Source organism: Nostoc linckia z4, from assembly GCF_002608075.1.
Classification (GTDB): Bacteria; Cyanobacteriota; Cyanobacteriia; order Cyanobacteriales; family Nostocaceae; genus Nostoc; species Nostoc linckia.
This window is the reverse complement of record NZ_LAHA01000027.1, coordinates 1-87,055: the sequence shown is the minus strand read 5'-3', so window position 1 is coordinate 87,055 and position 87,055 is coordinate 1. Positions and strand designations below refer to the sequence as shown.

At 39.8% G+C, this 87,055-nt stretch carries 71 protein-coding genes and 2 pseudogenes; 44 read left to right on the top strand and 29 right to left on the bottom strand.

Annotated elements, in window-relative coordinates; all coding sequences use genetic code 11:
- Positions 1 to 120: pseudogene (locus VF06_RS21300) on the bottom strand (M23 family metallopeptidase); the annotation flags it as partial.
- A gap of 44 nt (positions 121 to 164) precedes the next feature.
- The gene (locus VF06_RS21295) at positions 165 to 470 is read right to left on the bottom strand and encodes a PadR family transcriptional regulator (protein WP_099071345.1); all 306 of its coding nucleotides are present in this window, start codon (positions 468 to 470) and stop codon (positions 165 to 167) included.
- 578 nt (positions 471 to 1,048) lie between these two features.
- Here VF06_RS21295 and VF06_RS21290 point away from each other — a divergent pair.
- Positions 1,049 to 2,239 carry an XRE family transcriptional regulator gene (locus tag VF06_RS21290; protein WP_099071344.1) on the top strand — a complete coding sequence of 397 codons (1,191 nt, stop codon included), beginning with the start codon at positions 1,049 to 1,051 and terminating at the stop codon, positions 2,237 to 2,239.
- Positions 2,240 to 2,462: 223 nt separating this feature from the next.
- Here VF06_RS21290 and VF06_RS39385 read toward each other — a convergent pair whose 3' ends face one another.
- Entirely contained in the window at positions 2,463 to 2,783 is a 321-nt protein-coding gene (locus VF06_RS39385; RefSeq protein WP_143861858.1) for a hypothetical protein, read from the bottom strand.
- 349 nt (positions 2,784 to 3,132) lie between these two features.
- On the opposite strand from VF06_RS39385, the gene nifH reads away from it, so the two are divergent.
- The 9 genes from nifH to VF06_RS39380 all read left to right on the top strand — a co-directional run bounded on the left by nifH (position 3,133) and on the right by VF06_RS39380 (position 12,731).
- The gene (nifH, locus tag VF06_RS21285; RefSeq protein ID WP_099071343.1) at positions 3,133 to 4,092 is read left to right on the top strand and encodes a nitrogenase iron protein; all 960 of its coding nucleotides are present in this window, start codon (positions 3,133 to 3,135) and stop codon (positions 4,090 to 4,092) included.
- 379 nt (positions 4,093 to 4,471) lie between these two features.
- Positions 4,472 to 5,836, top strand: a complete 1,365-nt coding sequence (gene nifE, locus VF06_RS21280) for a nitrogenase iron-molybdenum cofactor biosynthesis protein NifE (RefSeq protein ID WP_099071342.1) — start codon at positions 4,472 to 4,474, stop codon at positions 5,834 to 5,836.
- Between the two features lie 258 nt (positions 5,837 to 6,094).
- Complete coding sequence (nifN, locus tag VF06_RS21275) at positions 6,095 to 7,414, top strand: nitrogenase iron-molybdenum cofactor biosynthesis protein NifN (RefSeq protein ID WP_099071341.1); 1,320 nt, start codon at positions 6,095 to 6,097, stop codon at positions 7,412 to 7,414.
- 127 nt (positions 7,415 to 7,541) lie between these two features.
- Entirely contained in the window at positions 7,542 to 8,282 is a 741-nt protein-coding gene (locus tag VF06_RS21270) for an RNA methyltransferase (protein WP_099071349.1), read from the top strand.
- A gap of 171 nt (positions 8,283 to 8,453) precedes the next feature.
- Positions 8,454 to 10,019, top strand: a complete 1,566-nt coding sequence (locus tag VF06_RS21260; RefSeq protein WP_099071339.1) for a serine hydrolase — start codon at positions 8,454 to 8,456, stop codon at positions 10,017 to 10,019.
- 415 nt (positions 10,020 to 10,434) lie between these two features.
- Positions 10,435 to 11,064 carry a DUF416 family protein gene (locus VF06_RS21255; protein WP_099071338.1) on the top strand — a complete coding sequence of 210 codons (630 nt, stop codon included), beginning with the start codon at positions 10,435 to 10,437 and terminating at the stop codon, positions 11,062 to 11,064.
- Between the two features lie 10 nt (positions 11,065 to 11,074).
- Complete coding sequence (locus VF06_RS21250) at positions 11,075 to 11,764, top strand: helix-hairpin-helix domain-containing protein (RefSeq protein WP_180267556.1); 690 nt, start codon at positions 11,075 to 11,077, stop codon at positions 11,762 to 11,764.
- Between the two features lie 21 nt (positions 11,765 to 11,785).
- Positions 11,786 to 12,475: a hypothetical protein gene (locus VF06_RS21245; protein WP_099071337.1), complete on the top strand. Its 690-nt coding sequence runs from the start codon at positions 11,786 to 11,788 to the stop codon at positions 12,473 to 12,475.
- Positions 12,476 to 12,554: 79 nt separating this feature from the next.
- Positions 12,555 to 12,731 carry an RHS repeat domain-containing protein gene (locus VF06_RS39380; protein WP_180267555.1) on the top strand — a complete coding sequence of 59 codons (177 nt, stop codon included), beginning with the start codon at positions 12,555 to 12,557 and terminating at the stop codon, positions 12,729 to 12,731.
- A gap of 266 nt (positions 12,732 to 12,997) precedes the next feature.
- Here the strand turns inward: VF06_RS39380 and VF06_RS21240 are convergent, their stop codons facing one another.
- Positions 12,998 to 14,644, bottom strand: coding sequence for a DUF6798 domain-containing protein (locus tag VF06_RS21240; RefSeq protein ID WP_099071336.1), 1,647 nt, complete (start codon positions 14,642 to 14,644; stop codon positions 12,998 to 13,000).
- A 351-nt stretch (positions 14,645 to 14,995) separates the two neighbouring features.
- Here VF06_RS21240 and VF06_RS21235 point away from each other — a divergent pair, with 351 nt between their 5' ends.
- Complete coding sequence (locus VF06_RS21235) at positions 14,996 to 18,604, top strand: DUF4912 domain-containing protein (protein ID WP_099071335.1); 3,609 nt, start codon at positions 14,996 to 14,998, stop codon at positions 18,602 to 18,604.
- A gap of 298 nt (positions 18,605 to 18,902) precedes the next feature.
- The gene (locus tag VF06_RS21230) at positions 18,903 to 21,059 is read left to right on the top strand and encodes a WYL domain-containing protein (RefSeq protein ID WP_099071334.1); all 2,157 of its coding nucleotides are present in this window, start codon (positions 18,903 to 18,905) and stop codon (positions 21,057 to 21,059) included.
- Between the two features lie 373 nt (positions 21,060 to 21,432).
- Here the strand turns inward: VF06_RS21230 and VF06_RS21225 are convergent, their stop codons facing one another.
- On the bottom strand, positions 21,433 to 22,317 hold the full coding sequence (locus VF06_RS21225) for a DUF4351 domain-containing protein (RefSeq protein WP_099071333.1): 885 nt from the start codon (positions 22,315 to 22,317) through the stop codon (positions 21,433 to 21,435).
- A 152-nt stretch (positions 22,318 to 22,469) separates the two neighbouring features.
- Positions 22,470 to 25,772, bottom strand: coding sequence for a protein DpdE (dpdE, locus tag VF06_RS21220; protein ID WP_099071332.1), 3,303 nt, complete (start codon positions 25,770 to 25,772; stop codon positions 22,470 to 22,472).
- A gap of 254 nt (positions 25,773 to 26,026) precedes the next feature.
- Here dpdE and VF06_RS21215 point away from each other — a divergent pair, with 254 nt between their 5' ends.
- The gene (locus tag VF06_RS21215; protein ID WP_099071331.1) at positions 26,027 to 27,121 is read left to right on the top strand and encodes a DUF4350 domain-containing protein; all 1,095 of its coding nucleotides are present in this window, start codon (positions 26,027 to 26,029) and stop codon (positions 27,119 to 27,121) included.
- A gap of 33 nt (positions 27,122 to 27,154) precedes the next feature.
- On the top strand, positions 27,155 to 28,105 hold the full coding sequence (locus tag VF06_RS21210; RefSeq protein WP_099071330.1) for an AAA family ATPase: 951 nt from the start codon (positions 27,155 to 27,157) through the stop codon (positions 28,103 to 28,105).
- Between the two features lie 252 nt (positions 28,106 to 28,357).
- Here the strand turns inward: VF06_RS21210 and VF06_RS21205 are convergent, their stop codons facing one another.
- Entirely contained in the window at positions 28,358 to 29,335 is a 978-nt protein-coding gene (locus tag VF06_RS21205; RefSeq protein WP_099071329.1) for an SGNH/GDSL hydrolase family protein, read from the bottom strand.
- 505 nt (positions 29,336 to 29,840) lie between these two features.
- Between VF06_RS21205 and VF06_RS21200 the strand changes: the two genes are divergently transcribed.
- Both VF06_RS21200 and VF06_RS21195 read left to right on the top strand, forming a co-directional pair.
- On the top strand, positions 29,841 to 30,350 hold the full coding sequence (locus VF06_RS21200; RefSeq protein ID WP_099071328.1) for a HugZ family pyridoxamine 5'-phosphate oxidase: 510 nt from the start codon (positions 29,841 to 29,843) through the stop codon (positions 30,348 to 30,350).
- Positions 30,351 to 30,496: 146 nt separating this feature from the next.
- Entirely contained in the window at positions 30,497 to 31,384 is an 888-nt protein-coding gene (locus VF06_RS21195; RefSeq protein ID WP_099071327.1) for an alpha/beta fold hydrolase, read from the top strand.
- 94 nt (positions 31,385 to 31,478) lie between these two features.
- On the opposite strand, the gene VF06_RS21190 is transcribed toward VF06_RS21195, so the two are convergent.
- On the bottom strand, positions 31,479 to 31,811 hold the full coding sequence (locus tag VF06_RS21190) for a hypothetical protein (RefSeq protein WP_099071326.1): 333 nt from the start codon (positions 31,809 to 31,811) through the stop codon (positions 31,479 to 31,481).
- Positions 31,812 to 31,984: 173 nt separating this feature from the next.
- Positions 31,985 to 32,956 (bottom strand): metal ABC transporter substrate-binding protein, encoded by a 972-nt coding sequence (locus VF06_RS21185; RefSeq protein ID WP_244918158.1) that lies wholly within the window; start codon positions 32,954 to 32,956, stop codon positions 31,985 to 31,987.
- A gap of 224 nt (positions 32,957 to 33,180) precedes the next feature.
- Between VF06_RS21185 and VF06_RS21180 the strand changes: the two genes are divergently transcribed.
- On the top strand, positions 33,181 to 33,921 hold the full coding sequence (locus VF06_RS21180) for a metal ABC transporter ATP-binding protein (RefSeq protein WP_099071347.1): 741 nt from the start codon (positions 33,181 to 33,183) through the stop codon (positions 33,919 to 33,921).
- A gap of 84 nt (positions 33,922 to 34,005) precedes the next feature.
- The gene (locus VF06_RS21175; RefSeq protein WP_099071324.1) at positions 34,006 to 34,851 is read left to right on the top strand and encodes a metal ABC transporter permease; all 846 of its coding nucleotides are present in this window, start codon (positions 34,006 to 34,008) and stop codon (positions 34,849 to 34,851) included.
- A 7-nt stretch (positions 34,852 to 34,858) separates the two neighbouring features.
- Here the strand turns inward: VF06_RS21175 and VF06_RS21170 are convergent, their stop codons facing one another.
- Entirely contained in the window at positions 34,859 to 35,365 is a 507-nt protein-coding gene (locus VF06_RS21170) for a hypothetical protein (RefSeq protein ID WP_099071323.1), read from the bottom strand.
- Positions 35,366 to 35,849: 484 nt separating this feature from the next.
- Between VF06_RS21170 and VF06_RS21165 the strand changes: the two genes are divergently transcribed.
- From VF06_RS21165 to VF06_RS21155, 4 genes are all read left to right on the top strand, one after another.
- On the top strand, positions 35,850 to 36,071 hold the full coding sequence (locus VF06_RS21165; RefSeq protein ID WP_099071322.1) for a hypothetical protein: 222 nt from the start codon (positions 35,850 to 35,852) through the stop codon (positions 36,069 to 36,071).
- A gap of 518 nt (positions 36,072 to 36,589) precedes the next feature.
- Positions 36,590 to 36,847, top strand: coding sequence for a hypothetical protein (locus VF06_RS39375; RefSeq protein WP_143861791.1), 258 nt, complete (start codon positions 36,590 to 36,592; stop codon positions 36,845 to 36,847).
- 12 nt (positions 36,848 to 36,859) lie between these two features.
- Positions 36,860 to 38,140 carry an LbetaH domain-containing protein gene (locus tag VF06_RS21160; RefSeq protein ID WP_099071321.1) on the top strand — a complete coding sequence of 427 codons (1,281 nt, stop codon included), beginning with the start codon at positions 36,860 to 36,862 and terminating at the stop codon, positions 38,138 to 38,140.
- A gap of 27 nt (positions 38,141 to 38,167) precedes the next feature.
- On the top strand, positions 38,168 to 38,704 hold the full coding sequence (locus VF06_RS21155; RefSeq protein WP_099071320.1) for a hypothetical protein: 537 nt from the start codon (positions 38,168 to 38,170) through the stop codon (positions 38,702 to 38,704).
- An 81-nt stretch (positions 38,705 to 38,785) separates the two neighbouring features.
- Here VF06_RS21155 and VF06_RS21150 read toward each other — a convergent pair whose 3' ends face one another.
- A complete protein-coding gene (locus tag VF06_RS21150; protein WP_099071319.1) occupies positions 38,786 to 40,474 on the bottom strand; it encodes a peroxidase family protein in 1,689 nt (562 codons plus the stop codon).
- A 514-nt stretch (positions 40,475 to 40,988) separates the two neighbouring features.
- Here VF06_RS21150 and VF06_RS21145 point away from each other — a divergent pair.
- The 6 genes from VF06_RS21145 (at position 40,989) to VF06_RS21120 (ending at position 50,206) form a co-directional block, all read left to right on the top strand.
- A complete protein-coding gene (locus VF06_RS21145) occupies positions 40,989 to 41,774 on the top strand; it encodes an HAD family hydrolase (protein ID WP_099071346.1) in 786 nt (261 codons plus the stop codon).
- Positions 41,775 to 42,048: 274 nt separating this feature from the next.
- The gene (locus VF06_RS21140) at positions 42,049 to 43,224 is read left to right on the top strand and encodes a DNA double-strand break repair nuclease NurA (protein ID WP_099071318.1); all 1,176 of its coding nucleotides are present in this window, start codon (positions 42,049 to 42,051) and stop codon (positions 43,222 to 43,224) included.
- Between the two features lie 468 nt (positions 43,225 to 43,692).
- Positions 43,693 to 46,395 (top strand): PAS domain S-box protein, encoded by a 2,703-nt coding sequence (locus tag VF06_RS21135; RefSeq protein WP_099071317.1) that lies wholly within the window; start codon positions 43,693 to 43,695, stop codon positions 46,393 to 46,395.
- 274 nt (positions 46,396 to 46,669) lie between these two features.
- Positions 46,670 to 47,593, top strand: coding sequence for a phosphate/phosphite/phosphonate ABC transporter substrate-binding protein (gene phnD / locus VF06_RS21130; RefSeq protein WP_244918156.1), 924 nt, complete (start codon positions 46,670 to 46,672; stop codon positions 47,591 to 47,593).
- Complete coding sequence (locus VF06_RS21125) at positions 47,590 to 49,365, top strand: ATP-binding protein (RefSeq protein WP_099071315.1); 1,776 nt, start codon at positions 47,590 to 47,592, stop codon at positions 49,363 to 49,365. The genes phnD and VF06_RS21125 overlap by 4 nt, the downstream gene beginning before the upstream one ends.
- A 55-nt stretch (positions 49,366 to 49,420) precedes the next feature.
- A complete protein-coding gene (locus tag VF06_RS21120; protein WP_099071314.1) occupies positions 49,421 to 50,206 on the top strand; it encodes an FHA domain-containing protein in 786 nt (261 codons plus the stop codon).
- 79 nt (positions 50,207 to 50,285) lie between these two features.
- Here VF06_RS21120 and cpeY read toward each other — a convergent pair whose 3' ends face one another.
- The gene (gene cpeY / locus VF06_RS21115) at positions 50,286 to 51,557 is read right to left on the bottom strand and encodes a C-phycoerythrin alpha-cysteine-82 phycoerythrobilin lyase CpeY (RefSeq protein WP_099071313.1); all 1,272 of its coding nucleotides are present in this window, start codon (positions 51,555 to 51,557) and stop codon (positions 50,286 to 50,288) included.
- A gap of 133 nt (positions 51,558 to 51,690) precedes the next feature.
- Here cpeY and VF06_RS21110 point away from each other — a divergent pair, with 133 nt between their 5' ends.
- From VF06_RS21110 to cydB, 4 genes are all read left to right on the top strand, one after another.
- A complete protein-coding gene (locus VF06_RS21110) occupies positions 51,691 to 52,491 on the top strand; it encodes a DUF1838 family protein (protein ID WP_099071985.1) in 801 nt (266 codons plus the stop codon).
- A gap of 564 nt (positions 52,492 to 53,055) precedes the next feature.
- Complete coding sequence (locus VF06_RS21105) at positions 53,056 to 54,501, top strand: cytochrome ubiquinol oxidase subunit I (protein ID WP_099071983.1); 1,446 nt, start codon at positions 53,056 to 53,058, stop codon at positions 54,499 to 54,501.
- A 13-nt stretch (positions 54,502 to 54,514) separates the two neighbouring features.
- The gene (locus VF06_RS42130; RefSeq protein ID WP_180267876.1) at positions 54,515 to 54,655 is read left to right on the top strand and encodes a hypothetical protein; all 141 of its coding nucleotides are present in this window, start codon (positions 54,515 to 54,517) and stop codon (positions 54,653 to 54,655) included.
- Between the two features lie 11 nt (positions 54,656 to 54,666).
- A complete protein-coding gene (gene cydB / locus VF06_RS21095) occupies positions 54,667 to 55,680 on the top strand; it encodes a cytochrome d ubiquinol oxidase subunit II (RefSeq protein WP_099071982.1) in 1,014 nt (337 codons plus the stop codon).
- A gap of 172 nt (positions 55,681 to 55,852) precedes the next feature.
- On the opposite strand, the gene dusB is transcribed toward cydB, so the two are convergent.
- From dusB to VF06_RS21080, 3 genes are all read right to left on the bottom strand, one after another.
- The gene (gene dusB / locus VF06_RS21090; protein WP_099071981.1) at positions 55,853 to 56,905 is read right to left on the bottom strand and encodes a tRNA dihydrouridine synthase DusB; all 1,053 of its coding nucleotides are present in this window, start codon (positions 56,903 to 56,905) and stop codon (positions 55,853 to 55,855) included.
- A 102-nt stretch (positions 56,906 to 57,007) separates the two neighbouring features.
- A complete protein-coding gene (locus VF06_RS21085) occupies positions 57,008 to 57,850 on the bottom strand; it encodes an Rpn family recombination-promoting nuclease/putative transposase (protein WP_099071980.1) in 843 nt (280 codons plus the stop codon).
- Positions 57,851 to 58,170: 320 nt separating this feature from the next.
- Positions 58,171 to 59,040, bottom strand: a complete 870-nt coding sequence (locus VF06_RS21080; RefSeq protein ID WP_099071979.1) for an acyl-CoA desaturase — start codon at positions 59,038 to 59,040, stop codon at positions 58,171 to 58,173.
- Between the two features lie 211 nt (positions 59,041 to 59,251).
- Between VF06_RS21080 and VF06_RS21075 the strand changes: the two genes are divergently transcribed.
- The 4 genes from VF06_RS21075 to VF06_RS43515 all read left to right on the top strand — a co-directional run bounded on the left by VF06_RS21075 (position 59,252) and on the right by VF06_RS43515 (position 62,442).
- Positions 59,252 to 60,481 carry a TetR family transcriptional regulator gene (locus tag VF06_RS21075; RefSeq protein ID WP_099071978.1) on the top strand — a complete coding sequence of 410 codons (1,230 nt, stop codon included), beginning with the start codon at positions 59,252 to 59,254 and terminating at the stop codon, positions 60,479 to 60,481.
- Positions 60,482 to 60,612: 131 nt separating this feature from the next.
- Positions 60,613 to 61,023, top strand: a complete 411-nt coding sequence (locus tag VF06_RS42125) for a hypothetical protein (protein ID WP_218963855.1) — start codon at positions 60,613 to 60,615, stop codon at positions 61,021 to 61,023.
- Between the two features lie 327 nt (positions 61,024 to 61,350).
- On the top strand, positions 61,351 to 62,088 hold the full coding sequence (locus VF06_RS21060) for a peptidoglycan-binding domain-containing protein (RefSeq protein ID WP_099071977.1): 738 nt from the start codon (positions 61,351 to 61,353) through the stop codon (positions 62,086 to 62,088).
- 87 nt (positions 62,089 to 62,175) lie between these two features.
- A complete protein-coding gene (locus VF06_RS43515) occupies positions 62,176 to 62,442 on the top strand; it encodes a transposase (protein ID WP_143861792.1) in 267 nt (88 codons plus the stop codon).
- A gap of 230 nt (positions 62,443 to 62,672) precedes the next feature.
- Here VF06_RS43515 and VF06_RS21050 read toward each other — a convergent pair whose 3' ends face one another.
- Positions 62,673 to 64,688, bottom strand: a complete 2,016-nt coding sequence (locus VF06_RS21050; protein WP_099071975.1) for a calcium-binding protein — start codon at positions 64,686 to 64,688, stop codon at positions 62,673 to 62,675.
- Positions 64,689 to 65,082: 394 nt separating this feature from the next.
- Positions 65,083 to 65,244 (bottom strand): annotated as a pseudogene (locus tag VF06_RS39365) (IS1380 family transposase); the annotation flags it as partial.
- A 226-nt stretch (positions 65,245 to 65,470) separates the two neighbouring features.
- Between VF06_RS39365 and VF06_RS21045 the strand changes: the two are divergent.
- Entirely contained in the window at positions 65,471 to 66,598 is a 1,128-nt protein-coding gene (locus VF06_RS21045) for an HlyD family secretion protein (protein WP_099071974.1), read from the top strand.
- An 81-nt stretch (positions 66,599 to 66,679) separates the two neighbouring features.
- Entirely contained in the window at positions 66,680 to 67,372 is a 693-nt protein-coding gene (locus VF06_RS21040) for a class I SAM-dependent methyltransferase (protein ID WP_099071973.1), read from the top strand.
- Positions 67,373 to 67,409: 37 nt separating this feature from the next.
- On the opposite strand, the gene VF06_RS21035 is transcribed toward VF06_RS21040, so the two are convergent.
- A complete protein-coding gene (locus VF06_RS21035) occupies positions 67,410 to 67,706 on the bottom strand; it encodes a hypothetical protein (RefSeq protein ID WP_099071972.1) in 297 nt (98 codons plus the stop codon).
- A 252-nt stretch (positions 67,707 to 67,958) separates the two neighbouring features.
- Here VF06_RS21035 and VF06_RS21030 point away from each other — a divergent pair, with 252 nt between their 5' ends.
- A complete protein-coding gene (locus VF06_RS21030) occupies positions 67,959 to 69,293 on the top strand; it encodes an NAD(P)/FAD-dependent oxidoreductase (RefSeq protein WP_099071971.1) in 1,335 nt (444 codons plus the stop codon).
- Between the two features lie 621 nt (positions 69,294 to 69,914).
- Entirely contained in the window at positions 69,915 to 70,319 is a 405-nt protein-coding gene (locus VF06_RS21025) for a hypothetical protein (RefSeq protein ID WP_099071970.1), read from the top strand.
- A 44-nt stretch (positions 70,320 to 70,363) separates the two neighbouring features.
- Here the strand turns inward: VF06_RS21025 and VF06_RS21020 are convergent, their stop codons facing one another.
- The 5 genes from VF06_RS21020 to aroB all read right to left on the bottom strand — a co-directional run bounded on the left by VF06_RS21020 (position 70,364) and on the right by aroB (position 77,171).
- The gene (locus VF06_RS21020) at positions 70,364 to 71,851 is read right to left on the bottom strand and encodes an acyl-CoA synthetase (protein WP_099071969.1); all 1,488 of its coding nucleotides are present in this window, start codon (positions 71,849 to 71,851) and stop codon (positions 70,364 to 70,366) included.
- 544 nt (positions 71,852 to 72,395) lie between these two features.
- A complete protein-coding gene (locus tag VF06_RS21015; protein ID WP_099073163.1) occupies positions 72,396 to 72,698 on the bottom strand; it encodes a threonine dehydratase in 303 nt (100 codons plus the stop codon).
- A 133-nt stretch (positions 72,699 to 72,831) separates the two neighbouring features.
- Entirely contained in the window at positions 72,832 to 73,944 is a 1,113-nt protein-coding gene (locus tag VF06_RS21010) for a hypothetical protein (RefSeq protein WP_099072911.1), read from the bottom strand.
- Positions 73,945 to 74,340: 396 nt separating this feature from the next.
- A complete protein-coding gene (locus VF06_RS21005) occupies positions 74,341 to 75,447 on the bottom strand; it encodes a hybrid sensor histidine kinase/response regulator (protein WP_099072910.1) in 1,107 nt (368 codons plus the stop codon).
- Positions 75,448 to 76,079: 632 nt separating this feature from the next.
- The gene (gene aroB, locus VF06_RS21000) at positions 76,080 to 77,171 is read right to left on the bottom strand and encodes a 3-dehydroquinate synthase (RefSeq protein ID WP_099072912.1); all 1,092 of its coding nucleotides are present in this window, start codon (positions 77,169 to 77,171) and stop codon (positions 76,080 to 76,082) included.
- 320 nt (positions 77,172 to 77,491) lie between these two features.
- On the opposite strand from aroB, the gene petL reads away from it, so the two are divergent.
- Positions 77,492 to 77,587: a cytochrome b6-f complex subunit PetL gene (petL, locus tag VF06_RS20990; RefSeq protein ID WP_099072993.1), complete on the top strand. Its 96-nt coding sequence runs from the start codon at positions 77,492 to 77,494 to the stop codon at positions 77,585 to 77,587.
- Here petL and VF06_RS42830 read toward each other — a convergent pair.
- The gene (locus tag VF06_RS42830) at positions 77,584 to 77,715 is read right to left on the bottom strand and encodes a hypothetical protein (protein ID WP_257207692.1); all 132 of its coding nucleotides are present in this window, start codon (positions 77,713 to 77,715) and stop codon (positions 77,584 to 77,586) included. The genes petL and VF06_RS42830 overlap by 4 nt on opposite strands.
- Before the next feature lie 18 nt (positions 77,716 to 77,733).
- The gene (gene bioB / locus VF06_RS20985) at positions 77,734 to 78,738 is read right to left on the bottom strand and encodes a biotin synthase BioB (protein WP_180267598.1); all 1,005 of its coding nucleotides are present in this window, start codon (positions 78,736 to 78,738) and stop codon (positions 77,734 to 77,736) included.
- A 456-nt stretch (positions 78,739 to 79,194) separates the two neighbouring features.
- On the opposite strand from bioB, the gene VF06_RS20980 reads away from it, so the two are divergent.
- The 3 genes from VF06_RS20980 to VF06_RS20970 all read left to right on the top strand — a co-directional run bounded on the left by VF06_RS20980 (position 79,195) and on the right by VF06_RS20970 (position 82,730).
- Positions 79,195 to 79,770 (top strand): GNAT family N-acetyltransferase, encoded by a 576-nt coding sequence (locus tag VF06_RS20980; RefSeq protein WP_099072809.1) that lies wholly within the window; start codon positions 79,195 to 79,197, stop codon positions 79,768 to 79,770.
- A gap of 86 nt (positions 79,771 to 79,856) precedes the next feature.
- The gene (locus VF06_RS20975) at positions 79,857 to 81,314 is read left to right on the top strand and encodes a protein adenylyltransferase SelO (RefSeq protein WP_099072804.1); all 1,458 of its coding nucleotides are present in this window, start codon (positions 79,857 to 79,859) and stop codon (positions 81,312 to 81,314) included.
- A gap of 225 nt (positions 81,315 to 81,539) precedes the next feature.
- On the top strand, positions 81,540 to 82,730 hold the full coding sequence (locus VF06_RS20970) for a TIR domain-containing protein (RefSeq protein WP_099072805.1): 1,191 nt from the start codon (positions 81,540 to 81,542) through the stop codon (positions 82,728 to 82,730).
- Between the two features lie 69 nt (positions 82,731 to 82,799).
- On the opposite strand, the gene VF06_RS20965 is transcribed toward VF06_RS20970, so the two are convergent.
- The 4 genes from VF06_RS20965 to VF06_RS20950 form a co-directional block, all read right to left on the bottom strand.
- Positions 82,800 to 84,524, bottom strand: a complete 1,725-nt coding sequence (locus VF06_RS20965; protein WP_099072806.1) for an ABC transporter ATP-binding protein — start codon at positions 84,522 to 84,524, stop codon at positions 82,800 to 82,802.
- 307 nt (positions 84,525 to 84,831) lie between these two features.
- Complete coding sequence (locus tag VF06_RS20960) at positions 84,832 to 85,353, bottom strand: hypothetical protein (RefSeq protein ID WP_180267659.1); 522 nt, start codon at positions 85,351 to 85,353, stop codon at positions 84,832 to 84,834.
- Between the two features lie 92 nt (positions 85,354 to 85,445).
- Positions 85,446 to 86,069, bottom strand: a complete 624-nt coding sequence (locus VF06_RS20955) for an exopolysaccharide biosynthesis protein (RefSeq protein WP_099072807.1) — start codon at positions 86,067 to 86,069, stop codon at positions 85,446 to 85,448.
- Between the two features lie 157 nt (positions 86,070 to 86,226).
- On the bottom strand, positions 86,227 to 86,832 hold the full coding sequence (locus tag VF06_RS20950) for a DedA family protein (protein WP_099072808.1): 606 nt from the start codon (positions 86,830 to 86,832) through the stop codon (positions 86,227 to 86,229).
- Between the last annotated feature and the right edge of the window lie 223 nt (positions 86,833 to 87,055).

Here is an 87,055-nt window from a genome sequence, read left to right as displayed (position 1 = left end):
ATTGTGACCATAAACAGTAACACTGCCATCAGGATGTTTAATAGTTATGGCATTGCCTAATCCCCAATTATCCCAACCTGCTTTCATAACTGTACCTGATGCAGCAGCAACAATAGGAGTCCTCAGCTACTTTGTTGCTCAAAAGAAAATCTCCAGTATTAAATTCACGAATTCTCAAACAATTCGCCAAATAATTCTTTTACCTTTTCTTTGGCATCTTCTAAAGTCGTTTTTCCTAATTCGGTAGTTCTGTACAAGCGTCGGCTGTGCCGCCCCGATCTCTCTTCAACAGAATGTAAATATCCCTTACGCTCCATATCGTGCAGCATTGGGTACAGTGTTCCAGAACTGAGTTTATAGCCGTGACATGCCAGTTCTTCAATAATAGCCAGCCCAAAAATCGGCTCTTTGACTGCATGATGTAGAATATGAAGCCGAATTAAGCTAGAGTAAAATTCTCTTCCATCCATTGGATAAGATTTTTGCAACACTTAGAATTTTATTTTCGCTTATATCAGGCTAGGAACTCTTGGATTTTCCGCAGGTAGCCTGCATAATTGCTGTGGCAGGGAACAGCAACATGCCGGAAAATCTGTTGATGTCGGGGTTTGACGATTAGTTTATGCCCTAAACCATGCTTTAACTGCTATACAAGAAGGTTATTGCATCAATTACCTGATTTAACTCATTCTAAATTTTACCAACTTAGTTAGTAAATAACAGATATATTTTTAGATACCGCAAGGGGTTTAAGCATAGGGGCGGGTTGATAAATATTATTAATGAGGATTTTGGTAAACCCGCCCTGTTATTGATGATTAGGGAGTTTTGAGCGATAATCAAGGGCTAAAAAATAATCTCCAGCAAAAAAAATTGCGCTTTGCCAGGAAAATTGCAAATATTGTGATATTCTGTGAATATAGGGAATCAAAACAGCGAAAGCACAATTATCTTGTCTAAGAGGAATGATATGAACACAGTTTCCCCTTGGCAAGATGTTAAGTTAAATCCGCGCTCGGCTTTTTGAAACTGAAAGTAGCTCAAGCCAATGAAGCAGGATAACGATCTCCGTAACAACTTGAAGTCAATAAGAACTCGTCTAGGCATGAGCCAACAAGACTTGGCAAATCTAGCTGGTGTGACTCGTCAAACTATCAGTGGTGTAGAATCGGGACAATACGCTCCCTCAGTGGCCATAACACTGCGCCTAGCAAAGGCACTTGGCTGTCAAGTAGAGGATCTATTCTGGTTAGAGCGGGATTTACCTGAAATTGAAGCAGTGCTAGCTAAACCTGTGCCCTTGGAACAACAAACGCGAGTCAGCTTGGCTAGGGTAGCAGGACAATGGGTAGCTTATCCCTTAATTGGCAAAGATGCGTTTCGCCAAGATATGATTCCCGCCGATGGTGAAGCAATTGCGGTGGACGGCTTAAGAGGCATAAGCAAACTGCTTCACCCGGAGGGAGAGAGTCAGCGTCAAACAGATACAAATAAAGTTAAAGTCCGGCTGTTGGACGATAATCTGGAAACACTGCACAACACAGTTGTGATTGCTGGCTGTGCGCCTGTGATTTCGCTGTGGGCTAGAGCAACTGAACGCTGGCATCCCCAATTACGGGTGCAATTTAACTTTGCCAATAGCATGTCTGCATTACACAGTCTATGCAAAGGAGAGGCCCACATTGCTGGGATGCACCTCTACGATACTGAGACTGGCGAGTATAATACTCCTTTTGTTCGAGATGTTTTGGCTGGAAGGAAAGCAGTTTTGATTACCTTGGGTGTTTGGGAAGAAGGATTTTTAGTCAAACCTGGTAACCCAATGGGAATTAGAACAGCAAATGATTTAGTGGAACGGAAAGCGAGTATTGTTAACCGTGAAACGGGTGCTGGTACTCGTTTACTATTGGAACAAAAACTCCAAGAACAACAGATACCGTTTCATGATGTTAAAGGGTTTGACTATATTGTTCAAAGCCACCAAGATGTTGCCCAAGCAGTAGCATTAGGAGTTGTGGATGCAGGTATAAGTACCGCATCTGTGGCTACCGCCTTTGGGCTGGGATTTATCCCTCTACATCAATCAAGATACGATTTAGTGATTCTCAAGGAATATCTAGAAGAAGCACCAGTACAGCAGTTGCTCAGTACTTTGGGACATCGAATGGTTCACTCACAATTTGAAATTCTCGGTGGCTACGATATCAGCAAAATCGGGGAAATTGTAGCAAGCGTTTAAAGTCGATTGCTTTTGTCAGGTTGGTTGTGTGGTTTTGGGAAACACTTTGCGTAAATTTCAATTCCTGTGGCGATCGCTTTAATAAATTTTGAGATTTTGAAGTGGTATTATTTGTATTTCCACAGAAATCATCTGATATCTGATGTCCGCTTCAGTTGTGATGAAAATCTTTCTCCACCTTTGTGTCTTTACACCAATGTCAATAATAAGTGTTCAACTGGATTCATACAACTAATATCAGGTTCGGTGAAAGACCCATAGTTAGGACTGACACGGAGACACGGGGACGCGGTGAGGAAGTTGGAGTCTTGGCGGTTCCCGTCGAGTCCAAACTTCCGAACCCGAAGGGGGACGCGGAGAGGTTTTTATTATGGGTAATTAGGCGGACAAGATATAAGAGTCTGGTAATACTTGCAATATTTCTGCGACAGGGTTCTACAAAAAGCATATCTAAACTTCGAGTCAGATTCACAAATGTACCGTGACGCATCATTTCAAACCGTACATTTTTGATGCACTTCTGCCATGAAGTCAGAACAATCATAGCCCAAAATTTCACCACGAATCTTATGTATTCAAGAGTAAATGTTTTTCGTGTAGAGCGTAGGCGCAGCCCGCCTCCGGCGTGTACCTCAACACGCAGTCTCTAACGAGGTCACATTTCAATACTGCTCGCTTTGTGCATTTTCAACTCGGAATTTGGTTTTGGGAAAAGGTTAATGGTTCGACAAGCTCACCAACCGGGTAAAGGGTAAAGGTTTTTTCTTTCCCCTTTCCCCTTTCCCCTTCCCCTTTTCCCCAAAACCCGACAAGTATTGGGTCACATCTGTAAGTTAACAGTGTGAACCCAAGAGCAAAAGACCCACCAAACAACAATTGCAGGAAAAAACATCATGTCCGACGAAAAAATTAGACAAATTGCTTTCTACGGTAAAGGTGGTATTGGTAAATCTACCACCTCCCAAAATACCTTAGCCGCTATGGCAGAAGTAGGTCAACGCATCTTAATTGTCGGATGTGACCCCAAAGCTGACTCTACCCGTTTGATTTTGCATACTAAAGCTCAAACCACCGTACTCCACTTGGCTGCCGAACGAGGCGCAGTGGAAGATTTAGAACTTGAAGAAGTTGTTCTAGAAGGCTTTCGAGGTATCAGATGCGTAGAATCTGGGGGGCCAGAACCTGGTGTTGGTTGCGCCGGTCGGGGTATTATCACCGCTATTAACTTCCTAGAAGAAAACGGTGCTTATAGTGGTGTAGATTTCGTATCCTACGACGTGTTGGGTGACGTTGTGTGCGGTGGTTTTGCTATGCCTATCCGTGAAGGGAAAGCCCAAGAAATTTATATCGTTACCTCTGGGGAAATGATGGCGATGTTTGCCGCCAATAACATTTCTCGTGGCGTTCTCAAGTATGCTCACACTGGTGGCGTGCGCTTGGGTGGTTTGATTTGTAATAGCCGCAAAACTGACCGGGAAGACGAACTTATTAGCACACTCGCAGCTAGATTAAGCACCCAGATGATTCACTTCGTCCCCCGCGACAACATCGTACAACACGCTGAATTACGTCGGATGACTGTTAACGAATATGCACCCGACAGTAACCAAGCTCATGAATACCGCAAATTAGCAGACAAGATTATCAACAATACAAATCTTGCTATTCCTACACCCATCGAAATGGATGAGTTAGAAGAATTACTGATTGAATACGGTATTCTCGAAAGCGACGAGCAAAAGGAAAACTTGGTTGGTGTGAGCATAGCTGCGGAAGAAGCTGCTAAAAAGCAAGAAGATGCTGAAGGCGAAGCACTAGAAGCACTTGCTAAAGGCAATGTGGAAATAAAATAGTTTCTCGCAGCAAACTTTCTGAAGTCATGAAAGTAATTAAGTGGGTAATTAGCTCACTTTCTCTCCCCATCAAAACGATATGGAGGTGCAATCAGTCAATCAGCATTAATTCTGTGCAGCTAACAGATTAATCAATTCCAAGGGTCTTATCGAAGTTTTCCTGAGAAAGATTAACCTGTTAATATTTACGCACTCAAACAGTTCTTGTGTTTTTTGTTTACTCCTTCTCATAATTGGTTGGTCGTTATTGAGGGAATGAGAAATTCTCTTTCTCATTTCCTTTTTTTTTAGATACTAAAATTACCAATCAGTTAACACTATTCTGATTTTTCTAATTCCGCTACCATCTCTTCACTTGTACTTATTTTCACTAAAAAAAATGAATCCTCAACCCAGAGAAATCAATGATTCACTCAGTGACTCTAATGGCGAAAACCAACAGCAACGCCAGAAAAAAAAGTCTTCAACACAATTACCGCAGCCTGGAACCGCTCAAGGAAGTTGTGCTTTTGATAGTGCAATGATTACCCTAGTACCAATTACTGATGCCGCTCATGTAGTCCACGGCCCTAGTGGTTGTGCTGCTAATATTTGGGGAAATTCCACTAGTCTTTCTTCTGGTTCAATGCTGTACAAAATACGCTTTACTACTGACATAGATGAGAGCGATATTATCTTCGGTGGAGCCAAAAAGTTATATAAAGGCATTCTAGAATTACAAAGACGCTACAAACCAAGTGCGATATTTGTCTACTCCACCTGCATTACTGCTTTAATTGGTGATGATATAGAAGGGATATGCAAAGATGTTACAGAAACAACAGGAATACCCACTATTCCCGTGCATTGTCCTGGGTTCATTGGTGGGCAAAAAGGAGGTAACCGGGTTGCTGGTGAAGCCTTACTAGAACACGTTATTGGAACAGCCAAACCAGATGTTACTACACCATTCGATATTAACTTGATTGGTGAGTACAATATTGCAGGTGCAATCTGGAATTTTCTACCGTTGTTAGAGAAATTAGGTATCCGAGTTTTATCAAAAATTACAGCCGATGCACTTTATCAAGAAGTTTGCTACGCTCATCATGCCAAGCTCAATGTTGTGTTGTCTGCAAACGCGTTAATTAATATAGCCAAAAAAATGCAGAAAGTCTATGGTATTCCATATATTGAAGAGTCTATTTATGGGATAGAGCAAATTAATCAGTGTTTAAGAAATATTGCGGCAAATTTAGGAGATATTGATTTAGTAGAACGCACAGAAAAACTAATTGCAGAAGAAGCGATCGCTTTAGAAGCAAAACTCAATTTATATCATAGCCAATTGCAAGGAAAACGTATTGTTATTACTATTAAAAACTTCAAAACTTGGTTAATTATCTTTACTGCTCAGAAATTAGGTATGGAAGTTATTGCTATTTGTACTCAAATGAATACAGAAGACGAATTAGTGAAACTCAAAGATTTGCTAGGTAGAGATAGCATCATTTTAGAATCAGAAAATTCTCAGAAATTTTTGCAGATAATCAAGGAACATCAAGCTGATATTTTAATTGCCGAAACTCGTTATTTAGAGACTGCTATCATAGCAAAGATTCCATTTTTAGATATTCATAGACAAAGCGATCGCGCATATACGGGTTATACAGGAATATGGGAACTGGCACGAGAATTATATGCCACTTTTTATAATCCTGTGTGGGAGCAAGTACAACAACTCGCTCCGTGGGAAGAAAGTTGATCTCAGGTTCGGTTAAAGACCGATAGTTAGGACTGACGCGGAGATACGGGGACGCGGTGAGGAAGTTGGAGTCTTGGCGGTTCCCGTCGAGTCCAAACTTCCGAACCCGAAGGGGGACGCAAAGAGGTTTTTATTATAGGTAATTAGGCGGACATGATATGATTTGCTTTCTTACTTTTTCAATGAAATTTTTATTTTGCATTCATAAATGAACGGGCTTATATCTGATATTTGAGACTAATTCATGGAGCAAATTTCATGGCAATTGTGAGCATTACCAGTACATCAGTTGCAGTTAATCCTCTCAAGCAAAGTCAAGCCATAGGTGCAACCTTAGCCTTTTTAGGGGTGAAGGGAATGATGCCTTTATTGCATGGTTCCCAAGGTTGCACAGCTTTGACAAAAACGGTACTAGTGCAACATTTTCGTCAGACAATTCCCCTTTCCACCACAGCAATGACAGAAGTTGCAACAATTTTGGGTGGTGAAGAGAGAGTTGAACAAGCAATTCTCACTTTGGTAGAGAAATCGAAACCAGAAATGATTGGTCTTTGTACCACTGGACTTGTGGAAACTAGAGGCGATGATATGGAACGCTTTGTAAAAGAAATTCGCCACCGCCATCCAGAATTAGATTATTTACCAATTGTGCTTGTCTCCACACCAGATTTTAAAGGTACATTGCAGGATGGTTTTGCTAGTGCAGTGGAGAGTATAGTTAGGGAAATTCCGCAAAAATCCTCAACGCCAAACCCCTGTCCCACACAAATCACAATTTTGGCGAGTTCTGCTTTCACTCCTGGGGATGTACAAGAAATTAAAGAAATTGTCGCTGCTTTTGGACTTGTACCAATTGTTGTACCAGACCTTTCTGGCGTTCTAGATAGTCACATAGAAGATTCTTCTGGTTTCATGGCCGCTAATGGTACAAATACAGCACAGTTGCGCTCAATGGGCAGTTGTGCGTTCACTTTGGCATTAGGTGAAAGTATGCGCGGTGCAGCACAAATTTTAGAAAAGCGATTCAATATTCCTTATGAGGTGTTTAGCGAACTCACGGGACTAGTAGCTGTAGATAAATTCTTGCAAGCATTGGCGGATATCAGTGGTGTGAACGTACCAGAGAAATATCGCCATCAGCGCCGTCAGTTGCAACACGTAATGTTAGAGAATCATTTTTACTTTGGTTGCAAGCGAGTTGCTTTAGCCCTGGAACCAGATTTACTTTGGTCGATGGTTTATTTTTTGCAATCCTTGGGAGTGCAAATTCACGCCGCAGTCACAACAACACGCTCTCCTGTATTGGAAAAACTGCCGATTCCTAGTGTTACCATTGGGGACTTAGAAGACTTTGAACAATTAGCGGTTGGTGCTGATTTGCTGATTACTAATTCTCATGCAGTAGCCATTGCTCAACGATTAAAAATTCCTCTGTATCGTCAAGGTATTCCCATTTTTGACCGTTTAGATGCCTATCAGTTCACCAAAGTTGGCTATGGTGGTACGATGGAGGTTTTGTTTGATATTGGTAACCTGTTTTTAGAGCAGGAGACAGTTATTAAGCGCTATGTTAGTTAGGGATTTCCAAGTATTCCATAGAAGACTGTTGACCGTTGACAGTCAACGACCTGAATTGGAATAATTTATTTTTTGGAATTACCTTAGCATAAGTAGTTTGAATACGATGGCCGGAGGGGAGGGAAAAATGAGCTTAGCTGGATTAAGAATTGTGTTGGTAGAGCCAGCTGGGCCCCTCAATGTCGGTGCGATCGCCAGGGTAATGAAAAATTTTGGATTACATAACTTAATATTAGTAAATCCCCAATGCGATCGCTTGTCAGCAGAAGCTTTAAAAATGGCTGTTCATGCCAAAGAAATTTTAGAATCTGCGGTAATAGTGGCAAGTTTACCAGAAGCATTACATGGATGTGTCAAGGCGATCGCTACTACCGGTCGCCTTTGCAGTTGGGAAATACCTTTAGAAAATCCCCGCACTGCCTTACCTTGGCTATTGGAGACACCAGAACAACCCACAGCTTTAATTTTTGGCAGGGAAGACCGGGGATTAAGCAATGAAGAATTAAATTACGCCCAGCGCTTTGTTTTCATTCCCACAAGTGAAAATTATTTATCCTTGAATTTAGCCACTGCTGTGGCAATCTGCTGTTATGAATTATCCCAATGCACGCAGCCAGGAGAAACTCAAACCTCACCCCAAAGCGAGCTCGCGCCTTTAGATGTTGTGGAAACTTACTACCAGCAATTAGAATCACTATTACTGAAAATTGGTTATCTGTATCCACATACGGCAGCTAGTCGCATGGAAAAATTTCGTCAGCTGTATAATCGTGCAGGGCTACAAACAGGAGAAGTAGCTATGCTACGAGGAATTTTACGACAGGTAGAATGGGCACTGAAAACTTACAACGATAGTGAAAACTTGTAATAATTCGTTTAATATATACGCAATCACCCCCCCCAAAATATTTAATATTAAACTAAACACAAAAATGCTACTTAGTGGCAAAGTGGAATTTGAGCATCAATATTGCTCAACGGTTAAGTTTTGGGTCAGGAGTCTGCAAGAAAACAGTCCAGTGGGTCACAAGGAGTAGTAGTGTCAGAATCGAGTGACGAACTAACAGCTTTCTCGCGGCGTCAACCCTTAAACCGCCGCCAGCGTCCACAAAAAGTTCAAAAAGTGGCACCAAAGAAAGTGAAAGCCAACAACCAGCAGCAAGTTGTTGCCGGTAAAACAGCCCTAGCACGCCCAAAAAATCAGATTGCTTCTGGGCAAATCCCAGCGACTACACGCCGGGTAAAATCGGAACTAGTCATGCCAACAGCAGTGAAACCCATACCAACTGCTAAAGTTAGAATTCCTGCCTCACAATCGGGTGTTGCAACAGTTAAAACGGTGCGGATGGAAAAGCCAAAAATTGGCAGGCGTTCATCGCGGAAAACGCGGTTAAAGCCAATGGCCAAAACCATATTGTATATACTGCGCTTGTTAATTGTAGGTGTTGGTATGGGCGCAATTGTCGGCACAGCCTTGTCAGTATTAGACCCGGCTAATCGCATTACCACAAATTCAGCACCCCAATCTGGTAATAGTAATGTGACGCGATCGCAGGCGCAACCCACCCCTACGCCTCCAGCAGCACCTTCAACCCTACTCTTATCTCAGGAAATTCTCCCGTTAAAAAATGCCGTACAAAATTTGGCTAGCAATAACCAAAGTCTCACCCCCGGAGTTTTCTTAGTAGATTTGGATACAGGTAATTATGTAGATATCAACGCTTCTACTACTTTTCCCGCAGCTAGCACAATCAAAATCCCGATTCTAATTGCCTTCTTCGAGGACGTGGACAGAGGGAAAATTCGCCTCGATGAAATGCTCACCATGCAGCAAGACATGATTGCAGGCGGTTCGGGAAATATGCAATATCAAGCAGCCGGAACCCAGTACGCAGCTTTGGAAGTCGCCACTAAAATGATTACCATCAGCGACAACACAGCTACAAATATGCTGATTACCAGACTGGGAGGCATAGATGCTTTAAACCAGCGTTTCCGGAGTTGGGGATTAACAACTACAGTCATTCGCAACCAGCTACCAGATTTGCAAGGAACAAATACCACTAGTCCCAAAGAACTGGGAAATTTGATGGCAATTATTAGTCAGGGAAATTTAATCAGTATGCCATCACGGGATTTAATGCTGGATATTTTGCGCCGCACTCAGCGAGACTCGTTGTTACCATCTGGTTTGGGAACAGGTGCAAGAGTATATCACAAAACAGGCGATATCGGCACAATGCTGGCAGATGCAGGTTTAATTGTTGTTCCCACTGGTAAGCGCTACGTAGCTGCTGTGATGGTAAAACGCCCCAACAACGATCCCCGCGCCGAAAAACTGATTAGCTCAATTTCTCGTGCTGCTTACCAAGAATTTAGCCAAAATCCAGTTACGCCAAGCAGTGGTATCAGCACCGTACCAACCAACGGTTATCAACCACAAATTGTCAATCCTGTTTTACCCAACACTGCCACAAGCACCGTACCCATGACTGGTTATCAAGCTCCGTTTATTAATCCTGTACCCAATGGTATGGGAAATACTTTACCTACAAATAATTATCAAACTCCAATTACCAATCCGCAGTATTATCCCCCAAGATAAACTTTTTAAAAGGAAATTATAGGAAACTGCAAAAAATAAATTTTCAGGTTAAAGCGTTGACTGTTGACTGTTGACAGCTAACAGTTTTCTATGGAATATTTTTATGAATTACACATTGATACAAATGACAAAATATATGTAATGGCGAAACCACATTTGTTGTAAGGTTTAGCAATGCGCTTTACCCTTAGAGAACGGTTAACACATTATCAAAGAATGATTAATCAAAGCCTTAAACGGTGTATTTTCGTGATGCATATCATGATAAATTTGTATAGTGCGTAAGTTCTCGGAATCTATCTCTTCAAGTGGCTCGTGACTTTATTTTAGAACACCTAACACAGAAATTGAACTTGACAGCATAGTATCAATTTTCTGTCAATGCGTAAGTTCTAAATACAACTAAATTATAAAAATGAATTTAAAGTACGGTGAATTCGATATATTGGAGCGAGAACTAGAAGCTTTTACACCTATGCATCGAGTGGCGTTTGCGACAGCTTGTTGCGAGAGATTGTTTCCAAACTATGACATCTTCCTGCGAGCAATTAGAGAACAAGACTGGAAAGAGCAAGATCCCATGAGAGAAGCACTGGATGAAATCTGGGAATTTTTAGCGGGTAAAGTGGTCGATACATCTCGATTTTGCCAGTTATTGTTTAATTGTGAAACATATCCCTACGACTATGAAAACGAACAAACTGCTGAATCGCAAAGAGCAGCATGGGCTATCTGCTGTACTCTAGAACTATGTTTGGAACCAACTCCGCCAAACGTTATTTCAGTAGCTAAACATATAGAAGAAACTTTGTTTGAGTACCTAGATTGTGAGATGAGCGAGTTTGAAAATGCTAATTGGGACAAAAAATCTCATAAAGAAGTATTGGAGGTAATTACCAACCATCCGTTTACAGTACGAGAAATGGCAAAACAAAGCGAAGACTTGCAGCGCTTACGAGAAACTCCCACCTTAACTGGTGAGTTTTTACACTGGCTGCGTACTTCTTCTGAAAATGGTGGTAAAAGTCTGCTAGATTTAAGTTGAGAAAACAATCGTGAAGGGTGCGACTAAAGAATCTCAAGAAAACGCAGTGTCAAATTTGGATGCTGCAAAAATTAAATGGTTTCGCCACCATCTCTCTATATGGGCAACGCAAAACTTACGCAATTTTCCTTGGCGGCAGACTTGCGATTCTTACGCAATTCTCGTTGCAGAAAATCTGCTGCAAAAAACAGACGCTGCTACGGTTGTTCCTATCTACAAAGCATTTCTCTTTAAATATCCTACGCTCGAAAACTTAGCCAAGGCAAGCATTGATGAATTGAGCGAACTGCTCGAGCCTTTAGGTCTTTACTTCCGAGCAGAAAGACTGTACCAGTGCGCTCGCATCATCTTAGAGCAGTATGGAGGAAAAATCCCCGATTCAGAAAAGCAGTTGCTTGAATTACCTGGAATTGGTAAGTATACGGCTCGTGCTATTTGTTCTCAAGCCTTCAGTCAACCGCTAGCCGTACTCGATACTAACGTAGCTCGCATCCTCGAACGCTTCTTTGGCTTGCAAGGAGAAAGAGTGAAATCGCGCTGTAAAATTCTTTGGGGTGCAGCAGAAATAATTGCTCCTAATAAAGAAGTTGGCAAATGGAATCTAACCTTGCTAGACTTTGGAGCGATGGTTTGCAGGGCAAAAAATCCTCTTTGTAATGATTGCCCTCTTTCAGCAAAGTGCAATTACGTCCAAACGTAACTCAGATAAAAAAATATTTTTATGAAACCGATTCCCGAATTTCAAGAATTAGCAATTACTTTATTTGCTCAAGAAATTGTACCTAGTTTTCTCACATCTAAATTTCTTAAAGAAAGTCGAATTATTCCAAAAGAATGGGAATTCGATCGACCTCCTGAAATTAACGCTCAAACTGGAAAAGCTACATTTACTAATGATGTTGTTATTTCAGCGCGCCTCGGTGCTGTTACTTTCTCAGAAAATTTACATGGGAAAAAGCTTTTAGATGTAAAAATACCAAATATAGTTGATAAATGGGTTAAAACGTTACACAAATTCGATTATCAAGCGATAGAGATTGAACCCAGTAGCTTCTTCAGTTTTGAAAAAGAAAGTACGAAACTTTTTCGCCACTATATTCCGGCTGTTTTACTCGCTCCTGGTGACTGGCACGAAGGCAGTCTCAAGCCCCTTAGAGCTAGTCTTAACTTGGCTTATACTTCAAAGAAAGGAGAATTCATCATCAAAATTGAAGACGTACTCTTGCGAGAAAACGATAATTCGTTTCAGCCTGGAGCGATGTTTTCTGGAAATTTTGCTTGCGAACTCTCTGGAAATACAGCTTCACAAAAAAGAGACCGCTTGTATGAATTTATCAAAGGTTGGCAGGAAGATTTGGAAATTTATCGAGATATCGTCAATAAAAAATTATTAGGTTTAAATAACAGTTAATAAATAATTATGGTGTCCTTGACACAAAATCTTGGCTAGGCTACAAAGCTGCTATGTCTGCAACAAGTCAGGGAAAAAAGTGTCCATTATAGATGCCTTGGGAGGCGAAACTAAGTTCTGCTATGATGGACGCGATCGCCTCATTGAAACCATTCGTCCTGATGGCACAAGCGAAAAACTCAGGTATGACTTGGACAATAGAACTCTTGCAAAAGTGTTTTGTGGTAAGATTATAGACTTGGCAATTTGCGATTAGGACTTTGAGGGTCTTTTGTTAGGTTTATATAGCAATTGACTGGGGACTGGGTGAATTGCTGATAGTAAAATTTTATAAAAAGATATTTGGTTACAGGCAAAAACTTGGGTTGAAGGTTTTTGTGCTTTAATTGCGACACTCTTGCATTTTCAATTAATGTTTGAGTGATTTATCTGAAATACATTGGATTTTCTGTTTTTTCAGATGTACGGAGTTTTTGGAAAATCAAATACTAATAGTATCTGTTCTCAGCTAATACTTAAGGCTTATTTTGTATACAGCACGTAGGATTGATTGCGGTAAGCAATTGGCAAATCCAACTGATGTTGGATGCGAGTTACAAAATACTTAGCGTCATACTTGACCATCAGTGCCTTAGCTTGGTCGGTTGTTAAGTTGTTGTAACCTTCTGTCAGCAGTTTTTCGCTAAAGTGAGTCAAAGGATCGACCCCGTTAAAATTACCACTCAAGTCTCGCATACGGGAAAACCACTCTAATGTTCCGGCTTTAGTCTGAGCCATCAGTTTATATTTAGCAATGGTTGGACGTTCTGTCAGCCAAATGAAGTTGGCAAATTCAACTGGAGGGGATACAAAGATATCGTTTTTTGGTGTATTTTTTCGTACCCAATTAGCCATATCTTTCCACTGGGGGTCTACCTCTTGGGTTTTGTCAGGAAAATTAAGTGTGGATTGAAATTCTGTCTTAAAGTGATGAAATCCTTTAACAATGCTGATACTGACTACGATGGTACATAACAGCGCCAACAATTTTTGTTGTTTTCTACTTGCGAAGATGCTATTTAAAGCACAAGCAAATAATAGGCAGGCATTGAGGTGTAACATTACATCACCGACGCGGAAAAGATAATACTGAAGTAATGTTCCTTGAGAATCAAATGGAGCAATAACTAATCCTAATACATAAGGAATTAGACTGATGAGCGTAAACTGAAAAAGTCCGATTTGAGCTTGGTATTCTTCCAATTGTTCTGGTAGTGTTTGAGTTCGACGATTCAACCACACAACAACAGCACTACTCACAAGCAGCACTAAATAAAATGTAGGAGTTATCCACCAATTTGCAGGCCAAGATAAAGGATTGAGGTGGTGGGGCATCCTGAGAAAAACATAGATATAAGAAATGGGTATGGGGCTTGCAGGTGTTGGACTAGACAATTGTTCGATGACTGCTTTGAGACCGAATACACCTGAAATCAGGTATAGCAAAATCATAAATCCCAATTCCCGCCCACTGGGAAAATAGATTTTTCGTCTTAAAACTATCAACACTGTTGCAAACAAAGTTGTATAACCACCAACTAAAACATGGAATGAAGTTGCTAGCCCCAACAAAAAAGCCATCAGGCGATAACGTTTTCTAAGCATAAATGCGATGGCCAAAATGACCATTGCATAAGCAAATATTTTGGTTTCAAGAACTCCAACAATTCTTTCTCCAGCAGCCACACCTTGATGTCCTCTGAGAAACATCGCAACCGCTAACATTTGCAACAGCAAATTTAGTCCGAGTTTTCTACCGATAAGTACTAGCCCCCAAGCTATCAAGGCGTAGCAAAAAAACCTGCCGATGAGAGAACTAGCTAAAAATCCCCAATGTGCTATGAAGGAACCAAATAAGCTTTGAAACAATATTCGATAAACAGGTGGTTGATTAACAGACCAATCTTTCGGAACCCAGTTAGGATCGGCGAACTGTCTTGCTAAAGGTAGAGCGTCAATGTCGTTTCTGGCCATGATGTCAGACAACAAATTTGTCAGACACAGCAATCCTAACACTGCTATGATTTCTAACACCGGCCAGTCCGTACTCTTCAAAGCCCATTTCTGGTGTAAAAACCTTTTTTGGCTGATACTTGGTAATTTCAACATTTCAAAAAAAACAAACTTCATAACTTTTGTACTACCTAAGCAAAACTTTAATTGAACTCGATACCATATCTTTAATACGTGTTTATACTATCTTTATTCTTGAGCTAATTTTATAAGCATGGACATTATCCAGCCATACTTAAATACTGTATAAAATCTAACTAATTTTTAGTTGATTGTATTGAATTAAAATTTTGGTCAGCCAAGGAAAACATACTTAAATGACAAAAAAGTATTTATGAATACAAGTACTGTTGATAACTGATAAGAAATATAACAGAGATGTATAATTAGCGGGTCTCCTGCATAATCCATAAAAAGACAAGGATTAAGGCTGGTAGGTTTTGTATTATTTACTTTAATAACGGGCATATGTGGAAACAACAAAAAAAAGATACTTCAATAGTGAAGCTGGTATTATGGGTTGCTTTAGCTACGACTCCAATGGCCAGTATGGTAGTTTCAGCACCTACACTGGCGCAATCTGCATCGCCAACACCATCTTTCCCACTGCCGCAAACAGTGGAAAATGGAACGACAGTGCGAATTGATGGTTCAAGTAGCTTGAGTGCAATCAACCAAAGTCTTAAAGATAATTTTGAAAAACAGTTTTCGGGGACAAAGGTTGAAATTGCTGCCAATGGTACTGATAAGGCTTTGAGAGATTTGCTAGATGGCAAAATTGACATAGCAGCGATCGGTCGTGGTTTAACGCCAGCAGAAAAAGCACTAGGACTGGAACAAGTGCGCTTGCGCCGTGAAAAAATTGCCATTGTGGTAGGTGCAGAGAATCCTTTCAAGCAAAGTTTGACTAGTAGGCAATTCGCCCGGATTTTTCGGGGACAAATTACAAATTGGTCGCAATTAGGCGGCCCTGATGCCAAGATTCGCGTCATCGATCGCCCCGAAACCAGCGATACTCGCGATACTTTTCGCGATTACCCAGCTTTCAAAACGGCGAAATTTGCCACAGGTTCCAACGCTACCCAAGTAGCTGACGACAATACCGCCGAAATCGTTAAACAATTGGGTAAAGACGGCATTAGCTATGTGCTAGCCAATCAGATTTCCAAGTTAGAAAACGTGCGAATTCTGCAATTACATCAAACCTTACCAGACGATGCCAAATATCCCTTCTCGCAACCATTAGTTTACGTCTACAAAAAAAATCCCGCCTTGGGTGTCGCCAGTTTTCTCGGTTTTACCCTTGCACCAGTAGGGGAGCAAGCCATAGAACAAGCTAGAGTCGCGGAAGCTGAAGCCATCGCCACCACAGTTTCACAACCTACCGCCGCAGTTCCCCCAACCACAGAAGCCACACCAACCACCGCAGCTTCTCCCAGTGCAACGACTTCTGTATTTGGGGAACAACCCTTTGTGGCTCCCACTGCTCCAGAAAAAGCTCCCATTGTCAATCAGCAAACACCATTTTGGTTGCTTTTACCTTTGTTGGTTACCACTGTGGGTGGAGGTTTACTGTGGTGGTTTTTTGGCAGACGGCCATCCCTGCGTGAAAAAACAGACAATGCGCTGCAACCGAATCCCGATCCACCAAACACAGATGACGCTGAAACTGTTGTCAGTGCTGACACCACCCTCCAAGTGCCAAAAGAAGACACCAGCGATCGCACTCCTTTTCAAATTTATGGTCAAACATCATCTACTAATGGCACAACCCCAAGCGTAGCTGTATCAGAGAATAACAACTTGGGAGCCGCAGCTTTAATGGGTGGTGGTGCTTTGGCCACCGGAATTGCGGCGGGTACTTGGTCTACCTTTGGAGACAAAGACGATAACGTCACCCAAGATACAAATCAAGAAAATAATACCGAACAAAATCTTCCTGAATCCGGTGAAGTTGCATGGGACATAGAAGCCCCAGCCGCTGTTGTCAATACTTCATATCCCCAACTGCCTAATATTACAGAAGAAACATCGAATCAAGAACTGCCTTTATCTGAGGTGACAACCCCAGCCTCAGAATTACCAGATGTGCCCAAAGCAACCTCAGATTTTGAGTATTGGGACACAGAAGTGAGTGAAGAACAAATCCAAGAAGAACTCAAAGCAGAATTGGAATGGCTGGAAAGTATTACCTCAACTGAAGATATAGCTTCATTAGATTCTGGCGTGGTGGTGGAAAATGAACTACCAGAATTGCCAGAAGATGCTTTTAATGTGGTAGCAGATGCAGCCGAACCTTCTGTAAATTTACCAGAAGAAGAATCGCCAGACTTGGCGGCGGCCGCGGCCCTAGCAGCCGGAGCAGGAATTGGAGCCTGGGCTGGTAGTATTGACAATGCACCGATAACAACCGAGACAACTAATGTAGTGTATGAGGAACCACAAAGCCGTATTTTCCTCACACCCCGTACTCATAGATTGGCTGATGTTTCTTGGGAAATTTCCGAAAGCCAAAAATCAGCACTGCGGCAACAGGGCGTTTCTCAATTGCTGGTGCGGCTGTATGATGTTACTGGCATTGACTTGAGTTACCAAACTCCCCAGTTTGTAGAACAGTACGAAAGCGAAGAATTACTCAACAAGAGTCTGGAAATTCCCGCAAGCGATCGCGACTATATAGCTGAAATCGGCTATCTTGCTGAAGGCGATCGTTGGTTCCCCATAGCCCATTCAGCAATTGTGCGTGTCTTCAGTGCTGTGGAACCAGACCCCATTGTGGAGGAAACAGCCGAGACACAAGAAGAAATTCATATTGTGCTGACACCCCGCAGTCCTAAATTGGCTGATATTGCTTGGGAAATTTCCGAAAGCCAAAAATCAGCACTGCGACAACAGGGCATTTCTCAATTGCTAGTGCGGCTGTATGATGTCACTGGCATTGACTTGAGTTACCAAACTCCCCAGCTTGTAGAACAGTACGAAAGCGAAGAATTACTCAACAAGAGTGTGGAAATTCCGCTAACAAATCGCAACTACATCGCTGAAATCGGCTATCTTGCACAAGACGATACTTGGTTTTCCTTGGGACGTTCTGCAATTGTGCGTGTCTTCAGTGCTGTGGAACCAGACCCCATTGTGGAGGAAACAGTTGATACCCAAGAAGAAATTCATATTGTGCTGACACCCCGCAGTTCTAAATTGGCTGATGTCTCTTGGGAAATTTCCGAAAGCCAAAAATCAGCATTGCGACAACAGGGCATTTCTCAATTGCTGGTGCGGTTGTATGATGTCACTGGCATTGACTTGAGTTACCAAACACCCAAGCTTGTAGAACAGTACGAAAGCGAAGAATTGCTCAACAAGAGTGTGGAAATTCCCGTAAGCGATCGCAACTACATCGCTGAAATCGGCTATCTTGCACAAGACGATGCTTGGTTTTCCTTGGGACGTTCTGCAATTGTGCGTGTCTTTAGTCCTGTAAAACCAGACCCCATCGTGGAGGAAACAGTTGATACCCAAGAAGAAAGCACTATTGTACTAACACCGCGTACTCCCAAGTGGGCTTATGTTTCCTGGTGTATTTCTCCCACTGAAAAACAAGCACTGCAACAACAAGGTGCTTCTCAATTGGCAGTGCGGCTGTATGATGTCACTGGCATAGACTTGAGTTACCAAACTCCCCAACTCGTACAGCAGTACGAATGTGAAGAAGTAGCAAGCGATCGCTTTGTGGCGATTCCTGTAAGCGATCGCAACTACATCGCGGAAATTGGTTATCTTGCAGATGGCGATGGTTGGTTGACCGTGGCGCGTTCGGAAATTGTGCGCGTCTTTAGTCGTCCTCAAGGAGAGTTTTGGTTTGTTGCAGATGCTGAATTAATTATTCACGGAGCAACCGAACCCAATACAACCGTAGCCATTGGTGGTAACGCCGTCAAAATCAAACCCGACGGTACTTTCCACCTCCGTCTTCCCTTTTCCGATGGTTTAATGGACTATCTGATCACAGTAGCTGCGGATGGAGAATCACCAAAAACTATTCATAAGAAATTCTCCCAAGAAACTTACGAAAGCTGATACCATTTTCGATTTTGCAAAAAGTTGAGCGCAAGTTTCCTGCGCTCAATTTTTGTAGGAATTACGCGACAACTTTAAAAAATAGACCTCTTGCAAAAGTTACTTTTGCTCATAGGGGGGAAAGGGAAAAGGTTAAAGGGAAAAGGGTTTTTATTTGCCCTTTACCCCTTACCCCTTACCCTTTTCCCAACAGTTTAATTTTTGTGTTGCTGATTAAAAATTGTCATTCGCATTAACATTATTCTACAAAGTAGGATATCGCTTTAAGATTGGATATCACTAGAAAATTTTACCTGATATGCCAATTTCGCCAATTCCCAATCAACACTCAGCAAAAAATGACTGCAAAACTTTCGCTCATTTTCTCATTGGAACACCAGGAAGCGGTAAATCTACCTTTGCGGAATTGATATCTCGTTTGGGAAATTACGAAATTATTTCTACTGATGAAATTCGCCAACAATTATATGGTGATGCCACAATTCAAGGGGAATGGCACAAAATCGAATCCACTGCGATTAACGCTATTTGTACAGCATTGAAGTTGGGTAAAAGTGTTATCTATGACGCTACAAATTGTAAGCGTTGTTTTCGGATGGATTTTTTGTTAAAAGTAAACACCAAACTTAGACAATGCAATTTACCCCAACTTAATTGGATTGGTTGGTACTTAGAAACTTCTTTGCAAACTTGTATTCAGTGGAATCAACAACGCCAACGCCAAGTTCCGCCAAATGTGATTGAGAGTATGTATCAACAGCTGCAAGATTTTCCGCCAATTACCGGAGAAGGATTTGCCGCAATAAATAAAATCAACGTCACTTCACCGAAATTTTCTCAACAGCAAATTGCCAAACTAATTGCAGGTATTCCACGTCAAATTATCAATTCTCAAAATCGTCATGCAAACATCACACTTCATCGTTACAGTCATCTGGTGGATTTTGAGCGTTTGATGTATTTAATCTACTTAATTATTAATTATCCTGGTATTGGTGAGTTCCACATAACTCAGCCAAAACTTTTAGAAAACATTCTTGGCTATGTTGCAGATTTTGTTAACTCACTGGAAGAAATTACTGTTATTATGGCCAAATTGCGGGGTATGGTTTATGCCAGGGAAGATGCCATCGCTGCTGATTTAGAATGGCTACAAACTCAAGGAATTATCAATAGTAATTTTCCAGTCAATCATCAAAATACCCCAGAAATTGATACTTGTGAATTAACATCATTAAGTGGCATACATTCCTACTCAGATAAAAAGGTTTTTCAGCGTTTAATCAATACAATTCGCTTTATTCTCCACTACCCTTTTTTAGCTAATACAGGTGGGGGTAGCTTAAAAACTTTGACTCAATCCCTTGCACAAGGCGGAATAATTTACAATCCTGATACCGAAGAAGCTACTATTCGGAAAGATATTGAAAAAGTTTTCAAGCCATATAAAATATTACCGGAGTTTCCTATGCGTAATGGTTATTTTGCTGGTACGGGGATTTTTTCTAAACCAGAATTAATCAAATTATTCAATATTATTCAATCCCAAGCCAACAGTTTAAGCGATCCTCAAGCTTTAGCAATCTATGAAATATTTAAGCAGCGATTATTACAAAATCATTTAATTGAGAATACTGAAAATATTTATCCAGTGCGAGCGATCGCTAATACTTCAATTGTAGACTCCAAACATCTGCATAGCAGTGCCTTAAGTAATAATCTCTCTCAATTGGAAACAGCAATTGTAGAAGGAAGACTGTTAGAATTAAAACGATTTATGGGTGTGGGTAGATACGCAGGAGATGAAAAAGACTTTTTCTTAGCTTATCCATTGCAAATAGTTTTTTGTAACTTTGCTTGGTATTTGGGTTATGAGTGTGTCAACGGTGAAACTTCTGGTTTGCTGAGATTTGAACGTCTTGATAGATTGTTTTTAGGGAGACTTCAAACTCAACAACGCAGTCGAAAACAACAAGAAAAGACATTACAAAAATTACAAAAATTATTCAAAGCCGGTGCAGGAATGCACTTAGGAAATAGCAGTACTGACCAAAAACAATTTCTCAGTGCTGATGAAAACCAGCGAATGCAAGTTAGTGTCACAGTGGAACTTTGGTTTAGCAGCCGCATTTATCCTTTTATTACTGAAGGGACAAAACGGTTCGCAGACATGAAAATGTCCCCCCCAATTCACAAAACAACTAGTAATCTTCCTGAGTCTTTGTTTTGCTTAAATGGAACTGGTGATGATAATTTTCCACACTGTTTTCAGGCAATATTTCCTAAGTGGACATTAGATGATTTTGATTTGTTGAGATGGATTGTTGGCTTTGGTGGAGATGTTAAGGTGAAACAACCACAGGAGTTGGTGCAGAAGATAGAAAAAATTGGTCGGGGTATTGTAGGGAATTATGACTCTCCTCTGGCTAAAACCGAGGGTATTTTAAGAAGTTGAGACAACGCGGGATAAATCCGCGCTTCTCCACTCCAGTTGATTTACAATTGAAGAAGAATTCAGAAGTCAGAATGGGCTAAACGCCCCGCTACCGCTAACAGGAGTCAGAATAAAGACGCTCTCTACGAGACGAGGGGTACGCGGACACGGCTTAGCTGCGCTATCAGTCGGGGATTCAGACCCGCGACTGATTAAAGACCACCAAATTGAAAATTTGGTGGGGGTGCAAAAACGCCGATTATTCAGACGCTCCTACGTCGCTCTAAGCGAAGCCATGCCGCAGGCTTTACGCTGCGCTATCCGCCAGTCATACAGAATACCTAACTGAATTCTGACGACTGACGCCTTTATTCTGTTTGATAATTTTAATAAATCAAATTTCTTGCTGGTTTAACCAACTTACTAAATCAGATAACGATGAAAATCGCAGAATAGCTCTACCCAATGCTTCTAAGCGTTCCTTATTTAAAAGTTCCACTCGCTCAATAATTGACGAATCAATTTCACCAAAGCGTTCATCAAGTAAAAGTAGACAAAATTTCAGTGCTTCTTTTTGTTCGCCGCGTTGTTCGCCGCGTTGTTCGCCGCGTTGTTCGCCGCGTTGTTCGCCGCGTTGTTCGCCCTTCTGTAAAATATATTGATAAATCACTGATTCTTGCATAGTTTCCTCCCGTAATAATTGCAGAATCAAATCTTTCTCAAACTTTAACCCTGCTAAAATCTCCGTGTATGCAGCTGTATTTTTTCTAGTTTCAATATCTGGAATTTTAGCAATTTCTCCTGCAATTTGCGATAATAACCTTGGGGCTGAATTCGTTCGCGTTAACGGTGCTAAGGGTAACAATCCCACATTATTCATAAATAGTTCTGAATCTTGCTCCCACATTCGGATAACTCGATAACGATGAGTTGTCACTTCACTAACATATTCTGTAGTAAAGGCAATTTCATCATTAGTTTCTTGCAAGAAAATCACTACTTGTGTAACTGGAACTTGGTATTTACGTGTTAGCCGGACATAGTAATCTAACATCCGCAACGAAATCGGTGTTTGAGATTGAATTGTAGTTTGAAATTCCAGGTGTAAAATGCGATTTTCTATTTGCAAGAATGTCACAGAATCAGCGCGAATTGGTTCAATGCTCAATTCGGTTTTTAAAATTTTAATTGTGCGCGGTTCTTGATTCAATAACCACCGAATAAAATCACGGGGATATTGTTCTGCAAGTAATTTACACAGGTTGTCATATTCTGCCATTTCGAGATTTAATAAGTTATCATTTAATTGAATATTGAGTATTTTTTTATACCAAGAATTCTGGTTTAAAGTACTAAAAAACCCTACCTTTGAGAGAGGGTAGGGTTAGTTACATTACTAAGGCTATTTAACTAGACATTATATCACCAAAATTAGCCCAGCGATCGCCCTGATACGATAATGAACCCTACTGAATCAAGTTTAATTTGCGGTCGGCGAATTCCCTCTAAAATAGCGGCACTTAAAGCAGTTTCTATTTTGAGTTCTTCAGCTAATGCTCGATCCCAACTTTGTTGATTTAACAACAAGTTTAATTGTTCTACTCTATTGCTTAATTTCTTTTCGGCAATGAGGCTACGTTTTTCGCACAATTCGATAAAATCAGGACGATTGGAAAGTAAAGCTAAAGAAGCGTTACGTACTTCATAGCAATAATTTTGCCATTTACTAGGTTCGACAAAATTGTCAATAATTTCTAATCGTTCTTTTGCCAAATTGTAATCTCGTTGTTGGTTATTGTTTCTATCTTTGTAGGGACGTTGTAAGATATCCAACAACACTGGATCTTCCACAACAGATATTGGTTGCTTGCGACCATCAACATAGATAGTTTCCATAATTGGTGGAAACAAAGCATCTACACGTCGCTGCAAGATTTTGTATTGAGAATTATCCAGTTTATTCTCAATTAAAACTTGTTTGGCAATTTTTAAATTTGTCTCCACTATATAATTATATTGAAAACCAAACCATTCCTTGCCTTGTTGTGCGTCCCAAGATGCATCAGTGCGCCACATGGCAAAGGCTTGACCCCGGTCATCCCAATCTATATAGTTTAACAGTGCTTCGACAAATCCTTCTCCAATTCGCAAGAGTTTAACATCAGAACTTTGGTTGGCAATTCTGCGGTTATAAGTACCATATTTGTCTAAATAACTGTCAGCAAAACGAGTTTTTAATTCATTTATCGGCACCAAAGTACGGGTTATCGGTTGATAGCGCTTCATTTCTGGAAAATCTGGGTGAGTCGTTGGTTTGAAACCCAGCGCATCACAAATCCAGCCTTCAATTGCTCGTTTCATTTCTAAATGACGAGCATCATAATTATCTAAATCTTGAAAATATTCGGTTGCCATTTCATCAGTGGCGTCAATTTCATCTAAAGCATTGAGTTCGCTAATTTTGATGATTTCGGCTTGGATTTGTGCTTTGATTGGCTCAATCATTTCCACTAAACCAGCAGCACCAGATTGAAATAAAGCTGCTTCTAATTCTGGCAATTTTTCATCTACGTAAAACTGAAAACTAGCAATTGATTGTTGAAAAATCCCAAAACCATCTTTTAAAACTTGATACCAAGCGTTGTGGGGACTATCTTCTAAGTAAGGGCCAATCAATACACAAGATTGGATGCCTATTTTACTACCAATGCGGTCAAGCCTACCAATTCTTTGTTCTAATTGATTAGGCGACCAAGGAAGATCGAAATGAATTAACCAATCAGCAAATTGGAGATTACGCCCTTCTTCTCCAGAGCGATCGCATACTAAAATAAAGCAGTTGGCATCGTTTTTGAATCTATTTAACCCGGACTCGACTTTATCCGGTGATTCTCCAAATTGATGGCTGACTACCGCCTGGTTACCAAAGGTATCAGATAAATAGCGGACAATTTCTGCACAACTTTGGGCAAAACTGGTAAATATAATAAATTTGGGGAAAATATCCCCTGCAATTGGTCTCTTGATTCTCTGCTGGATTCTGGTGAGAAATTCTTTTTGATTTCTGCGGACGTTTGCCGGAATTTTAAAGTATGTACCTAGCTGATTTAGCAATACTGTTCTTAAATTTTCTTTGCGTTCTCCGTCTTCCATTGGTTGACGAACAATCTTGAATATGGATTGCAAAATTTCTTCTTCGCCGGAAAATTTAGGAGTTGTAGTTAATAGGCGAATATCATCTTCTTTAAATTCCTGACTCAATTTCACATGGGGTTTTCCAGTTAAGCGGCTGGTAATTACTTGTTCTAAAATGCCTAACCAAGTACCCGCAGCTAAAAATAGTAACAGGAAAATTCGCTGATATTGCTTTTCTTTGGGGGCAACACTACGCCATTGATTGATGAATTCGTGAATATCGAGCGATCGCTCATCTAAATCATATTCTTCTTTGGGCGTAAAATTGCGGTCAAATATCACATCTTCCACCGCCGCCCGACGGTTGCGAAGCATCCGCCGATATAATCGATAGGTATCGCTGACGTGGCTGCGAATTGTTTGGACAATTTGATTGGCTTTTGCAGTATTTTCTTCTAAAGAATTTTCTAAATCATCAGCTAAATTGAGTAAATACTTATCCTCAGGAAACAATTTGCGTAATTCCTGCAAATTATTTTTCAAGACCACAGGCTTTGCATCTTCTCTCAAAGCCAACAGCACTTTTCCTATTTGTTGACTGCTGGCAACTTTCGCACGGAAACCTGCTAAATCTTGTAGTCTGTATGTTGTGGGGTCGAGCAAATGCAACATTGCTAAGAAATCTTGCTCGTGATTCACAACCGGATTAGCGGATAATAAAAGCAAGCGATCGCTTTTGTGAGCTAGTTCTTTACAAGTCTCAAAACGCTGCCGCACTGCTGCATCTTTAGAGGTCGCCATTGCGGCGATGTGATGGGCTTCATCTAATATTAAACAGCCAATCTTCGCTCTCAGATTAATTTTATGAACATCTTCAATAGCTAGTACCGCTACTCGTTTGGGAAAATGAGAAATGTAAAACTTGTTTTCTAACTCAGTGCGCCATTGTTGCAGCAAATATTGGGGAACTATGACCACCGCACCTTTTTTCGGTTCATCTAACAGAAATTGGCGCAGAATTGCACCCGCTTCGATGGTTTTTCCTAGTCCTACTTCGTCTGCTAAGATATAACGTTGAATTGGGTCTTCTAGCACCCGCCGCACAACTTCAACTTGATGGGGATAAAGATTAATATTTGCCGAAATTAATCCCGTCATCCCGCGACTGACTGCGCGTTGCTGAATCAAAGATTTCACAAAAGCCAATCTTTTATCGTGGAAATAGGGCGTTTCGTGACCCTTCATCGCTAAAGTTTCAATGGGGTCTGTGTTCGGTAAATTACAACGGACATAAATTTCTTCTTCCGTCAGAATTGCAGTTTTCTTGTCTGGTAAATCAACTTGATATTCTTCTGTATCTTCGTCCCAGGCGAAAATTCTGCCAATTATCCATTTATCTGGGTTTTCGGACTTAATATAGCATCGTGCTTGGGGTTCAAGCCGCACTTGAGAAAGCGAACTTAGAGGTAACGTTTTTTGTAGACGTTGCCCCAAAGAGCAAAAATACTCAACAGTCGCATTAGTCTCAGATATTTCGGCAACTTTTCCTATACCCAAATAATTATTCTGGGACTGTACTAATAAACCAACTCTAATCATAGATCCAGTCCCCTAAACAGACTTAAAGTAATTTCCAAATTAGTTTATTCAGCCGTATCTGGCAATTTTGGCAAATCTCATTATAGACAATAAACTGCTCTTAGAGTTTTTCAATATGGCGAACTGTAAATTTCATTTATATCATGTTCTGTTAATTAGTTATGATTGCCACAGCCACCGCACCGTACTTCCAACCAATGTCTAGAAAAATCCACAAATCCCATCGGAAACATTCTCATAAGTGAAACTGAAAAATGAAACGTTCAAATCGCCTTGCTTGGATGGCTGTAATTGCCATCGCTGCCATTGTTTTACTGAGTTTAATAGCAGCTCCTAATAATACCAAAATTACTGGCGGTTCTACTTACAATCGAAATCCCAACGGCTATGGGGCTTGGTATAATTTTATGCAAAAACAAGGAGTTTCAATTCAGCGCTGGCAAAAACCTTTTAGTGAAATTCCGCCAGAGGACAGTCCAGTTACCTTTGTTGTGGTTACCAGCGAACCCAGAGGTACAAGCCTCGATATTCAAGAACGTGAATGGATAGAAAAAGGAAATACTTTAGTAATTTTAGGTGTTGGCGGGCGAGTCACAGAATCAGATTTTAGCACCCTGCAAAAATCTCCCCAAGGAGATATTAAAATTGAGACCCGCAGACGCAATAGAAAAGTTAATCAAAAACAAATTGATTTAGGCGATCGCTTTGGTGCTATTGTCTGGCAAGAAACATACAAACAAGGTAAAGTAATTTTTTCTACCACTCCTTACTTAGCCGCCAACGCCTATCAAGATAATTTAAGTAATTTTAAGTATTTAGCTGATTTAGTCAATAAAAACAACAACACAATACTTGTGGATGAATACATTCACGGTTATAAAGATCCTGATGTCAGACAAAAAGAAAGCGAAGGAAATTTGTCTAGTTTTTTTGCTAAAACCCCTTTATTTCCAATATCAATCCAAGTAGCGATCGTGCTATTAGTACTAATTTGGGCGCAGAATCGCCGTTTTGGCAAACCAGTAACTTTAGATACACAAGTCGCCGACAACAGCGAGGCATACATCCAAGCCTTAGCCTTGGTGTTGCAAAAAGCCGACACCACAGACTTTGTAATTGAGATGGTGGGTAAACAAGAACAATTGCAACTGCAAAAAGCCTTGGGATTAAGTCAAGTACCCCTAGAACACCAAACTTTAGTTAATGTCTGGGTAGAAAAAACAGGTGCAAGTGGCGCGGATTTAGATGCAGTTTTAAAGCTACGATCGCACAAACAGCCCATCAAGGAACAAGAACTGTTAAGCTGGTTGGGAAAATGGCGAAGTATAAGATTAACTCGTAATTCGTAATTCCTACAAATGACTAATACCAAAATTCATATTATGAACCAAACCCATGCTATTTTAATTGACCTTGGTGAAAGTCTTAAACAAGTAATTGTCGGACAATCCAGCCTCATACAACAACTTTTAGTGGCACTATTAGCCGGTGGACATATAATTTTAGAAGGAGTACCGGGGACTGGTAAAACTCTGTTAGTCAAAGTGTTAGCACAATTAATCCAAGGTGACTTTCGCCGAATTCAACTAACACCAGATGTCTTGCCATCAGATATCACTGGTACAAATATTTTTGACTTAAATAGCCGTAATTTTACTTTAAAAAAAGGGCCAATCTTTACAGAAGTACTGCTAGCAGATGAAATTAACCGCACTCCTCCGAAAACACAAGCGGCGCTGCTAGAAGCGATGGAAGAAATGCAGGTAACTTTGGATGGTGAAAGTTTACCCTTGCCGGATTTATTTTGGGTGATTGCAACCCAAAACCCCCTAGAATTTGAGGGAACTTATCCTTTGCCAGAGGCACAATTAGACAGATTTTTATTTAAATTAGTAGTAGATTATCCCGACCAAGCAGCTGAAAAGCAAATGTTACTCAATCGTCAGGCGGGGTTTGCAGCAAAGCGCTTAGACATTAGCCGTTTGAAACCAGTAGCCACAGTAGCCGATATTTTGCAAGCGCGACAAGCAGTCAAAGAAGTTAAAGTATCAGAAGCGATCGTTGATTATTTGTTGGCATTAGTGAGAGTATCGCGTCAATATCCCGATTTAACTTTGGGTGCATCACCTCGCGCCGCTGGTGCTTGGTTGCAGACATCTCAAGCCCTAGCGTGGTTAACTGGAAGAGATTTTGTCACACCAGATGATGTCAAAGCAGTTGCATCTCCATTGCTACGCCATCGACTGATTTTGAAACCAGAAGCAATGCTGGATGGTTTACAAATCGACGCGGTAATTGCGTCGGTAATTAATCAAGTACCGGTTCCAAGGTGATGTAATTTTGGATTTTAGATGACATGACAAATTATCTTGATGTCCGCGAAATCACCCATAAGAAAGAGTTTGTAGTGAGGACTTTAGTCCTCAAGCTAGGACTGAAGTCCTCTGTGCCAGACGCTACGCGTAGCTTGCTTCCCCGTAGGAGTACACTACAAGCAAACATTTTTATTTAGTTTGATTAACCGGACATCACATAAGGTTTTTTACAAGCCAACCGTCAACCGTCAACCGTCAACCATCAACAGCTTAATAACTGCGACGTTTGCGAAGGGATAGCCCACATAAACCGCTAACTGTTAACACTCCTAACACAGTGGAAGATTCAGGAACCGAAGCCGGCTGGAGGGCGGAAAACGCGAATTCTGCAATTAGTTGATTAGTCGCAGTTGTTGAATGAATTTCATCCCAAAATAAAAACTTGTCTGGTTCACATACAACTGGCTTCACCGTAACTTCGATGGGTACTACCGATAATTCTCCCACACAAGAATCAGTGACATTTGTGAAACCAAATTCTTTTGGATTTGCAATGATGCGATTAAATAAAGAATTAATATCAAAAGGAATAATCTTAGTTTCAGGACTTAGTTGTTGATTCAACAAATTAATAGTTGCAGCTAAATTGGAGTTATGTGCATTTGTGAAACTGCTGAGTATGCTTGCTGTTTGAATATTGTCACCTGTAACTGGAAATTTTCCCAAATCTGGTAAGTTAACTACTAGAATATTTTCAGCACCCACCTCAGTCAATGAAGTTATTGCTGAGGATAAATTAGCTACGGTTTCTGTTGGATTAGGAGTATCATTATAAAAGTACTTTAGGTAATCATTAGTACCCGCCCAAATAACATAAAGGGCATTGCGATCGGCGGATTTATTGAGTGTTGTAAATTCATTAATTTGTTGCTTTAATCCTGGTAAAAAACTTAGTCCTAAGTTATCCAATCCTGTAGTCGCACCACCAAAGGCAAAATTGTTGTTGGGATTAAAAGTTAACCCTAACTCAGAGGCGAGATACTCTACCCAAACTGGGCCGTTAGAAAAATGTCCCTTGAAGTAAGTCGGGCTTGGAGGAATAATCCCATTTGTGGAATTAAATACATTACCTGTATCAGAAAAGCTGTCACCAAAAACATAGATATCGTCATAATTTTGTGCCAAAACTTTAAGTGGACACATCAAAGACAACATAAAAAATGCTGTGGTCAACAATTGTTTTTTCATAATAAAATTGAGAGTAGGGAATAGAAAAGTTAAAAAATAATCGCTTTTTGTCTCAAGTACGAGCCAGAGAATTTGTCAGTATTATCCCAGATTCATGAAGATTTAGAACAATACTTAACCCTCTTTGATAACTCTGATGAAAGAAAAAATGTAGATTGGGGAGTCTCTGGCGACTATAAGGTTCAGATAAGCAGTATGAACTTCCCCTTCCCCTTTCCCCCTTCCCCTTTCCCCCTTCCCCTTCCCCCTTCCCCCTTTCCCCGAACCCTATTGTCCTACATATCGCTCAAGCACGTTAGAATACAGAATCACTTGTTACAAGAAAAGCGAACAGCAATAAAAACTTTAGTTGTGGTTGAAAGTTTACTGGAAAAAACGTGTTTTTATCAGAGGCGTAAGTGCTTTTTAAAACCTTGTCTGTGTTCCAATACCACTGTTAAAACGTTGCTTTTCTTATTGGTTCCCCTTCCATGTTGCTTGTTAATCATTAAACGGTAATTTACTTATGAGTCAAGTAGAAAACATTCAAGCTGAGTACGAAAAGTTTCCCGAACAATTTGAAAGTATAATTATTAGCACCATTAGCGCAGAAGGAATACCTAACGCTAGTTATGCTCCCTTTGTGATGGATGATGCTAAAAATATTTATATTTACGTCAGTGGTCTGACGATTCACACCAAAAATCTCCATGCTAATCCTCTTATTAGTGTTTTGTTTATTGAGGATGAAGCTAAAAGTAACCAAATTTTTGCCCGTACCCGTTTGAGTTTTGATTGTACGGCAATCTTGATAGAACGGGAAACTGATAAGTGGAATCAAATTGTTGACCAATTTGAAAAGCGATTTGGTCAAATTATAGAGATTTTGCGAGGCTTGTCCGATTTTCGGATTTTTCAGCTAACTCCCCGCGAAGGCCGTTTTGTAGTCGGTTTTGGAGCAGCTTATCGCATCAGCGGTGATAACCTGCATCAACTTGTTCATATTACAAAAGATAGTGACCAACAGCAACAATAAATGTCAAAAATCAGAATTCATAATTCACTAACCAAAATAATTCAATTATCAGCACAACTGGTATAACTTTTGATTATGAGGTGCTGAATTGCGATCGCTGAATTATCAATTATCAACGAACCCATAAAGCTCAATTTTTTAACTTTATGCTTAAGTTTCAACCTCCTGGCTTTGGACATAAAGTCATCCATACATCCTTGGGGGCAATGGTTTATTACACCCAAACGAATGCTCCTTGGGCGCTGACTGACACTAAAAATTTACCGCCACTTCTATTTCTGCATAACTTTGGTGGTGGCGCATCTGCCTATGAATGGTCTAAAGTTTACCCGGCTTTTGCCTGGAATTACCAAATTCTAGCCCCCGATTTAATTGGCTGGGGAGAATCGGCTCATCCAGTCAGAGATTATCAAATTAAGGATTATCTCAGCACCATTGCTGAATTTATCAGCCAAACTTGTCACCAACCAGTCACAGTGATAGCCTCGTCGTTAACCGCCGCTTTTGCTATCCGCCTAGCGATTACCCAACCAAATTTATTCCAGAGATTATTTTTGGTTTGTCCCTCTGGATTTAATGACTTTGGACAAGGTAGTGGACGCAGACTTCCGCTTTCAGTAATTAATACACCAGTGCTAGATGATTTGATTTATCATCTTGGTGCAGAAAATGAAATTGCAGTCCGAAACTTTTTACAAAGTTTTCTCTTTGCCAAACCACAACGAGTATCCCAAGAAATGGTAGAAGCTTATTTAACTTCTGCCCAACAACCTAATGCTAAATTTGCGGCTTTAGGATTTTTGCGTGGCGACCTTTATTTTGATTTGAGTTTATATATTCGACAACTAACAATCCCTACCGTGATATTTTGGGGAGAAAAAGCACAATTTACTAACATTAAAACAGGACAAAGATTAGCAAATTTAAATACAAATACAATTGAAAAATTTGAAGCGATCGCCGATGCTGGAGTCTTACCTCATTTGGAAGTACCAGAAATTGTGATTGGTCTATTGCAGCGATATCTGGGGTGACTGGGAACTGGAGAATGGGGAGGTGTGGAGAAAATAATTCCTAATACCAACTTACCACTCCCATCCCCTTGTCCTTGAGTTTTTCAATAGCCGACTACCACCAAATTCTATTTCCATTTTCGTCAACTCGCGCTTGACGAATTACGTCGGAAATTTCTTCAGCATCTTTAACGTGGTGGAGTGCTTTCTTTTCGCCGTCGGGTTCATCCACTACAAAGTAAGTCGGAACTGTAATATGGTCTCCTGTAATATCTGGTGAATCTACAGCTATTTGTTGAGCTTTTTCTTCAATTGATTGAGACTCATCAGCGATTCTATCCCCAGGATTTGCAGTTAGGTTTCTTTCCTTAGCAGTTGGTTCTTCGCGAGAATGCCAATCTTCACTCACTGGTTGATGGATTTGATTTTCTTGTTTATTATCAGTCATGGCTTTTTGAGGTACTAATAAATGTGTGTTTACTAGTAACACTGTAGGAAATCAAAGCCATAAAAAATTCTTTCTCTAGAAAGAGTTTCAGAATAGATTTAATAAGTACATGTCTTTAGTTAGATATTAGTTCAGAGGTTATTTAGAAACCTCTGACTTGAGAAATAACTAATTTATTTCTTGGGTTGAAAGGGCGTATACTTTCCCCCTAATGCTTCTACAATACTGCGGGTATTTGCCTCCATCATTTTAATGTAGGAATCTCCATCACTTCCTTTGGCCCCAATTGAATCAGAATAAAGTTGATGTGGTGCTAATTTCACTCCTGCTTCTTGGGCAACAGTTTTAATTAAAGCTGGGTTAATTGTAGTTTCAGCGAAAATTGCCGGAACGCCGATTTTTTTAACTGAATCCACTAACCGCTTGACTGTTTGTGCGCTTGGCTGTTCTTCGGTACTAATGCCGATTAATGTACCTGCGATCGCAATTCCATAGGCACGTCCATAATATTGAAATGCATCGTGAGTTGTGATTAGTCTGCGCTTATCTGCTGGAATAGTTTGAATCTGTTGATTAATCCAACTATGCAACTGTTTTAATTCATTAGTCAGTTGCAATGCATTTTGAGTCAATTCTTCTTTATCTTCAGGTGATAATTCAATCAAAGCATCGCGAATGGCATTAGTCATGGCGATGGCATTTTCCGCACTACCCCAAACATGAGGATCTGGGACGACTTCGCCTTTGCCTTTGTCTAACTGCAAAGATTTAACAGCTTCCCCCACCGGTAGCTTCCGCGCCTTTTCACCAGAAGCATTCATTAACTTAATCAATCCTGGTTCTAGGTTGTAGCCGTTATATAAAATTAAGTCTGCTTGTTCCAAAAGCCTAGTGTCTGCTGGTATTGGTTCGTAAACATGCGGATCTGTACCCGGTTTGAGGATTCCACGTACTTGAATTTCGTCCCCTCCAACCTCTTGTGCTAAATCAGCAATGATGGTACTGGTTGCAACCACTCGTGGCTGACTCTCTCCCTTGGTAGTGTTGCGGTTAGAGTCTTTCTGGCTACAACTAAATAAAGCCAAAGGCACAAGCATTCCCAAACAAACCCGCAAAAGAATTTTCTTCTTGTTCGCGTTACCCATTACCTTGCCGTGAGGGTTACTCCCCTCTTTCTGTGGTATTAGTTTCATTTATCTCGGATATTACATCTATTTATAGATTTTTTCATATTTCTCTCATTTTTATAGTAAGCTCAAGAAATGAATATTTAAAAGCAGTTATGAAAAACGTCCTTTTTCCAGGTAAATTTCTTTTCTCTCCAGTAAATACACGAGAATTATCGGCAAAAACTATCAAGGCTTCTGATATGAGTTCCACAGCAGCAATTAACATCGCCCACGTAGGGGTACATTACCGCACACAAGAAGCCTTAAGGGACGTTAACTGTATTGTCAAACCGGGAAGATTGACGGGTATTTTTGGCCCCAACGGTGCAGGCAAAAGTACGTTGATGAAGGCAATGTTGGGCTTAGTTCCAGTAACTAGCGGCACAATACTGTATCAGGGTAAACCCTTAACGCAACAACTAGATCGAGTTGCTTATGTCCCACAGCGCAGCCAAATTGACTGGACTTATCCCGCTACAGTTTGGGATGTAGTGATGATGGGAAGAGTGAAGAAAACAGGATGGTTGCGTAGCTTCTCATCAGTTAGTCGCCAGGTAGCCAAAAATGCCCTCCAAAGAGTGGGAATGATTGAATATTGCGATCGCCCCATCGGACAATTATCAGGAGGACAACAACAGCGGGTATTTTTAGCCCGTGCTTTAACCCAGCAAGCAGAAATTTTTTGTTTTGATGAACCTTTGGTGGGCATCGATCAAAAAACCCAATCAATTGTTTTTGAAGTTTTTCAGGAACTCGCTGCTGATAACAAAATCGTGCTGGTAGTCAACCACGATTTAGGAGAATCCATCGCTCATTTTGACGACTTAATATTATTAAATCGTGAATTAGTAGCCACAGGTTCCCGCCAACAAGTACTCACAGAACAAAATCTCAATCTTGCCTATGGTGGGAAAGTGATGTACTTTTCTGATGCGGCATAGATGGGGAGATGGGGAGATGGGGAGATGGGGAGATGGAGGATAACTAATGCCCGATGACCAATGACTAATGACTAGTGACAAAATATGTTAGAAGCTTTAATTGAGCCGTTAAACTCCGGCTTTATGCAACGGGCGCTGGCGATCGCGATTTTAGTTGGTTTGTTGTGTGCGGTGGTTGGTAGTTATTTGATGGTGCAGCGATTGGCATTATTGGGTGATGCAATCAGTCATTCGGTTTTGCCAGGATTAGCCATCGCTTTTATGTTGGGAGCAAATATATACATCGGGGCGTTTATTGCCGGGGTTGTCAGTACAATGGCCATCGCTTGGATTAGAGTGCGATCGCCAATTAAAGAAGATGCGGCAATGGGTATAGTTTTTTCAGCCTTCTTTGCCCTTGGTATCACTTTAATTACTGTGATTCAAAAAGATAACAAAATCGACCTGAATCATTTTTTATTCGGCAATATTCTCAGCGTTACTGTTGATGAAGTGCGCCACACTGCTATTATCGCCGGTATCGTTTTAACAGTAGTTATTTTGATATACAAAGAGCTTTTATTTTACACCTTTGACCCATTAGGCGCTCAAGCCGCAGGTTTACCAGTCAATTGGCTAAACTTTGGATTGATGCTATTGATTGCTTTAACAATTGTCGCTAGTATGACAACTGTGGGTGTAATTTTAGTACTTTCACTTTTGATTACACCAGGAGCTACTGCTTATTTACTAGTGAAACGTCTTAACCAAGTCATGATTTTGGGCGCGGTGATTGGCGTAATTTCTAGTATTAGCGGTATGTATCTCAGCTACTATTATAATTTGCCCTCTGGGCCAGCAATTGTTTTGGTAGTTTCGGGATTATTTTTGTTAGCGTTATTATTTAGTCCCAAACATGGGGTTTTGATACCAAGCGGCAATAAAAAATAGATTTTTGCTATTGGTTGTACAGTCCATAAGATGATTTAACTGCCCATTGTTCGCCAGTTTTTTCCAAATAAAGCAAATCTCCACACTGGGGTGGCCCGGCTGGACAATGGGCAGTTATTTGAATTAATGCTTGTGAAAAATCTAAAGATAATCCTGGTCTAGTCAAAGTATATATAATAGACCATCTATGATTGTAGTCATTTAAAATTCGCTCGGACTCTTTCTCAGAAATTAAAGTGATTTGAGGATTTGTCAGAAATTGAGTTAATAAGCAAGGTTGATTGTTGATTGAAATCCAATTGTCGTAAGTCTCTTTTTGAAGTTCGGGGAAACCTACAATTCTCATTCCATAAATAAACATTTCTGGAATCCGCAGAAATTCCCAGGAAATATCAGGTTTCAAAGAAGTTTGAGTTATCAGATAACTATTAGACGTTTGAACTAAAAAATCTTCTTTCCTCATTGAATGTTTGATGACAGCAGCAATAACTTGTGATTCCGATTGCGATCGCATATAGTCCTAAATTAAAGTTTTCCAAAAATAAACAATATTTATTGCTGAAATTTATGCAAGTTATTGTCAGATAAAAAGACTATTTTGTGAGAGTTTAGCAATGGGCTTGAGTTCTACAACATATCAAGCTCAAGTCAGCGACATTCTAACCTCTATCTAATCCACTAGTTTAAACAGCCATTGTAAATCAAGTACAACAAAACATCCACCCTAAGATAGATTATTTTTTTATACTAAACACTAAGTTTAGCAACATTTCTATCACCACTATAGTTTTTATCAATATCAAAGAGTCTAGTATAAAGCAGCAAATAAGATTACAATAAAATGTTAATTAGCGCCTGTAGCGATTAGTGCTTCATTAGCTTAAATTTGTCATTTATCAGATCGGGTAAACCGAAAAGTTAAAGGAAACAAAACCTAGACTTTTTAGTTTATTCTCTGGCATCAACTTGGCCAACTATTAGATAGATATCGGGAAATAATGCTTAAACGTCGCACAATACTAGCTGGTCTAACTGTGCTTGGCTTAACGTTGGCTGTTAGCACAAAAGTCTATGGACAATCCACTAGCGGCCCAGAAGCTTGGGAGACTGTCTATAATGAGGCAGTCGCCGGAGCAACAACCACAGTTACAGTTTCGATTTTCACCATATTATTTAGCCTGCTACAATTCCTCAACTTGGCAGGTTTTTGGGGTGGTTAACTTTCTGCCTCATAGGTAAACACAGCAAAAGTCTAAATCAGCTATTACGCTTTTAGGTAACTCCAAAAAGTCGTTGACTGTTCACTGCTGACTGCTGACTGTCAACAGTTAACAGTTTTCTGTGGAATATTTTTTACTTGGAAGTCCCTGAAATTGTACGTTCATTCGTGTTGTTAACTGTTGAAGGTTGATAGTTAACCGTTAATAGTCAACACGAAAAAATGTGCTGCTTGAAATGCGTAACAGCTAAGAGGATGTTTGAAAAGTCATGATTGATGTATCAAATATTTTTTGACCCCTCCCTAGTAGTCTGACAAGTTAACTTTGCTAGGTGAGGGCTGGGGAAAGGGAAAGGGGAAAAGGGTAAGGGATTTAAAACCTTTCCCCTTTACCCCGCTAAGTTGACTTGGCGAACTACTAGCCTTTATAAGGGGGGATAACGGGGGTTAAAAATGTAATTAAAATCACAGTCAATCACTTTTCAAACGACCTTTAAGGGACTTTAGCAATTTGATTTTTTGCTAATTTTTGTGCGTGCGATCGCCTTTGGTGGATCGCAAGCGATCGCTTGGGTAACTCCAAAAAATAAATTATTCCAATTCAGGTCGTTGACTGTTCACTGTTGCTCCTTCGACTTCGCTCAGGGTCAAACTGCTGAGTGTCAACTGTCAACAGTTAACATTCCTGAACCCAAGCGTAAATGTGTGACAGCTTATCTGTTAATTGTTAACGCAGTTAACGCAGATTTTCTCATACCCAAATACCATAACCCGTGAGGAGTTTTTTCTATGTTCAAACCTCGCGCAATTTTTAGCGCCTCAATTGCAATTATCCTAGCCCTTGTCATCGGTACACAGATATATAAACAACCCGCCGTTGCTTCTGGAGGTGGGTGTAATCCAACCTCCAATAACCTACCTATATGTCCAAGTACAGCACCGTCAAACTCAGCTACTTTCCTTGACCCAACTGCGATAATTACCAATCCCACAAATATTAGTTTGGGCGAAAGAGTCTACGTTGCGCCATTTGCCCAGTTAAACGCCACCACAGCCCCCATTAACATCGCCGAAGATTCTAACGTCCAAGACCAAGTGAGAATTATAGCTTCGGGAACGGGAGTGGAGATTGGGCCGCGAGTCATTATGGCACACATGGCCACCATCAAAGGTGCAGCTAAAATCGGTACTCAAGGCTCAACCGGGCCTTTTACTGACCCAGTTACAAATACTCAGTTCAGCAACACTACTCCAGAGACATTTCTCGCCTTCAACTGTGAAATAGACGGTGCAACCATAGAAGGAAACACAGTAGTCAACTTTCTCTCGCGGGTTGGCCCTGGTGTGACTTTACCTGCTGGTAAAGTCGTCCTACCAGGTAAAAACGTCACAACTAACCTGCAAGCTAGTAGTGGTAGCTTGGGCAAGGTGGCAAACCTCACACAAGCTGACGTTGCATTAATGGAAGCCATCATTGAAGTCAATGAAGCATTTGCCAAAGGTTACACAGAATTAGCTAGAACAGATTCGTCAAACGTAACAGGGATAAATTACGCACCAGTCACAGCTTTTAACCCTGGAGGTCTGCCCCAGATAGGTGGGAATGTCACTCGCAATCCCAACTTCCGTAACCGCATCATCGGTAATGTCGTTCTGGAAGATCCTTTATCAATCCTCAACTTAAAAATAGGTAATAGAATTTCCCTGCGTGCTGATGAAGGTCAACCATTTAATATCGGGAAAATTGCTGGTATGGCAAACGATGTTGTCTTTCACGCTTTAGAAACAACTAGTTTGACTGTAGGCGATATTGTTGGCTACGGGCCTAGAGTTCTAGTTCATGGCGGTAGGCAGGTTGTAAATGGTGTTGCTAATGGCCCCGAAACCAGCATAGGCGATCTTGTAGGGCTAGCACCGGACTCCGTTATATTCCGTTCAGTTATTGGCAGTAAATCGGCAGTTGGGCTAAAAAGTGCAGTCTTCAATTCTACAGTACCTTCCAGAACGTATATCCGTTCTCGAACAATCTATGCCGACAACGGCAGCATCATTTCACCTGTGGAGTGGTAAACCAATCACTTTTACACGATGGTGACTATGAATCTGAAAATCTTGTCGGTGCGATCGCTATACCTACGATTGACTGTGCTATTCGCTGTGATATTCGGACTGATATTAAGTGTTGATGTTAGTTCATCTATAGCCGCACAAGAGGTCGCAAAACCTAGATTTATTGACATTACCTCCAATCAACCTCAGTTAGTACAACCTCCAGTCACCGGACTTGTTTCTACATTGTCAGATGAAGTCCAGGAATTACCGCCAGAGTTAATTCGTTGGTCAACTTACTGGCAACTTTGTTGGGAACCATATCCCGAAGCTAAAGAGTACGAATTGCAAGCGGTATTGATGGAAGGTAAATCTCCAAAATTGCAACGTCAAAGCGATCGCTGTTTTCGCATCCAAGCTGCATCCAATGAAAACCAAAAATCACAAGGATTACTCAACCGCGAACTAATCTTGTTGATGCATAAGATTCAGCTTGGTTATCGAGTGCGAGCTGTATTAGATGACAACCGCGTTAGTGAATGGTCTCAAGTCATGGCTGTTGGCGCAACTACTGTGTCTGAATAGAATAATTTTGTTTCTACCTTGAATCAAAGGAATTTTCCGGCGTGTAGAGACTTTGCACTGCAACGTCTCTACACGCGTTTGCTATGCTGGCAGTACTCCGGCAAACTTCAGAAAATCACTAATTGTGCGAATTTGGTCTCCATTTGGCAGCTTAACGCCTAACGAAGGGTTCCAAACTTCAAAGAAAAAATGGCGCTTGTTGATGTACGAAGATGGGTCATTCTTAATTAGACCAATGATGGTTTCAGCAACAATACGGCTACCAACTTCGCCCAAAGAGTCCCCATTAGCCCGAACCTCCGATTCCTTGAGTACGTAATACCACGCTGGAGTTTTTTCTAGGAAAGGTTCGAGGGCTTTATTCAATTCTTCTGAATTGCCTTTTTTCAGTTCCTCCACTGTCAGTGGTTTGACACCTATCTTCTTAGCTAAACTCTGTCCGGTGGGAATGCTAAGGAAATATCCACGCAGTAGGTTGCGTTTTGCCAGGTGCTTGAGAAGTTCTCGAATAGGAGGTTGTTCTTCGTTGCCTTCATTAATTAAATCTGATAAAGGAAATGCAAGATGCGTGTCAATTTTTCGTGCAGAATTTCTCTGCCTTTGGGCAGCCTTTTGTTTGTCAACAAACCTATCCCACTCAATAATCCAGTTAAAAGGCAGAGTGTTGGACGGGCCAGGGCCTGGCGGTCGGCCGCCAATATCGCCTTTTCCTGTAAAGGAAAACAATAACCCGAATGTTGCGTCTGTCAGCGCTTCTGGTTGGTCTGTAAAATTGCGGTTGTAGTCATAAGCAGCCCTGATCATACTGTGTCCGAAACGGTAAGCTGCCACCGAGAATTCTAGAGGCATGAAAACATTTCCATTGCGGGGATAGTAGAATCTCGGCCCGTAGCGGAGAATGCTATCTACTGTTTTAGGTGTAGTTACTGTTTTGAGGAAATCATTAATGACAAGCCACTGGTAGTGCCAACGAACCAGATTCTGTGCGCGAACAAATAGTTTTTTATTGTTTTTGGCATTCCACGGTTCATTTTTCCGCACCCAGTCTACTACTGCGTTGTGGAAACGCAAAAAGGCAGTGTGGAACTGTGCCACGATGAGATTTTCGTCGTTGCGACTGTCGGCGATCGCAGCTATTCTGTTATTACGTGGCAAGTCCCGCGATAAATCGTTTTCTGGCGGAATTTTAACTCCAGGAATAGGGCCGCCGTTAGCATCCTGTTCGGCGTTTTGCCCAATTTTCAGTTTTACTGGGTCGTTCTGTTGATAAAAGTCCTTAGCTTCGGTGGGGTTTTTCGGGTCTAGAGTTGGCCCGTCGCCATAAACACTGTCAAGATCGAAGGTAGGACGACGCAGATTTTTGAGCTTATCGATTACGAAGTCGGGTGATAGAGGCGTGAAATCGTCTTTGGTAATATCAGTTTGCAGGTCTGTAACAGTCCGGTCAGTATTGGCAGTAATATCATGGTCGATAAACTGTCCCCAGTAAGTATAAACCGGAGGTATGTTTGAGTTAGTGGCCTCAGGCTCAGCCTCGTTTGCGTCAATTATTTTCTCGCCTAAATCTTTAAGTTTGGCGATAATATCTTGGTTGTTGTCCGCTGGCAGGAGACTGTTAGGATTTCTAGCAAGATCTGGGAAGAGGTAATCGAAATCTGTCTCTACATCAATTCCTGCCTCAGTCGTTGGTGGACGTAAGGCAATTCTCTTTCGCAAAGTCTCTTCCTTGATATATCCGCCGTGGGTAAATTCAAAAGGGAGATTTGACATAGTTTTTTCCTTTGGTTAAATTCTTTCTTGTCTTGAAGACTAACGCCCTGTACGTCCCTGGAGCCGATTGGTTATGTTGCAAGGTTTTTGGGATATGGTAGGCTGTCGCAGATTTTTGTGTTGACTGTTGAGAGTTAACCGTCAGCGGTGAACAATATGAGTAACTGTGCAATTTAAACCCGTAATAACTTATACTTACATTAGGGTACGTAGGGGCGATGCACTTACCCTACTTTTTTAGCAGTCAGTAGATTTACACCGAGGAATTTATATTCAAATGATGACATTTTGCTCGTCAAAGTCATAGTACCCCTGTGGGTAATATCCGCAAGCAAAAAGTCGAGCGGCTTTAGACTTATCAAAAGCCACTCGTTGGCTAATGACAGTCAACCGTCAACCGTCAACGCTTTTTTTTCAAAACTCGGATGAGTTAATTTTTTATGCTAAAGTCCTGATACAAAAAATTATTGCTTGTTCAGTTAAGCTGACAACAGCAGTTTTCATCCTCAAAACAATGACAGCAACTAGTCCCACGATTTTAGCCTTAGACTTTGATGGAGTGATTTGCGACGGACTAATTGAATATTTTGAGGTAGCATGGCGCACCTATTGTAAAATTTGGTCTTCCGCTAACGACACACCGCCAGATGACTTAGCTTTGAGATTCTATCGTCTGCGTCCTGTGATTGAAACAGGTTGGGAAATGCCTGTTTTAATCAAAGCCTTGATTAATGGAATTTCTGACGAAAAGATTCTTCATGAGTGGGTAAATATTACTCCACAAATATTGTTAGATGATAAACTACAGGCAAAAGAAATTGGTGCCAAACTAGACAATCTCCGAGATGAATGGATTGCTACAGATTTAGATGGTTGGTTAAGTCTGCATAGATTTTATCCTGGTGTCATCGAAAAAATTAAATTAACTGTTGCTGATGGAATTCAGCTATATATTGTAACAACTAAAGAAGGACGTTTTGTACAGCAGTTGTTACAAAAAGAAGGGGTGAATTTACCAGCAGCAGCAATTTTTGGCAAAGAAGTCAAGCGTCCTAAATACGAAATTTTACGAGAATTAAAGCAAGCGGCAGTGGATAAATTAGTTAGTATCTGGTTTGTTGAAGATAGGCTCAAGACTTTGCAGTTAGTTCAACAGCAAAAAGACCTTGAAGACGTAAAACTTATACTTGCAGACTGGGGTTATAATACCCAAGCAGAAAGAGAATCTGCCCTACACGATCCGCGAATTCATCTGTTATCACTGTCTCAGTTTGCTAGAGATTTCTCTGCTTGGGTTTAAGATATTAAGAGAGAATTCAGAATTCAGAATTCAGAATTCAGAATAAAAGTTATTACCGATATCTTGCCAGGAACTTAAGTTCCTGGCTCATAGCTTAAGTCCACTTTAGTAGACTAAAATCATTTACTTACTCACTTCAGATATTTATAAAATGTAGGTAAATATTAAATAATTAAGTAAACTCCCAACTTCTAACTCCTAACTCCCAACTTCTAACTCCTAACTCCTAACTCCCAACTCCTAACTCCCAACTCCCAACTCCCCACTTACCTTTATGCTTGACCTGACAAAATTAGCGCGACAAATGCAGGGTTTAAGTCAGCATCTTTCTTTAGAAGCTGCTGCTAGCCGCCAGCGTTTAGAAATGGCGCAACAATATTTAAACAATGCTTACGAATGTCAAGATGATTTAATCGATCGCCAAGAAAAATGGCGCGATCGCATTCTTTTTACTAATGCTACACCAGTTGAGCCGCTAGAAACTTGCATTGATATCCCAGTTCCGCCAAAAGTTCACACTGTCATCGCCACCGATGGTTCCCAAATTGCTCCTAATCACCATGAAATTGCTTATTGTTATCTGTTAAATATCGGTAGAGTGGTCTTGCACTACGGACAAAATCGCCATCCCCTACTGGATAGTTTGCCAGAAGTGTTTTATCGTCCAGAAGATTTATACATGTCTCGGCAATGGGGAATCCGTACTGAGGAATGGATGAGTTTTCGCCGTACCGCTTCCGAAACCACGGTTTTAGCAGAATTAGCCTGTGCAGCCAAAGCAGAAGCACCGACGCTAGCAATGGTAGATGGTTCTTTAATATACTGGTTTTTGGAACAATTACCGATGGATGCACGCGATCGCATTTTACCCCCAATTCTGCAAGCTTGGGAGCAAATGCGCGATGCTGAAATTCCTTTGATGGGCTATCTTAGCGCCTCTCGCAACATCGAAAGCACAAATTTTTTACGGTTGTTGGCTTGTCCCCACAAAGTGCCAGACTGTAAAACTTATTGCCCAAATCAACTAGAAAAAGTACCTTGCAAAAAGTTTGATGATTTACGGGATACTACCCTTTGGGCAACGCGACTCAAACCAGGACAACGCAGTGCCCTATGGCGCAGTAATAATCCAATTCTTGAACTTTACGGCGACCAAATTATCTACTTTTGTTATGTCCACGTAGGTACTGAAATTGCCCGAATTGAAGTTCCAGCATGGGTGGCAAAAAACACGGATATGTTAGATCTAGCCCTGGGGCTGATGTTAGCACAAGTACAAAAAGGATACGGTTACCCAGTGGCGATCGCTGAAGCTCATAATCAAGCTGTGGTAAAAGGTGGAGATAAAGCGCGTTTTTTTGCTCTCCTAGAACAACAAATGATTAAGGCCGGTTTAAAAAATGTTGGAACTTCCTACAAAGAAGCCCGAAAGCGAGGAAGCATAGCGTGACATACTCCCACACTGATGCAACAGTCAACAGTGAAATATTTTTTTTACTTGGAAGTCCCTAGTGAAGTTCTCCTTTGTCATTTGTCCTTAGAAACACAGATGACTAATGACTAATGACCAAATTTTAGATTATTCTCTGTTAAAAGTAATTAAAGAGGGTAATTAGTGCTGGTATTTCTCTGTGGTGTTTTCTGAATTCAGTTTACGTAAAATAACACTTCTTATTTTAAATTTAAAGTAAAAATGTTTACTTCATAGCTTTTTAGGGAAATCTATATTCAACAGAAGATTGAGTTAACAGCAAGTTATTCTATCCAGTAAAAATAAGTTAGATTTTTACTACTGTTGTTAAGCTAATTACGTATTTATCCGTAAAATAAATAATTAACTTCAGGCTAGTTATTTAATTTACAAAAAACGTATTAACTTATTTGAAAAATATTAAATAATCTTAATAGTTGAAAACTGATGAAACTAGTTAAATCTGAGTTGCAACAATTGGAAGAGAAATATTCTCGATTTTTCTTACTTTCTATAGATTTACTGTGTATTGCTAGTTTTGATGGTTATTTCATGTATTTAAATCCAGTATGGACAAGAACTCTGGGTTGGTCAACACAAGAATTACTTGCTAAACCCTTTATCGAATTTGTTCACCCTGAAGACCGGGAATCAACTATTCTAGTAGCTCAAAGTATTAGCCAATCTGTAAATGCAATTTTTTTTGAAAATCGCTATCTTTGTAAAGACGGTTCCTATAAATGGCTGTCGTGGAATGCAACAGCTTTTATTGAAGAAAAATTAATTTATGGCGTAGCTCGTGATATTACCCTCAATAAACACAATGAAATTTCCAGACAAAAAATTATTCGCGAATTAGAAGCTTTAAAATTTGCTTTGAATACTCACTCACTAGTAGCTATTACTGATAGAATGGGGAGAATTACTTATGCAAATGACCAATTTTGTGAGGTTTCTAAATATTCTAGAGAAGAACTTTTAGGACAAGACCATCGAATTATCAATTCTGGTCATCACACAAAAGAATACTTTCAAAATTTGTGGAAAACTATTAGCAAAGGCGAAATTTGGAAGGGAGAAATTAAAAATAAAGCCAAAGATGGAAGTTTTTATTGGGTGGATACTTTAATTACTCCAATCTTAGACTCCGATGGCAAACCCTATCAATATGTAGCAATTCGTACTGATATCACACAGCGCAAGCTTTCAGAGTTAGCTTTATTGGAGCGATCGCGTTTATCACTTTTGAGTGCAGAAGTTAGTTTAGCATTATCTCAAAGTGGTACACTTGCAGAAATTCTCCAAAACTGTACAAACACTATTTCACAATACTTGAAGCTCGCCTTTGTTTGTATTTGGACTTTTGAACGACAGACAAATCAGTTAGAATTACAAGCTGGTGTTCATTGCACAGAGGTTACCTGTAGTGCTTTAAACAATAGTGAAAATTTTCCCAACCACATGGTGTTAGCCAATGATATTGTTGGCTTAATGACACAAAATCACCAAGCAATTTTCAATCAAGAATTAACAATTAATCATCCAGAATTATTACTAAACTCTACATTTTCTATCTTTCGTTTTTCTGCCTATCCTTTAATAGTAGAACAGCAATTAATTGGTATCATAGCTTTATTTAGCCAGCAAATGTTAACCGAACCAACTCATAATTTATTAAATTGGATTGCTAATAATATTGCTGTAGCTATTGACCGGATTTGGGCTAGAGAAGAACTGCTGAGCCGTCGCGAAGCATTATTACTACGTTTAGCTAGTCAAATTCGCAGTTCCTTAGACTTAGATATTATCCTCGAAACTGCTGTTCATGAAATTCGCAGCTTATTACAAATTGACCGTTGTTACTTTATTTCCTATTCAACGCAGCCATCCGAGCCAAGTCTGACTATTATCTCTGAAGCACGCAACCCCAATTCTCCTAACTTACCCACAATGTTAGGTAGTATTCCCCAACACAAAAGCAATTTTTTGACTAAAATACTTCTTTCTCAAGAGTTAATTTGTATTGACCATATTAATGGTAAATCACAATTTGACGATGACATACAACAATTTTTAACTGAGTTTGGTATTACAGCTCAATTAGTACTACCAGTGAAAAGTAATTCTGGTGATATTGGAGCAATTATTTGCAGTCATTGTAGTGGCGATCGCATTTGGAGTAATAGTGAAATTAGTCTGTTACAAGCTGTTTGCGACCAACTAGCCATCGCCATCGACCACGCACAACTTTATACTCAAAGTCTTTCTGCTACTTTAGCCGCTCAAACTCAAGCCGAAAAACTCACCACTACTTTATATCAGTTACAGGAAACTCAATCTCAACTCATCCAACATGAAAAAATGTCTAGCTTGGGACAGTTAGTAGCTGGTGTAGCTCATGAAATTAACAATCCAGTTAATTTTATCCACGGTAATTTAACTTATGCCCATGAATATTTTGAAGAGTTACTAACTCTTTTGCGCCTCTATCAGCAATACTATCCCCTTCCTCAGCAAGAAATTGAAAATTTTGCGGAAACAATTGATTTAGATTTTATTACCAGTGACCTTTATAAACTACTTTCCTCAATGGAAATGGGTACTAATCGTATCCGGGAAATTGTTTTAGGATTGCGAAATTTTTCTCGCCATGATGAAGCTGAGAAAAAACAAGTCGATATTCATGAAGGAATTGATAATACTTTATTAATCTTACATCACCGCTGGAAAAATAATGGTATTGGATTGGATATATCGATGGTCAAAGAATATGGCGATTTACCCTTAATTGATTGCTATCCGGGGCAGTTGAATCAAGTATTTATGAATATTTTGACCAATGCCATTGATGCCTTAGAAGAATTAAAAATTAAGTTAGGAATAATAAACCAACCCCAGATTATAATTAGGACAGAAATTTTTGACAAAAATTTTGTAGTGATTCGGATTATTGATAATGCAGGTGGAATTCCAGAAGAAGTGAGAAGCCGCTTATTCGATCCATTTTTCACAACCAAACCTGTTGGTAAAGGAACAGGATTAGGATTGTCAATTAGCTACCAAATTGTAGTAGAAAAACATGGTGGAATTCTCAAGTGTAAATCACAAGAAGGACAAGGTACAGAGTTCTGGATTCAAATTCCAATTTAAAAGAAAATGGGGAGTGGTGAAATCAAGGATACAGGTGAGAATAATAAATTCCTCACCCGTAATTTCTAACTCATAACTCCCTACTTCATACAGACGCGATTAATCGCGTCTCTACTCACTTATAAATTTAATTATGAAAAAGTCCTTAGTAAAGCTATGGCCAGTTGCCAAATATTATTTATTCAGTAAAAATAGAGTTTTGATTTTAGTAGTAATTATGGCGCTACTGACTACAAATTGTAGTGGAATAGTATCTAAAAAGAATCACTCTATTGTGGATAAAGTTTCCATTAATTATAAGCATAATTTATATAAATTAAAAATTGGACTGGTTCCCACAGAAAATCCAATAGAACAAGAACGGATGATGAAAGCTCTCAAAGAATACTTAGAGCAATCTGTTGGGGGAGGGCTTGAAATTGCCTCACAATCAAAGACAATAGGGAGACAAACAACACAAAACACAGAAGAAATTGAAAACAGACAAAATGCGATCGCAATTTCCCTAGACTTCCAAATTGGCAAAAGTTACCAGCAAATCATAGATTTACTGGTGCAAGGTAAATTAGATATGGCTTATTTGGGGCCTCTGAGCTATGTGGAGGCGGTGGATAGGGGTGCTAAAATTGAACCACTGGTTGCTGCCATTGATAAACATACAGGACAACCTTGGTATCGTGCGTGTATTATTGTTAAACAAGATAGTCCCATCAAAACCTTAAAAGACCTCAAAGGTAAGCGCATTGCCTTGGTAGACAAATTATCAACCTCCGGCTATTTGATGCCATTGGCTATTTTTAAGAAACTAGGAATTGATTACCAACACGATTTTGCCAAAGTCCTTTATACTGGTAGCCATAGTAAAAGTCTAGCTGCATTAGAAGATGGTATTGTTGATGCCGCAGCTACTAATATTTCTTCTTATTTTAAAGAACAAAAAATTGGCAAATTAACACGTGAAAATTCCAGAGTGGTGTGGCAATCTACTCCCATACTCAATTTTCCCATAGTAGTATCTAAAAAATTACCACCAGATTTAATTCAAAAGCTAAAACAAGCTTTGATTAGCAGTCCAGAAGGTCTTGAGGATATTCTAGGAATTGAGTCAGCCGGATATACCCTTGTTACCTCTTCAGATTATGCTTCTATTGAGCAACTCCGCAAAGAACTCAACTTAATTTCTGTTCCCGCAAAATGAAAATATCTACTAAATTTTTTACAGGTTCTGTTGTGTCTGTGGGACTGATAGTAGCAATTCTTGTTGGCAATACCGTAGCTGTCCAGCAAATTAAGCAGACTATCCGCGAAAAGAGCGATCGAACTACCGAAACTATTAAAGTTGCTTTAACTGCCGAAAACGCTTTAAAATCTGAAATCATTGAACTCAAAGATATTGTTTTACTCCAGAGTCCAGAAAACATAATAACTCACTCTTCAATCAAGTTTGTTGACTCTCTTAACCAGTTAGAAAAATTGATGCCAAATGCTAAGGAAATCGCAATTATTCGCCGCCGTCATCAGTTTCTCACTCAGTTGGCAAATCAATTAACTCAGCGCAATATTAACGATACTTCTGTAGCAGACTCCCAGCAGTATTTTAGAGCTATTAATTCTTTTGACAGAGATATTGAGTTGTTTCTTACTCAATTGATTGAACGTGCCAATCAGCAGAGTATTGTAGTTGAAGAACAATTAGAAAACTTATATCAAGTGCAGAGAATTATTTCCTTTGCAGTGGTGCAAGTAATTATAATTTTATTGGTTAGTAAATATCTGTTGATTTGGCGGCCAACAGTTAAGTCTTTACAGAATTTACAAACAGGAACCTCAGAAATCGCAGCTGGGAACTTAGACTACCGTCTAGATATTCATACAAAAGATGAAGTAGAAGATCTTGCCGATGCATTTAACCATATGGCAATGAAGCTAGCCGAGTCCCGCGAAACTTTAATGAAAAATACTGAATTAACCCACATGAACCAACGCCTGGAATTGGAAATTTCCGAACGCAAACAGGCACAGTTTGAACTTCAAAAAGCTTTACAAGAACTCCAAAGTACGCAAGCTCAATTGATTCAAACTGAAAAAATGTCTAGTCTGGGACAACTTGTGGCAGGAGTAGCACACGAAATTAATAACCCGGTTAATTTTATTTCTGGTAATATTACTTATGTCGGAGAATACACACAACAATTGCTACAATTAGTACAGCTTTATCAAGAAGAATTTCCCAATCATAAACAAAAAATTCAACAAAAAATAGATGATATTGATTTGGAATTTATAATACAGGATTTGCCTAAAATTCTCAGTTCAATGAAAATGGGATCGCAGCGAATTGAGCAGATTGTCTTGTCTTTACGCACCTTCTCTCATTTAGATGAAGCAGACATGAAAGAAGTTGATATTCACGAAGGAATTGAAAGTACACTGCTGATTTTACAAAATCGCTTCAAAGCCAAGCCAGAACATCCCAAAATTGAAATTATCAAAGAATATGGCAAATTGCCTCTGGTAGAGTGTTATGCAGGGCAATTAAATCAGGTGTTTATGAACGTGATTAATAATGCCATTGATGCTCTGGATATGTGGAACGCTCAACGTTCCCAGCAAGAAATAGAGGACAATCCAAGCCAGATTATAATTAGTACTAGAATTATTGATAATAACCGAGTAGTAGTAAAAATTGCAGATAATGGGCCGGGGATGACTCAGGAAGTGCAACAAAAATTGTTCGATCCGTTCTTCACGACCAAACCCGTCGGTCAGGGAACGGGATTAGGTTTATCCATTAGCTATCAAATTATTGTGCAAAAACACTCAGGAGTACTGCAATGTGAATCACAACTAGGCAAAGGAACCGAATTTTGGATTGAGATTCCTTTGCATCAAGCACAAAAACCGCTAAGCTCTAATGAATTAAAAGTGCCTATTGATTGGCAAGGTTCAATAGTGCAAAGTAATTATTAATCGTGCCAATTTGACAGTTTAAAAACTAGAGAAATTGCTGCTTAAAAAACAAGCGATGTCAAACTTAAATACATCAAATACCATAGGGCTGAATTTAGAATTATTTCACGTTCAAACCAATACTGGTTTTGAGTTACCAGCTAATTGTGTAGTATTTCATATTGGTAAACCAAACGATCAAATTACGCCAAATATTGATGTTTCCCGCTTACCAGATGCGAATATAGTTTCTCGAAACCACGCACAAATTCAAATACATGCTAATAATTACTTTATTGAAGATTTAGGTAGTTCTAATGGAACATTTGTAAATAATGTTAAGTTAGAACCGAGAAAGCCTTATCAAATAAATTTAGGAGATAAAATTAACCTGGGGCAAGAAGAAAAAGTCACATTTATCTTTCAAAAGAAAATCGAACAACAAAAAAATATTTTTACTCCTTTAAATCCCACAGAAATAGCAACTCAAATCGATCCTCTAAATAGGCAAACTCCAGTCAATGGCACAACCAAATTTATGGGTTTTGCTTTGATGGTTGCAGGAATCGTAATTTTAATCACAAATGTTCGAGTCGGGATATTTTTTGGAATTCCTGGTTTTTTGTTATGCATTTCCGGTATTTTTATCCTTTCTCAGCGGCGGATAGACCCCAACTTAGGATGGATTTTAATAGCATTAGGAATTGTAGTTATAACTCTGACTGGTAATGTATTTGTCTCAACTAGCTTTTTGAGTATTGTCTGTTCGTTTGCATTATTATTTGCCGGATATCAATTATTAAACACAGGAAAAGTATTGAATTATGATTTGCGATCGCTCCAAAATTTAAGGAGAAAATAAACCATCAATAATCTTGGATTTGGGATTTTGATTTTTCCACAAATCCCAAATCTCGAATTCAAAGTTCTCTGATTTTTAACTAATTATTACTCTCTGCTTTGGCTCTAATTAACCAGTCAGTATCTTGAGCGGCGATTTCTCGACCAGAGGAGTCTCCTAAGCGGTCTAGCGCCAATAAACAAGCATATTTCAAATCCCAAATTTGCGAATTTAGGCAAATTTTGAGTTCAGGAATTGCTTTTGGGTTCCCCAATTCACCAAGAGCAAGGGCACATGCAGCACGAGATTTTTGAAACTGGGGTTCGCGATTGTGCAAATTTTCCACTAACAAATCGTAAGCAGGAATATATTTGAGCCAACCCAATAGTTTCATCACATGATAATGAGCGCCATAATCGTTATATGCTTTATCTGCATAAGTCGCTAAAAGTGCTGCTGGCGCTTCCTGGTGATAGATATCAAGTAAAGTTTTTGTTGCTAAATAACACCGCCCAAAATCAGTTTGATAAAGTTCTTCAATCACAAAATTTAATACAGGCGTAACATCATATTCATGTACTAAATCAATATCTTTGGGACGATCGTATAATACTTGTTCTAAATAAGGTTGAACTTCTGCAAAAGTAATTTCACCCGCTGGAACTCCCGCATTTAAAAGCATCCGCAATCCTCGCAATCGGAACACCAAAGATACAGGACAACGGGCGATTTCTGGAATAGCTTTGTAATAGCGCGAATCAATTAAATCTTGAATACAACCGCGTCGTGCATTGACATTGGAACTCTGCAACAATGCTATTACCTCAGTTATTTGGGAATAATCACCCGTAAAACGACAAACTGTAGCGATCGCTGCACTACGGGTAGGTTCGTCCTCTACTACAGTAAATTTACGTATACGTTCCAAAGATGGTTGATAATTAGCACGAGCTAAAGTATGAATAATTACTCGATAAATTTGACCTGGTTTATCCAGTAATTGTGCAACTTCTTCCAGAATTTCCGGGTCTTTAGTCCCAATTTCGCCAATTGCCCATACTGAATTTTCCACAGTATAAATATCATCATCTTTGAGGCACTGACGAATCACAGGTAAGGCTGATTCAGCTTGCAATCGTCCCAAACTTTCCACAGCCTTGCGTCGGACAATACGGTGGTCTAACTCAGCCGGATTACTGGTTTCAATGGCCCTTATTAAAGCTGCAATGGATTGTTTTGTAGGGAAATTAATTAAATGGGAAACAGCAATGTATTTATCAGAAGCGTCTTCAAGTTGTTCTAAAGGTGTATTGATAATGGCGATGGCTTGTTCTTCTGTTAGTCCAAAAATGCTAAAAAATCGTTTATCCATTGATTTGTTAATTGCTGAGAAGAAGAAAGGGGAAAGGGGAAAGGGGAAAGGGGAAAGGGGAAAGGGAAAAGGAGGGATCTTTCTTTTGCCCAATGCCCAATGCCCAATGTCCAATCTAAAATCCAAAATCAATATGAGTGATTATTTAGACGATTACGAACTTAATAATCTTGATTTTTATCGGAAAAATCATGGATTACAACTTTATTACAATTGGTCTGGAGAAATTTGGTGGCAAGAAACACCAGAGAAGCCAAAAGAAAAATTGTTCTCTATTATTGGGATGAATGCAACAAAAGTATTTATCAAACCCGATTCTGAGTATGGTGAAGTCGGATATCGCATCAATAGAGAATTAGGTCTATTTTGTGAACCCAATACTCAAGAAATTTTACATTTTTGGCAATCGCCAACAACAAATCAATCAGTGCCAGTAGTACATATAGCTAACAGAATTGTTCAAGGTTCAATCAAGCCAAAGAAATTTGTCATACCTAAAGGAAAGCCATATCTCACCTCCGTAATGGAAATTCCTTTAGAATATCCCCATCCTTTAGCAGGAGATAGTAAATACTTAGATTATTGCCCTGGAGAAAAATTTCAGGCAGTTGAATATTTTATATCAAATGCCTGCCGACCGGATGTCACAGAAGTTCCTCCCGCTAAATGGGCACGAGATTGTCCTTGGATGCCTTGGATGAAATTAGGATATGGTCATCCAGCTAAATTAAGATTTGAAACCACAATATTCAGAGTTGATGCTTTTGAGCAACTCGATGCTAAATTAGTCAAACTCGTGAGAGAAAAAGTTCCAATTTATGAATTCACGCCTACAGAAAGCGATGAACCTAATATGACAAGTATTCAATACTTTAAAAAACACTTTGATTCCTACTTGCGTGGAGATATTTTTCCCTTAGAAGAAACCTCTTGATTTTTTTGTTAATTAGACAAGAGTACAAAAAGCACTTTTGCACTCTTGTGGTCAAAGGGATGCATCTTTATTGGGAAAGGGAAAATACCAAACATGCACCCCCTTTCCCCTGCCCCTTATCCCCAGAGGGGGCCCCCCCTTCCCCTTTTCCCAACTTCTCTTAGAAGTCTATTGTTGACGGTTAACTGTCAACGGTCAGCAATCAACTAACTTAAAGCCCAATAGCTTACTTATCAACTTTGACATCCCGTCTTTTGACGCATATCAGTAATTGACTCACAATTTAAATAATTTAAAAATCTTCCCTATCTAGAGAAAGATGTTTTTTAATTGAATCAAGTTTACTGAAAAAAATACAGATAAATTTTCTCCATTGCTTTCCAATGGTAGATTTATTTTAACTATGATGTATTAATATATCTTTTAATAATTCTCAATAATTAATATTGAATAGTTAACAATTAAAATTGAATGGCTTGATAATCTACATGTCAAAATGATTTTGGCTATTTAATGTGGACTAAGACGCACAAATACAAGGAATTTTAATAGAGGAATACAAGCATGGAATTTTTATCGGATTCCGTAGTGTTATCACGGATGCAATTTGCGCTGACTGCAATATTCCATATGCTTTGGCCTGTGTTGACCACAGGGATGGGAATTTATTTGGTTATCGTCGAGGGACTATGGCTCAAGACTCGTAACCCAGATTACTACCTCCATGCCCGCTTTTGGTCTAAGTTTTATCTCTTGAATTTTGGCATTGGTGTTGCAACTGGTATCCCGATGGAATTCCAATTTGGCACAAATTGGGCACCGTTTTCGGAGGCTGCGGGCAATTTTTTTGGTAGTGTCATTGGGTTTGAAGCCTCCTGGGCATTCATGTTGGAAGCTGCTTTTTTAGGTATTATGTTATTCGGCTGGGAACGTGTGAATCCCACTATTCATTATCTTTCAACAATTTTAGTTGCCGTTGGTGCTAACCTCTCAACCGTATGGATTTTGACGGCAAATTCTTGGATGCAAACTCCGGCGGGTGGGGAATTAGTCAATGGGAAGTTTATAGTCCACGATTATTTTCAAGCAATTTTAAATCCGTTCATGCTTAATAGTGTGCTGCACATGTTCTTTGCCACACTAGAAACTTCGTTGTTTGTGATTGGTGGAATTAGTGCTTGGTATATTCTCAAACAACGCCATCCTGCTTTCTTTTCCCGTTCATTGAAGATTGCTTTAGCAGCTGCTTTTGCAGTTGCCCCATTACAAATATACATCGGGCATTTGAGCGGCGAACAAGTCTATCATTATCAGCCCACAAAACTCGCAGCAATGGAAGCCCAATGGGAATCTTCACCTGCGGGACAGCCAGCAGATTGGAGTCTTGTGGCGATACCCAATGAAAAAGCCGAGAAAAATGATTGGGAAATCACCATTCCCAACGCACTGGGATACATTCTGGAATTCAAAAAGAACCTTTCCGAACCAGTGCGCGGTTTGAAGGAGTGGAAAAGTGAGGATCGGCCTCATTTAGTAGGTTTAATTTACTACGCTTTCCGCACAATGATTGCCATTGGGTTTTTCTTTGCTGGATTAATGTTATTGAGTACTCTGCAATGGTTACGCGGTAAACTCTCAGCAGAAAACATTACTCAACAGCGGTGGTTAATGCGGGCTTGGATATTATCAGCTCCTTTGGGATACATTGCCGTAGAATCAGGCTGGATTGTGCGCTGTGTTGGTAGACAACCTTGGACACTCTACGGCCAAATTCGCACAGTTGATGCCGCTTCCCGTCTACCCGCAAGCAATGTTTTAATATCATTGACTGGCTTTGTCACAGTGTACAGCCTTTTATTTATCGCAGTTTTGTACTTCGGTAGCCGTATTCTCCGCAGAGGGCCAAACCTCGACTTACCAGTTCCAGGTGTGGAAATTAGCAAACCCGCAGTAGATACTACTCCTGGTGAGTTTGTTCCAGATGAACGTCCTGTGGAAGCACAGCAGTGAATTTCGTTTGAAAATGGGGAGGTGGGGAGGTGGGGAGGTGGGGAGATGGGGAGATGGGGAGATGGGGAGATGGGGAGATGAGGGAGAGAGTAATTCTTCTTTCTCCCCATCCCCCCATCCCCTTATCCCCCCCATACCACATAGCCTTATTTAATAGGAGAAATTATGGAAACATTAGAGTATTTTTTGCCGCAAGTATGGTTTGTGATTTTAGCTCTTTTTCTATTCCTTTATGTAATGTTAGATGGATTTGATTTAGGGGTGGGGATATTATCTCTGACCTCTTCAGATGAAGAACGGCGCAGCATTTTGATGACCAGTTTAAGCAATATTTGGGATGCTAATGAAACTTGGCTAGTTTTAATGGGAGGCGGTCTTTTTGGTGCGTTTCCTTTAGCTTATGCCACAATTTTGAATGCCTTATACATTCCGATTTTTTTAATGGTGTTTGGGTTTATTTTTCGTGGTGTGGCGTTTGAGTTTCGTGAATTAGCAAACCGCAAATTGTTTTGGAATTTCGCTTTTGGTGCTGGGAGTTTTACTGCTGCACTCGGTCAAGGATTCGCCCTTGGTGCTGTGCTGGCGGGGATTAATGTTGATGATACGGGACACTTTATCGGCAAAACTTGGGACTGGTTAAATATACCATCGGTGCTAGTGGCTTTAACTTTAATTCAAGGATATGTATTAATTGGTTCAACTTATTTGATTTGGAAAACTACAGGGGAATTGCAGGAAACTCATTACAAAACTGCCAAAATTGCTGCTTGGACGACTTTAATTGGTGCAATTTTCATTACAGTTACAACACCGATAATTTATGAGAATGCGCGTTCACGCTTGTTTCAGCAACCTTTAGTTTATATTTTTGCCATCATTCCTTTGTTGGGAGTTTGGTTGATTTGGCAACTATTGAAGAGTATAGAACGCAAACAAGAAAGAGCGCCTTTTGTTTGGACAATTTTGTTGTTTGTACTATCTTTTATTGGGTTGGGATTAATTGTTTTCCCTTACATTATTCCTAATAAAATTACTATCTATGAAGCGTCTGCCGATGCGAGTTCGTTGGTCATTATGATTATTTTTATTGGGTTTCTTATTCCTGTAATGCTGTTTTATAACCTTTACCAATATATTGTTTTTCGAGGTAAAGTAACTGGACGTAGCTATGGTGAATAAAGTATGAATTCTGAATTCTTAGCTTTGATTTTCTCAACCTAACAATTGGTCTACCGCTACACTAAAACCCAATAATACTTTTTGAATCCTAACTACATCAACAGCTTTAAACCCCAAAACTTGCAAGCCTCTATTTTGATGAATTAAATGTACAACCTATGAAGTACTTTTTTTAAATCATGACCAAATCATTGTCTACTTCTTCTAATTCATAACCATTAGTGAGTTTAGCGATCGCTTGGTCAATCATTTCTAAACCGCGATCTACGGTTTCAATGACACTTAGTTGTCCTCGTAATTCCGCAGCACCGACAAAGCCCTTAGCATACCAAGTCATGTGTTTGCGGGCTTGACGAACACCGCGATCGCCTTTATATTCCCACAAGGCTTGTAAATGATCTCTGGCACATTGCAAGCGTTCGATTGGGGTTGGCGGCGGTAATATTTCTCCAGTTTTGAGAAAATGATCGATTTCTCCCACCAAAAACGGATAACCCAAAGTTCCACGGGAACACATCACACCATCAGCACCGGTTTGTTCTAAACATTTCACCGCCGCCTCAATGGAAAAAATATCTCCATTGGCAATTACTGGAATCGCAAGTATTTCCTTGACACGGGCAATCCATTCCCAACGCGCATTACCATTGTATCCTTGGGCACGAGTGCGACCGTGTACTGTAATCATTGTTGCCCCTGCATCTTCCATCCGCTTGGCAAAGTCGAGAATAGTAATTTCTTTGTCATTCCAGCCAATACGGGTTTTCACTGTCACAGGAACATCCACAGCTTTCACCACTTCTCGTACAATTGCTTCTGCAACTTCTGGTTGGCGCAACAGAGAAGAACCGCCTCCATTTTTGGTGATTTTATTTACCGGACAACCCATATTAATATCAACAGTATCAGCGCCTTCTGCAACTGCCTTTACTGCTGCTTCTGCAAGGAAATCTGGACGACAATCAAATAATTGAATGCTAATTGGGCGTTCGTTGGGGTCTACCTCCATGATTTTGGGCAATTGTTTAACATAATGTAACCCAGTAGCATTGACCATTTCGGTGTACATCATGGAATCGGGTGCATAACGACGCACCAAGCGCCGAAATACCAAATCTGTGACCCCAGACAAAGGGGACTGGAGAACCCGGCTTTTGACCTCGAAGGAACCAATTTTTAAAGGTTGAGAAAGTCTAGCTTGGAGAATGGGAGACAGGGAAATCATACGATAAATTAAAGATTCAAAATTGCGATGCCGAAAATTTTCAGCATATTTAAGACTGGTTATTGGATTTGTTAATTACATCTTCTCAGATTTTCTCTTGAGTTATATTGTTTCAGCATCTTGAGACGGAGATTGTTTTTGGATTTCTTGCTGTACCTCTTCTAAATTCAAACCTAACTCTTTTGCTGTTTCTTCAAAACTCAATCCCAACCTCAACAATAAAGGAATCATTCTCAATTTTGCTTCACGCACCCCTTCTAGCTTCCCTTCTAGCTTCCCTTCTAGCTTCCCTTCTTGCTTTGCTTCTTGATAAACTCGTGTTTGTTTTAAATCACTTAATCCAAACATTCCTTCAATTTCCTCCCGACTCATACTTGGAAACTTGTAAACCAAAATTGTCTCTATTAATTCTAATAACTGCCGCCGTTGTGGTTCAATGTTGATTTCTTGCCTGGTTCTGTCTATTAACTGTATGGCAGCTGTAATTGCTGTATCCTGATTATCGATTACTAATTTCATCGTAGCAATTCCAACAGGCAATGATGCAGTTTCACCTAATTCGTTAAGATAAATGCAACTGATACGCTGGCTAGCGAAAAGTTCACTGTAATTCTTGATGTCTGCTGTATCTAAACTGCGATTGGGATAGATAACCACTCCCCGCCAAGAATTTTTAGGTTGATTTTGACGTAAGTACAAATAAATTTCTGAAATTAGCCGCGAATAAATTTCTGTATCAGTTTGAAATTGGACTTCAACAAAATAGATCGGGTTTTCTTCTCCTTGGGTTGGCAGAAAAACACCATCAATGCGGAACGCAGTTTGTTTAATTTCTATTGAAGAGAATTGATAACCTGCTGCGGTTTGCGGTGGGTTGCCAATTAATTCAAAAAATATACTAGGAAATTCTTGAAAAAGACGGTAAAAAATGCTGTCAGTTTTCACTTTTGATGTGTTATGCAGATTTGCAGTCTTGTGATTTTATCGTAGTAATATCATGTCCGGATAATTAGTTATGCCACAGCCATTGCACCCCACCCCTTAATCCCCTGCCCTTGCTAAGAAGAGCAAAGACAAAGCTACGCTTTGGCTGTTTGGGGTTTTTCGGATTTAATAAATAATCAAGCGGACATGATATAATATCAAATTTTTTCCCAGTTACCAGTCCCTATTTTTAAGGCAGGTCTGGTTTTTAATCCAAAATCTAAAATCCAAGATTGGTATAAGCCGACTACCGCGATCGCGCCGTCGGCATACAAATTGATTTAACCGCGAGTTGCACCTTGAGGAGGATGAGAGGCAACTTTTTTGGCTAAACCCAAAGTCTGCAAAACTTTGATACTCCACCAAGTAATATCAATTTCCCACCAAGATAAGCCAGATTTTGCCATGTGGGGATAAGTATGATGGTTGTTGTGCCATCCTTCACCGTAGGTGACAAGGGATACCCACCACAAATTACGAGCGCCATCATTAGCATCAAAGGTACGATAACCCCACAAATGTGATGCAGAGTTGACAAACCAAGTTGAGTGCCAAAGCAAGACGCATCTGACAAACATTCCGTAGATGACAAAAGACCACCCCCCTAAAGCATATAACAGCAGCCCGAAGGGAATTTGTAACAGTAGGAAATAACGATCTAACCAGCGATAGAAAGGTTGTCTTGCTAAATCTGGGGCATACTTTTGATAGGTTTCGTAGTCAAAAAACTCTGGACGCGGGTAGAAAATCCACAGCATGTGACTCCACCAAAATCCTCGTTGAGCAGAGTAGGGGTCTAGGTTGATATCTTCGGTGTGGGCGTGATGCTGGCGGTGTCCACCCACCCAAAAAATTGGCCCCCCTTGCAAAGCTAGGGCCCCAATGGTGGCAATAATGTATTCTAACCACTTGGGAACTTGAAAACTCCGATGGCTAAGCAGTCTATGATATCCCAAGCAAATACCAATACTGCCAAATAACCAGTGGAGAAATATCAGCAAGCCTAATGCTGACCAAGAAAAAAACCAAGGAGCCAGAAGTGCTAAGACATGGAATGTGGTAAAAAATGCTACGTTACTCCAACTCAGTTGAGGAGGATTTGCTTTCTCAGGGATGGTGTCTTTGCCGAGCGCTCCAAAATTTGTGGTCATAAAAATTCCTGTTGATGGACGATCCAGCGATTTGCCTTTTCTCCCAAGGTTTTTCCAATACATACACCAAATGGTTAGAGTGAGCTAGGGTCATCTTGGGGTTTTTCCCATTAGCAACTAGCAAACCGATAGGATACACTCAAGCAAGTATCGCTTACATTTTATCCTAGCAATACTCTTCTCATGATGCAAGTGCTACTTGCATATTCCTATGTCTTCTCAACTGATTTCAACTCGTCAACGACTGATCCAAGCTGCACTTGAGTTATTTACCACTCAGGGAGTTAGTGCTACCACAACCCGCCAAATAGCTGAAAAAGCTGAAGTCAACGAAGTGACTTTATTTCGCAATTTTGGCAATAAACATGGACTACTTTTGGCTGTGCTGGAAGAGTCCGCAGCTTTCAAAAATTTAGGTGAGTCGCTGGTGCGGCGGGCAACTCCTCCGGGTAATGTTTACCAAGCTCTCAAAGATTATGCAAGTGATAGCTTACATGCTTTAGAACGAGTACCAGAGTTTGTTCGCTCTGTGGTGGGAGAAGCCGATCAATTCCCGGCAGAAAATCGCCGTGCCTTAGGCAGGGGTGTAACAGAGGCAAACCGTTATGTGGCGCAGTATTTAGCTACCATCATCCAGCAAGGACACTTTAACACCTATCTACCCGCAGAGAAATTAGCCAGTTTGCTCAATGGGATGATTTTAGGATATGCCGTAATTGAATTTACTAGTGAATTTCATGAACTTTGGGAAGATCGGGATGATTTTTTAGAGAATTTAGTAGAGTTATTTTTACACGGGGCGATGTCATCCTCAGGGGAATCAGCGACTAATTCCTTACAAGGAAGCGTAATGGCCGCAGAAATAGCTGATTTGCCTGCTAATTTAGTTCATATAATTTTGCAACAAGCCAAAAAATGGGGACTACGAGATTATGCCTTAGCTTACGTGTTATTTGGTGCTGGGTTATCGCCCACAGAAATAATTAACTTAGAGCGATCGCACCAAATTTACGATACTCAAGGATACTTCTTGCAAATTACAATTCCCGGACTTGTGCGACAAGTACCGGTTAACCAGTGGATTTTAGGCAAACGCTATGGCTCTTACACTAACAACCCTTTAATTAAATGGGTGAAAAGCCGTAAAGACAATCAAACAGCCATGTTTCTTAATGAAACAGGCAAACCAATTTCTGAATCAGAACTTCAGACACGTTGGCAAACATGGAGCCAAGGATTACTAACGCCCCAAGGAGAACCGCCAGTCATCGTCCAAGCACAACAAACTTGGCGAGTAGAAATGTTAATGCGGGGAATTACCTTAGAAAACTTGAGTATTTTAACAGGTTGCGATCGCACCCAACTACAACCCTATGCCCGTCGAGCCAAAGAAAAAGCCGCCCTAGAGCAAGCGACTCGTTTGGATAATAAATTGGGATAGGGAGGTGGGGAGGTCTGACAGGTGTAGGTTTTTTACAAGGGTGTGAGTGTTCATTCTCAAAGCTAGAAAATAAAAGTTGAAAACCAGAGTGTGGATGAGACTCAAATGCTGAAAAATGAGTATCTCAAACAATGGACAGGCCGCTGCTGGGAGTAATTTCCAATGGGTTTCAAGTGATAGTCACGGCTGACCGTGGACTATATGCCGACTGGTTATATCAACTAATTGTCGATGCTGGCTGGCATCCATTTTTACGAGTTAACCATCAAGGAACTTATCGAACGTCTTTGGTTAGCGATCGCATCGCAGTTTCTACTCTTTGGATGGTCATGCTTGGTGGTGAAGCTGAAAATCAATTATCTCCCCCAAATCTAGAAACACTTCCTCCTCGCCACATCGTATTTTCTCAACCTCTTAACCTTCACTCTCAACGTCATATCTGTTGTTTTCTCCAGGGATTGTTAACCCTGATTGCTAATTTACTTAACCATGTTCCTATTCAACTTCATCGCTCTTCGTTCTTTCCCTTCTACTCCTGTTGACGATTTCTACTGTTTTAACTCCTCCTAAGTGTAAAAAACCTACACCTGTCAGCCCATCTCCCCCACCTCGCTACACTGTCATAAAAAATACAAAAATTTGTGGATTCTCCTGAGGTACCATATGTTTGGAATAATACAATTTGTAGGGGTGGACTATGTACCCCTAATTTTTTTTGTAAAATACAATAGACTTCTTGCAAAAGTAGGGAAAAGGATAAAAAACCTTTTCCCTTTAACCTTTTTCTTTTTCCACTCCTCTATTACAAAAGTATTTTTGCAAGATTTCTAATACATAAACTTAAATTTAGTAGCGAAGGAACCAAAAGCATGGTTGTTTATAGTCCTCAAGCCATCCGTCATTTATTAATTGGACTGGGATATTTAGCTCCTGAAATCGATCCTAATCCCGATGCTCAATTTGCTCCTTGGAAGCGAAATAATAACCCTTTAACGGACGATCCTACCGAAGAAGCCATTAAAAAGTTTCAAAAACAGTATCCACAAAAACTTGTAGTTAATGGTAACGCCGATGCACAAACTAGAGAAGTAATAGAGGATATAATCAAAGGGCTTCAAAATAGATTGAAGTTTCACGGTTTTGCAACCAATACTGAAATTCCTGCGGATCAGCCTTTTTATGGGCCAGCCACTTATAAAGCAGTAAAGAAATTTCAAAAATCTCAAGGTTTAACTGAAAATGGTATTGCTAGTGTTGAACAGCGTCAAATTCTCCAGCAACCAACTCTGACGCCAAATAAACCCCAGCCTCAGCCTCAAACCAAGTTGATAGACTTGTGCTTGCAATTCAAAAAGAACCCTAAAAATCCTTCTTATATTGCAGCCCTAAATAACTTACAACAAAATCTCCCCAAGGATGTTTTACAAAAGGTTACTAATAAATGGAGAGGAACAAACGATCAAAATCCTGAACTTGTAAAGCTGACAAATGTATTTACTTATTATGATGAAAACAATTTCAATCATCGTGATGCACTTAATCACTTACAAAGTCAGATAACCCCAGCCATTTATAAAGAATTTATTGCTATCTGGAATAAAAAATAAACAAATAAGTGGTTGACGGTTGACGGTTGACTGTTAACTGTTAACCACCACAATTATTTATCTAATTTAGAGGATGTTTGAAAAGTCATAAAAATTTGTACAGTTCTTGATTTGATAACTCGTTTACCTATCGAAGTTTGGTTTCACACTAATCCAGCAGCATCGGACACTAATTTTGAAGTAGCATTATTAAATTTACTGCCTGCTAAAACTCTGATTTTACTTGACAGAGGTTTTTATCATTTCCATTTTTTGCAACAACTTATTAACCAACAAGTTAATTTTATTACTCGCTTAAAAGCCAAAGCACCTATTAAATACTTAAAGATTTTCAGTTATAGGAATCCGATTTGATTAATGAACATATTTGTGTGGTGCGCGTTCGCGCAGCGCAAGCGCGATAGGGAGGTAACTCTTACCAGGAAAAAAAGAATTTATGGGTGTACTGAGTTTTTTCTCCAAATCAAATATGAGTCCTATATAACCATTCTGTTAAAGACCGATTGATTCAACTTGGTACTGTTCGTAATGGCGCACCAGTACTTACTTTGCGCTATTTTCAAGACAGTTAAATTCACGTTAAATTAAACGAAAAATGTATCAACTGGTACAGAGCCAAAAGCGGGTAATGTACCATAAGTTTGTAAGTCAATCAACAAATCGCTACTCGCTTGAAATCCTGCGATACCATCGTTGACAACTAGGTATAAATCAAGACCATTATGGACTATAGCGGCACTATTAAGACCCAGAGCTTGGTTACCTGCCAGTTTTCCGTTAGCATCAATAAATACCTGTTTTACTAGGTCTAGTTGCGTTTCATAGTAATAGTTGTCTGCTGCACGAGTTAAGCTGACTGGTTTTCCTAAAGCTGTACCATTTGCAGCAAGTAAGTCAATTTTATCGCTGCCAATGGAAAAACCACTTATTACATCAGCAGCTAAAGCTGAAGATTCTCCAAACTGGAAAACGTAAATATTATTGTTGTCTATGTCATCTGCAAAAAAGTCTTCTCCAGCCCCACCATTGAAGATATCTTTGCCAGTGATACTATCAAGATAATCGTTGCCATTTCCTCCGTTAATTACATCATTGCCTCCTCCGGCATAAAGGTAATCATCTCCATCTCCACCGTTGAGGGTGTCGTTTCCTTCTTGGCCATAAATAACGTCATTACCTGCTAGTCCACTCAGTATATTGTTGGCACTATTACCTGTAATTTGATTCTTGAGATTATTTCCTGTGCCGTTGATATTGCCGCCACTACCAACGAGTTGCAAATTTTCGAGATTGGCTGCCAAGGTGTATGTAGCAGAAGATTCGACTGTATCAAAATCTGTGGTTGAGGTTTCGACAATTACATCTAAAGTATTATCAACTATGTAATTATCATCTCCTAAGCCGCCGATTAAAGTATCAACACCTCCCTTACCATCAAGGATGTCAAATCCTGCTCCGCCGTTGAGAGTGTTATTAGCACTATTTCCAGTAATCTTATTATTTAAACCGTTGCCTGTACCGTTAATGGCAGCAGTTCCCGTAAGAGTCAATTCTTCTAGATTTGCTCCTAAAGTATAAGTAACAGAAGACAGAACTCTATCATATTCATAGGTTGAAGTGGATGTTTCGGAAATTACATCTCCAACGTTATCTACAACGTAAGCATCTCCGCCAGTACCGCCAATGAGAATGTCTTGTCCGGCTTTACCATCCAGGAAATCATAGCCATCGCCACCAATGAGGCGATCGCTTTGAGTACCACCTAATAATGAATCATCACTAGCACCACCATCTAATGTAACTGAACCTAAACTAAATCCAGATGCGTCTAGAATATTCCAGGTATTACCACCAGTGAGTTGAGCTTGTTCAATACCAAGGAGTACATCAACGCCATTGGCTATTAGGCGATCGTTGGTGAGAATAAATTTAGCTAAATCACCCGATTCTACTACTTTATCAATACCTGCTCCACCATTAAGCAAATCGCTGTCAGCCCCACCAGTCAAGATATCATTGCCATCTCCACCATTGAGAGTATCGTCACCTGCGCCACCAATTAAGGTATCGTTACCAGCTTTACCATTGATAGTATTTTCTTCATTTCCTCCAGTCAATTTCTCGCTAACATCAGTGCCATTAATCACCGTACCCGGCAAAGAAGGCGAGGGAATTGAAATTCTGAGATTATATAATCCAGTGGCACTACTGCCATAGTATGCAGCACCAACAACAGCAAAAAAATAAGTCCCAGTTTGTAAAGAAGTGAGGTCAATTCTCTCTGTAAATGGGTAATTAGGTAATTGGTAACTAGTCACACTGTCATAGCTATCAGTTGCAGCGTTGTACTTGAATAAAACCACATCATAGGTAGCCTTAATATTGACAACATCAGGCGAAGACAGTTCAATGTAACTGTTGACAGGTGCTGTACTATCTAGTTTAAAACTATACCAATCAATATCATTTGTCGATGCATTGGAAGAAAGATTAGTTAAAATTCCTGTACCTGTATTAGTCCCTTTTATTGAACCTAAATTAACCGCTAATTCAGCAAGATTATTATTCTCTTTGTCGATAAAACCCAAATTTTTAGCCATGATTTATTCTCCTGGTATCATTGTTTCGATTACGGTTAAATAGATATATCGATGTTTATGAGGTACAGCAACAGATTCCAATTCAAAGTTTAAAAACTATCCTTGAAATTGGTGTACCTCATGTACCTCAAAAGCGCTGTAATTTAGAGTTATCAATAACAGATAAATTTAATTTATTTATTTCTTTGCGTTAATTTCTTGATATTTCTAAGACTAGAAAACAAAAGGGGAGAATTAGGGGAGATAAGTAGAAGGACTAAATTAAACCTAACTCGATCTCGCCGGGTTTCGACTGCGCTCAACCCTCTTAGAATAAGCTTACCGAGCATTGAGCGAAGTCGAAATGCGTCTTCTAAATAATTGTGTCCACCTACTTAATTTAAAGAAGAATTCAGAAGCGTGATGTGATTTGTAGTTTTCTGTCTATTTCAGCAATTAAGTTTAACCCGGCATCTGATGTTACTTGTCCACCCTGGAAATTAACTACGACTGTAGGCAATTTTGGCTGCTCAAATCTGAACTGTTTTGGTATCGATCGCCTTACTGCTTTGGTCATAGTTTATAACTGCTGAAATGCTTGTCATATATACATTTTTGCAGTTTTTGACTTCTTTTTCAGAGTTGGTGAGAAATCCGGGATCAAGCTGTTGCCTTTGTGTTACTTTTATCTGACAATCTGAAAATAAGCGTCAATTACACATCAGATTGGAGGATTTAACCCATGACTTTCAATCCTACACCCACAATTCGTCTTGGGTTAGTATCCCAGCAAAGGTAAGCGAATGAAATACGATATATTTTTTTTAGCAGTCCTTTTAGGAATTACAGGCTTGCGAGCTATTGTGTTATCCTTTTTTTCTACTTCTGCGGAATCTACTGCTACTGTAACTAGCACTATCAAACCTGTAGAAGTAAAAACGACTCTGAGCAAGAAACCATTAAGTCTGGGTAAAATCTCCTTGAATGGTGCGTTGGAAGCGGTAGAAACCGTTACAACTACTAGCCGTGTTATAGGACAGATTAAAACTTTGCCAGTGCAAGAAGGCGACAGAGTTAAAGCAGGTCAAATCATTGCCATTATTGATGTCAAAGATATCCAGGTACAACGCAATCAAACATCGGCTGTGATTTCCCAAGCCCACGCAAGTGTAACAGTTGCCACTGCGGCTGAAACTCAAGCCCTAGTAAACGAGACTCAAACTTTAGCACAACTCAATCAAGCAAAGGTTCATCAACAAGAAGCCGAAGCCAAATTGCAGGAAGCACAAGCACAACTAGCTGACGCTCAGTTAAATCAACAACGCATGGCTATGCTGCGAAAAGAAGGTGCAGTCAGCCAATTACAACTAGATACAGCCAATACACAGCTGGCATTAATTGATGCTCGCATTCAACAGGCAAAAGCTGGAATTGAACAAGCCAAGGGGGAAATTGAGCAAGCCAAAACTGCCGTGAAACAGGCAAACTTCCAAGTCCAGCAAGCACGAGCAGGAGTAAAGCAGGCGCGTTCCCAAGTCCAGCAAGCACGAGCAGAAGTAAAGCCAACGATCGCTAATCTAAACCGCAGCATTGTTAAAGCTCCATTTGCTGGAGTCGTCACTAAGAAACATACAAAAGTAGGTGCAGTGGCAGGTCTTGGACAACCTTTAGTGACATTGAAAAGTAGCGATCGCTTGCTGTTTAGTGTTGTAGTACCCGAATCAATGAAGTCTTTGGTGAAACAAGGAGATGAAGTACAAGTGCAGCTAGATGCTCTTAAGGGTTCTGTGCGCGGACAAGTAAATCAAATTATTCCTTCTGCAAACCCCAACAGTCGTAGTTTTACTGCCAAAATAGCCCTTGAAAAAACCACAAATTTAATGCCAGGAATGTTGGGACGCATAAAACTGCCCCCTGAAGTCACTCAGTGATGATAATTTCCCTGAGTGCTTTCGTGAAACGAAGTCAGTTAGAAGGACTTTATGTAGTTGGTGCAAATAACATTGCTCAATATGGATAAAAACGAACAACAAATTCTTCATTCATGGATACTAAATGCCAAACTATGGACGCGTGTAGTTCGCGAACAACTTCTTGAAAGTCGTGCTTTAGTCACAGATAAAGCAATTGTAGAAGCTGTGATTCAACTTGAACCGCAAACCTTTTTAGACATCGGATGTGGAGAAGGATGGTTGTGCCGCGAACTGTTCCGTCGCGGTTTTGATGGCTGGGGAGTTGACGCCATTGCCGAACTTGTGGAATCAGCACGAAGCCTTGGTGATGTGCGTTTTGCTGTATCTTCCTACTCAGATTTGCCATCACAGAAATTTGGCAATATTAACCAGTTTGACTGCTTTATTTGCAATTTTTCACTGCTTGGAGAATGTGCTGTGACGGAGATAGCTCAGGCAGGTGAAAGTTTGTTAGTCGATAAGGGAAAAATAATCATTCAAACACTTCATCCTTTGATGGCTTGCGGTGATTATCCATACTCTGATGGCTGGCGTCAAACATCTTGGCAAGGAATCGGATTAGAGTCATTTCATCCTGCTCCTTGGTATTTTAGAACAATTGAATCATGGATTTGTGAGTTTCATCAAAAAAATTATCGTTTGCTGAAGTTAATCGAACCCTGTCACCCAAAGACTAAAAAACCAGTTTCAATTTTATTTATTTTTGAACGGCAATATGGCGATCGCCTTTAAAAGATGTTTCCAAAGGTAGACTTTAATTAACATTAATTCAGCAAATGAAGAGAATATTTCTTTTTCCTTTAATGGGCATCCCATTTAGATAAATTTTCCTAGAATTATCTATAGTGTTAATCTTTTGATTGCTAATATTAGTCTGGTTTGAATCTTCATCTGCATTTTTGGGTTTTTTCAAAGTTTCAGTGACATTGATGATATAACCACAGGGATAACCATCATAAGCTTGACAATACCCCCCTACTAAAGTTTCTGCCTGAGCGATGGTCATGTCTTGCAGAAATAATTCTACATCTGTCCCTTGCAAATCCGAATCTATTATCTTATTCATTTCATCAATCTCCCGTATCACCCATTTATAAAAGCACTTGAGAATTCTTAAATCCTACCCAAGTTCTAAATTTAAATCTCGCCACTTATAGCAAGGGACTGGTGAACGAGCCTTGTTTAGGGTTCAGTTAATAACTTTTGCTACTTTTATGATTTTTTTAATTGTTCCAAATAAGCGGTAACTTTCATCATAATGCTGTTACAACTTTGTTAAGAAAAGTTACAACTCTCTTAACACAAGGAAATATTTCGTATGGTAGCTACACTTGACAATCATGGAAAACATCAGGTTGTAATCATTGGTGGAGGCTTTGGTGGACTGTACACAGCAAAGCATCTTGCAAAAGCTAATGTGAATGTTACCCTAATTGATAAACGTAACTTTCATCTATTTCAACCGCTTTTATATCAAGTAGCGACAGGTACGCTATCACCTGCTGATATTTCCTCACCATTGCGAGCTGTATTCAGCAAAAGTAAGAATACACAAGTATTGCTGGGAGAAGTAAATGATATCGATCCCAAAGCACAGCAAGTAATCATGGGCGATAAAGCAATACCTTACGATACATTAATTATTGCCACAGGTGTTAACCATTCTTACTTTGGTAAAGATAACTGGAAAGATTTAGCTCCTGGCTTGAAAACTGTTGAAGATGCGATAGAAATGCGCCGACGAATATTTTCAGCATTTGAAGCAGCAGAAAAAGAAACCGATCCCGAAAAACGCCGTGCTTTGTTGACTTTTGTGATTGTGGGTGGCGGCCCTACAGGAGTAGAATTAGCAGGTGCGATCGCCGAATTGGCATACAAAACTCTCAAAGAAGATTTCCGCAACATCAACACATCAGAAGCGAAAATTTTACTATTACAAGGAGCCGATCGCGTTCTTCCACACATTTCACCAGATTTATCAGAAGTAGCAGCAAAATCCTTGGAAAAGTTGGGTGTGATTATCCAAACTAACACCAGGGTGACAAATATTGAAAATAATATAGTCACCTTCAAGCAAGGTGATGAAGTAACAGCAATTGCCTCAAAAACTATATTATGGGCAGCAGGTGTTCAAGGTTCAGCAATGGCGAAAGTCCTAGCAGAACGTACAGGTGTACAGTGCGATCGCTCCGGACGTGTAATTGTAGAACCAGACTTGACTATCAAGGGTTATCAAAACATTTTTGTAGTCGGAGATTTAGGTAACTTCTCCCATCAAGATGGTAACCCCCTACCAGGCGTTGCACCCGTAGCCAAACAACAAGGAGAGTATGTAGCTAAACTCATCCAAAAACGTCTTCAGGGTCAAACTTTGCCAGCATTTCATTACAACCATGTGGGTAGTTTGGCAATGATTGGACAAAATTTAGCTATTGTAGATTTAGGCTTCCTCAAACTTACAGGTTTCCTGGCTTGGGTCTTTTGGCTAATAGTTCATATCTACTTCTTAATCGAGTTTGACACTAAATTACTAGTAGTATTTCAGTGGGCATGGAATTACATTACTCGTAATCGTCGCTCTAGATTAATTACAGGTAGAGAAGCTTATGTAGAAGCAAAAACTGTTAACAACATAACCCAAATTGCTAACTAAGTTGAAGGAGTTTTAAAAGTTATTGGTTGTAATTTTAATTGCATTGTTTCCCCCCTTAGTCTTCCCCGATAAAGGGGGAAACAAGAAAAATCCGCTTCCCTCAGGCCACTTGCTACCCTACAGGAACGCTTCCGGCGAACAAGTCGGGCGTTACCCCCAAGGGTGCAGTGGCTCTCCAATAGGCCTGCCTTAAAAATAGGGCATAGGGCATAGGGCATTGGGCATGAGAATATTGATTTTTATTGTTCCTTGTGAGCGCAGCTCATGGAGTAAGGTGCAAAAGTGCTTTTTGCAAGAGTTGGGAAAAGGGAAAAGATTAAAGGGGAAGGGGACAATACAAAACCTTTACCCGTCAACGGTTAACAGTCAACAGTCAACAACCCTAATATGTAATATTTCACAAATTATTTGGGATTGCTACAGTTTTTTATTGTAAAGTTATTTTTTATTAGATTGCGCTGTCTGTTCGTTTCACCTCATTAAGTAGATAGTCATGATTAAATCTAAGATGTCATTGCGAGCGAAGCGAAGCAATCGCAAAGTCTCTGGGATTGCTTCGCTTCGCTCGCAATGACAGAACATATTATATTTATTTATGTCCATCTACTTAATATTCACACTATGAACATCGACCGATTACAAGAACTCAAACAAAAACTGACTATTGAAACAGATTTGTCCCAGATCTGGTTATTTTATATGGATCATTTTGCGGATTATCCAGAATTTACCCAACTGGGTGAGCCTAGATCTAATCAATATTTAGATAGTGTTATCCAGAAAACTTGTCAGCAAATGTTTAGCACAACAGTAAAGATTACTAACTTTCTGCCGATTTACATTGCAAAATATCATTTATTTCATGGCCCCTTCCAAGTTGAACGACGTATTGGGGGTGTGATTTATTTCGAGGATATAAAAATTGGACTAATTGCAGTGTCGGCAGATTATCCTCCTACCGATGTGGTTAAATATTCACGTTTTACTGAGGTAATTCAATTATCTTCACCTAACGATCTCAATTGAATCAGCTGAATTTTCTGTTGCTCGTAAACAGTTCCCTTTTATGCTCAAGATGACCGAAATAGCTCAATCACACTTGGCTTAGTTACTTTTCCCATTGCATTACGCGGTAATTCTTCAACTATCAAAATTTGAGTCGGCACTTTATAGACAGCCAATTGCTGTTTTGCCCAACTCCTGAGGGATTCTAATGTCAAAGTTTGTGAGCCTTGCAATAATAATGCCGCACAGACTCGCTCACCCCATTCTATGTCTGCAATTCCCACCACTGCACATTCTTGAATATCTGGATGGGTTCTTAGGACTTCTTCAATTTCCAAAGCTGAAACTTTATATCCCCCGGTTTTGATGATATCTACACTCATCCGTCCCAAAATGCGATAGTTGCCATTCTCAAGTATGGCTAGATCTCCAGTACAAAACCAACCATTTTGGAAGGCTTTGGCGCTTGCTTGGGGATTTTCCCAATATTCTAAAAATACTGTCGGCCCTTTGACTTGAATTTCTCCTGGGGTTTCTGGTGGAACTAATCCATTTTCATCAACTAATCTCACTTCCACCTGAGGTAAAGGCTTTCCCACATATCCTGGTAAGCGTTCACCATGTAAAGGATTTGATAGCACCATCCCAGTTTCCGTCATCCCATAACGCTCTAGGAGAAAATGTCCGCTAATGGTTTGCCACTTTTCTAAAACTTGAACTGGTAAAGCTGCTGAGCCAGAAACCATCAGGCGCATTTTTTCACAGCCTGCTGACATACTTTTTTGCTGTTTGCTGTTTACCTTTTCCCAAGCAGCAATCAGCTTTACATATATGGTGGGTACTGCCATAAATAAAGTCAAGTCACCTTCAGAAATTCGATTCCACACGACTTCGGCATCAAACTTACTCAACATGTGACATTGTGCCCCAGCCCATAAAGCACAAGTTAATATATTGACAATTCCATGAATATGATGTAATGGCAGTACATGTAAAATACGATCGCTTGATGTCCATTCCCAAGCGGTAACCAAGCTAGTGACTTGGGCTTGAATATTTTCATGGGTTGTAACCACACCTTTGGGTTTCCCGGTTGTACCACTGGTGTAGAGAATTAAGGCGCGTCTGGTGATATCTATTTCTGGGAGGTTACCAATATGAGATGGTAGGGCTTGTGAACTGAGAATAAATCGCAAATTTTGTGATTGGGCGATCGCTTGCAATGTATCCTCAAAATCAGGATGGGCAATAATAATCGATGCTCCACAATTTTTAATCACATACTCTAATTCTGGTTGCGGGTGGGAAACACACAAAGGTACTGCTACACCACCTGCACGCCAAATTCCCCATTGAGTTGCTACATACTCAAATCCCGGCGGGATGAGAAAAGCAACTCGCTCCTCGTGTAAATCATCTGCATTTTCCACAAGATTCGTGGCAATTTGACCTGAAGTATAGAGTAGATCTCGATAAGTAAAAACGCCTTGGGTTGTAACGATCGCTATTTTTTCGTTGTGTTCTTGAGCGCGAGTAATTAATGAGAGATTCACGTTTTTTTACTGATTTAGAGTTGCTTTAATCAAAGCATATAGCAATTTGATATGAGAATTATTCATAAATAAATTACTATTACTTGCGGGAAAATCAAAAGTACACCTTTGCTTCAGGGCGGGTGAGAGGCTCAGCCCACAAGAAAATTTAAATATTTTTTATTTATAAATTAGATAAATAATTATAGTAATCTTTAAAAGGGAACAGGGAATAGGCAACAGGCAACAGTTCGATACCCCATAATTAAAATCTCTTGATTTGTAGAATGACGCATTGAAACTTCGTGGCTTGCACCATCTCGTTTCAAATATTTTGATTTTTTTCATAAATAAATTTAGCGCTTTCGTCACAGCCAAGGCTTCCTTGGATCTGAACTTCGTAACAGAGGTGTTTGAAACCGAATATTCGGGCAGATTTTTTTGCTGTTCCCTGTTAAGAGTTTCCTGTTCCCTGTCCGAAGGGCTTGGTCGCTGATATGATTTGAGCAAATCTTTGATTCAGATATATATGTAGAGGCGTACAGCTGCACGCCTCCATAACTAATTAGTTGTTTTTCACCTCACGCGCCATATTGATATAGTAATCATCAATTTTTTTGGTATTGGGACGACGGCGGGTAACGGTGGGAGGTTCAGGGGTGGTATTTTGAACCGTTTGATTTTCTTGTTTATTTATACCTCCCGTCTGTTCGGATTCCAAGAAATAATTAGAGCTATTTAATCCGAACACCTTGGTAAAAAAGGCAAAGAAGTTTTTGAGAAAATTCAACAAAGGTTTGAAAACAACAGATAAAAAACCTTCCAAACGAAGGAAGAAATTACGAAGAATTTGAGTTAAGGGAAGCATAGTATCATCCTCTATGATTGCCTATTATTATTCTGACTGAATTTTCAAACCAAAATCAAATTACTGCTGTTGCAATCCTAAATAAGCCTTAAACAAAACTTATTGCCTCTTGCCTCTTGCCTCTTAGCAATACTTAAAAACATTGGTTTTTTAGTTTACCAATCAAAGAATTCAAATTGAGTTGACTAGGCCAGCCTTGGGGCAGATTTGCTGAATTATATTCCCTATCTCTCAAATCCTTAATAAATTTATTACGGATGTAGGTTGTATCAAAGTTACCCAATCCATTAAAATAAACATCCGTCAAGTGAGCGGGATCTAAAGCCATTTCACCTTTGTATACTCCACCATCATTGGAATCATCCCAACCCCAAGGTGTATTGGCAGAATTCTCACTACAAGTTGGTGTCCCAGCACCACATCCACCACTAGAATCTCCCTTAAAAGTTCCCCAACTAGCAAAAGTGAGAGATGAAGAACTTGGTAATGCAGCCTCATTTAATTGATGTTGCCACATTCCATTGGAGGCAAATACATCTAAGAGTAAGTATTGCACATTGCGATCGTTGCCAGAAGCAGGAACTTCAGTGGTAGTTTTAGAAGGATAGTAAATAATTCCATCTTCATTACTGGCCCCTTGAAAATCCCCAGCATTAGGCCAGGCTTTTAAACCATGACCTTTAGCTTCTTGAGAAGTCAACGGATGTTGCGAACCACTGTAGCTGCTTGTAGTAAGCGTTCCATCAATATTTTCTGCACCATTTGTTAAGGGACTACCAACTGGTGTATAGGAGTAAAAGTCTCGATGAAATGCAGTTACAATTCCTTCAAGTTTGCCAAAAGTTGAGCCATCTTTACGAACAATTGTTAATAAACCTTCTAAATCATTTTCATGTTCTTGGTCAAAGGGAATATCAGTCCAATCTTGAGGATGGAAAAAAGAATAGGTGATGAACCAATGAGTACAACTTTCAACTACAGAATAGTAACCATGAGCATTCAAAGCAAATTGAAAAAGATTATCCCAGTTATTTGTTCCCTGCCAATCATTATCGTAATCAAAGCGCGTGATATAGTCTCCACTATACTTAGTGCTATCAGTATCTTGATAGTGAATTGGAGCATAATACGCAGCTAAATCTAAATCTGTAAGAGATTGGGCAATGGTTTTGAACTGAGTAACACTGCTGAAGAAGATTGCTAAAATTAGCCCGATGGCAACCAAAACAATTCTTTTAAATATCATTTAGACCGCTCTGAGATGCACAACAAAAATTAGAGTAAATGATGATATTTAAGAATTGGTAATGAAGTTGTATACATCAAGTAAAAATTAGAAAGTTAAGCCCTTAAGTAAAGATTTATTTGATAATTTTATATTTTATATAGGACTAGTATTTGATTTTTGAAAAAAATCAGTACATTTTGATTCCTTCTTACCTATTCCCTATTCCCTGTTCCCTGTTCCCTTCTACGCAAATAATTTCAGTAATCAAAGCGGATTCCTATATATTTATTTTTCGTAATAAAACACTACATTTTTAAAGAGAAAAAATTTGAATAATTCAAACAAAATCTATAAATTATAGGAATTTTATTATATTAATAATTTTGATATTTGATTGTGAAATTCTCGTTTTTTTTACTTTTGATTACTTTGGTTAGGTAAAACAATGGTGACAATAGTTTGTTGTTCAGGAATACTATTAAATAGCAATTCACCGCCATATAATTTAATTATGTTCTGAACAATACTAAGCCCCAATCCAGAGCCTTGTTGTTCGTTGAATTTGCGATTAAATTGAATAAATGCTCCGATTCTTTCAATTTCTTCAATTGTCATTCCTTTGCCATTATCAATTAAGTGTAAACGAAATTTGTGACCATCGAAATTGCTAATAACTCGAACTTGACTACCAGGTAAAGAAAATTTAAAAGCATTCTCTATTAATTCATCAATGACAATCCTCAATTTATCTTCTGGCATTTGCAGGATTGATTCTGTAAGTTCGAGAGTTAAATCTTTGGTTCGACAAAATTCTCTAGCTCTTTGAAGACAAACATCACTAATAACTTTTTTAGCAAGACATTGTTCTGAAGTTTCTTTAATTTCTTGAATTTTTTCGCTATCTCGGATGATTAATTCTAGATTAGAGTAGAGTAAAAAACGTTGAGTTAATCGATTGAGTCGGTTAGCTGAGGTGTAAATTAACTCTGCAATTTCAATTTCTTCAGATTCACGCATCATGCGACGACTGTCAACTAACAATTGTGACATTCCCAGAATTCCATTTAAGGGAGTATTGAGTTCATGAGGTAATGAATGAGCGATATTAATTCTAAGTTCATCTAGTTTCGCTTGAGATTGACGTTGAAGTAGAGATTGTTTATGTAAACGAGTGGCGATCGCTTTTAATAATTCTTCAGTTGTAAATGGTTTTGTTAAATAATCATCAGCTCCAATTTCCATACCATGACGAAAATCTGAACGCTCAGCTTTAGCTGTGACAAATATCACAGGAATATTCGCAGTTGCTTCGTTTTTACGCAGAGCAGTCAGTACACTATAGCCATCTAAGTCTGGCATCATAATGTCGCAGATAATCAAATCAGGTAATTTAGTTTTAGCAATTTCTAATCCAATTTTGCCGTTGGGAGCAATCAAAGTTTTAAAATCCGAAATTTGTAAAATCTCTTCAATGTTTTCTCGAATTTGTTCTTCATCTTCTATGATTAAAATGGTATTCATTGACTATATTATTTCAATTTTATTGATACTCAAAATCTGGAATAATCCTCATAACTGATTACTGAAAAATACCCGCTTTTTTTGCTGGTTGAGTTAATTAAATTTTGGCAAAATCTTGGTATTTTTTGGTGTAAAAAAAACCTTGTATATTCTTAATTTCATTGAAAAGCTAGATTTCCCGAAAACCTTATTGCTGTTATATATTGGAGTGGCGATCGCCTCCCGTATTTGATTGAGTTTGTTTGAGCATATAAATTGTCATATTAATAGTAGAAATTTGTTTATGGAGTTCTGATAGTTTATTTTTCCCAAAATTATTTATCAATAACGCATTAGATTTTTCTTTAGAAAATTTTTATAAACTTGCAGTGAATAATTCTTGACTTAATTTTCATTTCTTCTTTTGCATCCTAGCTTGGTGATTTACAGCTACTAGAACATGTCTATACTGCGTTTGCCCTTAGCTAAATAAAGATAAAGTGCATCGTCCTATGAAAATCATATTGGGTGAAAAATTCACCCTCACATCCTAAAGGTAGTATTTTTACACTACTTCTACTGTAAATAGGCTCAGAATTTATCCTTGATTTTATACTTTCTCATTGATTTATTTCAGTAATTACCGATTTTAGTCAAATCTCCCGCAGCACTTGGCGAATAACATCTGATGGCACTTCATCAGTAATTGTCACTACACCAATTTGTGTTGGCAAAATAAACCGCACTTTTCCATCTTTGACTTTTTTATCTAACTGCAAGGCTTCAATAATTGCTTCAATATCCACCCCAGCTGGTAACTTAGTCGGTAAACCAGCTTTGTGAATTAAAGCATTTTGACGTTCAGTGTCTTCCTTTTGCCACATTCCCAGTTCCACAGCAATTTGCCCAGCTGCTACCATACCAATTGCCACTGCTTCGCCGTGATTTACGCTTCGATAACCAGTCAAACTTTCCACCGCATGACCGATGGTATGTCCATAGTTGAGAATCGCCCTTAAGCCACCTTCTTTTTCGTCTTTGCTAACAACATCAGCCTTTGCTTGACAAGAACGCATTAAGATGATGTCGATCAATTCAGGTTTGACATAGCGGAGTTGGTCGAGGCGTTTGCTTGCTTCCAACTGGGCAAATAATTCAGCATCCCAAATCACGCCGTACTTGATAACTTCCGCCATCCCTGCCCGAAACTCCCGCGCTGGAAGAGTTTTCAACACTTCTGGGTCAATCAAAACCAAGCGTGGTTGATGGAATGCCCCAATTAAATTTTTCCCCTGGGGATGATTAACGCCAGTTTTGCCACCAATTGCCGAATCTACCATTGCCAACAGCGAAGTAGGCACTTGCACAACATTAATGCCCCGCAGCCAAGTTGCAGCCGCAAAACCAGTCATATCACCAATTACGCCTCCCCCCAAAGCCACCATAGTCGAAGAACGTTCTAAGCGGTTTTCTAAGGCCACATCGTAGAGTTTTTGGATGGAGTTCAGGGTTTTATAGCGTTCCCCAGGCGGTATGGTGCAGCTAGCAACATCAAATCCCGCAGATGTCAGCGATGTAATGGCTCTTTCGCCAAAATGCTTAAAAATCGTTGGATTAGAAACTAGTAGTACCTTCTTACCTAGTTTTAAACTGGCCATGTGTTGGCCGAATCGATCTAGGCTTGAAGGCGCGATGGCAATCTCATAAGACTGCCCTGGTAAATTTACATTAATTACAGAAGTCATTTCCCAACCCCAAACAAGCGCCCGTGGGGTGTATTCTATCGCAATGTTGGGCATAGGGCATAGCGAGATGGGGAGATGGGGAGATGGGGAGATGGGGAGATGGGGAGATGGGGAGATGGGGAGATGGGGAGATGGGGAGATGGGGAGATGGGGAGACAAGGGACAAACGAGCTGGGGAAAAGGAATAAATTTAATCTTTTCCCTTTCCCCCTTGCCCCTTTCCCTTTCCCCATACCCAATGACCAATGACTAATGACTAATGACCAATAAGCAATGACTAATGATTCAATAGATTTAGGAACTATTGTGGAGAAAAGTAAATGTTTGCAATTGTAGCTTACATCGGGTTCTTGGGTTTATTCTTTGGTGTTGCTCTTGGTTTGTTTTTCGGTTTGCGGACTGCCAAGATAATTTAATCGAGAGACACATTTAACCTCTCAATCCATGAGGGCATGGGGCATGGGGCATAGGGCATGGGGTATGGAAAAGGTAGGGCGGTAGGGTGAAAATCTCTCCCCATTTCCCCATCTCCCCATCTCCCCATCTCCCCTGCCCCTCTTATTCATCCCACGACAGCTGGACTTGAGATTTTCTCAGGTCTTGGGGAAGGTGGACGCATTTGTAAACCGAGTAAATTCAGCATTTGGCGATCGCTATCATAATCCGGGCAAGGAGTGGTGACTGTCAACATTTTGTTGTCGTCGCTGGAAAAGATAGAATTGGCTCCTGCCATAAAACACAATGCTTGTTCCACTTGAGAAAGTCTCGCCCTACCAGCACTCAGACGCACATCGGCAGCTGGCATGATAATTCTAGCTGTGGCAATCATCCGCACAACATCCCAAATGGGGACATCAGGCTGATTTTCTAAGGGTGTACCTGGTACTTGGGAAAGAATATTAATTGGGACAGACTCCGGATGCGGATGTAAATTTGCTAAAGTGTGCAACATAGAAATCCGGTCATCCACAGTTTCGCCCAAACCAAGGATACCGCCGGAACATACAGTCACATTTGTTTTACGGACATTTTCAATTGTGTTGAGGCGATCGGCATAAGTTCTTGTGGTGATAATTGTGCTGTAATATTCTTCGGAGGTATCCAAGTTATGGTTATAGGCGTAAAGTCCCGCTGCTTCTAAGCGCTGGGCTTGATTTGGTGTCAACATTCCCAAAGTGCAGCATACTTCCAAACCCATTGCTGTCACATCCTTGACCATTTCCAGGACTTCGTCAAATTGTGAGTTATCCCGCACTTGACGCCAAGCAGCACCCATACAGATACGGCTAACACCAGTTTCTTTGGCTTTTTGGGCAATACTGACAACGGTTTCCTTTTCTAGGAGTGCTTGCGGCTTTACCTCCGTTTGATAGCGCGAAGATTGGGCACAGTAGCTACAATCTTCTGGGCAACCTCCGGTTTTAATAGATATCAGCTTACAAACTTGGATTTTTGTTGGGTCATGATATTGGCGATGCACGCTAGCAGCTTGATAAATCAGCTCTAGCAAAGGCGTGTTATATATCGCCCTAATCTCTAATTCCTGCCAATCGTAGCGTATTCCCACCGTCACTATCCTTCCTGTAGACTAGGTTTATCAAGGCTGCCTTTTGGTACAGCGTTTGGGCAAAGGGATTTATATTGAAGTTATTAATCACCCATTAGCTCTCAATCCTTGCGCCTAGATATTTAGACATCAGCTTATCAATATTTTGGTTGATTGGCAGATTTAGAGTAAAAATCCTCAAGGGGGAGGGATGAGGGAGATGGGGAGATGGGGGGATGGGGAGATGGGGAGGTGGGGAGTGTGGGGAGTGTGGGGAGACAAGGRAGWGKGGGGAGACAAGGGAGTGTGGGGAGACAAGGGAGTGTGGGGAGACAAGGGAGAAAGATAGATTGCTACCTTGTCCCCCTTGTCCTCCTTGTCTTCCTTGTCCTCTTCCCATGCCCAATGCCCRATGCCCAATGCCCAATGCCCTATTTGCCCAATCCCCAGTCAACAGTCAACAGTCAACAGTCAACAATGAAATTAGAATTACCATTAATTAGAAGCGATCGCTTGTTATTGCGATCGCCTATTCAAGAGGATATACCCCAAATTATTAAATATTTTACTGAAAATAAAACCTATTTGACTCCATTCTACCCTCTTTGGGCTGATGGTTTTTTCACGGAAGAATATTGGCAGTATCAAATAGAGAACAATTTTTTGGAATTTGTCAATGGCCAGTCTTTAAAGCTATTTATTTTTACGAAAAAAAACCCCAATGTAATTATTGGGACTATAAATTTTACTAATTTTGTTCGCGGAGTTGCTTATTTTTGTTATGTAGGATATAGCCTCGCCCAAACAAAGCAAGGTAATGGATACATGACAGAAGGGCTAAAAGCCGCAACTCAATATGTTTTTCAAGAATTAAATCTTCACCGCATCATGGCTAATTATATGCCTCACAATCGACGCAGTGGCAATGTTCTTAAAAGACTGGGTTTTGTGATTGAAGGATATGCTAGAGACTATTTATTAATTAATGGACAATGGGAAGATCATATTTTGACAAGTCTGATCAATCATAATTGGCAAGTACCCAAATCTTAAAATATTTCGTAATTGAGAAGATGTGGATACTGATGCAGAAGCCAGAGGTAGTATTAAGGGAAAGAATAAATTAAGTTTTGTTTGTAATGACTCTGGCCCAAACCCCAAACAACAAAAATTCTAGCAATCCTTTTCTTTCTCTCAACTACGAAAGCGCTTTGGAATCTTTAGGTGATGACTACTACGACGAGGTTGCAGCAGAAGAATTTCCGGAACACATCTTGCGTTGGCGTAATGATGCACTGTTACCGCCTTTAGGTCTCGATCCCCAAGTAGTTAAAGATGAAGATTTCATCACAGCTTTTGGCAAATTTGAGGGACGTAAACCGTTTTTGGCAATGCGTTATCACGGCTATCAATTCGGTGATTATAACCCATTATTGGGTGATGGTAGAGGCTTTCTCTACGGGCAAGTACGGGGTACTGATGGGCAATTATACGATTTTGGCACAAAAGGTTCTGGAAGAACGCCCTACTCCCGTGGTGGCGACGGTTTACTGACGCTTAAAGGTGGAGTGCGGGAAGTTCTGGCTGCGGAAGCACTGCATCATTTGGGTGTACGTACTTCGCGGTGTCTGAGTATGATTGAAACTGGTTTATCACTGTGGCGGGGAGATGAACCTTCACCGACTCGTTCCTCTGTAATGGTGAGGATGAGCAATTCTCATATTCGCTTTGGTACTTTTGAGCGCCTACACTATTTGCAGCGTCCAGATTTAACTCAAAAGCTGTTAGACCACGTAATTAAGGAATATTATCAGCACTTGGACGCCCAAGAAAATAAATATGCTTTGTTTTACGCTGAATTAGTTAAAAGAATTGCAGAATTAGCAGCCCAGTGGATGGCAGCTGGTTTTTGTCATGCAGTTCTCAATACTGACAATATGTCGATTACCGGAGAAAGTTTTGATTATGGCCCTTATGCATTTATTCCTCACTATAATCCATACTTTATAGCTGCATATTTTGATTATTACGGGCGCTATTGTTATATTCATCAACCAAGCGTTTGCCAGTTAAATCTAGAAATGCTCCAGGAACCTTTGAAGGCAATTATTCATCAAGACGATTTGAAGTTTGGATTATCGAAGTTTGAGGAATATTATCAAGCAGAATACACTTCTTTAATGTTGAAAAAATTGGGTTTTCTAGATTTACCAAATCCACAGACCAAGGAACTTTTGAAGTTAACAATTGAATTTCTGACCAATAGCAAAGTTGGTTACCACGAATTTTTTTATGAAATGGCTCGCACCTTTTCAGCTAAATGGCGAGATGAACCAGGATTTGTGATGAATGCTTCCGAGCTTGTACCAGTACCGGGAGCATCAGGGATTTTTGATGATTGGTGTATATTGTACCATAAAATATTGAATGATTTAGATGGCGATCGCCTACCCATAATCGCCGAAACTCTGGCTTTTCATAATCCCAAGACTGCATTATTAAGACCAGTCATTGAATCGATTTGGGAACCAATTGTTCAAGAAGATAATTGGCAACCTTTTTATGATTTAGTACAGAAAATTCAATCTCGACAATAGTTAAATCGCAGTTACCATTAGACCTCTTGCAATCAATTGCTTTTTGGACTCTTGTGGTCAAAGGGATGCATCTTTATTGGGGAAAGGGAAAATACCAAACATGCACCCCCTTTCCCTTTTCCCTACTTCTGCAACAAGTCTATTGTAGAAACGTTGCCATACAACGTCTCCATGCATAAAATTGAAATGCCTTTTGACTAAGCATTTCAGAAAATCTTAAAAAATATGAACGAGATATACATATCTTATGCATGGAAAGACAACAACAGTGAATCAGGGCGGCAACGGGAGGAATTAGTTGATAAGATTTGTGAAGCGCTGATTTCTCAACGTTATAATTTAATTCGCGATCGCAATCACTTGACCATAGGGAAAAGTATACAGAAATTCATGCAGGAAATCGGGCGCGGCAATTATGTGATTGTTGTGGTCAGCGATAAATATTTGCGTTCTGAGTACTGTATGTTTGAAGCTATTGAAATAATTAAACACAAAGATTACGAACAAAAAGTTTTTCCGGTTGTTTTAGAAGATGCCAATATTTATAGTAAAGAAGCCAAAAGCAATTATCTAAAATATTGGCAGGAACAAAGAGAAAAAGCAGAAAAACTCATAAATTGGGAACTGGCTTCGGATGTCGATTCGGCAATGCATAATGTTGCTGCCAAAATTATAGATATTTCTCTAAAATTTGAGGAATTCGTATTTTTTATCTCGGATAAATTAAGCATCAATCCCACCCATAATTTTAATGCATTTATCAATCAGCTAATTAATACTATTAGAAATGATGCCGTTCAACTCAGAAGTCAAAGAAGCATTTTAGTTGCAGGCACAGGAAACTTTCATATTCCTGATGAAGTCAATTGGTGCGCTCAAAAGCTTGGAGAAAAAATAGCAGAATATGACTATAAATTAATCACAGGTGGATGGGAGGGAGTAGATTATGTTGTGGCCGATAAATTTGCCGAAAAAATAGCACAAAAAAATTTACGTCTTAGTGAAAAGTTAACACACGTTGTTCCCCAAGGAAAACAACCAGTGTTTAAGGGAGGAAAAATCGAATATACGGAATCGGGTATTAATGAATGGCTAGATTGTTTGCAACATTCAGATTTAGTGATTCTTGTGGGGGGTGTTGGCGGAACTTACGAGACTTATATGTATGCTAAACAAGAAAAAATTCCGGTGATTCCTATTGTCTGCACTAATGGTGATGCGAAAAAAGTCTTCGACGAAATGCTACAAAATTGGGATAGTAAATTAATGGGAAATGTATCACCAGAAAAATTTAAGTCACTGAATCAATATATTAATGATGAATCAACGGCGGCAGATGTGGTCAATGATGTTATGGATATTGTCAATGAAATTATTTTTGCAAAAATCATGTTACAGCCGGTTTCACCTATTTGAACCACAATGCTTTGTAGAAACCTACAGCAGAAAACGGGGAACAAAATTGAAAGTCTCTTGGTACTTCACTTAACTCAATTGGTGAGTATAAAATTGGGCGTAGCGGCCGTCTAAGTCTAATAATTCTTCGTGGGTTCCTGATTCGATAATTTGTCCTTGTTCCAGAACTAAAATACGATGGCACTTTTTGACTGTTGATAAACGATGGGCAATAATCAACACTGTCCGGTTTTCCATTAGTTTTTCTAAGGCTTCCTGCACCAAAGCTTCTGACTGGGAATCTAATGCAGATGTGGTTTCATCGAGAATCAAAATTTGTGGGTTGAGGTGAACAGCACGAGCAATGTTAATTCTTTTTCTTTGCCATAGTGATAACTTGACGCCACCTTCCCCTACCCAAGTACGATAACCTTCTGGTAATTCGCTAATAAATTCATCGGCGTTAGCAATTTTGGCTGCGGCGATGACTTCTTGCATATCAAAAAAGTCTTGCCCAGAAGCAATATTTTGGGCAATTGTTCCAGAAAACATGATAGTTTCTTGGGGAATAATGCCTATTTGTCGCCGCAAAGTATGTAACTTAACATTGCGGATATTAATATCGTCAATTAAGATTTGACCAATTTGGGGATCGTAGAAACGCGGTAAGAGATTTACCAACGTGATTTTACTAGCAACAGAAGTACCTACAACAGCGATCGCTTCACCCGGTGATACCAAAAAACTGATATTCTTTAATACAGGTTCCCCTAGTTGATAGCTAAAAGAAACATAACGATATTCGATTTGACCAGTCACTGGAGGTAAAGCTATGGCATGTGGTTTTTCCACGGCCGTCGGTTTAATTGCCATCAACTCAAAAACCCGGTGAATAGATGCTTCACTCTGCCGAAATTCATTGTAGTTTTTAGTAATCTGACTAATGGGATCGATTAACAGCGCCGCCGCCGCTAGATAACTAAAAAAATTAGCTATTGTCAAATTGTCTTGGGAAATTTGCCACGCCCCCACTATCAATAAAGATAAGACAATTGATGTTTCTAAAAATCCCACAATGGGAATTTTCATTGCTTTTAAGCGTTGGGCTGAATATTTTGCCCGCAGACTGCGTTCTGCTTCAGAACCAGAACGAGCAATTTCATAGTTTTCCGCCGCAAAAGCTTGCACCAAACGGATACCTTGAAAAATTTCTGAAACAATAGCAGATAAACCAGACACCCGATTTTGACTTTTGAAAGAATACTTGTCTAAGTATTTACCAAACCAGCTGATTAAAATAGCAATTAATGGTGTAACTATTACCGCTACTAGTGTCAATTGCCAATTCAAATAAATCATGTAAATCGGAATTGCCAGCAGTTGCAAAATACAGGGAATAAACTGGTGACATATTTTATTTACTACTTCACCAATTCGGTCAACATCTTCAGTGAGGCGGCGAGATAAATCACTTGCTTTTGTGGTTTCAAAATAGCTGAGATTGAGCTTTTGGATATGCGAGTATAGTTGTTGGCGTAGATGAAAAGCAACTTTTAGAGCAGCTTTCGCCATGTACATATCTTGTATAGATTGAAACAAAGCCCTCACAAGAAAAATTAAGGCACAAATCCCAGTTACTTGGACGATGGCTACTACATTACCTTGTCCGAAGGGAATTGCTAATTTACCAGCAAGATTGATTAACACTAATGTTGCCAGCACATATCCGAAAATGCCAATAAATCCCTTAGTGATAGTTCGCCACTGGGGTCGGATATAAGGTAGCAGTAGCCAATAACTATAACGCTTTTTCAAACTCTAACGTCCGGGAAAATAGGGTATTGGATATTGGGTAAATAGGGAGTGTTGACTGATGACTGATGACTTATATCGAATTGATATAGGAAGGATTGTTTGAAATTCTGGAAATACCTTTGTAACAAAGGCTTTGAATCCAAAATCTAAAATCCCAAATCCAAATTGCTACTAGGAGTTATTCTTTTTGTCCTCTCCCCAATGCCCTCATATCATGTCCGCCGCATTTTTAGCAAAATCCCAAAAGCCACTTCTGTGCTGCTCCCTGCCCCTTAAATGATAAGTCTTCAACCGGACATGATATCATCTATTTTTGTTCGACCTCCCAGCGAAACAGCCGAGGCAATTGCGATACATCTATAGCGTAATTGATAATCCACAGCACTAGTTGAAAGATTAACAAATATCGCACCCACAGCCATTTAGTTTCAGAACCTAAAATTGTTAAACCCTCATATAACTGCCAGAAACGATACGGTAAGTATATGTAAGGAACCATCACCCACACTACATTTTGTAACTCTCTCAAGGCGACTCTTTCAGAAATGATTTGTAGCCCTAATACGATAAAATACCAACCAAGCACAGTTAAAACAGTGCGATCGCTCCACCATACACCCCACAGCAACATCACTACTAATGGCAGTAGTATTCCTAATATTTGTACTGAGCCAAACCAAATTTTATACCAACCAGGAAATGGTAAAGGCAAAGTGTAGGTTTTTGTGTTTTTCCATCCCCAATTTACAACCACAATAAAAAGTGTGGCAATGAGAAAAAAAATCAGGTTTTCTATCAATAGGTAGAGGTTAATGTTTAAGGAAGTCATAAAATTTCATGAGTAGCTTAAAAACCCAAACTGCTTTATCGTTTAATTCTGACTTCTAATTTTCTACTCCTGCATTCTGACTCCTGAATTCTTCAACGACCTAGCCAAGTTTTAATGATGTCAAGCAGACTGGAACCACCCCAAACCAATGCCAACAGAATTGAAGTAGTCAAAATTGCTCCCATCAAACACAAAACTAAACCACCCAAGCTAATGGCACCATCATCTTCTGATAAGCCAAAGCTAGTGACGAAAATTCCCATTGCTGGTAGGGTATTAGTTCCGGGAATTGGAATCATCATAGAAATTGCCATCAAGGCGATGGCACTGCCAATTGTTACTCTACCTGGTAAAGTAGTACAAATATAACTCAAACGAGGACGGGCGATCGCTTCAATCCTTTTTAACCAAGGAATCCCTGCCTTTAAAAAACCCTGGACTGTTTCAAGTTTGATGGCATGATTCATCATTTTATTTGGTAGCCACGGAGTTTTAGCACCAGCAATCAGCTGAATTGCAAGTAGAAAAATCAGGATGCCGAAAGGAGTTGAATATCCCGGTGCTGGAACTGGTAAAGCCGAAGGTAGAGATAAAATAATCAGCAAAAAACCAAAAATTCTTTCTTTGGCTAGTAGGAGAATATCTGCCAAAGTTACATTTGCAGGTCGTTCTTCTTCAAAAAAATAGCGTTGCAATTCGTTAGATAGTTTAGCCATATTTATTGCACCAGAAAATAATCCTAAATTTGTTTGAAGTTTTAGGAAATGAATGAGATGGAGAATAAAAATTGATAAATTACATAAATGATATATGAATTGGTGTTGATCTGGACTTTTGACTCCTGAATTCTGAATTCTGCATTCTGAAATATTTTCAACCTTTATTTGCTCTATTTTCTTGTATCAGATGAATAATTGAAGGTACTAAAGAAATAACTATAATTAATCCAATAATTGGTAACAAGTACTTATCTACCTGTTCAGGTGGTAATGATTTCCCTAAGAAAAATCCTAACAGAGTGATTCCAAAAGTCCAAACGAAGCCACCAATTAAGTTGTAAGACATAAATGTCCGGTAATGCATCGCTCCAATACCCGCTACAATGGGCGCAAAAGTCCGTACAATAGGTAAAAAACGTGCTAGAACAATAGTTTTCTTTCCGTGTTCTTCATAAAAATTTTGGGTTTTAACAATGTGTTTTTTGTGAAACAACCACGAATCTTCCTTATGAAATAGTCTTCTGCCAAATTTATGACCAGTAAAATAGCCAACATTGTCACCTAAGACTGCACAAACAAAAGCACCAAAAATCAGAACCCAGATATTGAGTAAATTCTGAGATGCTATAAATCCAGCCGTGAATAATAAACTATCTCCAGGGAGAAAAAAACCTATTAACAAGCCAGACTCAGCGAAAACAATTGCCCACACTCCAAAGTAGCCAAGTGATTTAATTAGTTGCGGTAAATCCAAATGCATAAAATTTATTGGTTTTCTAATATATAGACTCACAAGATCTTAACCTTAGTCATTGGTCATTGGGCATTGGGCATTGGGCATTGGGCATTGGGCATTGGGCATTGGGCATTGGGCATTGGGCATTGGGCATTGGGCATTGGGCAAGCAGGAAGTGTGGGAGGTGTGGGAGGATGGTGAAAAAATCTTTCCCCCACACTCCCCACACTCCCCACACTCCCCACAC

Bases quoted from the DNA above. Each gene is read 5' to 3' on its own strand.
- VF06_RS39385 (WP_143861858.1), bottom strand. From the start codon at position 2,783: ATGATTGTTCTGACTTCATGGCAGAAGTGCATCAAAAATGTACGGTTT.
- VF06_RS21235 (WP_099071335.1), top strand. From the start codon at position 14,996: ATGTGGAAACAACAAAAAAAAGATACTTCAATAGTGAAGCTGGTATTA.
- VF06_RS21045 (WP_099071974.1), top strand. From the start codon at position 65,471: ATGAAATACGATATATTTTTTTTAGCAGTCCTTTTAGGAATTACAGGC.
- VF06_RS42125 (WP_218963855.1), top strand. From the start codon at position 60,613: ATGGACAGGCCGCTGCTGGGAGTAATTTCCAATGGGTTTCAAGTGATA.
- VF06_RS21125 (WP_099071315.1), top strand. From the start codon at position 47,590: ATGAAAATATCTACTAAATTTTTTACAGGTTCTGTTGTGTCTGTGGGA.
- VF06_RS21200 (WP_099071328.1), top strand. From the start codon at position 29,841: ATGAGTCAAGTAGAAAACATTCAAGCTGAGTACGAAAAGTTTCCCGAA.
- VF06_RS21030 (WP_099071971.1), top strand. From the start codon at position 67,959: ATGGTAGCTACACTTGACAATCATGGAAAACATCAGGTTGTAATCATT.
- aroB (WP_099072912.1), bottom strand. From the start codon at position 77,171: ATGACTTCTGTAATTAATGTAAATTTACCAGGGCAGTCTTATGAGATT.
- VF06_RS21295 (WP_099071345.1), bottom strand. From the start codon at position 470: ATGGATGGAAGAGAATTTTACTCTAGCTTAATTCGGCTTCATATTCTA.
- petL (WP_099072993.1), top strand. From the start codon at position 77,492: ATGTTTGCAATTGTAGCTTACATCGGGTTCTTGGGTTTATTCTTTGGT.
- VF06_RS21205 (WP_099071329.1), bottom strand. From the start codon at position 29,335: ATGAAAAAACAATTGTTGACCACAGCATTTTTTATGTTGTCTTTGATG.
- VF06_RS21255 (WP_099071338.1), top strand. From the start codon at position 10,435: ATGAATTTAAAGTACGGTGAATTCGATATATTGGAGCGAGAACTAGAA.
- VF06_RS20955 (WP_099072807.1), bottom strand. From the start codon at position 86,069: ATGGCTAAACTATCTAACGAATTGCAACGCTATTTTTTTGAAGAAGAA.
- VF06_RS21290 (WP_099071344.1), top strand. From the start codon at position 1,049: ATGAAGCAGGATAACGATCTCCGTAACAACTTGAAGTCAATAAGAACT.
- VF06_RS21105 (WP_099071983.1), top strand. From the start codon at position 53,056: ATGGAATTTTTATCGGATTCCGTAGTGTTATCACGGATGCAATTTGCG.
- VF06_RS21035 (WP_099071972.1), bottom strand. From the start codon at position 67,706: ATGAATAAGATAATAGATTCGGATTTGCAAGGGACAGATGTAGAATTA.
- VF06_RS21060 (WP_099071977.1), top strand. From the start codon at position 61,351: ATGGTTGTTTATAGTCCTCAAGCCATCCGTCATTTATTAATTGGACTG.
- VF06_RS21075 (WP_099071978.1), top strand. From the start codon at position 59,252: ATGTCTTCTCAACTGATTTCAACTCGTCAACGACTGATCCAAGCTGCA.
- VF06_RS21050 (WP_099071975.1), bottom strand. From the start codon at position 64,688: ATGGCTAAAAATTTGGGTTTTATCGACAAAGAGAATAATAATCTTGCT.
- VF06_RS21135 (WP_099071317.1), top strand. From the start codon at position 43,693: ATGAAACTAGTTAAATCTGAGTTGCAACAATTGGAAGAGAAATATTCT.
- VF06_RS21210 (WP_099071330.1), top strand. From the start codon at position 27,155: ATGAACCAAACCCATGCTATTTTAATTGACCTTGGTGAAAGTCTTAAA.
- VF06_RS42130 (WP_180267876.1), top strand. From the start codon at position 54,515: ATGGGGAGGTGGGGAGGTGGGGAGGTGGGGAGATGGGGAGATGGGGAG.
- VF06_RS21110 (WP_099071985.1), top strand. From the start codon at position 51,691: ATGAGTGATTATTTAGACGATTACGAACTTAATAATCTTGATTTTTAT.
- VF06_RS21025 (WP_099071970.1), top strand. From the start codon at position 69,915: ATGAACATCGACCGATTACAAGAACTCAAACAAAAACTGACTATTGAA.
- VF06_RS21175 (WP_099071324.1), top strand. From the start codon at position 34,006: ATGTTAGAAGCTTTAATTGAGCCGTTAAACTCCGGCTTTATGCAACGG.
- VF06_RS21080 (WP_099071979.1), bottom strand. From the start codon at position 59,040: ATGACCACAAATTTTGGAGCGCTCGGCAAAGACACCATCCCTGAGAAA.
- VF06_RS21040 (WP_099071973.1), top strand. From the start codon at position 66,680: ATGGATAAAAACGAACAACAAATTCTTCATTCATGGATACTAAATGCC.
- VF06_RS21010 (WP_099072911.1), bottom strand. From the start codon at position 73,944: ATGATATTTAAAAGAATTGTTTTGGTTGCCATCGGGCTAATTTTAGCA.
- VF06_RS21165 (WP_099071322.1), top strand. From the start codon at position 35,850: ATGCTTAAACGTCGCACAATACTAGCTGGTCTAACTGTGCTTGGCTTA.
- dpdE (WP_099071332.1), bottom strand. From the start codon at position 25,772: ATGATTAGAGTTGGTTTATTAGTACAGTCCCAGAATAATTATTTGGGT.
- VF06_RS21215 (WP_099071331.1), top strand. From the start codon at position 26,027: ATGAAACGTTCAAATCGCCTTGCTTGGATGGCTGTAATTGCCATCGCT.
- VF06_RS21005 (WP_099072910.1), bottom strand. From the start codon at position 75,447: ATGAATACCATTTTAATCATAGAAGATGAAGAACAAATTCGAGAAAAC.
- VF06_RS21240 (WP_099071336.1), bottom strand. From the start codon at position 14,644: ATGAAGTTTGTTTTTTTTGAAATGTTGAAATTACCAAGTATCAGCCAA.
- VF06_RS21145 (WP_099071346.1), top strand. From the start codon at position 40,989: ATGACAGCAACTAGTCCCACGATTTTAGCCTTAGACTTTGATGGAGTG.
- VF06_RS21230 (WP_099071334.1), top strand. From the start codon at position 18,903: ATGCCAATTTCGCCAATTCCCAATCAACACTCAGCAAAAAATGACTGC.
- nifE (WP_099071342.1), top strand. From the start codon at position 4,472: ATGAATCCTCAACCCAGAGAAATCAATGATTCACTCAGTGACTCTAAT.
- VF06_RS21170 (WP_099071323.1), bottom strand. From the start codon at position 35,365: ATGCGATCGCAATCGGAATCACAAGTTATTGCTGCTGTCATCAAACAT.
- VF06_RS21245 (WP_099071337.1), top strand. From the start codon at position 11,786: ATGAAACCGATTCCCGAATTTCAAGAATTAGCAATTACTTTATTTGCT.
- VF06_RS21190 (WP_099071326.1), bottom strand. From the start codon at position 31,811: ATGACTGATAATAAACAAGAAAATCAAATCCATCAACCAGTGAGTGAA.
- VF06_RS20975 (WP_099072804.1), top strand. From the start codon at position 79,857: ATGACTCTGGCCCAAACCCCAAACAACAAAAATTCTAGCAATCCTTTT.
- VF06_RS42830 (WP_257207692.1), bottom strand. From the start codon at position 77,715: ATGGGGAGATGGGGAGATGGGGAAATGGGGAGAGATTTTCACCCTACC.
- VF06_RS20980 (WP_099072809.1), top strand. From the start codon at position 79,195: ATGAAATTAGAATTACCATTAATTAGAAGCGATCGCTTGTTATTGCGA.
- cydB (WP_099071982.1), top strand. From the start codon at position 54,667: ATGGAAACATTAGAGTATTTTTTGCCGCAAGTATGGTTTGTGATTTTA.
- VF06_RS21195 (WP_099071327.1), top strand. From the start codon at position 30,497: ATGCTTAAGTTTCAACCTCCTGGCTTTGGACATAAAGTCATCCATACA.
- nifN (WP_099071341.1), top strand. From the start codon at position 6,095: ATGGCAATTGTGAGCATTACCAGTACATCAGTTGCAGTTAATCCTCTC.
- nifH (WP_099071343.1), top strand. From the start codon at position 3,133: ATGTCCGACGAAAAAATTAGACAAATTGCTTTCTACGGTAAAGGTGGT.
- VF06_RS21155 (WP_099071320.1), top strand. From the start codon at position 38,168: ATGAATCTGAAAATCTTGTCGGTGCGATCGCTATACCTACGATTGACT.
- cpeY (WP_099071313.1), bottom strand. From the start codon at position 51,557: ATGGATAAACGATTTTTTAGCATTTTTGGACTAACAGAAGAACAAGCC.
- VF06_RS21015 (WP_099073163.1), bottom strand. From the start codon at position 72,698: ATGCTTCCCTTAACTCAAATTCTTCGTAATTTCTTCCTTCGTTTGGAA.
- VF06_RS21160 (WP_099071321.1), top strand. From the start codon at position 36,860: ATGTTCAAACCTCGCGCAATTTTTAGCGCCTCAATTGCAATTATCCTA.
- VF06_RS21140 (WP_099071318.1), top strand. From the start codon at position 42,049: ATGCTTGACCTGACAAAATTAGCGCGACAAATGCAGGGTTTAAGTCAG.
- dusB (WP_099071981.1), bottom strand. From the start codon at position 56,905: ATGATTTCCCTGTCTCCCATTCTCCAAGCTAGACTTTCTCAACCTTTA.
- VF06_RS21270 (WP_099071349.1), top strand. From the start codon at position 7,542: ATGAGCTTAGCTGGATTAAGAATTGTGTTGGTAGAGCCAGCTGGGCCC.
- VF06_RS21120 (WP_099071314.1), top strand. From the start codon at position 49,421: ATGTCAAACTTAAATACATCAAATACCATAGGGCTGAATTTAGAATTA.
- VF06_RS21150 (WP_099071319.1), bottom strand. From the start codon at position 40,474: ATGTCAAATCTCCCTTTTGAATTTACCCACGGCGGATATATCAAGGAA.
- VF06_RS21180 (WP_099071347.1), top strand. From the start codon at position 33,181: ATGAGTTCCACAGCAGCAATTAACATCGCCCACGTAGGGGTACATTAC.
- VF06_RS21225 (WP_099071333.1), bottom strand. From the start codon at position 22,317: ATGGCAGAATATGACAACCTGTGTAAATTACTTGCAGAACAATATCCC.
- VF06_RS20970 (WP_099072805.1), top strand. From the start codon at position 81,540: ATGAACGAGATATACATATCTTATGCATGGAAAGACAACAACAGTGAA.
- VF06_RS20950 (WP_099072808.1), bottom strand. From the start codon at position 86,832: ATGCATTTGGATTTACCGCAACTAATTAAATCACTTGGCTACTTTGGA.
- VF06_RS21185 (WP_244918158.1), bottom strand. From the start codon at position 32,956: ATGGGTAACGCGAACAAGAAGAAAATTCTTTTGCGGGTTTGTTTGGGA.
- VF06_RS20960 (WP_180267659.1), bottom strand. From the start codon at position 85,353: ATGACTTCCTTAAACATTAACCTCTACCTATTGATAGAAAACCTGATT.